116 protein-coding genes and 1 pseudogene (2 of these 117 running past the window's edge) are annotated in these 110,367 nt (G+C 71.9%); 62 read left to right on the top strand and 55 right to left on the bottom strand.

What is annotated here, in order from left to right; genetic code table 11:
* From EDF18_RS06665 to EDF18_RS06655, 3 genes are all read left to right on the top strand, one after another.
* A protein-coding gene (locus EDF18_RS06665) for an iron ABC transporter permease (protein ID WP_233569062.1) crosses the window boundary here: on the top strand, positions 1–46 show its 3' end. The gene continues 1,970 nt to the left of window position 1, outside the view; the window shows 46 of its 2,016 coding nt (coding positions 1,971–2,016); its start codon lies beyond the left edge, outside the window; it ends in the stop codon at positions 44–46.
* 171 nt (positions 47–217) lie between these two features.
* A complete protein-coding gene (locus EDF18_RS06660; protein ID WP_123546922.1) occupies positions 218–1,735 on the top strand; it encodes a cryptochrome/photolyase family protein in 1,518 nt (505 codons plus the stop codon).
* A 157-nt stretch (positions 1,736–1,892) separates the two neighbouring features.
* Entirely contained in the window at positions 1,893–2,111 is a 219-nt protein-coding gene (locus EDF18_RS06655; protein ID WP_133739314.1) for a hypothetical protein, read from the top strand.
* Positions 2,112–2,168: 57 nt separating this feature from the next.
* On the opposite strand, the gene EDF18_RS06650 is transcribed toward EDF18_RS06655, so the two are convergent.
* The 9 genes from EDF18_RS06650 to EDF18_RS06610 form a co-directional block, all read right to left on the bottom strand.
* Positions 2,169–2,456, bottom strand: a complete 288-nt coding sequence (locus EDF18_RS06650; RefSeq protein ID WP_123546920.1) for a hypothetical protein — start codon at positions 2,454–2,456, stop codon at positions 2,169–2,171.
* Positions 2,457–2,642: 186 nt separating this feature from the next.
* The gene (locus tag EDF18_RS16310) at positions 2,643–3,245 is read right to left on the bottom strand and encodes a TetR/AcrR family transcriptional regulator (RefSeq protein ID WP_158614631.1); all 603 of its coding nucleotides are present in this window, start codon (positions 3,243–3,245) and stop codon (positions 2,643–2,645) included.
* A 215-nt stretch (positions 3,246–3,460) separates the two neighbouring features.
* Complete coding sequence (locus EDF18_RS06640) at positions 3,461–3,967, bottom strand: DUF4383 domain-containing protein (RefSeq protein ID WP_123546919.1); 507 nt, start codon at positions 3,965–3,967, stop codon at positions 3,461–3,463.
* Positions 3,968–4,179: 212 nt separating this feature from the next.
* Positions 4,180–4,428 carry a zinc-ribbon domain-containing protein gene (locus EDF18_RS06635; RefSeq protein ID WP_123546918.1) on the bottom strand — a complete coding sequence of 83 codons (249 nt, stop codon included), beginning with the start codon at positions 4,426–4,428 and terminating at the stop codon, positions 4,180–4,182.
* 34 nt (positions 4,429–4,462) lie between these two features.
* A complete protein-coding gene (locus EDF18_RS06630; protein ID WP_233569006.1) occupies positions 4,463–5,677 on the bottom strand; it encodes a hypothetical protein in 1,215 nt (404 codons plus the stop codon).
* Positions 5,677–6,750 carry an extracellular solute-binding protein gene (locus EDF18_RS06625; RefSeq protein WP_123546917.1) on the bottom strand — a complete coding sequence of 358 codons (1,074 nt, stop codon included), beginning with the start codon at positions 6,748–6,750 and terminating at the stop codon, positions 5,677–5,679. Before EDF18_RS06625 ends, EDF18_RS06630 begins: the two co-directional genes overlap by 1 nt.
* Positions 6,751–6,866: 116 nt before the next feature.
* Positions 6,867–7,988, bottom strand: a complete 1,122-nt coding sequence (locus EDF18_RS06620; RefSeq protein WP_199732342.1) for an ABC transporter ATP-binding protein — start codon at positions 7,986–7,988, stop codon at positions 6,867–6,869.
* Positions 7,985–8,851 carry an ABC transporter permease gene (locus EDF18_RS06615; RefSeq protein WP_233569005.1) on the bottom strand — a complete coding sequence of 289 codons (867 nt, stop codon included), beginning with the start codon at positions 8,849–8,851 and terminating at the stop codon, positions 7,985–7,987. Before EDF18_RS06615 ends, EDF18_RS06620 begins: the two co-directional genes overlap by 4 nt.
* Positions 8,848–9,672 (bottom strand): ABC transporter permease, encoded by an 825-nt coding sequence (locus EDF18_RS06610; protein ID WP_233569004.1) that lies wholly within the window; start codon positions 9,670–9,672, stop codon positions 8,848–8,850. The genes EDF18_RS06615 and EDF18_RS06610 overlap by 4 nt, the downstream gene beginning before the upstream one ends.
* A gap of 256 nt (positions 9,673–9,928) precedes the next feature.
* Here EDF18_RS06610 and EDF18_RS06605 point away from each other — a divergent pair, with 256 nt between their 5' ends.
* From EDF18_RS06605 to EDF18_RS06585, 5 genes are all read left to right on the top strand, one after another.
* Positions 9,929–10,891, top strand: a complete 963-nt coding sequence (locus EDF18_RS06605) for a LacI family DNA-binding transcriptional regulator (protein WP_123546915.1) — start codon at positions 9,929–9,931, stop codon at positions 10,889–10,891.
* A 156-nt stretch (positions 10,892–11,047) separates the two neighbouring features.
* Positions 11,048–11,611 carry a recombinase family protein gene (locus EDF18_RS06600; protein WP_123546914.1) on the top strand — a complete coding sequence of 188 codons (564 nt, stop codon included), beginning with the start codon at positions 11,048–11,050 and terminating at the stop codon, positions 11,609–11,611.
* A gap of 115 nt (positions 11,612–11,726) precedes the next feature.
* Positions 11,727–11,945: a hypothetical protein gene (locus tag EDF18_RS16305; RefSeq protein ID WP_123546913.1), complete on the top strand. Its 219-nt coding sequence runs from the start codon at positions 11,727–11,729 to the stop codon at positions 11,943–11,945.
* A gap of 436 nt (positions 11,946–12,381) precedes the next feature.
* The gene (locus EDF18_RS06590; protein ID WP_123546912.1) at positions 12,382–12,888 is read left to right on the top strand and encodes a DUF805 domain-containing protein; all 507 of its coding nucleotides are present in this window, start codon (positions 12,382–12,384) and stop codon (positions 12,886–12,888) included.
* Between the two features lie 71 nt (positions 12,889–12,959).
* The gene (locus EDF18_RS06585) at positions 12,960–13,289 is read left to right on the top strand and encodes a hypothetical protein (RefSeq protein ID WP_148050053.1); all 330 of its coding nucleotides are present in this window, start codon (positions 12,960–12,962) and stop codon (positions 13,287–13,289) included.
* A 28-nt stretch (positions 13,290–13,317) separates the two neighbouring features.
* Here the strand turns inward: EDF18_RS06585 and EDF18_RS06580 are convergent, their stop codons facing one another.
* Positions 13,318–13,575, bottom strand: coding sequence for a hypothetical protein (locus EDF18_RS06580; protein ID WP_148050052.1), 258 nt, complete (start codon positions 13,573–13,575; stop codon positions 13,318–13,320).
* Positions 13,576–14,267: 692 nt separating this feature from the next.
* On the opposite strand from EDF18_RS06580, the gene EDF18_RS16300 reads away from it, so the two are divergent.
* Positions 14,268–14,417, top strand: coding sequence for a hypothetical protein (locus EDF18_RS16300; RefSeq protein ID WP_158614630.1), 150 nt, complete (start codon positions 14,268–14,270; stop codon positions 14,415–14,417).
* A gap of 61 nt (positions 14,418–14,478) precedes the next feature.
* On the opposite strand, the gene EDF18_RS06575 is transcribed toward EDF18_RS16300, so the two are convergent.
* Entirely contained in the window at positions 14,479–15,006 is a 528-nt protein-coding gene (locus EDF18_RS06575; RefSeq protein ID WP_133738029.1) for a hypothetical protein, read from the bottom strand.
* Between the two features lie 161 nt (positions 15,007–15,167).
* Between EDF18_RS06575 and EDF18_RS06570 the strand changes: the two genes are divergently transcribed.
* Positions 15,168–15,425, top strand: a complete 258-nt coding sequence (locus tag EDF18_RS06570) for a hypothetical protein (protein WP_123546908.1) — start codon at positions 15,168–15,170, stop codon at positions 15,423–15,425.
* An 86-nt stretch (positions 15,426–15,511) separates the two neighbouring features.
* Here EDF18_RS06570 and EDF18_RS16125 read toward each other — a convergent pair whose 3' ends face one another.
* Positions 15,512–15,700, bottom strand: a complete 189-nt coding sequence (locus EDF18_RS16125; protein WP_133738027.1) for a hypothetical protein — start codon at positions 15,698–15,700, stop codon at positions 15,512–15,514.
* Between the two features lie 788 nt (positions 15,701–16,488).
* Here EDF18_RS16125 and EDF18_RS06560 point away from each other — a divergent pair.
* Both EDF18_RS06560 and EDF18_RS06555 read left to right on the top strand, forming a co-directional pair.
* Positions 16,489–17,181: an HAD family hydrolase gene (locus EDF18_RS06560; protein WP_123546906.1), complete on the top strand. Its 693-nt coding sequence runs from the start codon at positions 16,489–16,491 to the stop codon at positions 17,179–17,181.
* 98 nt (positions 17,182–17,279) lie between these two features.
* Positions 17,280–17,804, top strand: a complete 525-nt coding sequence (locus tag EDF18_RS06555; protein ID WP_123546905.1) for a hypothetical protein — start codon at positions 17,280–17,282, stop codon at positions 17,802–17,804.
* A 434-nt stretch (positions 17,805–18,238) separates the two neighbouring features.
* On the opposite strand, the gene EDF18_RS06550 is transcribed toward EDF18_RS06555, so the two are convergent.
* Both EDF18_RS06550 and EDF18_RS06545 read right to left on the bottom strand, forming a co-directional pair.
* Entirely contained in the window at positions 18,239–18,736 is a 498-nt protein-coding gene (locus EDF18_RS06550; RefSeq protein WP_123546904.1) for a DUF2231 domain-containing protein, read from the bottom strand.
* Between the two features lie 35 nt (positions 18,737–18,771).
* Positions 18,772–19,569: a hypothetical protein gene (locus EDF18_RS06545; RefSeq protein WP_123546903.1), complete on the bottom strand. Its 798-nt coding sequence runs from the start codon at positions 19,567–19,569 to the stop codon at positions 18,772–18,774.
* Positions 19,570–19,687: 118 nt separating this feature from the next.
* Between EDF18_RS06545 and EDF18_RS06540 the strand changes: the two genes are divergently transcribed.
* The 5 genes from EDF18_RS06540 to EDF18_RS16780 are packed head-to-tail and all read left to right on the top strand — an operon-like array spanning position 19,688 to position 23,382.
* Positions 19,688–20,485: a phosphatase PAP2 family protein gene (locus tag EDF18_RS06540; RefSeq protein WP_123546902.1), complete on the top strand. Its 798-nt coding sequence runs from the start codon at positions 19,688–19,690 to the stop codon at positions 20,483–20,485.
* A complete protein-coding gene (locus tag EDF18_RS06535) occupies positions 20,485–21,144 on the top strand; it encodes a DedA family protein (protein ID WP_123546901.1) in 660 nt (219 codons plus the stop codon). The genes EDF18_RS06540 and EDF18_RS06535 overlap by 1 nt, the downstream gene beginning before the upstream one ends.
* The gene (locus EDF18_RS06530) at positions 21,131–21,802 is read left to right on the top strand and encodes a response regulator transcription factor (protein WP_123546900.1); all 672 of its coding nucleotides are present in this window, start codon (positions 21,131–21,133) and stop codon (positions 21,800–21,802) included. Before EDF18_RS06535 ends, EDF18_RS06530 begins: the two co-directional genes overlap by 14 nt.
* 17 nt (positions 21,803–21,819) lie before the next feature.
* Entirely contained in the window at positions 21,820–22,866 is a 1,047-nt protein-coding gene (locus EDF18_RS06525) for a sensor histidine kinase KdpD (RefSeq protein ID WP_133738022.1), read from the top strand.
* A gap of 30 nt (positions 22,867–22,896) precedes the next feature.
* Complete coding sequence (locus tag EDF18_RS16780) at positions 22,897–23,382, top strand: OST-HTH/LOTUS domain-containing protein (protein ID WP_369878213.1); 486 nt, start codon at positions 22,897–22,899, stop codon at positions 23,380–23,382.
* Positions 23,383–23,558: 176 nt separating this feature from the next.
* Here the strand turns inward: EDF18_RS16780 and EDF18_RS06515 are convergent, their stop codons facing one another.
* Complete coding sequence (locus EDF18_RS06515) at positions 23,559–24,626, bottom strand: sodium:calcium antiporter (protein ID WP_123547344.1); 1,068 nt, start codon at positions 24,624–24,626, stop codon at positions 23,559–23,561.
* A 139-nt stretch (positions 24,627–24,765) separates the two neighbouring features.
* Here EDF18_RS06515 and EDF18_RS06510 point away from each other — a divergent pair, with 139 nt between their 5' ends.
* The gene (locus tag EDF18_RS06510; protein ID WP_123546897.1) at positions 24,766–25,338 is read left to right on the top strand and encodes a molybdopterin-binding protein; all 573 of its coding nucleotides are present in this window, start codon (positions 24,766–24,768) and stop codon (positions 25,336–25,338) included.
* Positions 25,339–25,528: 190 nt separating this feature from the next.
* Positions 25,529–26,074 (top strand): uracil-DNA glycosylase, encoded by a 546-nt coding sequence (locus tag EDF18_RS06505; protein ID WP_123546896.1) that lies wholly within the window; start codon positions 25,529–25,531, stop codon positions 26,072–26,074.
* Here the strand turns inward: EDF18_RS06505 and EDF18_RS06500 are convergent, their stop codons facing one another.
* Positions 26,075–26,983: a LysR family transcriptional regulator gene (locus EDF18_RS06500; RefSeq protein ID WP_158614628.1), complete on the bottom strand. Its 909-nt coding sequence runs from the start codon at positions 26,981–26,983 to the stop codon at positions 26,075–26,077. It lies immediately after the preceding gene.
* 69 nt (positions 26,984–27,052) lie between these two features.
* On the opposite strand from EDF18_RS06500, the gene EDF18_RS06495 reads away from it, so the two are divergent.
* Complete coding sequence (locus tag EDF18_RS06495) at positions 27,053–28,201, top strand: TDT family transporter (RefSeq protein WP_123546894.1); 1,149 nt, start codon at positions 27,053–27,055, stop codon at positions 28,199–28,201.
* Between the two features lie 32 nt (positions 28,202–28,233).
* Here EDF18_RS06495 and EDF18_RS06490 read toward each other — a convergent pair whose 3' ends face one another.
* From EDF18_RS06490 to EDF18_RS06450, 9 genes are all read right to left on the bottom strand, one after another.
* Complete coding sequence (locus EDF18_RS06490; protein ID WP_123546893.1) at positions 28,234–28,677, bottom strand: hypothetical protein; 444 nt, start codon at positions 28,675–28,677, stop codon at positions 28,234–28,236.
* 64 nt (positions 28,678–28,741) lie between these two features.
* Positions 28,742–29,116 carry a CrcB family protein gene (locus EDF18_RS06485; protein ID WP_123547343.1) on the bottom strand — a complete coding sequence of 125 codons (375 nt, stop codon included), beginning with the start codon at positions 29,114–29,116 and terminating at the stop codon, positions 28,742–28,744.
* The gene (locus EDF18_RS06480; protein ID WP_123546892.1) at positions 29,116–29,652 is read right to left on the bottom strand and encodes a CrcB family protein; all 537 of its coding nucleotides are present in this window, start codon (positions 29,650–29,652) and stop codon (positions 29,116–29,118) included. The genes EDF18_RS06485 and EDF18_RS06480 overlap by 1 nt, the downstream gene beginning before the upstream one ends.
* Positions 29,649–31,001 (bottom strand): phosphopyruvate hydratase, encoded by a 1,353-nt coding sequence (gene eno / locus EDF18_RS06475; RefSeq protein ID WP_123546891.1) that lies wholly within the window; start codon positions 30,999–31,001, stop codon positions 29,649–29,651. The genes EDF18_RS06480 and eno overlap by 4 nt, the downstream gene beginning before the upstream one ends.
* Position 31,002: 1 nt before the next feature.
* Positions 31,003–31,743, bottom strand: coding sequence for a 2,3-bisphosphoglycerate-dependent phosphoglycerate mutase (locus EDF18_RS06470; protein ID WP_199732341.1), 741 nt, complete (start codon positions 31,741–31,743; stop codon positions 31,003–31,005).
* Positions 31,740–32,300 (bottom strand): universal stress protein, encoded by a 561-nt coding sequence (locus EDF18_RS06465; protein WP_158614627.1) that lies wholly within the window; start codon positions 32,298–32,300, stop codon positions 31,740–31,742. Before EDF18_RS06465 ends, EDF18_RS06470 begins: the two co-directional genes overlap by 4 nt.
* Positions 32,301–32,418: 118 nt before the next feature.
* Entirely contained in the window at positions 32,419–33,249 is an 831-nt protein-coding gene (locus EDF18_RS06460; protein ID WP_199732339.1) for a zinc-binding dehydrogenase, read from the bottom strand.
* A 113-nt stretch (positions 33,250–33,362) separates the two neighbouring features.
* The gene (locus tag EDF18_RS06455) at positions 33,363–33,737 is read right to left on the bottom strand and encodes a VOC family protein (protein ID WP_123546887.1); all 375 of its coding nucleotides are present in this window, start codon (positions 33,735–33,737) and stop codon (positions 33,363–33,365) included.
* Between the two features lie 98 nt (positions 33,738–33,835).
* A complete protein-coding gene (locus EDF18_RS06450) occupies positions 33,836–34,531 on the bottom strand; it encodes a YafY family protein (RefSeq protein ID WP_123546886.1) in 696 nt (231 codons plus the stop codon).
* A 156-nt stretch (positions 34,532–34,687) separates the two neighbouring features.
* Between EDF18_RS06450 and EDF18_RS06445 the strand changes: the two genes are divergently transcribed.
* Positions 34,688–34,984: a YrhK family protein gene (locus EDF18_RS06445; RefSeq protein ID WP_123546885.1), complete on the top strand. Its 297-nt coding sequence runs from the start codon at positions 34,688–34,690 to the stop codon at positions 34,982–34,984.
* A gap of 119 nt (positions 34,985–35,103) precedes the next feature.
* Here the strand turns inward: EDF18_RS06445 and EDF18_RS06440 are convergent, their stop codons facing one another.
* Positions 35,104–35,679, bottom strand: a complete 576-nt coding sequence (locus EDF18_RS06440; RefSeq protein ID WP_123546884.1) for a small multidrug efflux protein — start codon at positions 35,677–35,679, stop codon at positions 35,104–35,106.
* Positions 35,680–35,842: 163 nt separating this feature from the next.
* On the opposite strand from EDF18_RS06440, the gene EDF18_RS06435 reads away from it, so the two are divergent.
* Together EDF18_RS06435 and EDF18_RS06430 are read left to right on the top strand one after the other, a co-directional pair.
* A complete protein-coding gene (locus EDF18_RS06435; protein ID WP_123546883.1) occupies positions 35,843–37,114 on the top strand; it encodes a sensor histidine kinase in 1,272 nt (423 codons plus the stop codon).
* Positions 37,111–37,761 carry a response regulator transcription factor gene (locus EDF18_RS06430; RefSeq protein ID WP_123546882.1) on the top strand — a complete coding sequence of 217 codons (651 nt, stop codon included), beginning with the start codon at positions 37,111–37,113 and terminating at the stop codon, positions 37,759–37,761. Before EDF18_RS06435 ends, EDF18_RS06430 begins: the two co-directional genes overlap by 4 nt.
* 64 nt (positions 37,762–37,825) lie before the next feature.
* Here EDF18_RS06430 and EDF18_RS06425 read toward each other — a convergent pair whose 3' ends face one another.
* The 5 genes from EDF18_RS06425 to EDF18_RS06405 all read right to left on the bottom strand — a co-directional run bounded on the left by EDF18_RS06425 (position 37,826) and on the right by EDF18_RS06405 (position 44,497).
* On the bottom strand, positions 37,826–39,019 hold the full coding sequence (locus EDF18_RS06425) for a cytochrome P450 (protein WP_233569003.1): 1,194 nt from the start codon (positions 39,017–39,019) through the stop codon (positions 37,826–37,828).
* Positions 39,020–39,263: 244 nt separating this feature from the next.
* The gene (locus EDF18_RS06420) at positions 39,264–41,231 is read right to left on the bottom strand and encodes a glycoside hydrolase family 127 protein (RefSeq protein WP_123546880.1); all 1,968 of its coding nucleotides are present in this window, start codon (positions 41,229–41,231) and stop codon (positions 39,264–39,266) included.
* Positions 41,232–41,290: 59 nt separating this feature from the next.
* Positions 41,291–42,052 (bottom strand): carbohydrate ABC transporter permease, encoded by a 762-nt coding sequence (locus EDF18_RS06415; protein ID WP_123547342.1) that lies wholly within the window; start codon positions 42,050–42,052, stop codon positions 41,291–41,293.
* 116 nt (positions 42,053–42,168) lie between these two features.
* Entirely contained in the window at positions 42,169–43,152 is a 984-nt protein-coding gene (locus EDF18_RS06410; protein ID WP_123546879.1) for a carbohydrate ABC transporter permease, read from the bottom strand.
* 88 nt (positions 43,153–43,240) lie between these two features.
* Positions 43,241–44,497, bottom strand: coding sequence for an extracellular solute-binding protein (locus EDF18_RS06405; RefSeq protein ID WP_123546878.1), 1,257 nt, complete (start codon positions 44,495–44,497; stop codon positions 43,241–43,243).
* Positions 44,498–44,660: 163 nt separating this feature from the next.
* Between EDF18_RS06405 and EDF18_RS06400 the strand changes: the two genes are divergently transcribed.
* Together EDF18_RS06400 and EDF18_RS06395 are read left to right on the top strand one after the other, a co-directional pair.
* Complete coding sequence (locus EDF18_RS06400; RefSeq protein ID WP_123546877.1) at positions 44,661–45,683, top strand: LacI family DNA-binding transcriptional regulator; 1,023 nt, start codon at positions 44,661–44,663, stop codon at positions 45,681–45,683.
* Between the two features lie 77 nt (positions 45,684–45,760).
* Positions 45,761–46,762: an NAD-dependent epimerase/dehydratase family protein gene (locus EDF18_RS06395; RefSeq protein WP_123546876.1), complete on the top strand. Its 1,002-nt coding sequence runs from the start codon at positions 45,761–45,763 to the stop codon at positions 46,760–46,762.
* 147 nt (positions 46,763–46,909) lie between these two features.
* Here EDF18_RS06395 and EDF18_RS06390 read toward each other — a convergent pair whose 3' ends face one another.
* The 4 genes from EDF18_RS06390 to EDF18_RS06375 form a co-directional block, all read right to left on the bottom strand.
* The gene (locus tag EDF18_RS06390; RefSeq protein ID WP_123546875.1) at positions 46,910–47,353 is read right to left on the bottom strand and encodes a VOC family protein; all 444 of its coding nucleotides are present in this window, start codon (positions 47,351–47,353) and stop codon (positions 46,910–46,912) included.
* A gap of 247 nt (positions 47,354–47,600) precedes the next feature.
* Positions 47,601–48,533, bottom strand: coding sequence for an SDR family NAD(P)-dependent oxidoreductase (locus EDF18_RS06385; RefSeq protein ID WP_123546874.1), 933 nt, complete (start codon positions 48,531–48,533; stop codon positions 47,601–47,603).
* A 221-nt stretch (positions 48,534–48,754) separates the two neighbouring features.
* Positions 48,755–49,312: a TetR/AcrR family transcriptional regulator gene (locus EDF18_RS06380; RefSeq protein ID WP_123546873.1), complete on the bottom strand. Its 558-nt coding sequence runs from the start codon at positions 49,310–49,312 to the stop codon at positions 48,755–48,757.
* Entirely contained in the window at positions 49,309–49,896 is a 588-nt protein-coding gene (locus EDF18_RS06375; protein ID WP_123546872.1) for a sugar O-acetyltransferase, read from the bottom strand. The genes EDF18_RS06380 and EDF18_RS06375 overlap by 4 nt, the downstream gene beginning before the upstream one ends.
* Before the next feature lie 24 nt (positions 49,897–49,920).
* Between EDF18_RS06375 and EDF18_RS06370 the strand changes: the two genes are divergently transcribed.
* The 11 genes from EDF18_RS06370 to EDF18_RS06320 all read left to right on the top strand — a co-directional run bounded on the left by EDF18_RS06370 (position 49,921) and on the right by EDF18_RS06320 (position 59,031).
* Complete coding sequence (locus tag EDF18_RS06370) at positions 49,921–50,508, top strand: DUF1349 domain-containing protein (protein WP_123547341.1); 588 nt, start codon at positions 49,921–49,923, stop codon at positions 50,506–50,508.
* A gap of 98 nt (positions 50,509–50,606) precedes the next feature.
* Positions 50,607–50,945, top strand: coding sequence for a hypothetical protein (locus EDF18_RS06365; protein ID WP_123546871.1), 339 nt, complete (start codon positions 50,607–50,609; stop codon positions 50,943–50,945).
* Positions 50,946–51,032: 87 nt separating this feature from the next.
* A complete protein-coding gene (locus tag EDF18_RS06360) occupies positions 51,033–52,067 on the top strand; it encodes a MerR family transcriptional regulator (RefSeq protein ID WP_123546870.1) in 1,035 nt (344 codons plus the stop codon).
* A gap of 366 nt (positions 52,068–52,433) precedes the next feature.
* Positions 52,434–53,369, top strand: coding sequence for a helix-turn-helix transcriptional regulator (locus EDF18_RS06355; RefSeq protein WP_123546869.1), 936 nt, complete (start codon positions 52,434–52,436; stop codon positions 53,367–53,369).
* Positions 53,366–54,334, top strand: a complete 969-nt coding sequence (locus EDF18_RS06350; RefSeq protein ID WP_123546868.1) for an aldo/keto reductase — start codon at positions 53,366–53,368, stop codon at positions 54,332–54,334. Before EDF18_RS06355 ends, EDF18_RS06350 begins: the two co-directional genes overlap by 4 nt.
* A gap of 81 nt (positions 54,335–54,415) precedes the next feature.
* A complete protein-coding gene (locus EDF18_RS06345; RefSeq protein WP_123546867.1) occupies positions 54,416–54,838 on the top strand; it encodes a VOC family protein in 423 nt (140 codons plus the stop codon).
* Between the two features lie 84 nt (positions 54,839–54,922).
* The gene (locus EDF18_RS06340; protein ID WP_123546866.1) at positions 54,923–55,402 is read left to right on the top strand and encodes a nucleoside deaminase; all 480 of its coding nucleotides are present in this window, start codon (positions 54,923–54,925) and stop codon (positions 55,400–55,402) included.
* A gap of 67 nt (positions 55,403–55,469) precedes the next feature.
* Positions 55,470–56,051, top strand: coding sequence for a TetR/AcrR family transcriptional regulator (locus EDF18_RS06335; protein ID WP_123546865.1), 582 nt, complete (start codon positions 55,470–55,472; stop codon positions 56,049–56,051).
* A 92-nt stretch (positions 56,052–56,143) separates the two neighbouring features.
* A complete protein-coding gene (locus EDF18_RS06330) occupies positions 56,144–57,181 on the top strand; it encodes a medium chain dehydrogenase/reductase family protein (protein WP_123546864.1) in 1,038 nt (345 codons plus the stop codon).
* Positions 57,182–57,305: 124 nt separating this feature from the next.
* Complete coding sequence (locus EDF18_RS06325) at positions 57,306–57,716, top strand: LexA family transcriptional regulator (RefSeq protein WP_233569061.1); 411 nt, start codon at positions 57,306–57,308, stop codon at positions 57,714–57,716.
* Complete coding sequence (locus EDF18_RS06320; RefSeq protein ID WP_123546863.1) at positions 57,709–59,031, top strand: Y-family DNA polymerase; 1,323 nt, start codon at positions 57,709–57,711, stop codon at positions 59,029–59,031. The genes EDF18_RS06325 and EDF18_RS06320 overlap by 8 nt, the downstream gene beginning before the upstream one ends.
* 6 nt (positions 59,032–59,037) lie before the next feature.
* On the opposite strand, the gene EDF18_RS06315 is transcribed toward EDF18_RS06320, so the two are convergent.
* From EDF18_RS06315 to EDF18_RS06300, 3 genes are all read right to left on the bottom strand, one after another.
* Positions 59,038–59,520 (bottom strand): GNAT family N-acetyltransferase, encoded by a 483-nt coding sequence (locus tag EDF18_RS06315; RefSeq protein WP_347876486.1) that lies wholly within the window; start codon positions 59,518–59,520, stop codon positions 59,038–59,040.
* Between the two features lie 177 nt (positions 59,521–59,697).
* Positions 59,698–60,093 (bottom strand): hypothetical protein, encoded by a 396-nt coding sequence (locus EDF18_RS06310; RefSeq protein ID WP_133737999.1) that lies wholly within the window; start codon positions 60,091–60,093, stop codon positions 59,698–59,700.
* Between the two features lie 418 nt (positions 60,094–60,511).
* Positions 60,512–65,242, bottom strand: coding sequence for a tandem-95 repeat protein (locus EDF18_RS06300; RefSeq protein ID WP_123546860.1), 4,731 nt, complete (start codon positions 65,240–65,242; stop codon positions 60,512–60,514).
* Positions 65,243–65,476: 234 nt separating this feature from the next.
* Between EDF18_RS06300 and EDF18_RS06295 the strand changes: the two genes are divergently transcribed.
* Complete coding sequence (locus tag EDF18_RS06295; RefSeq protein ID WP_123546859.1) at positions 65,477–66,220, top strand: hypothetical protein; 744 nt, start codon at positions 65,477–65,479, stop codon at positions 66,218–66,220.
* Positions 66,221–66,287: 67 nt separating this feature from the next.
* Here the strand turns inward: EDF18_RS06295 and EDF18_RS06290 are convergent, their stop codons facing one another.
* Positions 66,288–67,145: an alpha/beta hydrolase gene (locus EDF18_RS06290; RefSeq protein ID WP_123546858.1), complete on the bottom strand. Its 858-nt coding sequence runs from the start codon at positions 67,143–67,145 to the stop codon at positions 66,288–66,290.
* A gap of 97 nt (positions 67,146–67,242) precedes the next feature.
* Between EDF18_RS06290 and EDF18_RS06285 the strand changes: the two genes are divergently transcribed.
* On the top strand, positions 67,243–67,626 hold the full coding sequence (locus EDF18_RS06285; RefSeq protein WP_123546857.1) for a cupin domain-containing protein: 384 nt from the start codon (positions 67,243–67,245) through the stop codon (positions 67,624–67,626).
* 90 nt (positions 67,627–67,716) lie between these two features.
* Here the strand turns inward: EDF18_RS06285 and EDF18_RS06280 are convergent, their stop codons facing one another.
* Positions 67,717–68,424: a TetR/AcrR family transcriptional regulator gene (locus EDF18_RS06280; protein ID WP_123546856.1), complete on the bottom strand. Its 708-nt coding sequence runs from the start codon at positions 68,422–68,424 to the stop codon at positions 67,717–67,719.
* 96 nt (positions 68,425–68,520) lie between these two features.
* On the opposite strand from EDF18_RS06280, the gene EDF18_RS06275 reads away from it, so the two are divergent.
* Positions 68,521–70,083, top strand: a complete 1,563-nt coding sequence (locus tag EDF18_RS06275; RefSeq protein ID WP_123546855.1) for an MFS transporter — start codon at positions 68,521–68,523, stop codon at positions 70,081–70,083.
* A gap of 103 nt (positions 70,084–70,186) precedes the next feature.
* Positions 70,187–70,774 carry a TetR/AcrR family transcriptional regulator gene (locus EDF18_RS06270; RefSeq protein ID WP_123546854.1) on the top strand — a complete coding sequence of 196 codons (588 nt, stop codon included), beginning with the start codon at positions 70,187–70,189 and terminating at the stop codon, positions 70,772–70,774.
* Positions 70,775–71,054: 280 nt separating this feature from the next.
* Here the strand turns inward: EDF18_RS06270 and EDF18_RS06265 are convergent, their stop codons facing one another.
* From EDF18_RS06265 to EDF18_RS06250, 4 genes are all read right to left on the bottom strand, one after another.
* Positions 71,055–73,136 (bottom strand): glycogen debranching N-terminal domain-containing protein, encoded by a 2,082-nt coding sequence (locus EDF18_RS06265; protein WP_123546853.1) that lies wholly within the window; start codon positions 73,134–73,136, stop codon positions 71,055–71,057.
* A gap of 96 nt (positions 73,137–73,232) precedes the next feature.
* On the bottom strand, positions 73,233–74,168 hold the full coding sequence (locus EDF18_RS06260; protein WP_123546852.1) for a carbohydrate ABC transporter permease: 936 nt from the start codon (positions 74,166–74,168) through the stop codon (positions 73,233–73,235).
* Complete coding sequence (locus EDF18_RS06255; RefSeq protein WP_233569002.1) at positions 74,165–75,274, bottom strand: carbohydrate ABC transporter permease; 1,110 nt, start codon at positions 75,272–75,274, stop codon at positions 74,165–74,167. Before EDF18_RS06255 ends, EDF18_RS06260 begins: the two co-directional genes overlap by 4 nt.
* A complete protein-coding gene (locus EDF18_RS06250; RefSeq protein ID WP_199732393.1) occupies positions 75,271–76,506 on the bottom strand; it encodes an extracellular solute-binding protein in 1,236 nt (411 codons plus the stop codon). Before EDF18_RS06250 ends, EDF18_RS06255 begins: the two co-directional genes overlap by 4 nt.
* A 215-nt stretch (positions 76,507–76,721) precedes the next feature.
* On the opposite strand from EDF18_RS06250, the gene EDF18_RS06245 reads away from it, so the two are divergent.
* Entirely contained in the window at positions 76,722–77,765 is a 1,044-nt protein-coding gene (locus EDF18_RS06245; RefSeq protein ID WP_233569001.1) for a LacI family DNA-binding transcriptional regulator, read from the top strand.
* Positions 77,766–78,538: 773 nt separating this feature from the next.
* On the top strand, positions 78,539–79,123 hold the full coding sequence (locus tag EDF18_RS06230; protein WP_123546847.1) for a hypothetical protein: 585 nt from the start codon (positions 78,539–78,541) through the stop codon (positions 79,121–79,123).
* 168 nt (positions 79,124–79,291) lie between these two features.
* On the opposite strand, the gene EDF18_RS06225 is transcribed toward EDF18_RS06230, so the two are convergent.
* The 4 genes from EDF18_RS06225 to EDF18_RS06210 form a co-directional block, all read right to left on the bottom strand.
* A complete protein-coding gene (locus EDF18_RS06225; RefSeq protein ID WP_123546846.1) occupies positions 79,292–80,128 on the bottom strand; it encodes an alpha/beta fold hydrolase in 837 nt (278 codons plus the stop codon).
* A 150-nt stretch (positions 80,129–80,278) separates the two neighbouring features.
* On the bottom strand, positions 80,279–81,598 hold the full coding sequence (locus EDF18_RS06220; RefSeq protein ID WP_123546845.1) for an MFS transporter: 1,320 nt from the start codon (positions 81,596–81,598) through the stop codon (positions 80,279–80,281).
* 176 nt (positions 81,599–81,774) lie between these two features.
* Complete coding sequence (locus EDF18_RS06215) at positions 81,775–82,218, bottom strand: hypothetical protein (protein ID WP_123546844.1); 444 nt, start codon at positions 82,216–82,218, stop codon at positions 81,775–81,777.
* Positions 82,219–82,322: 104 nt separating this feature from the next.
* On the bottom strand, positions 82,323–83,309 hold the full coding sequence (locus EDF18_RS06210) for a helix-turn-helix domain-containing protein (RefSeq protein WP_158614626.1): 987 nt from the start codon (positions 83,307–83,309) through the stop codon (positions 82,323–82,325).
* Between the two features lie 90 nt (positions 83,310–83,399).
* Here EDF18_RS06210 and EDF18_RS06205 point away from each other — a divergent pair, with 90 nt between their 5' ends.
* From EDF18_RS06205 to EDF18_RS06195, 3 genes are all read left to right on the top strand, one after another.
* Positions 83,400–84,155, top strand: a complete 756-nt coding sequence (locus EDF18_RS06205) for a triacylglycerol lipase (protein ID WP_123546842.1) — start codon at positions 83,400–83,402, stop codon at positions 84,153–84,155.
* A gap of 252 nt (positions 84,156–84,407) precedes the next feature.
* On the top strand, positions 84,408–85,232 hold the full coding sequence (gene nadE / locus EDF18_RS06200) for an ammonia-dependent NAD(+) synthetase (protein WP_123546841.1): 825 nt from the start codon (positions 84,408–84,410) through the stop codon (positions 85,230–85,232).
* 41 nt (positions 85,233–85,273) lie between these two features.
* Positions 85,274–85,585 carry a putative quinol monooxygenase gene (locus tag EDF18_RS06195; RefSeq protein ID WP_123546840.1) on the top strand — a complete coding sequence of 104 codons (312 nt, stop codon included), beginning with the start codon at positions 85,274–85,276 and terminating at the stop codon, positions 85,583–85,585.
* A 6-nt stretch (positions 85,586–85,591) separates the two neighbouring features.
* Here the strand turns inward: EDF18_RS06195 and EDF18_RS06190 are convergent, their stop codons facing one another.
* Positions 85,592–86,383 (bottom strand): hypothetical protein, encoded by a 792-nt coding sequence (locus EDF18_RS06190; RefSeq protein WP_148050050.1) that lies wholly within the window; start codon positions 86,381–86,383, stop codon positions 85,592–85,594.
* A 218-nt stretch (positions 86,384–86,601) separates the two neighbouring features.
* Here EDF18_RS06190 and EDF18_RS06185 point away from each other — a divergent pair, with 218 nt between their 5' ends.
* A complete protein-coding gene (locus EDF18_RS06185) occupies positions 86,602–88,014 on the top strand; it encodes a hemolysin family protein (RefSeq protein WP_123546838.1) in 1,413 nt (470 codons plus the stop codon).
* Positions 88,011–89,051 carry a hemolysin family protein gene (locus EDF18_RS06180; protein WP_123546837.1) on the top strand — a complete coding sequence of 347 codons (1,041 nt, stop codon included), beginning with the start codon at positions 88,011–88,013 and terminating at the stop codon, positions 89,049–89,051. Before EDF18_RS06185 ends, EDF18_RS06180 begins: the two co-directional genes overlap by 4 nt.
* Here EDF18_RS06180 and EDF18_RS06175 read toward each other — a convergent pair.
* A complete protein-coding gene (locus tag EDF18_RS06175; RefSeq protein WP_233569000.1) occupies positions 89,048–89,725 on the bottom strand; it encodes a GntR family transcriptional regulator in 678 nt (225 codons plus the stop codon). The genes EDF18_RS06180 and EDF18_RS06175 overlap by 4 nt on opposite strands.
* A 334-nt stretch (positions 89,726–90,059) precedes the next feature.
* Between EDF18_RS06175 and EDF18_RS06170 the strand changes: the two are divergent.
* The 3 genes and pseudogenes from EDF18_RS06170 to EDF18_RS06160 all read left to right on the top strand — a co-directional run.
* A pseudogene (locus EDF18_RS06170) lies at positions 90,060–90,524 on the top strand (sigma-70 family RNA polymerase sigma factor); the annotation flags it as partial.
* Positions 90,525–90,544: 20 nt separating this feature from the next.
* The gene (locus EDF18_RS06165) at positions 90,545–90,943 is read left to right on the top strand and encodes a multidrug efflux SMR transporter (protein ID WP_123547338.1); all 399 of its coding nucleotides are present in this window, start codon (positions 90,545–90,547) and stop codon (positions 90,941–90,943) included.
* Positions 90,943–91,257 (top strand): multidrug efflux SMR transporter, encoded by a 315-nt coding sequence (locus EDF18_RS06160; RefSeq protein ID WP_123546835.1) that lies wholly within the window; start codon positions 90,943–90,945, stop codon positions 91,255–91,257. Before EDF18_RS06165 ends, EDF18_RS06160 begins: the two co-directional genes overlap by 1 nt.
* Positions 91,258–91,377: 120 nt before the next feature.
* Here the strand turns inward: EDF18_RS06160 and EDF18_RS06155 are convergent, their stop codons facing one another.
* Positions 91,378–93,135: a glycerol-3-phosphate dehydrogenase/oxidase gene (locus tag EDF18_RS06155; protein WP_123546834.1), complete on the bottom strand. Its 1,758-nt coding sequence runs from the start codon at positions 93,133–93,135 to the stop codon at positions 91,378–91,380.
* A gap of 132 nt (positions 93,136–93,267) precedes the next feature.
* Here EDF18_RS06155 and EDF18_RS06150 point away from each other — a divergent pair, with 132 nt between their 5' ends.
* From EDF18_RS06150 to EDF18_RS06110, 9 genes are all read left to right on the top strand, one after another.
* The gene (locus tag EDF18_RS06150; protein ID WP_123547337.1) at positions 93,268–94,230 is read left to right on the top strand and encodes a sugar-binding transcriptional regulator; all 963 of its coding nucleotides are present in this window, start codon (positions 93,268–93,270) and stop codon (positions 94,228–94,230) included.
* 157 nt (positions 94,231–94,387) lie between these two features.
* A complete protein-coding gene (locus tag EDF18_RS06145; protein ID WP_123546833.1) occupies positions 94,388–94,966 on the top strand; it encodes a type 1 glutamine amidotransferase domain-containing protein in 579 nt (192 codons plus the stop codon).
* A gap of 197 nt (positions 94,967–95,163) precedes the next feature.
* Positions 95,164–95,802 (top strand): hypothetical protein, encoded by a 639-nt coding sequence (locus tag EDF18_RS06140; RefSeq protein WP_123546832.1) that lies wholly within the window; start codon positions 95,164–95,166, stop codon positions 95,800–95,802.
* A gap of 175 nt (positions 95,803–95,977) precedes the next feature.
* Complete coding sequence (locus tag EDF18_RS06135) at positions 95,978–97,186, top strand: GAF domain-containing protein (RefSeq protein WP_123546831.1); 1,209 nt, start codon at positions 95,978–95,980, stop codon at positions 97,184–97,186.
* A gap of 243 nt (positions 97,187–97,429) precedes the next feature.
* Positions 97,430–98,263, top strand: coding sequence for a response regulator transcription factor (locus EDF18_RS06130; RefSeq protein WP_199732336.1), 834 nt, complete (start codon positions 97,430–97,432; stop codon positions 98,261–98,263).
* A complete protein-coding gene (locus EDF18_RS06125) occupies positions 98,260–99,624 on the top strand; it encodes a sensor histidine kinase KdpD (RefSeq protein WP_123546829.1) in 1,365 nt (454 codons plus the stop codon). The genes EDF18_RS06130 and EDF18_RS06125 overlap by 4 nt, the downstream gene beginning before the upstream one ends.
* 88 nt (positions 99,625–99,712) lie before the next feature.
* Complete coding sequence (locus EDF18_RS06120) at positions 99,713–101,065, top strand: glycosyltransferase (protein WP_123546828.1); 1,353 nt, start codon at positions 99,713–99,715, stop codon at positions 101,063–101,065.
* Complete coding sequence (locus EDF18_RS06115) at positions 101,062–102,048, top strand: SDR family NAD(P)-dependent oxidoreductase (RefSeq protein ID WP_123546827.1); 987 nt, start codon at positions 101,062–101,064, stop codon at positions 102,046–102,048. Before EDF18_RS06120 ends, EDF18_RS06115 begins: the two co-directional genes overlap by 4 nt.
* A 155-nt stretch (positions 102,049–102,203) precedes the next feature.
* A complete protein-coding gene (locus EDF18_RS06110; RefSeq protein WP_123546826.1) occupies positions 102,204–102,545 on the top strand; it encodes a hypothetical protein in 342 nt (113 codons plus the stop codon).
* 65 nt (positions 102,546–102,610) lie between these two features.
* Here EDF18_RS06110 and EDF18_RS06105 read toward each other — a convergent pair whose 3' ends face one another.
* From EDF18_RS06105 to EDF18_RS06090, 4 genes are all read right to left on the bottom strand, one after another.
* A complete protein-coding gene (locus EDF18_RS06105) occupies positions 102,611–102,958 on the bottom strand; it encodes a LysR family transcriptional regulator (protein WP_123546825.1) in 348 nt (115 codons plus the stop codon).
* A gap of 121 nt (positions 102,959–103,079) precedes the next feature.
* On the bottom strand, positions 103,080–103,907 hold the full coding sequence (locus EDF18_RS06100; RefSeq protein WP_123546824.1) for a ferritin-like domain-containing protein: 828 nt from the start codon (positions 103,905–103,907) through the stop codon (positions 103,080–103,082).
* A gap of 23 nt (positions 103,908–103,930) precedes the next feature.
* Entirely contained in the window at positions 103,931–106,357 is a 2,427-nt protein-coding gene (locus tag EDF18_RS06095; RefSeq protein WP_123546823.1) for an SDR family oxidoreductase, read from the bottom strand.
* A complete protein-coding gene (locus EDF18_RS06090) occupies positions 106,354–107,175 on the bottom strand; it encodes a hypothetical protein (protein ID WP_123546822.1) in 822 nt (273 codons plus the stop codon). The genes EDF18_RS06095 and EDF18_RS06090 overlap by 4 nt, the downstream gene beginning before the upstream one ends.
* 86 nt (positions 107,176–107,261) lie before the next feature.
* On the opposite strand from EDF18_RS06090, the gene EDF18_RS06085 reads away from it, so the two are divergent.
* The 3 genes in view from EDF18_RS06085 to EDF18_RS06075 are tightly spaced (each overlapping or abutting the next) and all read left to right on the top strand, a layout consistent with a single transcriptional unit that may run on beyond the window.
* Positions 107,262–108,083 (top strand): SDR family oxidoreductase, encoded by an 822-nt coding sequence (locus EDF18_RS06085; RefSeq protein WP_123546821.1) that lies wholly within the window; start codon positions 107,262–107,264, stop codon positions 108,081–108,083.
* Positions 108,080–109,126 (top strand): 1-acyl-sn-glycerol-3-phosphate acyltransferase, encoded by a 1,047-nt coding sequence (locus EDF18_RS06080; RefSeq protein ID WP_123546820.1) that lies wholly within the window; start codon positions 108,080–108,082, stop codon positions 109,124–109,126. Before EDF18_RS06085 ends, EDF18_RS06080 begins: the two co-directional genes overlap by 4 nt.
* Positions 109,123–110,367: the 5' portion of an FAD-binding oxidoreductase gene (locus EDF18_RS06075; RefSeq protein WP_369878173.1), read on the top strand. It continues 462 nt past the right edge of the window; only the first 1,245 of its 1,707 coding nucleotides appear in the window; its start codon is at positions 109,123–109,125; its stop codon lies beyond the right edge, outside the window. The genes EDF18_RS06080 and EDF18_RS06075 overlap by 4 nt, the downstream gene beginning before the upstream one ends.

Below are 110,367 nucleotides of genomic sequence, written 5' to 3'. Positions count from 1 at the left end.
CTTCGTGTGGCTCCTCTGGCGCGGCCGCGCCGCCCACCAGCGCTAGCTCCTGCCTCTCCTCCTGCCACCGCGCCTCCTGCCGTCGGTGTAACCACGAGTGGTCCGAATTCGGCCCTGCCGGTCGTCTGGACGACACTTCCTGACCATTCGGCGAGGCAGCGGCGTCAGTCGTCGGCCAGCCGGGGGCGATGTCGGAGGCGGGGCGTAAGTTCCGAGCATGTCCGAGACGCCTGCCGCCGACGTCCGCGCCCCCGCCCGCGCCCGCGCCCGGCTGATCCTGCCCGGGCAGTACGGCGACGAGTTCGACGACGGCGGGCCCGCCGTCGTGGTCGAGGCGCGCGACGCCTTCACCCGTCGGCCGATGCACCGCGCGAAGGCGCACCTCTGGCTCTCGGCGCTGCGGCACCGGGTCGCCGCGCTCGGCGACCGGGCAACCCACGTGCAGGTCGAGACCCTCGACGAGGTGCTCGACGACGCTGCCGGGCTCGGCCCGTTCGAGGTCGTCGACCCGCCCGACCGCCAGCTCCGCGCGGCCGTCCGCCGAGAGGGCCGCGACGTCCGCGTGCTGCCGAGCCGCGGGTTCGTGACGAGCGAGGAGGAGTTCGCGACCTGGGCGGCCTCCCGCAAGGGGCGCCTCCTGATGGAGAACCACTACGAGACCGTCCGTCGTCGCGAGGACTGGCTGATCGAGGGCGACGGGCCCGCAGGCGGCAAGTTCAGCCTCGACGAGCAGAACCGCAACCCGCCCCCGAAGGGCGCGACGACGCTCGGCTTGCCCGACCCGGTCTGGCCCGACGAGGACGAGATCGACGACGCGGTGCGTGCCGACCTCGACGCGTGGGTCGCCGACGGCAGCGTCGTGTTCGTCGGTGCCGACGACCGTCGCCGCTTCGCGGTCACGCCGGCCGAGGCCGAGGCTGCCCTCGACGACTTCGTCGAGACCCGCCTCGGCGACTTCGGCCCCTTCGAGGACGCGATGCTCTCGAACGACTGGACCATGTCGCACTCCCTGCTCAGCGTGCCGATGAACCTCGGCGTGCTCGACCCCCGCCACGTGATCGAGCGCGTGCTCGAGGCCCACGCCTCAGGAGGCGCGCCCCTGGCGAGCGTCGAGGGCTTCGTCCGTCAGATCGCCGGCTGGCGCGACTACGTCTGGCACCTGTACTGGCACCTGGGCGAGTCGTACACGACCGACAACAACGCCCTCGGCGCCACCGAGCCGCTGCCCCGGTGGTGGCGAGAGGTCGACGCGACCGAGGTCCAGGCCGAGTGCCTGCGCAGCACCCTCGAGACGGTGCACCAGCACGGCTGGACGCACCACATCCAGCGGCTGATGATCCTCGGCAACTGGGCGCTGCAGCGCGGCTACCGGCCGGCCGAGCTCACCGACTGGTTCACGGACATCTTCGTCGACGGCACCGAGTGGGTGATGCCGGCGAACATCGTCGGCATGTCCCAGCACGCCGACGGGGGAGTGGTGGCGACCAAGCCCTACGCCGCCGGGGGCCGCTACATCCACTCGATGAGCGACCACTGCGGCTCGTGCCCGTTCTCGCCGACCGTCCGGGTCGGCCCGACCGCGTGTCCGTTCACGGCGGGCTACTGGGCGTTCCTCGACCGGGTCGAGCCGGCGCTGCAGGGCAACCCGCGCATGATGCGTCCTCTCCAGGGGCTCCGACGTCTCGACGACCTGGACGAGGTCGTCGCGCAGGAGGCGGCGCGCACGACCCCCTGACGGGTCGCGTCCCGCGCCGCGCCTCGCCGTCCCTCGACTCCGGACAGCTGCCTGGCCGTCGAACGAATCACCAGAACTGGGGGCGTCCTCGATTCCCTCCCCGGGGCCTCGGGCTGCGAACATCGTGCAGACCCGACGCGACCCCGAGGAGGCCACGATGAACGAGCAGGAACGACGCCGACCGTTGTTCGTCGACGACGTCACCGACCCCGGCGTGTGGGAGGCGGCCGCCGAGCGGCGTGCCCTCGCCGCCTCGGCCCGTCGCTCGTTCGCCCGCCGCACGGCGGACCACCTCGGCGAGGCGCTCGGCGTCAGCGCCGCCCCGCGCGTGCTGCTCGACTCGGCGGACGACGACGCGCAGGTCCCCGCCCTCTGAGCTCCCTGCGGCTCTCAGCGACGCGGCCGCCGACGCGGTCACCATCGCGGTCGCGAGTCAGCTGGCGGACGTGCCCGCCGCCTCCTCGTCGTCCGTGACGAGCTCGCTCTCGTCCGTGTCGTCGAGCTCGTCGTTGCCGGCTGCCTCGATCCAGTCGGTCGCGTCGTCCGAGAGGTAGAACTCCTCGGCGTCCACGTCGGCGGCCCAGTCGTCGTCGGCCGTCGGCTCGCCCGTGACGGCGGTGATCTGCTCGAGCACCCAGGCGGGGACGACGTCGCCCGCGTTGTCGATCAGCCACTGTCGGGTCGAGGGGACGAGCTCGGACCACCATTCGTCGATGCGCATGCACCGAGCCTGACACGTCCGTGGCCCTCGGCGCTCGTCCGCGCCTCCCCGTGTCGGGGATCCAGGTGTCGGCGTCGTGACGCGTGCTCGCTGCCGGGCAGCGGGCGTCTCGACGACACGGACACCTGAGTCCTCGACACGTCATGCCGCGGCTGCGCTCGCGCTCGCGCTCGCGCTGGGCGGCGGTCACCAGCCGCGGGTGAGCCCCTCGAGCCCGAGGTCGAACGCGACGACGACGTCGTGCTCGGGCTGGAGCAGCATCTGCAGCTGCAGGCCCATGTACAGCGCGACGACGCTCGTCGAGAGCGCGGCGACGTCGGTGCCTGCGGGCACGTCGCCCTGGCTGAGGTCGAACGCGAGCCCCTGGAACACCATCGCGTGGAAGTCGCGGTAGCTGTCGCGGACGAACCGTCCGGAGAGGTCGCCCGCGTCGGCCGAGCCGATCGAGAGCGTCATGAGCGAGCGCGACAGCCCGCGGTGCACGTTGCTGTGCGCGACGAGTCCCCGCACGAAGCCGAGCGTCGCTGCGCCCGCCGTCTCGCGGGCGACCTGCTCGAAGCGGTCGAGGTTCCACCGGTCGACGGCGGCGAGCACGAGCCCCTCCCACGACGGGAAGTGCCGCTCGACGCAGGCAGGCGACATGCCCGCGGTCCGGGCCACGGCGGAGACGTCGGTCGCGTCCCAGCCGACGGCGTCGAGCGTCTCGACGGTGGCGGCGACGATGCGCTTGCGGTCCGCGACGCTGGTCTCGAACGCGCTCGGTTCGTGGTGCGCGGTGATGGTGCTCACGCGGTCTCCTCGGGGGCTGGCGGCCGCGGCGGGTGGGTGAGTCCCCGCCTGTCGTCCGTGTCCCCAGCTTGGAGCAGGCAGCCGGTCCCGACCACCCCCTCCGCGCCCCCAACCCGGGTGCCACGCCCACTCACGGACGAGGAGGCGCGACGCCGGTCGTCCCGGCCCCGCCCCACCTCGAGGCGACCACGGGGGACGCTCGCGCGGCGGCCGCTTCAGCCGCGCGTGCGAGGAGCCGAGCCGGTCGAGCCGACACGACCGGTCGATCCGGTCACCGTGCGGCGACGCCCCAGCAGCAGGCCGAGCGCGACCATGCCGACGGCCAGGCCGAGGTGCAGCCAGTTGTCGGCCTGGTTCAGCGGCACGAAGTTGCTGCTCCCGGCGTGGTCGCCGAAGAACAGGCCGTAGATCCAGAGCACGAGGTAGACCACACCGCCGATCACCAGGTAGCTGCGCGAGGACGAGGCGCTGCGGGCGAGCGCGACGCCGGCGACGCCGAAGAGCAGGTGCACGAGGTTGTGCAGCACCGAGACCTGGAACACCCCGAGCAGCATCGCGCCCGACATGTGCCCGGCGAACTGGAGCGAGTCGACGTCGGTGGTGAGCCCCGGGACGAAGCCGGCGACCCCGACGAGCAAGAAGACGACGCCGACGACGAGGCTCGCCTTCTGGACGGGCGTGGCGGCGTATCGGCGGTCGTCGGTGCGGGCGGTGGTGCTCATGGCGGCTCCTGTCGGTCGTGGGCGCGTCGGCGCCCCGGGGTCCGGGCCGCCTGGTGGCGGCGGCTCGCTGACGCCCTAGTCGACCACCGCCCCCTCGCCCGCGATCACGTCGCGCAGCACCCCTTGACACGGCGACGGAGCGCGAGGCAGGGGCGGCCCGACGAGGGCGCGGACCGGACCAGGCGCGGTGCGAGCAGGCGAGGAGGCCCCCGTCAGCCCTGCCGCGCCGCCCACTCCTGCGAGTGCTCGGCCTGCTCCCGCGTGAGGTCGGTGACGCCGCCGCAGTTCGTGCACTGGACGTGGTACCGCTTCGACACCGTGAACAGCGGCACGAAGAACAGCGTGAAGCGCGTCGAGCGGCGGGCGACCTGCTGGTCGACGGTGCGTCCGCAGAACCGGCAGGCGAAGACGACGACGGTCAGCAGGGCCTGGCGGACGGAGGTGCCGAAGAGCAGGAACATTCCCCGACGCTACCGAGGCCCCGGCCGCCGACGTTCAGCGAGCACCGACCCCGAGCTCCGACCCCAGCTGGGAGTCGAGCGCCGCGAGCTCGGCGACGAACCGCTCGCGAAGCGCCGCCTTCTCGGCCGCGGGCAGCCACGACGCGTCGACCCCGGCGAGGGCCATGCGGCGCACCTGGTCGGCGCTCGCGCCGATCTGCTCCGAGACGATGCGGTACTCCTGGGCGAGCGACGTGGGGAACATGCCCGGGTCGTCCGACGCCGGGACGACGTTCAGCCCGGCATCGAGCATCGCGGCGATCGACGCGCGCCGCCACGGCCGCCACGAGCGGCGCGACGTCGTCGACACGACCGTGAAGGCGACCTGCTCGTCGCGCATCCGCGCCACGACGTCGTCGTCCTCGAGCACGTAGTACCCGTGGTCGATGCGGTCGCAGCCGAGCTGGTCGAGGCAGGTGATCGTGTTCACCGCGGTCGGCGCGTGCTCGGACGAGTGCGCGGTGCGGCCGAGGCCGGCCTCCCCGGCGAGCCGGTAGGCGTCGACGAAGCGCTCGGGCGGGCCCGACGTCTCGAGGTTGTCGAGCCCGATGCCGGCGACGTACTCGTGCGGGTGGTCGACCACCTGCTGCACGAGGGCGAGGGCGTGCTCGCCCGACTTGCTGCGGTCGATGCCCTGGATCATCCGGCCCGTCATGCCGAAGTCGCGCTCCGCCATGCGGATGCCCTCCGCGTACGCCTCGACGGACCCGGCGTAGCCGAGCGACTCGAGGTGCGGCGGCACGGCGTCGAAGAACAGCTCGAGGTGACGGGTCCCGCTGCTGCGGTGCGCCTCCTCGAAGGCCTCGTACGTGATGCGCGTCAGGTCGTCCGCGTCGCGGAGCACCTCGACGACCCAGTTCGACGCCTGGAACAGCGAGTACGACACGTCAGGCTCGCCCTCGCTGCGCCCCTGCGGCACGGGGATGCGCGTGTCGCGGTAGAGCGCCGGGTCGGGCGGCAGCGAGTTGATGTCGGCGAAGATCCGCTCGGGCTCGGCGGGCAGCGCGAGGCCCTCGCGCCGGGCGAGCTCGGCGAAGGTGGACGCCCGCACGGTGCCGATCAGGTGGCAGTGCAGGTCGGTCTTCGGCATCCGGTCGAGGTACCACCCCGGCAGCGAGGAGGCGGTCGGGGAGGAGGCGGTCGGCGAGCCTGCCGTCAGCGAGCCGGCCGGCAGCGGATCGGAGGTCAGGGCACGTGCGTCGGCACCCATCAGCGCGACGTCACCTCGCGAGCGAAGCGGTCGACCCACTCGGCGCGCGTCGGGACGAGCTCGGTCGGGTCGAGCGTGGCGTAGCCGGCGGCGATCGGGTCGGCGGCGATGTCGCCGACGACGTCCCGGATGGTCGAGGGGATGGTCGCGTCGGGGTTCACGGGCAGGTCGCCGACGATCTCGGCGGACGACGACTGCGCCTCGGCCGACAGCAGGTAGTCGATGAACTGCGAGGCGCCGTCGACGTTCTCGGCGCCCGTCGGGATCATGGCGCGGTTGGTGGCCATGTACTTGCCGGTCGCGGGCGGCGTCCAGGCGACGGGCTCACCCGAGGCGACGAGGTCGGTGGCGAAGCCGCTCAGGGCGTCGGCGGCGACGATCTCGCCCTGCGTCAGCAGGTTCGTGACCTCGGTGGACGAACTGTAGAACTGCAGCACGTTCGGCGACCACTCGCCGAGCTGCTCGAGCGCGGCGTCGATGTCGTAGGGGCCGTCGCCGAACTCGGAGGCGACGCCCGAGACCATCAGCTGGCCGGCGGTCACCGAGATGTCGGGCAGGGCCACGCGGCCCTCGAGGTCGGAGTCGCCGTACAGCGACCAGTCGGCGGCCTCGTCCGCGTCGAGCTCGTCGGTCGAGTAGAGGGTGCCGTTGAGCTGGTAGCTGTAGGCCGGGCCGACGTAGGCGTCCTCGGTCGCGAAGTCGGCGATGGTCTCCAGGTTCGGCACGTCGGCCGCCTCGACCTGCTGGAACAGGTCGTCCTCCTGGCCGAGGGCCGCGTAGTAGTCGCTGATCAGCATGACGTCGATGCCGGGGTCGCCGTCGGCGAGCTGCAGCTTCGACAGCCGGTCGGCGTTCGAGCCGGTCTCGATCTCGACCTCGATGCCGGTGGCCTCGGTGAACGGGTCGACCACCGCCTCCTGGAACTCCTCGACGCCGAACGGGAACGTGCTGACGACGATGCTCTCGGCGTCCGACGACGACGCGTCGCCCGACGAGCAGCCGGCGAGCACGACGGCGGAGACGGCGAGGCCGGCGGCGAGGGCCAGGGGACGTGTGCGGGAGGTGCGGGTCATGGTGGTCCTTTCGAGGAAGGGCAGAGGGGGTGCGGGAGGCGCAGTGGGCAGGAGGCGCGGGTGCGGTCGAGGGGAGGGCGGAGCGGAGGGGCCAGGTGGAGGCGGTGCGGGCCGGCTCAGTCGGCCAGCGCGACGAGCCGGGACTGCGGCGCGGTCACGACGGCGTCGTCGCCGGGCGCGAGCGACGACGTGCCCGTCGCGCGCACGTCGGACACGAGCCGCACGCGAGCGCCCGAGGCGTCGATCGCCGCGACCGTGACGAGCAGGTCGACGCCGCGGTACGCGACGTCGGTGACGGTGCCCGGGAGGTGCAGGCCGGCCGCGGCCGGTGCTGCCGCCCGACCCGCGCCTCCTGCGGTCGGCTCGACCACCAGGTGCTCGGGCCGGACCGTCAGCGAGGTGCCGTCGGCGGCGGAGACGAAGTTCTCGTAGCCGAGGAAGTCGGCGACGAAGCGGTTCGCGGGGGAAGGGAACACGCTCTGCGGTGCGCCCTGCTGCATGATGCGTCCGGCGCGCATGAGGACCATGTCGTCGCTCATCTCGAGGGCCTCGTCCTGGTCGTGCGTGACGAGGACGACGGTGAGCCCGGTCTCGCCCTGGATGCGGCGGATCTCGGCGCGCATCTGGACCCGGAGGCGGGCGTCGAGGTTCGAGAGCGGCTCGTCGAGCAGCAGCAGCTTCGGCCGGATCGCGATGGCCCGGGCCAGGGCGACGCGCTGCTGCTGCCCGCCGGAGAGCTTCTTCGGCTTGCTCGCCGCGAGGTGCCCGAGGCCGACGAGGTCGAGGGTCTCGGCGACGCGACGGGCGCGCTCGTCGGCGGGCACCCGGCGCAGCTTCAGGCCGTAGCCGACGTTCTCGGCGACCGAGAGGTGCGGGAACAGTGCGTACGACTGGAACACCATGCCGAGCCCGCGCTTCTCGGGCGGCGTGCGGGTCATGTCGTCGCCGTCGATCAGGATCGTGCCGTTCGTCGGGGCCGAGTAGCCCGCGAGCATGCGCAGCGTCGTCGTCTTGCCGCAGCCGGAGGGGCCGAGCAGGGTCGTCAGGGCTCCGCGGCGGATCGACAGGTCGATGCCGTCGACGGCGGTGAAGTCGCCGAAGACCTGGCTGACGCCACGCAGCTCGGCGGCGGGGCGCTCGTCGGCGGGGCGTTCGGCGCCAGGGCGCTCGGCGGCGGCGTGCTCTGCGCGGGCGTGCTCGGTGCCGGGGCGGGTGCCGGCGGGGTCCGTGGTGCTCACTTGTTGATGCCTCCGAAGATCTTGGCGAAGCCGACGGTGCGCTCGGCGACCATCGCGACCACGACGGTGGCCGCGAGGATCAGCGTGGCCATCGCCGCGACCATGGGGTCGTAGCTCTGCTGCACGTAGTCGAGCATCGTGACCGGCAGGGTGCGGAAGTCGCGACTCTGCAGCAGCAGCGACAGGGGGACGTTGTTGAACGAGGTGACGAAGCTGAGCAGCGCGGCCGAGAAGATGCCGGGCCGCAGCAGCGGCAGCGTCACGGTGAAGAAGGCGCGGACCGGGCTGGCGCCGAGTCCGCGGGCCGCCTCCTCGAGCGACGGGTCGGCGAGGGCGAGGGAGGCGCCCGTCACCCGGACCGCGTACGGCATCATCAGCGCGGTGTGGCCGATCAGCAGCGTGGGGAAGTTCGCGAGGCCGAAGCCGATCATCAGCTGCTGGTAGAGCGCGAGCCCGACCACGAGCTCGGGGACGATCAGCGGCGAGAGGAACATGCCCTCGATCAGGCCCTTGCCGGGCAGGCGCCCGCGGTGGATCGCGAGGGTGACCGGCACGCCGACCGCCAGCGCGATGACCGTGGCGAGCACGGCGAGCTGCAGGCTCGAGACGAGGGCGCCGGTGAAGGGCGCGTACGTGACGGCCTTCTCGAACCACTGCAGCGAGAAGCCCTGCGGCGGGAACGTCAGCGTCCGGCCGCCCGTGAACGCCGTCGCGACGACGAACAGGATCGGCACGATCATCACGACGTAGCCCGCGACCGCGAGGGTGCCGGCGACGGGGCGCCCGGTGCCGGGGGTCTTGCTGCTGCGGGCCGGCCTGCGGGGACGGGCGGCGCTGGTCGGGGCGGTGCTGGTCCGGGTCACTGGGTGGCTCCCTTGCGGGCGACGAGCGACGAGAGGCCCGAGACGACGAAGACGAGCACGGTCATGATCAGGGCCGTGGCGGAGGCGCCGGCCCAGTCGATCGTGACGCTCGAGTACGAGAACAGCTGGGTGCTGAGCATGCGCTGGCTCGACCCGCCGAGCAGGTAGGGGGTCGTGTACGCGGTGACCGAGCCGGCGAAGACGAGCGTCGCGGCGACGACGATGCCCGGGCTCGAGAGCGGGACGACGATGCCCCAGAAGGTCCGCGACCGGCTGGCACCGAGGCCGCGGGCGGCGTCGTCGAGGCCGGCGTCGACCTGGGCGACGGCCGAGTAGCACGAGATGATCGCGAGCGGCAGGAACAGCTGAGTGAGGCCGAGGACGATCGCGAGCTCGGTGTAGAGCAGCTGTGGGGCGCGGTCGACGAGGCCGAGCCCGACGAGCAGCTGGCCGATCGCGCCCTGGGAGCCGAGCACGACGAGCCACCCGAAGGTGCGGACGACGTTGCTGAGCAGCAGCGGGAAGATCGCGAGGGCGAGCAGCACGCTCGACCAGCGCGACGTCGAGCGGGCCAGCAGGTAGGCGATCGGGAACCCGAGCACGACGCAGACGACGGTGACGATCAGCCCGAGGCCGACGGTGCGGCCGATGATCCTCAGGTCGTACGGGTCGGTGAGCATCTGGCCGACGCGGCCCAGCACCTCGCCCGTGCCCACGCCGGGAGGGGCGACGAGCATCGCCAGCGAGGGGACGAGGAACCCGACGAGCAGGAAGGCGAGCCCGGGCAGCAACAGCAGCAGGGCGGTCTTGCGAGTGGTCACGACGAGCCTTTCGTGGCGGTCGGGGTACGACGTTCGTACGGGGCCGCCTCGCCGACGCCCAGGTCGCCGAGGGGGCGGTGACAGGGGGAGCCGAGGAGGCGGTGCAACCGGTTGTGCAACCGGTCTCATCAACCATAGGGTCCCCCTGGGGGCAGCACGACCACCGCGTGTAACGATCATGTGAAACGTGGCCGGACCGTGCCCCTAGGCTCGCTGCAGGCACGACGACGGAGGGACTCGCATGTCGACACCGCGCATGTCGACACTGGCCGACGTCGCCGCGCTCGCGGGGGTCTCCAAGGCGACCGCCTCCCGCGCCCTCAGTCGTCCCGAGCTGGTGCTGCCCGAGACCGCGGGCCGTGTGCTCGCCGCCGCCGAGCAGCTCGGCTTCGTCGCGAACCGCGCCGCGCGCCAGCTCGCCCGGGGTCGCAGCGGGCTGATCGCCCTGGTCGTGCCGACGCTCGAGAACTCGTACTTCACGCCCGTGATCGCGGGCGCGCAGGCGCTGGCCGGTGAGCACGACGTGCAGCTGACCGTCGCCGTGCACCCGCTCGCGCACCCCGACGAGCTCGTCGCGTTCGAGCGGCTCTCGGCCCAGGTCGACGGGTTCATCGTGGTGGCGCCCCGCGGGCCCGACGAGGTCGTCGCGGCCGCCGCCTCCTCGAAGCCGACCGTGCTCGTCGACCGTGAGGTCGCCGGGCTCTCGTCGGTCGTGGCCGACACCGCCGCGGCGTTCGGATCGCTCGTCACGCGCCTCGTCGACGACGGCCACGAGCGCATCGTCTACGTCGGCGGGCCGGAGGGCTCGTGGCAGGACGCCCAGCGCACCGAGGCCGTCACGCGTGCCGCCCACGGGCGTGCATCGCTCGTGCGGCTCGGACCGTTCCCCTCCACGTTCGCGGCCGGCGTCTCGGTGCTGCCCGCGGTGCTCGAGGCGCGGGCGACGGCCGTCGTGCCGTATGCGACCGCGATCGGTCTGGGGCTGATGTTCGCGCTGGGCGACCGGCCCGCCTCCTCCCGGGTCGTCGTGAGCTCGGAGCGGATGGTCGTCGACTCGCTCGGCCTCGTCGGGGTCCCGGCCATCGACGTCGACGGAGACGAGCTGGGCCGCGTCGCGACGGGCCTGCTGCTCGACCTGGTCGACGGACGAGGAGGCGCGGATGCGGAGCACGCACAGCGTCGCCTCCCGGTCCCGGTGCGCTGGCCCGCCGGGGCGTGACGCTGCCCGGAGCGCCCGGGTGCCGGTCGTTCATCGGGACACCTTTGCGCGTCCGTTCCGGCCGGCTGAGGTCAAATGGCGCCTGGCCTGCGGATTCGCGTATGCCTGTCCCGCAAAAAAGCCCGCTGACGGGGGTCTGAACGCTACAGTCGCCGGATGCTCATCGGATATGCCCGCGTCTCGACCTCGGGACAGGATCTCGCAGCACATCGTGACGGTCTCGCAGTACTCGGTGTCAACGATCAACACGTTCATGTTGACCACGGCCTGTCTGGCACGACTCGAGCCCGCCCGGGCCTCCGGGAAGCGCTGGCCGCGTGCCGGGCCGGCGACGTCCTGGTGGTGACGAAGCTCGATCGTCTCGCCCGGTCGCTGCGTGACGCGACCGACATCGCGGACGAGCTCACGAAGAAGCGTGTCGCGCTGAACCTCGGGGGAGCGGTCTACGACCCCACTGACCCGGTCGGCCGGCTCCTGTTCAACGTCCTCGGCATGGTCGCCGAGTTCGAGGCTGACCTGATTCGTGCTCGTACCCGTGACGGCATGGCGATCGCGAAGGCAGCCGGCAAGCTCCGGGGCCGCAAACCCAAGCTGACTCCCTCGCAGGAGAAGCACCTCGTGCAGCTGCACCGCACCGGCGAGCACACGACCAGCGAGATCGCGGAGCTCTTCGGCGTCGCCCGCTCGACGGTCTACCGAGCCATTCAGCGCGCGGAGTAGCTCTAATCAGCGACCTCGTCGCAAAGAGGTCTCAGTCGCTCCTGCAAGAGCGGTTAGCGTGCATCTGGTGAAGCGAGAATTGGACGCGAGGCGGAGTGCAACAGTGCCTGGCAAAGTGACGAAATACGAGGACTCAGCAGGGCTCCTGTGCTTCGGAGTCTTCCTGATGGGTCTCGCCGTCTTCATTTGGTTCCGGGCTCCCGACCTAGGGGAAACGATTGCGCGGAGCGGTCTACCGGTGTGGGGGCTCATTGCCTTGCTGGCCTTCGCAGGCGTGGGAATGGTTATTGTCGGCGGCGTCAAGCTCTTACTCGGTCACTTTCGCAAGAAATAGGACCAGCTTCCAGGGTGTCCCGGCAGGGGCTCGGCTACCGGCACGACGGCTCAAGTCAACCTTTCGCGAGTCCCGTGCAAGAAGCAATCCCGCGGCTATGACTTTCTGTTGAGAAAACCCCGAAGCCCAACCACGAACAGGACCAAGGATGGGCCGATCATCATCAAACCGACCAGCCAAACCGGTAGGCCTCGAGTCGTGATGTTCGACCAGTCAGGGTTAAGAATGAGCCACGCCGCACCGAAAGCCCCGAGCCCAACAGCAAAGACCATCGTCCCGATGTTCTGCTTCTTGGTTCGCGGTGCTGGTGGCCTTCCCTGGGGCATAGGCCGATCCAACCATGAGGCATAGGAGTGGCGTCCCGATAGCCGATCCGGCTACGCGACCCCTGGCGCTGGGCAGGGCGCTCAGTAGTCGATGTCGGTAGAAAGGGCCCATGGACTCTGCTGCCCAGCCACCCGTAGGTACGCCGTGGCATCAGGCGACCTTCGGTGCTTCCTTCGTCAGGTTTTGGCGAGGCTACGCCATCTTCCGAGGTAAGGCAGCTCGGGCCGAGTTCTGGTTCTGGGCATTGTGGTGGTTCCTCATCAGCCTCGTCGCCAACATCGCCTTCGGGGCAGGTGTGCTGACGTTGCTCACGGACCCGTCAGGCCTAGCCGCACCGCCGCCTCAGGTCGAGCAAGCCCTCGAAGCCTTCAACCCGTTTCCAGTGTGGGGCTACCTTCTCTCTATCCTGCCGCTCGGAGCACAGATCGCCTTGGGCCTCTTCACCGTCCTAGCGCTCGCGTCGCTCATGCCCTGGATCGCAATCAGCGTTCGGCGCCTGCACGACACCGGCAGATCGGGGTGGTGGGTACTCCTGGCTGCCGTGCCGCTAGGCAACGCCGTGCTCGCGGTCCTTCTCGCCCTGCCTTCAATCGATAGGGCACAGGCGGTGCGATGAGTCGCCCCTCGTCTCGATAGACGATCGTCCATGGAGCTGGGCACAAAGTGGTCTGATACTTGGACGTGGCCATGAACAAGTACGACCCTCTTCCGGGAAAGACTCAGCGCGGGGTTCGTACTGCTGGTTTGACCATGGCTGCGATGGGCGTGCAGGGGACATTCCTCTACCGAGCCATCTTCGACGTGCCCACCTTCGCCTCGTGGGTGCTCTGGCTAGGCGTCTTCGTCATCCTCCTTGTTGGCTTCATCTACAGAGGCATCAAGGACGCTCGTCTGAACCGGGCAGAACAAGCAGCGTGGGACGCAAAGTTTGAGGAACAGGAACGGCAGAAACGCACCTCGTATTCGCGGAACTCCGACAAGCGGCTTGGGACAAGCCTGCCCGACGACTGGACCTAGTCAGCCACGATGCCCAATAGGGGATCGATCAGCGGTCCGCGTCATGAGACTCGTCGTCAGATGTCTCGTCTGGTTCAAACCCGCGGTCGAAGACCTTGTCTGCCCGGTACCAGACCATGCCGCCGGCCAGGACAAGGGCGGCGGGAAGCGAGCGGGCGAGCCACGCCACCCACGCAACGTTCGGCGCGATCGCGCTGGCAAGGACCGGGGCAAGGAGCATCACTAGGCCGGCGACGACAAGAGCAATAGCTAAGCGTCGGCGTCTGCGCGCGGCGTGAGATTGCACGTCCGCATTGTGACACTGCTGCGCCCCTAAATCGTGGTCGTGCGGGTGGCGCCCGATAGACGATCGGCTACTCAAACACGGCGTGCAGCTCTCTGACCAGCTGATCGAAGGTGCGCTCGTAGATGAGGTGATGTTGATAGGTGCGGACGAGGTACCGGCCCTCGTTGCTGCGCATGTGTAGCGCGACGGTGCTCCCACTTCCGCTTGCGCTCACACGCCAAGTCAGTCGCATCGGGAGCTTTGCCTGGCCCCGCCGGCTAACGCCCCACATCCGGTACGCAAACCGCGAGCCCAGATCCAAGGCGCCTTCTGCGCTTGCCTCTCGCGGTGCACGGCTTTTCTCGGCAAGCCACCTAGCCAGAACTTGGCTCGCGTCGTCCAGGGTCTTGGGAGTGACGAGTTCGAGCGAACGAACCTCGGCTAGATCAATCACTCGACCCTTCTACAGCGTCGTTTGTTCTGGCGTTGCTTGCGAGGCCAGGATTTGTGGCTGTGTCGGGCTTGCATCGAGAACTTCGGGGTGGTTTAGCGCCCGATAGACGATCCACCCTCGGGACAGCGGGCCACACTGGGCAGTACCTTGCGAGGAGTCTTGTCCACAGCCGACCTTTCGGCCCGCGAGGTTATTTCTCTTGATCGATACGGAGCCGCTGGTGCCTTCCAACATTCCTCGCTTTAGAAAGCTTATGGGCGTGGCCACGATCTTCTATTTTCTGGCTGCCGTCCTATTCATCGCCAAGGTCTTCAGTGACCTGCCGAATGTGCTCATGCTCCTAGGCGTGGGACTGATCGTGATCGGCATCTACTTCAATGTTCGAGCCGTGGCTGAGATGCGACGCTAGAAACCGTTGCTTCACGAAACCGACCTAGAGGGGAACGCTCTGCGTCCCGATAGCCGATCGGCTAGTGGTGATGGATCGTTGCAGCTCGCCTCTCGGCGCCTGACTCTTGCGATGGGGTGATCGGCTGTCCCGTTCTTATGGTGGAGAACAGCAGGGCGAGCAGCGAAAGCAGGCTGATGCCGCTCGCCCAGAGCAACACCATGTACCACGGGGTGCGGAGTCCACCTGAGACCCCGAAGGCGTCAGCCATGTCCATGCCGAGCGGGAAAGCGGCGAAGAACGAGACGGGGGCTCCCAGGACCAGCAAGCCGAGGTGCAGGGTCGCGATGGTGCTCAGCTGGAGCCGAGCCCGGCGCCCCACGGTGCTGGCCACTGCTGAGAGCCCGACCCCAACCAGGCCTAGAACCACGAGTGACCAGGTCAGTGCGGTGAGGTCGCTACCGAAGTGATCGAGTCCCTGCGCTATCTCAGTTCTCGTGAGGCCCGGGACGGCTGCTTGGGGCTCCAACCAGCCGAGGGACACGACCATGATGCCGGCGTAGAGGGCTACGAGGAGCGGCCCTCCGAGGATCACGGTACGTGTTCGCATGAGGTGACTGTAGGTCCCGCTTGTGCGCCAACGCGTCCATCAGGCGATTGATCCTGTCCCGATAGACGATCCTGCTCGGGGCGGTTCGCACGCCGCGCGCTGTAAAGGCGCTTAGCTGAGCATCCGAGCCATGTTGGGCTCCGAGATTTGGGAGAGAGCCGATGAGTCTGACGATTCTGGAAGACCGAAAAGTGTGGGGTTCCATCCCCCGTGAGATCACGTATGGCGCTGCGACTGTCGCTGGGTTGTGCACGGGCATGCTGGTCTTCGCTGCGGTCGTCACGGGCATGTGGATCTTCTGGCCCGTTGCTGCGCTCGGGGCCGTGGCTGGAGCCATGCTCCTAAAGGTCACGTTCTACCTCAAAGCCCTGCCGTACGAGGCCTACGACGCCTCTGTTAATTCCGAGAACCAAGACTGAGGCTTCGCGCCCGTTAGGGGATCCCCGCGCGGGAATGCGCCATGGCGGCGGAGGCGGCTCGTTCCTCGGCATGACGTCCCCGTGAGTCAGGCCGCGACGGCGCCGAAGCTTCGGAGGATGAACCCGCCGACGACAACCACGACGGTGAGTGCAATGCCCCAGCCGAATACGCGCCATCCGAAGGACTTCATACTCGACCCTATCGAGGAACGATCCGCCATCGGTTTCGTGGCGCGAAGCGGGATCGTTGTCGCTGCATCGTCGATCGCACTCACCGCGACATCATCAAAGAGTCGCAGTAGACGATCGGCCAACGGTCCTAGAGGGCTGCCCCTCTGTGCCGGCGCGCAGCAACACCTGAGCTCTGCAAGTGGCAGGCTCCGTTCATGCAGCAGAGGCGTCGCGGGACGATCTTGATCCTTGTCGGACTCATTCTCGGAGCGACCATGATCGGCGTGGGCCTTGCTGGTCTCGGTCGGTCTCCGGCGCTATATGGCTGGTCGTGATTGGCGCTCCGCTGACCCTGATCGCTCTTTACCGCTCCTACGTATCGCGGCGGAGGGATGAATCCACTGGTGCCCGGTAGGAGATCAGTCAGCGGCCAATTGGTCCTCTGGTGATCACGTTGGCCAGAGAGCTCATTCTTTAGGGCCCCGCTATGAGGGTGACGAGCACGAAGAGTGCCGGTACGCAGACGAACCCGAAGAGGGCTGAGCCGATGGCCCATAGGCCCTTGCTGGTTTCGCCGATCTTTCGGTCGAGGAGTGCTGCGAGTGTGCCCCCGAAAGCCAGGAGGGGAGGGAGGGGTAGGAGGAACAACGCAAGTCGCGCGCCGCCCGAGACGTAGGGACTGGGCAGCAGAGGGAGCAAGACGAGGAATACGAAAGCTGCTGCGAGAAGCGCAGCAGCGATGCGAGGGACCCGTCGCTGCTGCTGAAGGCGAGACTGGGTGCCGTCATCGGAGGACATGACCCATCATCTCTCTGAATCGGTGACAGCTAGGTCGCAAGACTTGGTCTGCCCGATTGAGGATCGGCCACCGGTCCACTTCTAGACTGGCGCGGTGACGCGAGTGGGTGCGGTCGGCTTCGACCTCGACGGGACGCTGTTCGATCACTACGGTTCAGCCCGATCCGCCGCGGTCCACTTCCTCGGCTCGCTCGGTGTGGTCGCGTCAGACTCGACGCTTGCTAGCTGGTTCGCCGCCGAAGAGCTGCACTTCGAGCGTTGGCGGTCGGGTGAGATCAGCTTCTTGGAGCAGCGCCGTGAGCGGCTGCGCTCTGTCCTCCCGCCGCTCGGGGTGGATGTCCATGCGGGCGAGGTCGATGTCGACGAGCTGTTCGGCGGTTATCTGCGGGCGTACGAGTCGTCATGGCGGGCATTCCCCGATGCGCTTCCACTTCTTCAGAACTTGCGCGCGTCCGGTCATCGCATCGGGCTGCTGACGAACGGGACGGAGGCTCAGCAGCTAGCAAAGCTCCGGCGTACAGGTCTCCTCGTCGAGTTCGATGTCGTTTGCACGTCTGAGCGCGTCGGTTTCGCAAAGCCCGACGTGAGGGCCTTCGCCGTTCTCGCCTCTGAGCTCGGAGTCGAGCCGGAGGCATGCCTGTTCGTCGGCGACGATCCGGTGAAGGACGTTGACGGAGCCAGGGCAGCCGGGATGCAGGCGCTGCTGGTCGACGGCCACGGGCGCCGCGAGCTTCCGATCGGTGAGTTGGTCCGGTCCGTGATCGCCAGGTCTGCGGATGCCCAATAGCCGATCCGTGCCCGTACGCGTGTGATGGGCCGGCTCCAATGCGGTCACGCGGAGACAATCTAGGGAAGGGTATGAGCTAATCCGAAGGAGTCCCCCCGATGGCGCGTTTCCGCTCCCTGCCGCTTCGAGCGCTCCTGCCCTTGCTCTTCGTCCTCCTGGCTGCCTTGTGGCTGGGCATCGGTGTCGTCGTCATGCCGGCCGAACAGCCCGTGATTGCCCGTCTCATCAGCACGGTCGTCTACGCGGGTGCAATGACGGCCTTTCTCGGAGTGGTCATCAGTCGTGCTCGGCGTCGTGCCGGCGGTGTTGATGAGCTTTCCCGGATGCAGGCTGCGGTGAAGGCCGGCGCCCTTCCTGTGGACGTCGACTCGTCGACATGGATCCCGATGCTCGAGAAGTGGCGGGACCAGAACCGTAGATCGAGGTGGCTGGCACCTGTCGTGTTCACGGGCTTCATCGCGCTCAGCCTCTGGCTCGCTTCTACAGCGGGTCCGGTCTGGTTCGTCCTCGCTCTCGTCTTCCTTGCTTTGCTCATCGTGTCGACGGTCAGCGCCTGGCGGGGCTACGACAGGCTCACCCGCATACTCGACGAGTTGCGACATAGGGAGCCGCACGCCCGATAGGGGATTGCCTCGGCTAAGCCATTACTCAGCCGTCTACGCGTGACTCCTGCGAGCCATCCAGGTGTGAACATCGCCGCAACTAAGGCTTATTGGCAAGGAAGCTCCGTAGTCCAATCACGAACAGAGCGCACGAAGGCCCAATGAGCAATAGGCCGACCAGCCAGACCGGCAGGCCTCGAGTCGTGATGCCTGACCAATTGGGGTTAAAGATGAGCCAGGCCACGCCAAAGGCCCCGAGCCCCAGACCGAAGACCATCGTCCCGATGTTTTGCTTCTCGGTTCGCGGTTCTGGTGGCTTTCCCTGCGGCATAGACCGATCCAACCATGAGGCCTAGGAGCGGTGTCCCGTTAGACGATCGATAGCCGGGCGTCACCGGCTCGTGTGATGGCTTCGCTGTCGGTCATCACAGGGTTGTGCGAGCGGTCCGGGGCGCTCAGGTGGCCGATGAGTCGGACCAGACAGCCTTCGCGCCCGAGTCGCCGATGCGGACGGTCGTGACGATCCCGCCGATGCTGGTGCCGACGACCAGCACCGTCAGCACGGCGCCGACGCCCAGGCGCACGTCGCGCCGGAGGGCCGGCCGCGGGCGGCGCGCCTCCGGCGTGAGCACCCAGTGCTGCCACGCCCACTGCGCCACGGCGACGACGAACACCGCGATCGCCCACGGCAGCAGGGTGTCGCCCAGCTGCGTATGGGCCTCGAGCAGTGCGCTCGGGCCGACCCGCGCCTCCAGCGCCTCGCCGGAGGACGTCGCGAGGGGGACAGCGACCAGCGAGACGAGGGCGACGAGGGGGGTGACGACGCCCAGCCGCCGACGGAGGCCGGGCCAGAACGCCCCGACGAGGATCAGCAGCGACGCCGTGGGGAAGGCCACGGTGACGAGGTGGACGACGAGGGGGTGCACGGGGAGGCCGTTGATCTGCCAGTCCACGGGGTCTTCTTTCTCGAGCGGCGGGGCAGGGGGAGTCAAACGCGCAGCGCGGGTCGCGCCGGCCGTCGCACCGTGAGGACGACGACGAGCGCGGCGATCGCCGCGAGGAACACGACGCTCGTGACGGTCGACCCGAGGCCGAGCCCGCCGTCGGCGACCGGCTGCGACAGGAAGTCCCCGACGGAGGCGCCGAGCGGCCGGGTGAGGACGTACGCCGCCCAGAACGCGAGCACCGACCCGACGCCGGCGAACCGGTGCGCCAGGGCGACGACGGCGATGGCCGCGGCGAACAGCAGCGCCGAGGGTAGGTAGCCGAGAGCCAGCTGCTCGCCGAGGAGGTCGCCGACGGCCGTGCCGAGCGCGAACGTCATCAGCACCGCCGCCCAGTAGAAGGACTCGCGACGCGGAGTCGTGACCTCGTGGATCGACAGCGTGCCCTCGACGCGGTGCCACACGACGAACACGACGGTCAGCGCGACCGCGAAGACCGCCGTCGACACCCACAGGCTCACGCCGAGCGAGTCGGTCAGGGTGTCGGTGAGCAGCGTCCCGACGACGCTGATCAGCACGACCGCGAGCCAGTAGACGACGGGCACGTAGGTCCTCGCCCGGAACTGCACCGCGAGCGCCACGACGAGAAGGCCCGCCGTCGCGACGCTCGTCACGGTCAGCCCCAGGCCTAGGCCGTCGGCGAGGAAGTCGGCGAACGTCTCGCCGACGGTGGTGCAGAGCACCTTGATCACCCAGAACGCGAGGGTGATCTCGGGGACCTTGTTCAGCAGGGCCCGGCGGTCGGGAGCCGTGGCCCCGGTCGGAACAGCGCGTGTCGTCATCCGACGACGGTCGCGGGTCGCCTCCCAGAAATCCCCCAGGGGCCGAGACGAGGAGGCGCGGGTCGGCCCGCCAGGGCATCTGGGCGGTTTCTGGGACCTTCGGGCGGAGCCTTCGTGCATGACCGTCCTGCACCGTCCGCCCTCGTCGGCGCTCCCTCGCGGCCGCACCGCGCCTCCTCTGTTCCCCGCCGTCCGCGCGGTCGTGCACGACCGGGCGTGGGCGGCGTGGGGCGCGACCGGCGTCGTCGGCGTCGTCGTCGCGGGGCTGCTCATCGACTCGGGTGCCGGCGGCGTGGACGAGGTTGACCTCGACCTCGTCCAGCACGCCAGCCGTGCCCACGTGCCGGTGCTCGACCAGGCGGCGCTGCTCGTCGACCGGCTGCTCGGCCCGCAGCTGGGCGCAGCCCTCGTGCTGTTGCTGGCCGTCGCGGTGTGGGTGGTCACCCGTCGGGCGACCGCCGCCCTGACGGCCCTCGGCGTCGCGGTCGGTCCGTGGGCCGCTGCCGAGCTGGTCAAGCTCGTCGTGCAGCGCGACCGCCCCGCCCCGGGACTCCTCGCCGACCCGCTGATCGTCGAGCCGCACTCCTTCTCGTTCCCCAGCGGGCACACCGCCCTCGCGACCGGGCTCGCACTCGCGCTGGTCCTGCTCGCCTGGGGGTGCCGCCGCGCACTGGTCGTCATCGCCGTCTGCGCGGCGTCGGTGGCGGTCGTCGGGCTGTCGCGCGTCTGGGTGGGCGTTCACTGGCCGAGCGACACGGTCGCCTCGGCCGTGCTCGGCTGCTCGGTGGTGGCGCTGGCCCTGCCGCCGTGGCTGCGCCTCCTCGACCGGATCGAGCAGCGCTCGGGGGCGGGCCACCCCGTCCGGCCGTCGGCGCCGAACTTCTCCACGACCACCGACCCAGGACGGACCCGCTGATGAGCATCCTCGACCCCCAGACCCTCCTCGCCGGCATGGGCCCGTGGGCCCTCGGCGGCCTGTCGCTGATGATCTTCGTCGAGTCGGGCCTGCTGTTCCCGTTCCTGCCCGGCGACTCGCTGCTGGTCACCGCTGGCCTGCTGCACCAGAGCCTCGGCCTCAGCGTCGCGGTGATCGCGCTCTGCGCGTTCCTCGCAGCGGCGGCTGGCGACCAGGTCGGGTTCTTCCTCGGACACCGGTTCGGGCGCCGCTGGTTCCGCCCCGACGCCCGCGTGCTGAAGACCGCGCACCTCGAGCAGGCCGAGGCGTTCTTCGAGCGGCACGGAGGCAAGGCGCTCGTCCTCGGCCGGTTCGTGCCCGTCGTCCGCACCTTCGTTCCCCTGGCCGCCGGCACGAGCGGCTACCCGTATCGCAAGTTCATCGTCTGGAACCTCACCGGCGCTCTCCTCTGGGCCGTCGGCATGACCGTGCTCGGATCGCTGCTGGGTGGCCTACCGTTCGTGGCAGACCACATCGACCTGCTCGCCGTCGGGCTCGTCGTCGTGTCGGTGCTACCGATCGTGGTCACGGCCCTGCGGCGCTCGCGCGCCGCTCGGGCCGGGAGGACGGCCGCAGCGACGACGACGAGGGACGAGGAGGCGGTGGGTGACCGGTCCTGACGCGCGCCCGCGCCTCCTGCTGGTCGAGGACGACGCGGAGCTCGGCCCCATCGTGGCCGACGTGCTCGGCGAGGCCTGGCAGGTCGACCTCGTGGTCGACGGCCGACGAGGGCTCGAGGCCGCGCGGGCAGGCGTCCACGCGGTGCTCGTCGTCGACCGACGCCTTCCCGGGCTCGACGGCACCGAGCTGGTGGCGGCCCTGCGGTGCGAGCACGTGACGACGCCGGTGCTCATGCTGACCGCGCTCGGCACCACGGCCGACCGGGTGGCCGGGCTGGACGGCGGCGCGGACGACTACCTCGTCAAGCCGTTCGAGTTCGACGAGCTGTTCGCCCGGCTGCGCGCGCTGACCCGGTCGTTCGCCGCCGAGGAGCGCTGGCTCGACATCGGCGAGGCGCGCTTGTTCCCCGAGAGCCGCATCGTCGTCACGCCCTGGTCGAGTCGCGTGGTGCTGAGCGAGCGCGAGAGCGCGCTGCTCGCCGAGCTGGCCGGGCGACCCGACCACACCTTCGACCGGGCGGACCTGCTCGCGCGTTTGTTCCCGCACGGCGAGCAGGTCGGCACCGTCGACACCTACGTCAGCTACCTGCGGCGGAAGATCGACCGTGACGTCGTGCTGACCGTGCGGGGACGCGGCTACCGGGTGGGCGCCCTGTGAGCGGACGGCGCGGGCGAGTGCGGACGGGCGCCCAGGCCCTCCCCGATCCGGAGGCCGCGGCCCTGCAAGCCGCTGCCCGGTCGATCGGGCGACAGATAGTGCTCGTCTCGGGCCTCGTCGTCGTGGGCGCCCTCGCGCTGACGATCGCGTGGGTGCTGCACCAGACCGTCCCGCAGGAGAGGCTCGAGCAGGTTGTCGCCGCGGGCCAGGGCGAGGTCTTCGTTTCGGCCACGGACGTCGTGGCCGGCCTCGTCGTGCTGGGAGTCGCCGGCGTCGTCTTCGCCGGGCTCGTCACGGTCGTCATCGCCCGACGCGCCGTCCGGCCGCTCGGTGAGGCCCTGCGCCTGCAGCGGCAGTTCGTCGCCGACGCGAGCCACGAGCTTCGCACGCCCCTCACCGTGCTCGACGCCCGCCTCCAGGCGCTGCAGCGGAAAATCGCAGGAGGCGATGCCTCCGCCGACGCGCACGTCACATCGGATCTGGCGAGACTCCGCGACGACTCGCGAGCCCTGATCGACATCGTGGGCGACCTGCTCGAGGCAGCGGGAGACGACCCTGCTGGCCCGGCTGTCGTGCCCGAGCCGGTGCGCCTCGACGACGTGGTCGTGGAGGTCCTGCGGTCGATGTCGGTGCTCGCCGACGAGCGCGACGTGACCTTGCGGCACGACAGCACTACCGCCCCGTGGGTCCGAGTGCCGCGCGCGAGCCTCCGACGGGCGGTGCTGGCCCTGGTCGACAACGCGCTCGGCCACGCGCCCCCAGGCTCGACCGTCACGCTGTCGACCCGGCACGAGCGTGGCTCGGCCGTGCTCGCGGTCACCGACGAGGGGCCAGGGATCACGGGGATCGAGCCAACGCGGGTCTTTGACCGGTTTGCTCGGTCGGAGCCAGCAGAAGGAGCCTCGTGGCGTGCCAGCGGCGACACCCGACCGAGCTTCGGAATCGGTCTCGCCCTCGTCAGGGAGATCGCCCTACGACACGGAGGAAGCGTCCGGGTCGCCTCGACCTCTGCCACGGGTACGACGCTCGAGCTGGTCTTGCCGGTCCCGGCTTGCACGACCTGACGCTAACGGTCCAGCGTGTTCCGATAGGGGATCGCTCACCTGCTCTACACGGGCCGATTCCAGAGGTTCTGCATCGCGTCGTCGGACAGCGACTTCCCCCGGCTTGCCTCTCGTATCCGAGAGGAAGGGATCACCGTCTACGGGTTCGGGGAGCGCAAGACGCCGACATCGTTCCGGAACGCCTGCGACCAGGTCACCTACTTCGATGTCCTCGGCGTCACCGAGGGGGAAACCGCCCCCGAAGCCACGACGACGGAACGGCCGACGGCGTTGTCTCCGCGAGACGACGCACGTCTCATCGAGGGACTTCGGAACAGCGTCGGCACCGCGTCCTCCGAAGACGGGTGGGCAAACCTTGCCACCGTGGGGAGCCTTTTACGCAAGTGGCGTCCAGACTTCGACTCCCGCAACTGGGGCTTCACCAAGCTCTCAGAACTCGTCCGCGCGACAGAACAGTTCGCAGTCGAGCCGATGGCGACAGGCCACCGGGTCCGCCTCAAGGGCCAGTCCCAGTAGGGGAGCCTCCATCGCGATCGGTTTCGGACTGATCTAGCGAGACGGCCCAAGCCCCTCAGCTACGGGGGAGTGGCTGACACCACGGGATCGTTCGGTGGCCGATGGTTCAGTGAGACGTTGGCTGGAGCATGGACGCCTTGCCCAACTTCCACGGCTCAGTCGCCGGGATGGTCCTGTCAGCCGAGCGTGATGGCGACGAGGCCACCGATGCCGACGGCGTAGAGCACGAGCACGACGAACGAGTCCACGCCCATGCCCGCGATGCGTCGTCGCGGCCGGAAGAGCAGGCCAACGGCGTAGACGAGCGTGAGGAGCGCGGCGAGGGCGGTCAGGTAGACGTCGCTGGTGTTCGACTGTGGCAGGATCGCCTGCCCGGAGATGACCGTGGCGACGAGGAAGAGCACGGGCAGGAAGGCGTTGCCGCCGAAGATGTCGCTCATGGCCAGGTTGTCGTCGCCCTGCTTGACGGCCTGCAACCCGGTCGAGATCTCGGGCAGGCTCGTCGCCAGGGCCAGGACCGTCGCGCCGAACAGCACACCCGACAAGCCGATCTGCGACGCGGCCGCATCGCCCGCGCGTTCGAGGACGACGCCGGCGACGAGCGTGGCGAGGGCCGACAGGCCGAAGACGACCGCGGCCTTCTTCGTGCTCATGGTCGTCGGCGACGGGTTCGAGCGGGTCCGGTGTCCGCTCGGTCGCGGCGTCGACGTGTCAGGTGCTGCTCCGGCCTCGTGCCACGGCAGGCCCTTGCCGGCACGCCGGACGAGGAACAGGCCCACGAGCCAGATGACGGCGATGAGGACGACGTCCGGCGTCAGGCGCGCCACTGTGAGCGAGGACGGCAGCTGGGTTCCGGCGATGACGACGGCGAGGACCGCCACCACGACCAGTGCCTCAAGCAGCAGCCCTAGGGAGGCCGCGCGATAGGTGAGGGGGTGGACCCCCTTGCCGCGTTTCCCGAGGGCGTCGAGCACGACGAGGACGACCGTCTGAAGGGCGATGCCGCCGAGGATGTTGCCCGCGGCCACCTCGAGCGAGCCCGAGACGGCGGCGCTGACCGTGATGGCGATCTCGGGCAGGTTGGTCGCCACCGCGAGGACGATGAGTCCGCCGAGCGCGCTACCGAGGTGGAGTCGGGAGTCGAGGACGTCGGTCGTCTTCGACAGCTGGATGCCGGCGACCCAGATGACGGCGGCGCCGGCGACGAAGATGGCGGCCAACAGCCAGAGGGGAAGGGTGTCCATGCTCGCCATCAAACTCTCGACCGATTACGGCAGGCGCCGGCCGGAGTGTCGCAGGGCCGTCGTGTCGCGCCGGGGCATCGGAAAGGCACAGCACGAGATGCGCAACGATCGATGATTCACTGTCGCGCTCGGCGTTTCCGTGACCGAGGTGCTCCGTGGAGCCGGCATGGACGTCACCAGCGTCACCTACGCGACGGACGACGCGTCGGCTGTCCGTCGCGCCCTGAGCCAGGAAGGCGTCGACATCGTCATCTCGACGGGGGGCATAGGTCACGGGCACGGGGACCATCTCGTCCCTGCGCTGCTCCGTGTGAACGCAGAGGTGTTGGTGCGCGGCGTCTCGATGAGGCCAGGCCATCCGACGGTTCTCGCTCACAGGGAGGACGGAGTTCCCGCCCTCGGGCTTCCCGGCAACCCGTTCGCAGGTCTCATCGCCCTCATCGCTCTCGGCCTGCCCCTGCCCGCGGGGCTCGTCGGTTCGCCCCTGCCGCCGATGCTGCCGCGCGTGGCTGCACGACCGAGCGCGGATCCACCCTCGGGAGCCAGACTCGTCGCCGTCTCGGAGTGCGCTGAGGGAATCGTCCCCGTCGAGAGGCAGGGGCCGGCAATGACGTGCGGCCTCGTCGACGCGGACTCGATCGCAGTCATTGAGACTTCGGGGATCGACGAAGGCGCGTCAGCACGCACTCTCTCGCTGCCCTTGTCTCGCTGAGATACGGCCTTTCTCAAGAGCGCACCTCGTGTCCGCTCCTCAGGCCGAATGCCCTCGGCCCGCCCGATAGATGGATCGCCCACAGGATCACTTGCTGTGGGGCGAGCGCACTCGGAGAGGACGCCGTCTTGGTCGTTCCGCGTCGTCGGTGAGCGGGCGGAAACGGTCCCCAACGTCGTACCGTCTAGGGATGCAGCAGCCCAGGGGCCTCGACCAGCTCGTATCGGAATGGCGAAGCTCCGGACCAGAACGTGCGCGGTTCGTGCCGGGCTTCGACCCATCAGGTGGAGGAGCAGCGGCGAAAGTTCTCGTGCTGATGGAATCACCCGGTCCTGCCACGATCAAGCAGGGCGAGGACGCGATCAGCAGTGAGGACAACCCGGGGCCGACGGCATCTGCGTTCAAGCGAGCACGGATCGAGTCGGGTCTGGGCAGGAACGTCTACCTGCGATGGAACATCGTCCCGTGGGCCCTTGGTCGGGCGCCGACCGTCACCGATCTCGACGAGGCACGCCCTGCCCTCGCTCAGCTGCTCGATTCTCTGCCGCAGCTGCGGGCGATCGTGACCTTCGGCACTCCGGCCCTGACGGGCGTGATGAGGTACTTCACCCTGGAACCGCGTGCGAGGATCGTGCCCGTGCTCGCGGCACCCCATCTGTCGCCGGCGAACGCCACCCGCGCCGGCGAGAAGCACCTGCGGGCCGTCACGGCCCTACGGCACGCTTCGCTTCTCTGATCATCTCGGCGAGGAGTCGGGGCTGTGCTGCAACGCGGCGATCACGGCCAGGAGATCCTGCGCCCCGGCGCTCAGACCGGCCGACCACACAGCGCGAAACGGGCGTCTCAGGTCGACGGCTGCCGGGACGGTGACGAGGCGCCCGGCGCGGAGGTCGTCCTCGACCAGCAACGAGCTGATGACTCCCGGACCCACACCGCCGGCGATGGCCGCCCGGATGGCGCCCGTCGACGACAACTGCGCAGCGGGTTCTGCCATCAGGGCAGGGTCGATCCCCAGGGCGAGCTCGAGGGTCCGGCGGGTGCCCGAGCCCGACTCCCGAGACACGAGCGGTGTGGATGCGAGATCCGCTGCCGTCACGGGTTCGGACTTCGATGCCCATGCGTGCCTGGGCGAGACGACGATGAGCAGTTCGTCGACACCCAGGACGGTCGTGGCGAGCCCGTCGGCCTCATCGGGGGTCTCGGTGAACCCGAGGTGCGCACGCCCCGAACGGACCTCGTCGACGACCCAGTCGCTGTTGCCCGATTCCAGGCGCACCCGGACACGATCCGCTGCCGCTGTCATCCAGCGTGGCATCAGCGCCTCTGACACCGTCTGACTCGCTGCGACGAGGAGAGCGTCGGAGGCGCCGGTCATCAGGGTGTGCAGCGATCGTTCGAAGGTAGTCGCCGCCTCGAGCAGGGGTCGGCCCCACTCGCACACCAGGAGTCCGTGCTCGGTCAGCGCCGAGCCCGCCCGAGAGCGGACGAGCAACGTACGACCCAGCCGCCGCTCGGCGACCGTGATGCGAGACGACGCCGCCTGCTGGCTGATGCCCACCGATGTCGCGGCACGGCCCAGACTGCCCGATCTCGAGATCGCCTCCAGCAGTCGGAGCGTCTCGAGATCAACAGGGAGTCCGGTCACAAAGATCGATTGTGACACCACAAGCATCCGCCCGTATCGGCAGCCGGACGCACGTACGAAGATCGAGACATGCCTGCCGCGATCTCACCGACTGTCGCCCCTCCCCGCACGCACGGTCTGTTCCGCCAGCTCGAGCACCGCGGGCAGATCGTGTCGAACCTGACCCCGAACTGGTTCGCGTCGATCATGGGGACCGGCATCGTCGCCAACGCCGCGGCGACCCTGCCGCTGCAGTTCCCGGGGCTGCGCCCCGCCGCGACCATCGTCTGGGCACTGGCCAGCGTGTTGTTGGTCGCTCTCAGCACGGCGACCGTCATGCACTGGGTGCGTTACCGAGCCACCGCGCGGGGGCATCGACTCAATCCGGTGATGGCGCACTTCTACGGGGCACCGCCCATGGCGCTGCTGACCGTCGGCGCGGGCACCCTGCTCTTGGGTAAAGACGTCCTCGGTACGCCCCTGGCGGTCGGCATCGACTGGGTGTTGTGGACCATCGGTACGGTGCTCGGCCTCGTCAGCGCGATCGCGGTCCCGTACCTGACGTTCACCCGGCACGACACGGCCCCCGACAGTGCGTTCGGCGGCTGGCTCATGCCCGTGGTTCCCCCAATGGTGTCTGCCTCGACCGGTGCGCTGCTGCTGCCCTTCCTGCCCGCGGGGCAGGCAAGGCAGAACATGCTCTGGGGGTGCTACGCGATGTTCGGCTTGTCGTTGCTGGCGTCGATCGTGATCATCACGCTGATCTGGTCACGCCTGGCCCAGCACAAGATCGGCCCGGCCGGCATGGTCCCGACCCTCTGGATCGTCCTCGGCCCCCTGGGGCAGTCGATCACGGCAGCCAACCTGCTCGGTGGCAACGCCCACCTCGCCGTCGACCAGGGAACTTCGCACGCCTTGTTCGTCTTCGGGCTCGTCTACGGTGTGCCCGCTCTGGGATTCGCTCTGATGTGGGCGGCACTGGCATCGGCCATCACCCTCCGCACCATCCGCCAGGGGCTCCCGTTCTCGCTCACCTGGTGGTCGTTCACCTTCCCCGTCGGCACCTGCGTGACAGGCCTGAACGGTCTGGCCCTGCACACGGGACTCGTCGCGCTGCAGGTACTGGCGGTCGTGTTCTACATCGGGCTCATCGCGGCCTGGATCACGGTCGCCGTGCGCACCTTCCACGGCAGCGTCATCCGCGGAACGCTCCTCGCGCCTCCCCGTCCCCTGTCCTGACCGCGGACGACGAGGGTGCGTGGGGGAGCGGCTCAGATCGAACAGGCGTCGTTCCAGTGACGGCGATAGGCCGCGGGGTCACTGACGTCGACGATGGCCGAGGCGGCGCCCCTGGGCTCGTCACGCGACCGGTAGCTCTCGAACGCCACCGCACTGCGGTCGTTGCTCGCCGGATCACGCACCCCGGAGGCCTCCACCCACAGAGTCCAGTTCCACCGCGTCCGGACGCCAGGCTGCAGCGCGCCTTCGCCGACGACCAACACCACGTCCGTGCCGGCGGGTGAATACTCGAAGTCTGCGCCCGTGAATGCTTGGACGGCCGACGTGAGGCCTCTCGCGCTGATATCCCGAGCCAACTGACTGCCCATGTCCGAGAGTTGCTCGGCAGCATCGCCATCCACAGCCACGATGCCTCCGCCGGACGGAAGCCGACCCAGCATCTCGGAAACCAAGTCATGGATGACGGTGTTGCTCATGATGCTTTCTCCTGCTCACTCGTCAGCATGACGCTCGCGACATGGCCGCGCGCTCGATAGCCGATCATGACGTGCCGATGGTGAGGCCGGCAAGCCCGGCGGCGACGGCGAGCAGCAGCATGCCCGCGCCGCTGGCGATCCCAGCGACCCATTTCTTCTCGGCTACGAGGCGCACGGTCTCGACGCTGGCGGTGCTGAACGTGGTGTAGCCACCCATGAGCCCGCCCCCCGCGACGAGCAGCCACTCTCGAGGCAGCCCCGCGTGGTCGGCAAGACCGGTGAGCAAGCCGAGCACGAACGACCCGCTGACGTTGATGACCAGGGTTGCCAGCGGAATGGGGGCCGACCACGTGCTGCGGACGGCGCCATCAACGACCAGGCGCAGGGCCGCACCCACACCACCGGCGACCGCGATCGCGACAAAGAGCCACGGGGCGATCACGACGCCGCCTCGGAACGGCGGTGGAGGGCGGCACCGACGGTGATGCCGGCCCAGGAAGCCACGGCGCCGAGCACGACCGATCCCACACCGTAGGCGATCGCGATCGGCAGCGCGTCACCGAGCAGGGTCGCGGTGTCGACTGCGAGGGCGCTGTAGGTGGTGAACCCGCCGAGAACGCCAGTCCCGATGAGCAGACGCAGGTCGCGTCGGCGACCCGCGTCCGGCCCTCGTCGCACCAACGACTCAAGGAGCAGCCCGAGCGCGAACGCACCGACGACATTGATCAGCAGGATCGTCACGGGGATGCTGCCCGGGGCCGCGGGGAAGCTCAACGCCAGGGCTTCGCGCAGGCCCGTGCCGATCGTGCCGCCGAGGGTGACGAGTCCGATGAACCGCCACCGCAGGTGCACGGGCCGTTCGGTGCCCGTGGAGTCATCGACGTCGAGGTCCGGGTCCTGGCCCAGCCCGTCGAACTCGTCGCCTCTCCTCGAGGGCAGCGGCGGAAACGGTGAGTCAGGTGAGGGTGAGGTCATGCATCGTCCTTCGTGCTGAGGCCGTAGGGAAGTCCGGGCTGATCGGCTTCGATATCGGTGAGGCGGTTGTACTTGCAGACCCGCTCCCCGCGTGCGGGGGCACCGGATTTGATCTGCCCGACCCCGGTGCCGACGACGAGGTCGGCGATGAACGTGTCGGTGGTCTCCCCGGAGCGGTGCGACACCATGCAGGCCATGCCGTGGGACCGGGCCGTCGCGATCGCGTCGAGGGTCTGGCTGACAGAACCGATCTGGTTCGGCTTGATGAGAACGGCGTCCGACCAGCCCTGCTCCGCGCCTTCAGCGATCCTTTCGGGGTCAGTCACGTACAGGTCGTCGCCGACGAGCTGAACCCGTCCGCCGAACCGCGACGCCATCAACGCCCACCCGTCGTGGTCGTCTTCGTGGAAGGCGTCTTCGATGCTCCTGATCGGGTACGCCTCGAGCAGGGCCCCGTACCGGTCCGCGAGACCTCCACGGTCGAGGTCCTGCCCGGCGACCCGGTACCGGCCGTCTCCGTCGCCGAACCCGTTCGCGGCAGGGTCGAGTGCGATCGCGACGTCGTCGAGCGCCGCCCGGTGGCCGGCGTCGGTGATCGCCTGGACGATGAGGTCAAGGGCCTCCTCTGGGCTGTTGATCGCCGGGGCGAAGCCGCCCTCGTCGCCGAGGCCCGCGGTGCCGTAGCGGGTCTGTACGAGCGCCTTCAGGGCGTGGTAGACCTCTGCGCCGGTCTGTACCGCCTCCTCCTCGCTGGTCGCTCCGACGGGAGCGATCATGAACTCCTGGAAGTCGAGGTCGTTGGCCGCGTGGGCGCCTCCGTTCAGGACGTTGAAGTGCGGGACGGGGAGCGACTCGCTCGCCCCCGACAGCAGGGCGATCCACCGGTGCAGGGGCAGGCCGGCTTCGCGGGCCAGCGCCCGGGACGCCGCGATCGAGGTCGCGACGACGGCGTTGGCGCCGAGCCTCGACCAGTTCGGGGTGCCGTCGAGGTCGGCGAGGGCACGGTCGATCTCGCTGATCCCGGCCCAGGGGCGTGAGGTGAGGAGGTCGCTGATCTCGGTGGTGACCATCTGCGCGGCTCGTCGGACGCCCTTGCCGCTGAACGCTGCGCCACCGTCCCGGAGTTCGACGGCCTCGTGGGCACCGGTCGAGGCTCCTGCGGGGGCGGCGCCCGAGACGAGGGTGCCATCGGCGAGTTCGAGGTCGACTTGGACGGTGGGGAATCCGCGGGAGTCCAAGATCGACCGCCCGAGGGCGGACACGATCTGGACGGGGTGTGCTCCACCGTGGGTGACGTAGGTGCCGACGTCGTGGGTGTGGATGGTGCGGTTGCTGATGTAGTCGTTCATGTCAGGTTCCTCCTTCGTGGGTGATGACCGCGGCGGCGAGGGCCGCCGCGGCCGGGTCGAGATACGTGCCGCCCCGCGTCAGCGGATGCCCATCGGAGGCGAGGTCGTACATCAGGGGGTGTCCGGTCGGGATGTTGAGCGCGGCGACCTCGAGCGGGGTCAACGCATCGAGCAGCAGGCAGAGCGCGCGGAGGCTGTTGCCATGGCCCACCACGAGCACGGTGCCGCCGGCGGTCCCGGCCTGGACCGCCTCGGTGACGGGGCGGACCCGGGCGATGACGTCGAGCAGGCTCTCGGCCCTGGTCCGGTTCTCGGGTTCCACATGACGGAGGGCATCCTGAGCCCACAGCTTCGCGAACAGCGCGTCAGAGGACGGCGGGGGCGGGGTCTCCAGGGAGCGCCGCCACAGGGTGAAGTCCTCCTCGCCGTCTGAGCGGCGAACATCCGCCTTGGTCCGTCCGGTCAGGTCGCCGTAATCGCGTTCCCGGAGTCGCACGTCGACGGTGACGGGCACGGGCCACCGGTTCTCGGCCACCATGATGCGGGCAGTCTCAGTTGCACGGGCCAGCGGTGAGCACAGGATCGACGCCGGGCGGAAACCCGCCTCGTCGAGCAGGTGTGCAGCACGGCGGGCCTCTTCCCGGCCTCCGGTCGTGAGGGGTGAGTCGGTGATACCGGTGAACAGCCCGTCGGCATTGGCCTGGCTTTCGCCATGTCGCACGAGGACGATCCGGGTCGTCACGGCCATGCCTCTGAGACCGGCACGACGAGGACCGGCACGAGCTGATGGTGCATGAGGAACGATGCCGTGGACCCGTGCAGTGCAGCCTTCAGGCCCGCGGCCGGACCGTTCGAGGATCCGACGACGATCATCACGGCGTGCGTGTCGGCGGCGACGCGGGCCAACGCCTTTCCGGGGTCACCGGCGAGGACACGGACGTCGACCGTGATCTGCACGTCGGTGCGGAGCCGGGCTACCGTCGCCTCGAGGGCAGATCTGTCCGCGACGACGTCGTCGTACTCGTCTGGGTCGAGGGGAACGGTCGCCCCTCGGCCGCTGCCGTCGTCGGGTTCAGCGGGGACGCGGGAGTCGTCGACCCGGACAACGACGAGTCGCGCCGACAGCCGGGCCGCGAACCGGGCGGCGGTCGAGAGAACGGTGTCGGTCGTTCGGGCATGTGCCCCAACGACGATGGTGTCGGTGGTCATCTGGTCTCCTATCTCGGTATCTGGGCACGCCAGTGGTTGAGATAGGGACTGTTGTCGACCTGAGTCGAGGTTGGTGACGGCGAGCCCCACCGCCGTGGCGTTTCCGCCACACTCAGTGAAGCACTGATCCGACCAAGCTGCACCTGCTGATACAACATTCTTTTCGACCAAGAAAAGGGTGTGTTCGCCTGTCCCGATAGGGGATCGGTCAGCGGGTCGCCCTGTCTCGTTCCTCGAGCGAGAGCAGCACCCTCCCGTGATGGCCGGCATCGACGTCGTCATGGGCGCGGGCGATCCGATGAAGAGGGAGGACTTCGCGTAGCGGGATGGTGAGGGCGCCCTCGTCGACGGCGGCCACGAGGTCGACCATCGCGGTCCGCTTGGCCTCGAGCGGGAGGTCATCGCTGCCGAGGAACCGGATGACCACGTCGGCGAAGAGCAGCGGCGGGAACGGAAGGGAAACCCTGTCGCCGTGAGCGAAGTAGGTCGCTGTGACGCCGTCGTCAGCGATCACGGCCGCGTCGAGGTCAGCGTTCGCGTCGAGGGCGACCTCGATGATGCGGTCTGCTCCTCCAGGGGCGATCCGGCGGATCGCGGCCACCGGGTCGCTGTCGAGAGCGACGACGTGGTCGACGGGGGTCAATTCGACACGGTCGAGGTCTGTGGACCGGCGGACCGTTCCGATGACGGTCGCACCCTGCCAGGAGGCGAGCTGTGCGGCGATGCCGCTGACCCCGCCGAGGACGCCCTGTACGAGCACGGTGAGTCCTTCGACGGGGCCGTCGGCGAACACGGCCCGGTGCGCGGTGATCCCCGGGATCCCGGGTGCCGCGGCGACGTCGTCGGAGACGGTGTCCGGCACAGGCACCACCAGGTGTTCCGGGGTGACGACGTACTCGGCTGCGGTGCCGAACGCGCGGTACGACTGCGCGCCGTACACGGCGACGCGGCTGCCCAGAAGGGCTGGATCTGCGCCCGCGCCTACCTGGTCCATTGTTCCTGCGCCGTCACTGTGCGGGATGACGAGTGGGACGGGCATGGCCGACCCCAGCCAGCCTTCACGCTTCTTCGTGTCTCCGGGGTCCACTCCCGAACGGGTGAGCCTCACCCGGACCTCGCCAGGTCCGGGCTCAGGTGACGGAGGCCCTCCGCCTAGTCGATGGTCGGCTTGCTGAACAGGTTGACGACGTTGCCGTCGGGATCGCGCACCAGCGCGGACCGGTTCCCCCATGGCATCGTGGTCGGTTCAAGGACGACGTCCTCATCCTTGGGCTGGAGCTCGGCGAACTCCCCGTCGACGTCAGCGACTTCGAACTCGATGAGCACGGATCGATCGGTCGCAGGGGCCAGTGCACCGTCGAGCACGGCGACGGTGGCTGTGCTGGCGATCGCGAGGTTCGCGCCGGGGCCGTTGAACTGGGCGAAGACCGGTGCGGGGCGCTCGGCTCGCTGGCCGGTGACCTGCTCGTAGAAGGCGACGAGGCCGTCGAGGTCGTCGGTGACGATGCGGATGGAGGCGAACGACATAGGGGTTCCTTCGGGCGGGCTGACGAGGTGTGGGCATCAGCTTCACCGGTCGGCGCGACAGCGTCCTGTCGGTGTTTCCAGAGATGACCGGCAGCGGATCAGTCGTCGATGACGGTTCGCAGCCGCCCGTAGGGAATCGCGAGGTCCTCTGCTCGCAGCGTTCGTCGCGGCGATGGTTCGTCGGTCACCTCGACGGAGAGCATCCGGTCTCCCCGGAACGCTCGCACCCCGTCCCGGAGCCGACACCACGCGACCAGGTACCACTGCCCGTCCTTCCCGATCGACCCCAACGGCTCGACGTCTCGTGTGGAGGCAGCGCCGCTGGCGTCCTGGTACCGAAGCCGCACGACACGGTCCGCACGGAGTGCCGCCGCGAACTCCGCCGGCACGACCGTGTCATCCTCGTCCTCCAGGAAGTGGACCCGGGAAGCGAGCGCACCGGCACGTGCAGCGTCGCCGTCCGGCATGACCGCGAGCACCTTCCGCGCGGCGGTCTGAGCGGACTGCCGGAACGGGCTGCGCCGAAGGGAACCGAGCCCGATCAGCACTGCAAGGGCCTCGTCCAGCGTGAATCCTGCTGGGCCGAGCGTGGCTGACGCGTCGATGACGTACCCACCGGTCCGGCCGGGCTCCGCCCAGATCGGCATGCCCGACTGCTGCAACGCAGCGAGGTCCCGCTCGATCGTGCGCACTGACACCTCGAACCGGTCCGCGAGACGACGCGCACTTCGTGGCCGCGGCGACACGGCACGCAACTCCTCCACGAGGCCGTAGAGCCGATCGGTCCTGTTCACTGTTCCATCATCCGACAGGTCGCTCTCTCGATCATGTCGGCAGCTCCGCCGCCGTCCCACAGACGATCGATGGCCGGGTCAGCTCGCGTCGGCCGCGGGTCGCACCCTGGAGCTGGTTTGCGTCGGCGGGTGAGGGCGCCGTGGTTGCATGGTTCGATGGCACCGAACGAGTCGTCGGACGACCGCACCCTGAGCTTCTCGCTCGGTCGCGATGAGATCGTGATCCGGCACAAGTACGAAGTCGCGAGCATCGTCAACGACATCATGGTCGCGGTGTGGTTCGTCGTCGGCAGCATCCTCTTCTTCTCCGAGTCGACTACGACCGCCGGCACCTGGTCGTTCCTCCTCGGAAGCGTCCAGCTGATGATCCGCCCTCTCATCCGGCTCGCCAGGCGCGTGCACCTCCAGCGCTCCGGGAGAGGTTCCCCCGGAGACGCCAGCGGAGACTTCTGACGGCCCCGGCCATCCGGTGCCTCCACGCTCTCGTTCGTCACCTCCGACCTCTCCGACGGAAGGCCCGACATCGGCTGACCGAGCGGGGCATCACCGACGGTCGTCCTGTGCGCGCCGTCTCATGCCACGGCGTGAGCGGCGCCTCCGACGACGACGCCGATGAGGGTGGACCACCCGGCGATGGCGAGTCCCTGCCAGAACAGCACCCGCGCCTTGCTCACCCCGGAGCTGGCGAGCAGGGTCGCGGTGAACTGGGTGGGCAGCAGGAGGGGGCCCAGCAGGCTCACGCCGGGAACGCCGTAGCGGACGAGCGCGTTCTGGAACTTAGCCCTGCGGGCAGACTTCCTGCCGCGCTCGTCGACCTCGGCGGTCTGGTCCAGAGTGGCCAGTGCGGTTCCCCCTCCGGCAGGGACACCGACAGCGGCCTCTCTCCGGCTCGCCGCTGCCCGGCGGCGCCGTGAGACGAGGGCCGACCGCGCCCTCGAGCTGGTCGTCACCAGCACGAAGACGCACAAGAAGTTGCCGACGGCGCCAGCAGTGATGGCGACGGCGGGGTGAAGGCCGCCGACGATGCCGATGGCTGCGGCGCCCTCGCCCTCGATGAACGGGACCGCGCCGGCGAGGGCCACGATGAGAGGCTGCAGGATCTCGGGCATCTGCGCCACCAGCTCCTGGAATCGTGTGATCAGGTCCATGACGGTCGCTCCTGTCGTTCTCGGGAGGGGCCTGGTCGACCTCTCCGCTGTGGTGACCAGTCCACGACACGGGCGACGTCACCGGCAGTGTCGGGCCGTCACTGGCGAAGGGGCGATGTACCCGTCGGACCCGTGACTTCTGTCACGGACCTATGGTGGGGCCATGACCGCTCCGGCCGACGCCCCCACCGTCGAGGCAGCGTCGTCCCCGCCGGTCTCCAGGGGCACGGCACGTGCCGTCACTGCGACCTGGTGGTACACCGTCGTCGCGCTCGTGCTCTTCGAACTGACCGTCGTGCTGGTCTGGGCGGCCACGCTCCTGCAGGCGGGCCTCGACCGAGGTGTCGTCCTCGCCGTCCTGGTCGGCGGTCTCGTCTGGATCCTCTCCACGGCTCCTCTGCTGCGTGCCTATCGGCACGGCGGAGGCGACGCCACGGCTCTCGACTGGCGCAGCACCCTCGTGCCGCTGGTCGTCGCCACTGCCTACGGCGTCACGGTGTGGTCTCTGTCCGGGCTCTGGGTGCTGCTGATCCTGCCTCTCGCCCAGTCCCTGCAGCTGCTCCACTGGCCCCGGTTCGTGCGCGCGCGGATGGTGTTGGCGGTCACGGCCCTGTTGGCGGGCGTCTTGGTCGTCGACGTCGCCACGGCCTTCTCCGAACCGCCGTTGTCAGCCCACGAAGACCCGTACGTCGCGGGTGTCTTCTCCGTTCTGCTGCCTCTGACCACGGTGCTGTCGCTCTGGTGGTGGGACGTGCTGATGGTGCTCGACCGTGCTCGCGTCTCCGAGGCGCGGCTCGCCGCGACCCAGGAGCGACTCGCCGTCGCCACTGACGTCCACGACCTCCAGGGACACCATCTGCAGGTCATCGCCCTGCAGCTCGAACTCGCCGAGAGACTGCTGCCGGACGACCGCGACGCCGCCCTCCATCAGCTGAGAGCCGCACGCCTCAGCGTCGACGAGGCCCGGCAGGGCACCCGCGATCTCGCGACCCGGTTCCGCACCGTCCCCCTTCCCGATGAACTCGCCAACGCTCGTGACCTGCTGCGCGCCGCCGGCCTCACGGTCGAGGCGGTCATCGACGTCGATGCCGACACCGCCCCGGCCTCGGTCTTCGGTCCCGTCATCCGCGAGACGACCACCAACGTCCTCCGACACGGCGGGGGGAGGCGAGCCCGCCTGGCCCTCACGCGTCTCGATGACGAGTGGCGGTACGAGATCAGCAACGACGTCCCCGCACCCCTGCCTCCCGCGACGGCACCGTCACCCGGTGACGCCGGGGCACCTCCTGAGCGCACGCGGCAGGGCACCGGGCTCGAAGGCACGGCCACGCGCGCGGGAGATGTCGGGGGATCGATGGAGGTCCGCGCGGCGGAGAACGACTTCACCGTGATCGTGACGGTTCCCGCAGAGGCGGCCGCGGGCGGGCCGCGATGAGCATCGACACGACTTCCGACGTCGCTGCTCCGGGCAGCTCCCGGCCCATCCGTGTCCTCCTCGCCGACGACGAGGCGATGATCCGCTCGGCGCTGGCCGCGCTGTTGCGCCTCGAGGGCGACATCGAGGTCATCGCCGAGTGCTCCGACGGTGAGCAAGCCGTCGCCGCGGCGGAGCGTCTTCACCCGGACATCTGCTTGCTCGATCTCGAGATGCCCGGCCTCGACGGAGTCCAAGTAGCGGAGCGGCTGCGACGCACCGTCACCGCTCGCTGCGTGGTGGTCACCCGACACGCCCGTCCCGGCGTGCTCCGCCGCGCACTCGCCGCGGGAGTAGCAGGATTCCTGCCGAAGAGCCGCGACGCGAAGGAGGTGGCCGCAGTCATCCGCCGGGTCGCCGCAGGAGCACGGTACGTCGACCCCGAGATCGCGGCCGACGCGCTGAGCGACGAACGCTGTCCCCTGACTGATCGCGAACGGGACGTGCTGAGGGTCGGGCGTCAGGGCCAGACGACCGCTCAGATCGCGCGCGAGCTCTCCCTCGCGCCGGGCACCGTGCGCAACCACGTCTCGGCCGTCCTCGCGAAGCTGTCCGTGCCGACTCGGCAGCAGGCAGTCCTGATGGCGCTCGAGCGCGGGTGGATCTAGATGTGACGTCAGCCGACGCCCGCCCTGCCCTCGGACGGCAGGGCGACGACGTCTCGTGGTGCTGTCAGTGGAACGGGCACCGGGACGGTGCCCCCGTGGCGCGTACGCGGCCGCCCGACGACGGCTTGGTCGGCAACCGTCGCCGGTCGACGCCGAGACCCTCGTCGAGGATCGCCAGGCGAGGGTCGCTGAGTGCCGCGACCGCGGCGGCGAGGCCTGCGATGGCGAGTTTCTCTCCGGGGCATCGGTGGCCGCCCGCGGGGTCCCCGCCCCCGTGAGGGACGAACGTCGAGATCGCCTCGTAGTCGTCGACGCCGACGAAACGTCCTGGGTCGAACTCGGAGGCGCGGTTCCACGACGCGTCGTCAGTGTCGGTGCCGAGGATGTCGAGCAGCACCCGCCCACCAGCAGTCAGACTCCGTCCGTCGATCTCGACGTCGTTGCGGGCCCAGCCAGGCAGCATCGGGACGAACGGCGCGGTCCGCCTGACCTCCTGCGCGAACGCGACGGCGAGCGGCCCACCGGTCAACGCTCCACGCTCGGTGGCTTCCGCGGCGATGCGACCCCGCCACTCGGGGTGGTCGTGCAGGGCCTTCGCGGCGAAGGCGACGAAGCGGGCCACCGCGATCATCGGGCGGATGCTGTTCTGCAGCTCGATCCCCGCCAGCTTCGCCGGCAGCAGCGCGCCGTCGGGGTCCCTGTGCCGAGCCCACTCGTCGAGGGCCGTCCCTGCCCCGGGCTCGAGAGCGCCGGCACGCGCCGCCTCGACGAGGCGGCGAGCGTGCCGATCTGACCAGGCCCGGTTCGCCGCTGCCAGCAGGTACTCCGGGGAGTAGGGCACACCGAAGCCGTCGACGATCTGCGCGAGACGGCTCGCCCAGCGCGTCCTGGCCGCTGAGGTCCCGGGCAGGCCCGCCCACCGCATGCTCGCGCGACCGAACGCTCCGACGGCTGCGTCGTAGGCGGAGCGTCGTCCCCCCGACAGCCAGGCATCGATCTCGTGGCGCCACTCGCGCTCGAGCAGGGGCGTCAGCCGGGCGACCTGTTCGTCTTCGTACGCGACGTCGAGGAACGTCGCCTTGCGGTGGCGGTGTTGCGCTCCGTCGAGGCTGTGCACGGACCCACGGCCGAACAGCGTCTGCTGGACGATCGCGGGCATGGCCCCGTGCCGGACGATGCGCCGCTCGTCGTAGAACAGCTCGACGGCCTCGGCGCCTCGGACCAGCAGCGCCTCCCGCCCGAGGAGGCGAAGTGGCACAGCCCGCGCGCCTGACCGTGTTCGTTCCCAGAGCCGTGCACCGAAACCGTACCCCCGGGTGAGCAGGGAGATCGAGTCGTCGCGAAGCGGGTTCGTCACGGGTGTCGAGCGGACCATGCGGCCATCGTGCCAGCCTTCACGAACTCGCGACCACACCACCTGTCAGAGCGGCAGTCACGTGGCCCTGCAAGCCGCCGCCCGGTCGATCGGCCGACAGCTCGTTCTCGTCCCGGGCGTCACCGTCTCAGGCCTCGAGATCGTCCGTGGGGAGCCACACGCGCATCGTCGACGGGCCTCGGTTGCCCCAGGCAGCGTAGGGCACGAGCGGCACGCTGCCGAGGGACAGGGCGGTGGCAGCGGCGCCGCCGTAGGGCCATCCGCTCGCGGGCGTGTGGCTTCGCGACAGCTCGACCCGCGCACCCGTCGACGTCGTGACCGGGTCGACGGTCGTGTCGACGAGCACGTCGTTGACGCTGCCGGAGGGCAGGTCGACCGATTCGAGCGCCAGCACGAGCGGTCCGCGCTGGACGGCGACCTGACCACGGACGGCGTCGATCGTCGGGGCCGCGCGGACCCACTCGGCCGTCGTCGGCAGCTCGAGCACGACGACGTCGCCCGCCGAGAAGCGGCGGCGGACGACGATCGTCGAGCCCCCGGCCTGCCTGACCTCCCCGTCCGGCAGGACCACCGTGACCGCGGAGTCGTCAGCCCACGAGGGGACACGGAGCGTGAGCTCCACCTCGCGGTCGACGTCGCCGCGCCACGTCACCTCGACGCGCCCGTCGAGGGGGTATCCGCTCGCGACCGACAGCGCCAGCGGCGTGCCGTCGTCGAGCACGGTGTCGACCTCGTAGCTGCCGTACTGGTGCAGCTGCACCCCGTCGCAGGTGCGGGTCGCGAAGTACTGTTCGACGCTGGCCAGGGTACGGGCCATGTTCGTGGGGCAGCACGACACCTCGAACCAGGGCGCGCGCAGGCTGGACAGGGCGCGGGCGTTCAGCTCGTCCTCGTCGGGCTCGGTGCCGAGCGTCCTCTGGTGCAGCGTGTTCGTGTAGAAGAACGCGCGACCGTCCTCTCGAGGCGAGGCGAGCACGACGTTGAGCAGTGTGCGCTCGATCAGGTCGGCGTACCGGGGATCGCCCTCCGCGAGCAGCAGCCGCCACGAGAACATCGTCGAGGCGATGCCGGCGCAGGTCTCGGAGTACGCGCGGTCCGGCGGCAGCTCGTCGTCGGCGCCGAAGGCCTCGTCCTGGTGGTGGGAGCCCATGCCGCCCGTGACGTACGTGCGGTGGGCGACCGTCGCCTCCCACTGTCGCCGGACGGCAGCGGCGAGCTCGTCGTCGCGCGTCTCGACGGCGACGTCGAGTGCGCCCGCGGCGAGGTAGAGGGCACGGACGGCGTGTCCGCGGAGCACGTCGGCGTCGCGCACCGGCACGTCGTCCTGGAAGTACTCGGAGCCGTACTCGATCTGGCCGAGCAGCCCGTGCCCGCGGCGGTCGACGAAGAGGCGGGCGAGCTCGATCCACCGGGGCTCGTCCACGGCGCGGCCGAGCTCGGCGAGCGCCACCTCGATCTCGGGGTGCCCGCAGATCGCGACGCGCCCCTCGGGGCCGAAGACCGTCCAGAGGTGCTCGGCGAGACGGCGACCGACCTCGACCAGACGGGGAGAGGAGGCGGTGCGCTCGGCGGCGACGACGGCCTGCAGCAGGTGGCCCATCGAGTACAGCTCGTGGCCCCACTCGAGGTCGCTCCACCTCGGTCGCTGCCAGGCGCGGCCGAAGCTCGTGTGGAGGTAGCCGTCGGCCTCCTGGGCCGCGGCCACGCGGTCGACGAGGGAGTCGTAGCGCGCCTGCAGGGCCGGGTCGTGCTCCCGCCCGAGCTCCCAGGCCATGCCCTCGAGGAGCTTGTAGACCTCGGAGTCGACGAACTCGATGCCGGAGTGCTCCCAGGGGGTGCCCGGGTCGCCGAGCCCGGCGGCAGCGCGGTCGAAGTTGGCCGTCCACCCGATGCGCTCCATCCAGTCCTCGCAGTGCCTCAGCACGACGTCGGCGTTCAGGGCCTGCTTCTCGGCCCAGAAGCCGTCGGTGAACCGGATCTCGGTCGCGTCGAGCGGCGTGAGGACGGAACGGGACGGATCGACCGGGCCGGCGAAGGGGCGGCTGTCGCCGAAGTCGGGGCGGGAGGCGCTGGTGCGCGGAGAAGTGGTGGTCACGATGTGCTCCAAGAAGAGAGGGGAAGCAGGAGGAGGTGGTGCCGAGGCCGACGTGCGGGTCAGTCCTTGACGGCGCCGGCCGTGACGCCCGCGGCGACGTAGCGCTGGGCGACGACGAGCAGCACCGTGGCGGGGATCGACGCGACGACGGCGGTCGCCATGATCGAGTTCCACTCCTGGTTGTTGTTGCCGATGTACCGGTAGATGCCGAGGGTGATGGTCTGGGCGTCTCCGCCGCTGTTGAGGGTCGACGAGAAGACGAAGTCCGACCACGCCCAGAGGAACGCGAACAGCCCCACGGTGACGGCCGAGTTGCGGCTGACCGGCAGCACCACCGACCGGAAGGTGCGCCAGGCACCCGCCCCGTCGAGCTTCGCGGCGCTCATCAGCTCGTCGGGGATGCCCCGCATGAAGGCCGTGAAGATCAGCACGCCGAAGGGCACGGCCAGGGTCGAGTCGGCGATGACGAGGCCCCACCAGTGGTTCAGGATGCCGAGGTTGAGGTAGATCGCGTAGAAGCCCATCGCCATGATCACCTGGGGGATCATCTGCGCGACGATCATCACGAAGCTCAGCGCGCCTCCTCCGACGGGTCGTAGCTTGGCCAGCGAGTACGCGGCCGGTGCTGCCAGGGCGATCGTGACGACGACGGTGCCGAGGCCGACCAGCAGGCTGGTGCCGAGGAAGGGCAGCTGCTCGCTCACGACGGCCCGGTAGCCGTCGAGCGTGGGGCTCGCGGGGAACCACGACGGCGGGCTCTGCCGCATCTGGGCGGTCGGCGTCAGCGACACGTTGATCATCCAGTAGATCGGGAACAGCATGATGGCGGTCAGCACGACCCCGATCACGGTGGTGGCGAGGCTGCGGCGACCGGCACGGCTCGAGGAGGCGCGGCGGGCGGCGGACGTGGGGGCCGCGGCGGGCCGGATGGTGACGCTCACGACTGGTCCTGCTTCCTCTGCACTCGCAGGTAGACGAATCCGCAGACGAGCGCCATGACGATCAGCAGGTTGCCGACCGCGGCTGCGGGTCCGAAGGAGGGGAGGGTCGAGCCGAAGCCGAGCTGGTACGACCAGATGGCGAAGGTGGTGGAGGCGTCGCCGGGCCCGCCGCGCGTCATGATCCAGATGATGTCGAAGACCTTGAGCGTGTAGACGAGGCCCAGCAGGATCGTGATGGCCGAGACCGGGCGCAGCAGGGGGAACGTGATGCGCCAGAAGACCTGCCAGGCGTTCGCGCCGTCGAGCGCCGCCGCCTCGTAGATGTCGCCGGGGATGTTCTGCAGCCCGCTGTAGAGGATGACGAGGTTGAACGGGATGCCGATCCAGATGTTGGCGATGATCACGCTGGTGAGTGCCCACTGCGGCGAGGTGAGCCAGTTGACCTGATCGCCGCCGAGCGTGCGGATGACGGAGTTGACGACGCCGCTCTCGCTGTTGAGCATCCACGACCAGGTGGAGGCGCTGACGATCAACGGGAGCAGCCACGGCACGAGGAACAGGGCCCTGAGGGTCGACGACAGCGGGAACTTCTGGAAGAAGAAGACCGCGAGGGCCATGCCGATCGTGAACTGGAACGCGATGGAGATGCCCGTGAACAGCAGGGTGTTCACCAACGCGGGCCCGAAGGTCGGGCTGGAGAAGACGTCCGCGAAGTTCTCGAGCCCGATGAAGGGCGCGGTGCCGTCGATGAACGACCGCACCGTGTAGTCGTGCGTCGAGAGGTCGACGTTGCGGACGAGCGGCCAGACGTAGAAGACGGCGAGGTAGGTGACGACCGGGGCGAGGAACGCCCAGGCGGTGAGTTGTGAGGCGCCGGGCCCACGGCGTCGCCGCCGGGCTCCGTCGCCGGGGAGGCCGGTGCGCGGGGCCGGCCTCCCTCCGGGCGGTGCCTGGCGACGTGCCATCGTGTCGGTGCTCATGGGGCTGCTCCTCGTCGTCGGGCGGTGTCCGGTGCGGTGGGTGGTGTCGCGGTGGGTGGTGCTGGTGGTGCTGGTGGCGCTGCGGTGGCTACTTCGTGGCGGACGCGGCGGCCTGCTGCGCCTCCTGCAGGGCGGCCTCGGGGTCGGACGACCCGCTCAAGCTGTTCTGCACGGCCTTCCAGAGCTGCTCCGAGATCTTCGGGTAGTCGGTGCCCAGGTCGTCGCTGGTGCGGCCCTTGGCGTCGGCGACCGCGGTGATCCACGGCTCGAGGTCGGGGTCGGTGGCGACCTGCTCTGCCTGGGCGTCCTTCGTGGGGGCCACGTAGGACAGCGTCGTGTCGGTCGCGACGAGGTTCTCGGTGCTCGTCAGGCACGACTGGATCTTCTCGCTGACCTCGTAGCGGGCGTCGTCGCTCTGCACCGGCACGGTCAGGAACTCGCCGCCGGTGGGTGCAGGGGCCGCGCCGCCGTCCTTCGAGGGGATCGAGATGATGCCGTAGTCGATGCCCGACTCCTTGACGCCGGCGAGCTGCCAGGTGCCGTTCTCGCTGAAGGCGTACTCGCCGGTCAGGAACTCTTGCCAGCTCGTCGTCTGCGTGTTGTTGATGACCGAGTTGGGGGCGTAGCCCTTCTCGACCCAGTCGGTCCAGAGGGCCAGCGCCGAGACGGCGTCGTCGGAGTCGAGCTCGGTGAGGTCGGCGCCCGAGCCCCAGTACCAGGGCAGGAACTGGAAGCTGCCTTCCTCCGTCCCGATGCCCGAGAAGGTGATGCCCTTGCCGCCGGAGGCGGAGACCGCCTCGAGGGCGGAGGTGAGGCTGTCCCAGTCGGTGACCGACGCGGGGTCGACGCCTGCGGCGTCGAGGACGGCCTTGTTGTAGTAGAGCGCGAGCGTGTTGGCGCCGATGGGGACGCCGTAGGTCTTCCCGTCGAGCTGGCCGGCGGCGAGGATGTTCGCCTCGATGTCGGAGGTGTCGGCCCCGGTCTCGTCGGTGTCCGTGAGCAGGCCCGCCTCGGCCAGGGTCGAGACGACCGGGTTGTCGACGAGCAGCAGGTCGGGTGAGTTGCCCTGCTGGCCGGCCAGCAGCGCCTTGCTGGTCAGGTCGGAGGTGTCGTACCCGGTGCGCTCGACGGTGACGCCCGCGTCGGTGCCGCACTTCTCGATGAGCTTCGCCCAGTCGCTCGAGTCGTCGAACTGGGGGTACGGGTCCCAGAACGTGTAGGTGCCCGAGGCGGCGTCGGACGAGCCGCCGCCTGCTCCGCCGGCACAGCCGGTCAGGGCGAGGGTCGCGGCGGCCAGGCCGACGACCGCGACGGCGGTGCGCTTGCTGCGGATGAACGAGATCACAGGAGGTTCCTCTCTGAACTGCTGCGGATGCTCCGTCAGAGAGCCCGGCAGGTGCAGCACAGGGCGCTCATCGTCGAGAGCAAAGAGACCGAAACTGGTTTCGGGTGCGAAGTTACACGGGCATGACTTGCTCGTCAATCACTTTGTGAACTATTTTCGGTACATGACCACTGCAGGAGGCGGCAAGGCGGCGACGACGCCCGTCACGCTGGCCGACGTGGCCCGGGCCGCCGGGGTCTCGGTCGCCACGGCCTCGAAGGCCCTGAACAACAGGGCACAGGTGCGGGAGTCGACTCGCGTCAAGGTGCAGGAGGCTGCCGCGGCGCTCTCGTTCACGCCCAACTTCTTCGCGCAGGCGTTGAACTCGGCCCGGACCGGCACGATCGGGATGGTCACGAGCGACCTCGACAACCGTTTCGTGCTGCCCGTCCTGCTCGGCGCCGAGGACGCCTTCGGCTCGGGCTCCTTGTCGGTGCTGCTCGCCGACGCCCGCGACGACGCGCTCCGCGAGCAGCTGCACCTGCAGACGCTGCTGACGCGTCGGGTCGACGGGCTGCTGATCGTGGGGCGCACGACGAACCCGCGTCCGCCCGTCCCGTTGCTCGCGGACGTCCCGGTCGTCTACGTCTACGCCCCCTCCAGCGACCCGGCCGACGCCTCCTTCACCCCCGACAACGTCCAGGCCGGACGGCTCGCCGCCGAGCACCTGATCGAGAAGGGGCGGACTCGCATCGCCCTGGTCAACGGCGAGGCGTCCTACGCTGCGGCGCGCGACCGAGCTGCCGGCGTCCAGCAGGCCCTGACGGCGGCAGGGCTCGAACTGGTCGGCGGGACCTCCCTCTTCGGGCAGTGGGGCGAGGGGTGGGGGCGTGACTGCGCCCGCCTCCTGGTCCGGGGCAGCGAGTCGGTGGACGCCATCATCGGAGGCAGCGACCACATCGCCCGCGGCGTCATCGACACGCTCCGGGACGAGGGGGTCGGCGTCCCCGACGACATCTCCGTGGTCGGCTTCGACAACTGGGACCTGCTCGTCCGCGACTCGCGACCACCGCTCACGAGCGTGGACATGTCGCTCGAGCAGCTCGGACGCGCCGCCGCGCAGCACCTGGTCGACGCCATCGGCGGAGCGCCCTCCCCGGGCATCGTGGCCGGCGCTGTGGACCTCGTCGTCCGGGGTTCCGCCTAGGCGCCTGACCCGTCGTCCGCGCCGGGGCCGCGACGCGCAGACTGGGGTGGTCCTCCTCGAAGAAAGAAGACCCCCCCATGTCAGCGTCGACAGTCCTGTTCATCGGCGGCACCGGCATCATCAGCTCGGCGGCCGCGGCCCGAGCCGTCGAGCTCGGCCACGACCTCACCGTCCTCAACCGCGGGGCGTCGTCGACCCGGCCCACGCCTCCTGGGGTCGAGGTGCTCACGGGGGACGTGTCCGACCCCTCGTCGATCCGCCGGGCCCTCGGCGACCGGTCGTTCGACGTCGTCGTCGACTTCGTCGCGTTCACCCCGGACCAGGTCCAGGCCGACATCGACCTCTTCACCGGTCGGGCCGGCCAGTACGTCTTCATCAGCTCGGCGTCGGCCTACCAGAAGCCCGTCGCCGCGCTGCCGATCCGAGAGTCCTCTCCGCTCCGCAACCCGTTCTGGCAGTACTCCCGGGACAAGATCGCCTGTGAGGACCTCCTCGTCGGCGCCTACCGGGAGAGCGGCTTCCCCGTCACGATCGTCCGCCCCTCGCACACCTACGACCGCACCACGATCCCGGTCACCGGCGGCTGGACCGTCGTCGACCGGATGCGGCGCGGCCTCGAGGTGGTCGTCCCCGGCGACGGGACGTCCCTCTGGACGCTGACCCACCACGCCGACTTCGCCCGCGCCTTCGTCGGGCTGCTCGGCCTGCCGGCCGCCGTCGGCGACGTCTTCCACATCACCTCGGACGAGGCCCTGCCGTGGGACCAGATCTACACGACCCTCGCGGCCGCGGCGGGCGTCGACGACCCGGCGCTGGTGCACGTGGCGAGCGAGAGCGTCGCGGTCGTGGAGCCCGAGTGGGGCCCGGGTCTCCTGGGCGACAAGGCGCACTCGGTCGTGTTCGACAACGCGAAGGTCAAGGCGTTCGTGCCCGGCTGGCAGGCGACGACGTCGTGGGCCACGGGTGCTCGGGAGATCGTCGAGTGGTACGACGCCGCCGCCTCTCGTCGCGAGGCCGACCCGGCCGCGGAGGCGGCCTTCGAGCGCCTCCTGACTGGGGCTCGCGCTTTCGGAGCCTGACCGCGATGTCGCGTCGTGTTCCGCGCCTCATGTCGCGTCACGGCAGGACGCGACGCTCGGAACGTCGCGGCACGGACCGGGGCATGACGTGCCGCGGTGCCCGCTGGCCGGCCGGCCGTGGTCGTGTCGGCGGCGACCGTGCGCAGCTCAGCTGTGGGTCGTGCCCGCGCGCATCTCGTCGACGGTCATCTCCGGGGCGCCGCCGGCTGCCGCCTCCGGGTCCATCCAGACGTAGTCCCAGTGGTGGCCGTCGAGGTCGTCGAAGCTCTTGGAGTACATGAAGCCGTGGTCCTGCTCGCCAGCGGGTGTCGCGCCTGCGGCCAGTGCCTTCTCGTGGATCGAGTCGACCTCTTCCTTGCTGTCGGCGCTGAGGGAGAGCTGGACCTCGGTCGAGGTGGTGGCGTCGATGATCGACTTGCTCGTGAACTCGGCGAAGAACTCGCGGGTCAGCAACATCGCGGTGATCGTGTCGCTGATGACGATGCTCACGGCGTTCTCGTCGCTGAAGCCCTCGTTGACCGAGTAGCCGAGCGACTCGTAGAACGCGCGTGAGCGGGACGGGTCGCTGACGGCCAGGTTGACGAAGATCATGGTGGGCACGGGCGGCGCCTCTCTTCCGGTGGCGGACGTCGGACGCGACCGCTCGCCCCTGATGATGGCGACCCGTCACCACGAGGTCAAGAGCCCGCGAGACTGCCGCCGCTCGACGGTCGTGGTCCCTCGTGCAGGGTCACGGGAGCAGCAGGCTGGGCCCGTGTCCGGCGCGGGCCACGCGGGGGCGGGGCGGGACGGGCCGGGCCGGGCCATCGGAGCCGATCCCGGGAGCGCCGTGGGCTGGTCAGCGCCGGACGGCCTCGAGGGAGAAGTCCCAGAGCTCGTCGGCGGTCGTCGGGTCGAGCGCGGCCGACAGCACGCCGTGGTCCGCGGGCTCGAAGACGACGTCGGCGGGTCGAGCGTCCTCGAAGTACTGCCCGGTGACGCCGTCCACGGTCGGCGAGCCGGCGAGGAGGACCGAGGTCGCGGCGCCCTGCTCGACGGTCTTCCACGTTGCAGCGTCGAAGCGGGCGGTCGTCTCCGGGTCCATCTCGGTGTGCCGGGACAGGGACGTCCGGATGTTGCCGGGGTGCACCGCGTTCACGGCGATCCCGTCCGCGCGCCACCTCGTGGCCGCGCCGACGGCGAAGAGGACGTTCGCCGTCTTCGACTGCCCGTAGGCGGTCCAGCCGTCGTAGGGCCTGCGCTCGAAGCCCACATCGTCCAGGTCGAGGCCGCCGAGTTGGTGTGCGCTGGAGGACAGGACGACGACGCGGGCGGAGGCGCCGGCGGCGAGGCGGTCGTGGAGCCCGAGCGCCAGGGCGAAGTGGCCGAGGTGGTTGGTGCCGAACTGCGCCTCCCAGCCCTGAGGGGTCAGCTGGCGGGCGGGCAGGTTCATGATCCCGGCGTTGGCCACGAGCACGTCGAGCGGCACCTGCCGTCGCTCGACGAACGACTGGACGGAGTCGAGGTCGCTGAGGTCGAGCTGCTGGACGTCCAGCCTGCGGTTGCCGGTCCGTCCCTCGATCTGTGCTCGGACGGCCTCGCCGCGGTCGGTGTCCCGGACGGCGAGCGTGACGCTCGCGCCCGCCGCGGCCAGGGCCCGAGCCGTCTCGACGCCCAGGCCGGAGGACGCCCCGGTCACGACGGCGCTCCTGTCCCGGAGGTCGACGCCGGCGAGCACCTCGTCAGCGGTCGAGGAGGAGCTGAACGCGTCACGGACGCTGTCGGAAGTCATCAGCGTAAAGTACACCCGTTGTCTAAAACCGACCTGGTGGACTGGGTAGCTGGGTGCCTCGACGCGAGCGACGGCCCGCGACCTTCGGTGCGAGGCTCTGCAGGAACGCGAAGTGGCCGCGCAGCGCCTGCGACCCGGCCGGGGTGAGCGTCACCCACGTCCGGGCCTGGCCCTTCGCGCGCTGGACGCGCGGCAACACTGAGAGTTTCCGCATCGGAAAGTCAACCAGGACGCACGATGCGTCCCACGGCCGTCGCCACGACGTCCTCGTCGGCAGGCTCCGGGTCGAGGGCGCGGTGGATCGTGAGGCCCTCGATCAGGGCGTCGAGCAGGCGGGCCGTCTCGGGGTCGAAGTGCTGCTCGAGCGCGGCACGGCTCCGGGCCATCCAGGCCTGGGTGATCGACCGGTACTCGGGGCGTCGCGCCGCGAGGGTGTAGAGCTCGTGGGTGAGGACCAGGTCGCGCTGGCTGCCGACGACGTCGTGGGTGACGATCTCGACCACCGCGCGCCGCGCCTCCTGTGGTGTGAGGTCGCCGGCCAGGCGGCGTCGGAACCGCTCGGCGACGCGGTCCGCGAAGAGCGCGAAGGCCTCGAGGAGGAGCTCGTCCATCCCGTCGAAGTGGTACGTCATGGATCCGAGGGGCACGTCGGCGGCGACCGCCACGCGCCGGTGGGTGGTGCCGTCCACTCCCACCTCGGCGACGACGTCGAGGCACGACTCGAGGATGCGGTCCCGTCGGCCGGGGTCCGCCCGGCGGGGCGACCGGGCAGCGGTCATCCGGTGACGCTCCGGACGACCCTCGCGGGGTTGCCGACCGCGACGACGCCGGCAGGGACGTCGCGGGTCACGACCGCGCCCGCGCCGATGACGCTGTCGTCGCCGATGCTGACGCCCGGGCAGACGATGACCCCGCCGCCCAGCCAGACGTTGTCGCCGATCGTGATCGGCAGGGCCGCCTCGAGCCGGTCGCGTCGCGGCCCCGGCTCGACGGGGTGGGTCGGCGTCAGGAGCTGGACGTTCGGCCCGATCTGGCAGTCCTCGCCGATCGTCACGGCGGCGACGTCGAGGGCCGTGAGGTTGTAGTTGACGAAGGTCCGGGCACCGATGCGGATGTTCTCGCCGTAGTCGACGAACAGCGGCGGCTTCACGAACGCGTCTTCCCCCAACGATCCCAGCAGCTCCTCCAGCAGGGGGCGGGCTGCGCCCTCGTCCTCGACCGCGGCGCGGTGGTAGGCGTCGGCGAGCCGGACGGCGCGCTGGGCGAGCCGGGCGCTCTCGGGGTCGTCGGCGACGTAGAGGTCGCCGGCGAGCATCCGCTCGCGGTTGCTGCGGTCATCGCCCGCGAAGTGGTCCTGTGTCATGTGTACAAGCGTACACTCGGCGTCATGACCGACATCGACTGGAACTCCGGCACCTGGACGACGGCCCCCGCACAGGTGCACGTCGCGTCCGACGGCCTGCACGTGACGGCCGTCGAGGGGAGCGACGCCTGGCGCACCACCTCCTACGGGTTCGTGCACGACACCGAGCACGCGCTGCTCGTCCCGTTCGAGCAGGGCACCGCCCAGGAGGTGACGTTCCGGCTGGACTTCACCGCCCAGTTCGACCAGGCGGGCATCTTCGTCGAGGTCGACGACGAGACCTGGACCAAGGCCGGCGTCGAGCGCAGCGACGGCGAGGAGAGCCTGGGCGCGGTCGTCACGCGCGGCGTGTCCGACTGGTCGCTCTCGCCCGTGCCCGGCTGGCACGGACGGGAGGTCACGATCCGCGCGAGCCGCTCCGGCGACGCGCTCACCGTCCGGGCCCGCGTCGACGACGAGCCGTGGCGGCTCGTCCGGGTGGCGCCGCTCGATCCCGGTGCCCGGGTCTCGGCGGGGCCGATGTGCTGCGCCCCGTCGCGCGGCGACCTCACCGTGCACTTCACCTCGTGGACGACAGGCGAGGCCGACGCGAGCCTGCACCCCGAGAGCTGACGCGAGCCTGCACCCCGAGGGCTGAGGAGGCGGCGAGCCGGGTGCCGGTCGGCTGCAGAGACGGTAGACAGGAGTCCCCGCACACCGACAGGAGCACCATGACCGACCCCGACGAGCTCGGTGGCTCCGCCGCGGATCGCCGTTTCCGCGAAGCACTCCGTGAGGGCCTCGCTGCCGCCGAGCGTGAGAGCCAGGTCGAGGCCGAGGCCGAGAACGGGAGCCTGAGCGAGGGTGGCGGGCACGGCGGTCACGAGGCCGAGGCGCGCGGCCCGGCGACTCGCCGACGTGGTCGTGGCCCCGGTGCGGCCGTGCCTCCCCGGTCCCGCTCCGAGGTGTTCATGGACTGGGCGCCCCTCGCCGTGGCCGTGCTCGCGATCGGGGCCGTGATCGGCATCGCCCTCTACGGGATCAACGGCGGCGACCTCGGCCCCTGGTGAGCGCCGGGACTTGCACCTGACGCGACGTCATGTGGTCTGGTGGGGAACGTCGCACCACCTCCCACGCACCCTCAGGAAGGCCCCGCCGTGTCCTCGTCCTTCATCCCGCCTCGCCAGGTCGCCATCGGCGACGCCGCCTCGTTCGTCGGCACGACGCCGAGGGCGATCCGTCACTACCACTCGCTGGGGCTGCTGCCCGAGCCCGAGCGCGACGGCGGCGGGCGTCGCCGCTACGACTACGACGCCATGATCCGGCTGCTCTGGATCCGCAAGATGACCGACGCGGGCATCGCCCTGGGCGACATCCGTGACGCCTTCGCGGGCGCCTCCGCCGGCGGTCCTGCCGCCCTCGACTCGGTCGACGCCGGAGCTCCGGACCGTGCCGCTGCCGGCCAGGGCGACGTCGCGGACGTGCTCGAGCAGCTGGAGGCGACGCTCGAGGCGAAGGAGGCGGAGCTGCAGCGCCAGCGCGCCGCGGTCCGCCGCATGCGCGCCCTGGGCAGCCGGACCGGCCTGCTCGACGAGTTCGTCTCTCGGCGGCTCACGGGCCTGCCCGAGGGCTCGCTCCGGCAGGACGATCTCGACGCCCTGCTCGTCACCGAGCGGATCTTCGGCCCGCTCGGCGCCGCCGTGCAGGCAGGCCGGTTCGTCGCGCTCGCGACCCGACCGGAGCTCCGCGCAGAGTCCGATCGCGTCGATGCGGCCGAGGCGGCGCTCGACGACACGGTCGCCGTCGACGACCCCCGCGTGGCCGAGGTGGCAGCCGAGCGGCACGCCTTCGAGGGAGTGCTGCTCGCGGTCATCGAGGAGTCCGGTCAGGACTCGGAGGACGACGCGCTCGTCGCGGCCTGGGACGAGCTGCACCCGGAGGGGGCCGACCCTGAGCCCGACACCGACACCGACACCGACACCGACACCGGCGCCGGCGGCAGGGCCGGGTCCGGGTCCGGGTCCGGGTCTGGTGGCCGGCGGAGGTCGCGGAGCCTCGCGGACGCCGTCGGCCTGATGCCCTACGACTTCTCCCCGGCCCGGGCTCGCTGCCTGGAGCTCGCCCTCGAGCTGTCCCTGGCCGACGCCGTGGACGAGTCGAGCACGAGCCCGGAGTTGCACCCCGGTGGGTGAGCCGGCACGACGTGCTCTCGCGAGGGCCAAGCCGAGCCTTCTCCGCCGGTTCACCTGGTCCGTCCCGGGGTGAGAGGCCGCAGATCGACCTCAGGAGGTTCGGTGAGGTCGATTCGAGGCCTCTCACCAGCACAGCGGCGACGAGTTCACGCGCGGTGCCGCCTGCGAGGGGACAGACTGCGGCGCCAGGTGGAGGCACGCCTCGCGCAGGAGGCGCTCGCCGTGGTGCCGCCAACTGGGGCCGACCGCAGTTCGCCGATCCGCAGCTCACAGCGCCGCCCCTCACCGGGCTGCGCCGCCGTCTCTCGTCGGGGGTGCCCCACCGGAGCACCCATCCGGACGCCCCGGCGTCGTACGGTCGAGGCCATGGACAACAAGAGCGAGGTGCGGGACTTCCTCACCACGAGGCGAGCCCGTGTGACACCCGAGCAGGTCGAGCTGCCCGGCGGCCCTGGTCGGCGGGTGCCGGGCCTTCGACGGACCGAGGTGGCGATGCTCGCCGGCGTCAGCGTCGAGTACTACTCGCGGCTCGAACGCGGCGACCTCGGGGGCGTCTCGGAGGCGGTGCTCGAGGCGATCGGCAGCGCGCTGCTCCTCGACGACGCCGAGCGGTCGCACCTGGGCGACCTCGCCCGGGCGGCGAACGAGTCGCCCGTCCGCAGCCGCTCGCGGGCACGCTCGCGGCCGTCGGGCATCTCCCGTGCCCTGCAGCTCGCCCTCGACTCCGTGACGGCCGGCCCGGCCTTCGTCCGGAACGGCCGGATGGACGTGCTCGGCGAGAACGCGCTCTTCCGGGCCCTCTACTCCGACCTGTACGCGCTGCCCGACCGGCCCGTCAACCTGGCCCGCTTCGTGTTCCTGCACCGCGAGCTGGCCGAGGCATTCTACCCGTCGTGGTCGATCGCCGCCGACATCAACGTCGCCATCCTCCGCACCGAGGCGGGCCGCGACCCGCACGACAAGGCACTGCACGACCTCGTCGGCGAGCTCTCGACGCGCAGCGACGAGTTCCGCGCCCGCTGGGGCGCGCACGAGGTGCGGCACCACGCGTCCGGGAACAAGTCGTTCCGGCACCCGGTCGTCGGCGACCTCGAGCTCGTCTACGAGGCCATGGAGCCGATGGGGCAGCAGGGGCTCAACTTCTTGATCTACAGCGCAGAGCCGGGCTCGCCGACCGAGGAGCGCCTCCGCCTCCTCGCCAGCTGGGGCGCGACCCCCGCCAGCCAGGAGGTGCGGGAGACGGGGCTGGCCAGCCGGCACCCGAGGAACGACGACGCGCGACGAGAGGACACCCCACGATGAAGTACGGACGACTCGGCACCACGGGCCTGCGCGTCAGCAGGATCGGCCTCGGCTGCATGAGCTACGGCGACCCCACGCGGGGCCTGCACACCTGGACCCTCGACGAGGAGGCGTCCGCGCCCTTCTTCCGCCAGGCGGTCGAGCTCGGCGTGACGTTCTGGGACACCGCGAACGTCTACCAGCAGGGCACAGGCGAGGAGTTCGTCGGCCGTGCCGTGCGCGAGTACTCGCGGCGCGAGGAGATCGTGCTCGCCACCAAGGTCAGCGGCAAGGTGCACGACGGGCCCGGCGGCTCGGGGCTCTCGCGCGCGGCGATCCTCGAGCAGGTCGACGCGTCGCTGCGGCGCCTCGGCACCGACTACATCGACCTGTACCAGATCCACCGCTTCGACGACGAGACGCCGGTCGAGGAGACGATGGAGGCGCTGCACGACCTCGTGCGCGTCGGCAAGGTCCGGTACACGGGTGCGTCGAGCATGTTCGCGTGGCAGTTCGCGAAGCTGCAGACGGCCGCGGCCGTGCACGGCTGGACGCCGTTCGCGACGATGCAGGACCAGTACAACCTCCTGAAGCGCGAGGAGGAGCGGGAGATGATCCCGCTCTGCGCCGACCTCGGCGTCGGGCTCGTCCCGTACTCGCCGCAGGGCAAGGGGCGGCTGACGAGGCCGCGCGACGTGACGACCGACCGCTCGGCCGTCGACGAGGTCGCGAAGGCGTTCGACACCGACGCCGACGGCCCGATCGTCGACGCCGTCGAGCAGGTCGCCGCCGAGCACGGGGTGTCGATGGCGCAGATAGCGGTGGCCTGGGTGCTCCGGAACCCCGTGGTGTCGGCCCCGATCGTCGGCGCGACCAAGCCGCACCACATGGCCGACGCCGTGGCCGCGCTCGAGGTCGAGCTGACCGACGACGACGTCCGCCGCCTCGAGGAGCACTACGTGCCGCAGGCGCCCTTCTGGTGGTGACCCACGGCGCTCGACCGGCTCGGTCGGCATCCGGGACGTCCGGACCTTGACGGCGGGGATGCCGAGGACGAGGGTGTGCGCATGTCCCTCTTCCTCAGCTGCCCCGTCGCGGACGTCGAGCGCGCGACCGCCTTCTACGCCGCGCTCGGCTGGGACCTGCAGTCGGCGATGTCGGGCCCCGAGTCGTCGTGCTTCGCGATCGCGCCCGAGCAGAACGTGATGCTGACGAGCCGCGCGATGTACGAGAGCGTCGGCGGCGTCGAAGAACTGATCGGCGGGCCCGACACCCCCTCGAAGGTGACCGTCTCGTTCGACCTGCCCAGCCAGGAGGCGGTCGACGAGCTGGTCGAGCGCGCCGCGGCCGCAGGCGGTCGCGTCGGCGACACCGACGACTACCCGTTCATGTACCAGCGCCAGTTCGACGACCTCGACGGCTACCACTATTCGCCGTTCTGGATGAAGCCGGACGCCGACGCCGACGCCGACGCGACCGCTTCCGCGTAGGCGCCCACCGCCTCCTGGAGTGCACGGCCTGCTGGCTGCGGTCTGGCTGGACGCCCCTTCGTGCGCGGGGTGCACTCTCGGGGCATGACCGAACGAGACGACACCTTCACCGCCCTCAGCGTCCAGCGCGCCCAGGAGAACGTGGACGCCGGGGGCAAGCCCTTCGCGTGCCTGCTCGTCCGTGCCGGCGAGGTCGTCGTCGAGGCGAGCAACCACGTCGCCCAGACGGGCGACCCGACCGCGCACGCCGAGATCCTCGCCATCCGCCAGGCCGCCGAGCAGGGCATCACCGACCTGCGCGGCTTCGACGCCTACGTGACGGCGTACCCGTGCCCGATGTGCCTCGGGGCGCTCTACTACGCACAGCCCGACCGGGTGATCTACGCGGTGAGCCGCGAGGAGGAGGGCGAGCACTACGAGGACGGCAACCGCCTGATGAGCCTCGCGACCTTCTACGACGAGTACGCGAAGGCCCCCGAGGACCGAGCCCTGGCGGCCGAGCAGGGGCACGTCGAGGGTGCGACGGCGCCCTTCGCGGACTGGACCTCGCGGCACTCGTCCTGACGCCTCCTCGACGGGTGCGTCGCGACGCCCCTTGACAGCTGCGACATGTAAGTGTTCACTCAGTCACATGTCCCCGACCAGCACAGGCACTGCCGCCGGCGCAGCCCTCCGCTCGACCGCCGAGGCGCAGCGCGCCCGGATCACCTCGGCCGCGGTGCGCGTCTTCGCCGAGAAGGGGTACCACGCGACGCCCGTCGCGGACGTGGCCGCCGCCGCCGCGGTGTCGCCGGCCTACGTGTTCCGGCTCTTCCCAGGCAAGCTCGGGGTGTTCCTCGCGGCCGTGGAGGACACGTACTCGCGAGTGACGGACGCCCTCGTCGAGGCAGGCGAGGCGAGCTCCTCGACCGACCCGGCCGGCCGTCTCGACGCGATGACGGAGGCGTACGTCGCCCTCGTCGAGGACCGCGACCTGATCATGATGCAGTCGCAGGCGCAGAGCGCGAGCGCCGTGCCCGAGATCCGCGCCGCCGTGCGTGACGGTCTCCGCGACGTGGTCCGGGCGGTCGAGCGGGTCTCCGGCGCGGCGCCGGCCGACGTGCAGCGGTTCATCGCGTACGGGCAGCTGTGCCACCTGATCGTCCAGACGGACCTCGCCTCCGTGGGCGACTCGTGGGCCGCCTCGGTGACCGCGGGGATCCGGCACCGGTGACGAGCGCCTCCTGCACCCGTGTTCTTTCTTGTCCGCAGTTGTGACTGACCAGTCAGTAATTCCCCACCACCCACTCGAGAAGAGAGATCACCATGACCGACACCACCGCCACCACCACCCGCGTCGTCCTGCCGGGCGTCGTGCAGCCCTCAGGGCTGCTGATCGAACAGGTCGCGACGCCCGAGCCGGGAGCAGGCGAGCTGCTCGTCACCGTCGAGGCGACCGGCATCTCGTTCGCGGAGCAGGCCATGCGCCGCGGGCGCTACCCCGGGCAGCCGGCGTTCCCCTTCACGCCCGGCTACGACCTCGTCGGGACGGTATCGGCCGTGGGCCCGGGCGGGGACGGCTCGCTCGTCGGCCGCCGCGTCGCCAGCCTCACCAAGACGGGCGGGTGGGCGACCCAGGCGGTCGTGCGCGAGCGCGACTCGGTCGTCGTGCCCGACGGCGTCGCCGCGGAGGACGCCGAGACCGTCACGGTCAACGGGGTGACGGCGTGGCAGATGCTGCACAGGTCGGCGCGGGTGCGGCCCGGCGGGACGGTGCTCGTGTTCGGCGCGAACGGGGGAGTGGGCGGCATCCTGATCCAGCTCGCGCTGCACCACGGCGTGCGCGTGATCGCGGCCGCGTCGCCTCGCCATCACGACCAGCTGAGTCGTGCCGGCGCCGAGCCCGTGGACTACGCCGATCCCGGCCTCGCCGCGAAAGTCCGTGAGCTCGCCCCCGGCGGCGTCGACGCCGTGTTCGACAACATCGGCGGCGAGGTCACGCGCACCGCGTGGACGATGCTCGCGCCCGGCGGCACGCTCGTCGCCTACGCGATCGCCAGCGCGACCGGAGGCACGGGGAGCATCTGGCCGCCGTTCCTCCGGCAGCTCGTCCGCATCGGGGCCTGGAGCGTCCTCCCCAACGGCCGACGGGCGACGTTCTACGACCTGTGGAGCGGGCACTCGCGCACGCCGCGACGGTTCCGCGCCCGTCTCGAGCACGACCTGGGGCAGGTGCTCGAGCTCGTGCGTGACGGCGTCGTGACGGCGAACGTCGCGGCCCTGTTCTCGCTGGAGGCGGTGGTCGAGGCCCTGGAGCTCGCCGAGTCCCGCACGCTCGCCGGCAAGGTCGTCCTGGTGCCGTGAGCTGAGGGGCGGCTGCTGGCCGCGGGCGGCCGGCTGCCGACGGCCGGCGCGGCAGTGTCGGCGGCCGGTGCTACCGTCCGGGCATGACGTGGGAGGAACGACCGTGACCGAGGTGATCGGCGCGGTGGGCGGCGAGCCGCGTCCTGATCACCTCCTCCCGCAGCAGGCGGCCGAGGCGGTGCACGCCGGGTTCCCGTCGCCCGCGCAGGGGTACTACAACGGGCCCGTCGACCTGAACCGGCACCTGATGCGCGACCCGACGGCGACGTTCCTGGTGCGGGTCAGCGGCGACAGCATGACCGGCGCCGGCATCTTCGACGGCGACGAGCTCGTCGTCGACCGCGGGCTCGACGCGCACGACGGGCACGTCGTGGTCGCGGTCGTCAACGCCGAGCTGACCGTCAAGCGCCTGTCGTGGCGCGACGGGCAGATGGTGCTCAGCCCCGAGAACCCGGCCTACCCCGAGATCGTGCTGTCCGAGCTCGACGAGGCGACGATCTGGGGCGTCGTGACGAGGTGCCTGCACCGTGTCTGAGCATCTCGTCCCCGTGCCTGCGCCTCGTGTGTCCGGTCGCAGCATCGCGATCGTCGACGCGAACAACTTCTACGTCTCGTGCGAGCGGGTCTTCGACCCGTCCCTCGAGGGCCGGCCGGTGGTCGTCCTGTCGAACAACGACGGCTGCGTCATCGCCCGGTCGGAAGAGGCGAAGGCGCTGAACGTCGACATGGCCGCGCCCTGGCACAGCATCGCGCCGATCGCAGAGATGCAGGGCGTCGTGGCCGTCTCGAGCAACTACGAGCTCTACGGCGACATGTCGGCCCGGTCGGCCGAGGTGCTCAGCCGCTACACGAGCAGCCAAGAGGTGTACTCGATCGACGAGTCGTTCATCGAGCTCACCGGCACCCTCGACGAGACGATCGCGCAGGCGCGCGAGATCCGGCGGGCCGTGCGCAAGCTCATCGGCCTGCCCGTCAGCATCGGCATCGCGCCGACGAAGACCCTCGCGAAGCTCGCGAACCGCGGCTCGAAGCAGAACCGGGCACTGGGAGGCGTCTGTCACCTGGGCAGCTACGCCCCTGACCGGCAGACCGCGATCCTCGCCAGCGTCGACGTCGGCGACGTCTGGGGCATCGGACGCCGCACCGCGAAGAAGCTCGCGCCGCTCGGCGTCCACACGGCAGCCGACCTCCGCGATGCCGACGCGGCACGGATCCGCGCGCGGTTCGGGGTCGTGCAGGCCCGGGTCGTGCATGAGCTGCGCGGGGTCGACTGCCTGCCCATCGAACAGGTCCAGCCCGAGCGTGAGCAGATCTACCACTCGCGGTCGTTCGCCGTGCCGGTCACCACGGTGACAGAGCTCGAGGAGGTGCTGTCCGTCTACACGCAGCGGGCTGCGGCTCGCCTGCGGAGACAGGGCTCGCTGACGCGGATGATGCGCTGCTTCGCCGCCACCTCCCCGTTCTCCGACAGCGCCGCGCACACGAACCACTCGGTGTCGGTGGCGTTCCCCGAGCCCACCGACGACGCGGCGACCCTGTCCCGGGCGGCGATCGCCGCGCTCGGCCCGCAGCTCGAGCCAGGCAAGCGCTACGTGCGCGCGGGCGTCACGCTGATGGAGCTGACCCCACGCGACGAGCACGCCAGCCTCGACGTGTTCGATCTCGAGGGCGCCGCGCCCCCGGCCTACGGCGCGGTCATCGACCGCATCGCGGGCAAGTTCGGCGAGGACACCCTCGGGCTCGGGGTCGCCGGGCTCCGTCACCGACGAGGCTGGTCGATGAAGCGCGACATGGTCTCGCCCCGAGCGACCACCCACTGGGACGAGCTCGCCACGGTCAGGGCGAACTGACCCGCGTCACCGGACGAGCCTCACGACGGGCAGCACCACCGGGCCGAGCGACTCCTCCTTGGCGGCGCCGTCCCGGGCGAACCCGTGGCGGCGGTAGAAGGCCTCGGCCCGGGGGTTGTCGTCGGCCATCCACAGGTAGGCGGGGCCGTCGCCGATCGCGGCGTCGAGCAGCAGGCGGCCCGCACCCGACCCGTGTGCGGCGGCGACGACGTAGATGCCCTCGAGCTCACGTGGTGCCGGGCGCAGGCGATCACGACCTGCGCTCGCCGAGGCCCAGCCGACGATGCGCTCCGTGTCGAGGGCGACGAGCACGTCGGTGACGTCGTCGTCGAGGATGCGAGCCCACCCGGCGGTCCGCTCGCCGACGTCGAGGCCCGCGAGGAAGCCGGCCGGCACGAGGTGCGCGTACGTCTCACGCCACGACTGGACGTGCACGGCGGCGATGCCCGTGGCATCTGAGGCCCGGGCGGGGCGGACTGTGAGGCTCATCACCCGACGCTATCGGCCGCGGGTGGCCCATGTCGGCGGGTTCCTGTCGGTCGCGGCGGGTTCCCGCTGCCGGCGGCGGGTTCCCGTCGTCGACGGCGGGTCCGCGCCCGCCCGCCGCGGGCGACGAGAACCCGCCAGCACCTGCTCTGAGCGCCGCGGGCTCGCGGGTGTCGCGGCTCAGCGGGGCGTGACGTCCCCGCCGTCGGGGGCGTCGCCGTCAGGGGCACACGTGTCCTCGGTTCGATCGCCGTCCGCCGAGGGAGGTGCGGGTGCGGCCGATGCCGGAGGTGCGGCTGGCGCCGGCGCCGAGGCTGGAGCTGCGGTCGCGGGGGCGGATGCGGCGGCCGGTGCCGGGGGTGCGGCAGCGCCCGACTCGGCGAGCAGCGTCTCGAGGCGCAGCTCGCGCTCACGGCTGAACACGGTGAGCGCTCGCGTGGCCACGAGCACGAGTCGCATCAGCAGGACCGCGAGCGCGATGCCCAGCCCGAGCAGCGCCACCGCGGCGAGCGTCGTGAGGATCGACGAGAAGCTCGGTCCGTAGTCGTAGGCCACCATCGGTTCTTCGTAGGACATGCTGCTGACGCTAGGGCCGACCGCCTCGGCACCGCGCCCCCACGATCGAGGGGAGCAGCGCCTCCTGCTGGAGCCCCGCCCGCCGTCCCGCGTCCACGATCCTGGAGTCGGCGGGTTCCCGCAGCCGCCAGCGGGTCAGCGCCCACCCGCCGCGGGCGACGGGAACCCGCCGCAGCCCGCAGCGACCCGCCGCGGGCGACAGGAACCCGCCGACTCCGCGCGCGGCAGCGGCGGCAGCGGCAGGAACAGCAGCAGCAGGAACAGCAGCAGCAGCGTCAGCGGCAGCAGCAGCAGGAACAGCCGAGCAGCGGCAGCAGCCTCAGCCGCGGCAGCGAGCGCAGACGACGGAGGAGGCGCACGGCGGGTGCCGTGCGCCTCCTCGGCTCACCTGGTCGGGCGGCTCGGTGCCCTGCGCCGATCAGTGCCGGCGTGCCGGCTTCCGCGGCCGACGGAGCACCAGCAGGGCCCCGCCCGCGACCAGCAGCAGCACCGCGATGCTCGCGGGCACCGCCAGCTCCGTGCCGGTGAAGGCGAGGCTGCCGCCGCCGGGTGCGGTGACGACCACGCCGCCTCCGTCAGCTGCCGGGGTGACGGTGACACCCGGCGCCGCGGGCACCGTCACGGCCAGCTCGGCGGTCGAGCGGCTGCCGTCCTCGTCGGCGACGGAGTAGGTGACGGTGGCCGTCCCGGAGAACGCCGCCTCGGGGGTGAAGGTGATCGTGCCGTCGATGCCGACCCGCCACGTGCCCGTGCGGGGCACCGCTACCGACGAGACGAGCTCGCCGGTGGCCGGGTCGACGAGCTGCACCGAGCGCGGGTCGAGCGCGGTCGAGCCCGAGCTGTCGTTGCCCGTCACCGTGACGGTCACGGGCGTGCCCGGGGCCGTCGTGCCGCGGTCGTCCACGGCGGTCGGGGGAGCGCCCACCGTCACGGTGACGGTCGAGCGGGCGGTGCCGCCGTCGACGTCGCTGACGACGTAGGGCACGGTCACCGTGCCGGTGTACGCGGCCTCGGGGGCGAAGGTGATCCGTCCCGTCGTGGCGTCCACCGTGAAGGTCCCGGTGCCGCCGACCGTGACGGTCGTGACCGGCGAGCCGGTCCCGTCGAGCAGCCGGACGGACGTCGGGGCCAGCGGGGTGCGGGCGTTGCCGGGCGCGTCGTTCGCCAGGGGGTCGATCGTCACGGGAGTCCTGGCCGGCGTCTGCGCGCTGTCCGGTGCGGCCGTGGGGGCGACCGAGGTGACGGTGACCACGACGGTGGCCGTCGCGGTCAGCCCGCGGGCGTCGGCGACCTGGTAGGTGACCGGTGCCGTGGTGCCGACGAAGGCCTGAGCCGGCGAGAAGACGACCGAGCCCTTCGCGGGGTCGACCCGCAGGACTCCGAGGCCGGGCAGGGTGAGGGTCTTCCCGCCGTCGGCGAGCACGGCTCCGGCCGGCTGGCCGGTCGTCGTGAACACGACCGAGGCCGGGTCGATCGCCGCACCGCCGCGGACGCCGGCGGCGTCGTTGGCGACGAGGTCGACCGTGACCGGGGTGTTCTGCGGGGTGGTCGCCCGGTCGTCCACGGCACGCGGGACGACCGGGGTCACCGTGACCGTGGCGACGGCGGTGCTCGTGGCGCCCCCCGCGTCGGCGATCCGGTACGTGACCGGCGTCGTCGTGCCGGCGAAGCCGTCGGCCGGCGTGAAGGTCGCGACGCCCGAGGTGCGGTCGACGGTCCACACGCCCTGCGCCGGGACGGTCAGCGTGCGGCCGCCGTCGGAGACGACGGCGTCCTTCGGCTGGCCCGCGGCGGTGAAGACCACGGTGCTCCGGTCGACCGCCGTGCCGCCCGACACGCCGGGGGCGTCGTTCTGCGGGAGGTCGACGGTGACCGCGGTGTTCTGCGGCGTGCTGGCCGTGTCGTCCTGGGCCTTCGGCCCGACCTCCCGCACGCTGACGGTGAGCGTCGCCGTGGTCGAGGTGCGGTCGACGTCGGAGACGCCGTAGACGACCGGCGAGGCCTCGCCGCGGAAGCCCGCGACGGGGGCGAAGGTGATCGCTCCGGTGGCCGGGTCGATCGTGTAGCTGCCCTGGTCGGCGACCGTGAGGGTGCGGCGGTCGGTCGACACGGCTGCTCCCGCGGGCTGTCCCTTCGAGGGGAACACGACCGAGGTCGGCTCGATCGGGGTCCGGCCGTTGCCGCCGCGGTCGTTCCCGACGACGTCGACCGTCACCGGGGTGCCCTGACGGGTCTCGGCGGCGTCGTCGGTCGCGGTCGGGGTGACCGGCGCCACGGTGACCGTGATCCGGCCGGTGCCCTGGGCCTCGCCCGTGTCGGCGACCTGGTAGACGACGGGGCTCGTCGTGCCGGTGGCGCCCTGAGCGGGCGTGTAGGTCACCTTCCCGGTGGCCGGGGCGGCCGTCCAGGTGCCCTGGCCGGGGACGGCCAGGGTGCGGCCGTCGTCCGAGACCGTCGCGCCCGCGGGCTGGCCTGCGGTCGGGAAGACGACGGTGGTCGGGTCGAGCGGGGTGCCGCCCTCCACGCCGGGGACGTCGTTCGAGGTGACGTCGATCAGGACGGGCGTGTTCTGGCTCGTCGCGTCCGTGTCGTCGGCGGGCGCCGGGCCCACCGGGGTGACGGTGACCGTGACGGTCGTCACGGACGACTCGCCGTCGCTGTCGGCGACCCAGTAGCTGACCGGAGTGGCCTCGCCGCGGAAGGCGGGCTCGGGCGTGAAGGTGATTGCGCCGGTCTTGGCATCGATCTCGTAGACGCCCTGGTCGGGCACGGTCAGCGTGCGGCCGTCCTTCGACACGGTGGCGTCGGCGGGCTGGCCGGGGGTCGTGAACGACACGGTGGTGGGGTTGATCGGCGTCTGCTCGTTGCCCGCGTCGTCGTTGTCGAGCACGTCGGTCACGACAGGGCGTCCCTGCGTGGTGGTCGGACGGTCGGGGTTCGCGGTCGGGGCGACGGTGTTCACCCTGACCTCGATGGTGGCGGTGTCCGTCAGGCCGCTGGTGTCCGACACCTGGTAGGTGACGACCTTCACGGGGCCGGCGTAGCCGGGCGCGGGCGTGAAGGTCACGATGCCGGTGCGGGGGTCGGCCTGGTAGCTGCCCTCACCGTCGACGGTCGCGGTGCGGCCGTCGTCCGAGACCGTGACCCCGGCAGGCTGGCCCGCGGCGGGGAACACGACGGTGGTCGGGTCGACCGGGGTGCCGCCGGTCACGCCGGGGGCGTCGTTGGCGGTCACGTCGATCGTGACGGGGGCGTTCTGGCCGGTCGTCGCGATGTCGTCCGTGGCGCGGGGCGCGAGCGCGGTGACCGACACGGAGATCGGAGCGGTGGAGGCGGTGCCGTCGCCGTCGAGGGCGCGGTACGTCACCGGCGTCGCGTCGCCGCGGAACGCGGGGTCGGGCGTGAACGTGACCTTGCCGGTGGTGGCCGAGGCGGTCCAGGTGCCCTGGCCGGGCGCCGTCAGCGTGCGTCCGTCGTCCGAGACGACGGCGCCGGCGGGCTGGCCGCTCGCGGGGAAGGTCACCGAGGTGCGGTCGATGCGGCCGCGGTCGTTGCCGAGCACGTCGATCTCGACGGCGGCGCCCTGGCTCGTCGTCGAGGCGTCGCCGACGGCGGTGCCGGCGAACGCGACGGTGATCGTGGCCGAGCCGCGCTTCCCGCGGACGTCGTCGACGGTGTAGGTCACCGGGGTCGGGTCGCCGACGAGGCCGTCGGCGGGGGTGAACGTCACGCGGCCCGTGGTGGCGTCGACCGTCCAGGTGCCCTCGCCGGGGACGACGAGGGTGCGGCCGTCGCTGGACAGCTGCGAGCCGGTGACGCCGGGAGCGAGGAGGCGCACGGTCGTGGCGTCGAGGTCGCCGGAGTCGTTCGCGAGCACGTCGACGGTGACCGGACGGCCCTCGGCGGCGCCGCGCGACGAGTCATCCTGCGCGGTCGGGCCGGCGAGCGGGTTGGTGAACTCGCACGTCACGTTGCTGCCGTTGGCGGACGGGACGGTGAAGGCGGCCGTGCTGCCCTTGCCCTCCGAGACGACGGCGCCGGTGCCCAGGTCGGTGCACTGGTAGGCCGTGGCGTAGTCCGCCGGGTTCGTCTTGTCGTTGGCGGGCGTCTGCGTCGCCGTGTACGACTGGCCCGGCAGCAGGATGACGGGACCGGCGGTCGCTGACGTGTCCTTGTCGACCGTGCTCGCGGTGGCCGGCTTCGGGATGTCCCCGCCGCCGACGGCGACGGTGAACTGGTCGTCCGCGTCGTGGCGCCCCTCGGAGAGCGTCGTCGACGCCTGGCCGGTGGAGGGGTACTGGCGCGTGCCCATGTCGGTCAGCGTGACCGAGGGGGTGCGACGGTCGAGGATCGCGCCCGTGACCGGGTTGACCTTGAGGAAGCTGGCGCCGCTGCTGCCCGAGATGTAGAGGTAGCCGTCGTCGGCGAAGGCGAGCGACGTGAGCGCGGCGGGCGGGGTGATGACCGGGCCCACGGGGACCGCGGTGACGGCTGTGGTCGCAGTCCCGCTGAGGGCGGCCGCGTCGACGCGGTAGATCTGTGCGTTGCCGGCGCTGCTCGAGATGAAGTACATGTTGCCGAGGCGGTCGAAGGCGAGGTCGCCGTTGCCCCCGGGAGGCGTCGGCGCCGTCACCGTGATCGCCGTCGCGGCGATCTTGTTCCCGTCCGGGTCGTAGCTGGTGAACGAGAACTTGTCGGCCGAGCCCTGCACGAACCCGCCGAACCAGTACTTGTCCGTCCGGGGGTCGACCCCGCCCATCTGGTTGGCCACCGTGGCGCCGGTCGAGCGGGCGGTGGTCTCCCAGGCGGTGCCCGGCGCCGTCGCCGACGCCGTGTACTCGTACACGTTCGTCCCGTTGGTCATCAGCAGCTTGTCGCCGTCGTTCGTGAAGCCGAGCTGGTTGAGCCCGGTCGCGCCGGTCGGCTCGGTGAGCACGGTGGTCGCCGTCCCGGTGGTCCGGTCGATCGACACCACGGAGGAGGAGCCGGACACGGTCCCGTAGATCGCCGCGGTCGAGAACTTCTCGGCCGCGGAGGCCGTCTGGGGCAGGACGAGAGCGGAGCCGCCGGCGACGAGCGCGACGACGCAGCTGCCTGCGAGCAGTCTGAGGTGGGGGCGCGCTGATCGAGCGCGGTGCTTGGCGGGCACGGCGGAGCCTTTCGTCGGGTGGGTGCTCGGCGACGGGGGATCGCGGAGCCGTCAGAGTCAAGCGGCCGGGAGGCCGGACGCAGACCCCTTGTCCTCAGATGTGCCGTCAAGTGGGGTACCCCGGCGCCGTCAGGCAGGGTCCCTCACTCGTTCTGCGGACAACGCAGGAGGCGCGGGTGCGCTCAGCGGACCGCCCGCGTCGACGGGCGGCGGCGACGGAGTACGGTCGCGCTCATGGGGGCGACGGAGCTGGCACGGTGGACGCTGCGTCCGGTGCTGCGCCTCCGGCTGGCCTGGTTCCGCCACCTCGTGCGCGGCGGGACGTTCCCGCCTGCCCCGACGGCTGCCGCTCTCCGGGCGGCGGTCGAGGCCCGTGCCGACCCGTCGGCCGACCGGGTCGGCTGGCTCGGCAGCCCCGCCGGGGCCCGCTTCGGCGTGCTCCACGACGACCTCACCACCCTCGCCCGGGTGGCCTCGCTCGTCGAGGCGCAGCGCGGTCGACCGATGGTCTGGATCGAGGACGGGACCGCCCTGCTCACGGTCCGCGACGCGGCGGAGAAAGGGACCGCGGCGCTCGCCGACGTCGACGTGACCGTCGTCGCCCTCGGCTTCAGCGACGTCATGCTGATGACCTCGGCCGAGGCCTGGACGCGCGACCTCGACCGGCTCCTCGACTGCGCTCGTCGGCCCGGCCGTGTCCTCACCCCCGTGATCGTCGGCGGCATCCCGCCGATGGACCGCTTCACCGAGACCGCCTGGACGGGCCGGGAGCTGATCCGGCGGCAGGTCGCCCGCCTGGACGCGGCGACCGCCGAGCTCGTGCGTCGCCGCGGCGACTGCGTCTTCGTGCGCTTCCCCGACCTCGACGCGGGCGCCGCACAGGTCCGCGGCCGCCTCTGGTCGTGGTCGCGGGTGCACCAGCTCTGGGCCGCGGCCCTCGCGCCCGAGCTCACGCGCCTCCTCGACGAGGGCGCCTAGCGCGCCCTCGAGCTGCAGGGCGAGCGACCGCAGCCGAGACGGTCGACCCGACCTCGTCGCAGCCCCGTCAGTGCAGGGGCCGACCTCGGCGAGCCGCGTCGGGGGAGAGCATCCAGTCGGCGATCAGCGACGTCGTCGTCGTGAACTCGACGAGGTCCGGCCGGTTCAGGAAGGCGTGGCGCGTCCCTGCGAGGACGTGGTGCTCGACGTCGACGCCCGAGGCGGCGAGCTCCGACGCGAAGAGATCGCCGGAGGCGCGCATGTTGTCGTGCTCGGCGTTGACGACGAGCGTACGGGGGAACCGCTTCGCGTCGTGCCCGCCGGGGAAGGCGAGTCGGTCGTCGAGGACCTGCCGCGATCCCGCGTAGCCACGGTTCATCGCGTCGAGGGCCCAGGGTGCGTGAGTCAGCCGACGGTGCCGCTGCGACCGCCGTCGAGGGTCACGCGCTCGCGGGTGCACTCCGTGGAAGAACCCGTAGGCGAACACCGTGCCGACGGGCCGGACGCCCTCGTCGAGCGCGCGCAGCGTCGCCGCGGCCGCGAGGCACGCGCCCGCGCTGGCTCCGCCGAGAACGACGCCGTAAGGCGACCGGGCGCACACTCCCGCGAGTGCGGCGGTGACGTCGTCGAGGGCGGCCGGGAAACGCTCGCGTCGCGGGACCGCGAACGACCGAGCCCAGCCGAGCCCAGGAGGCGGTGCCAGGCGATAGCTCGCCGTCGCGACCCGCAGGCCCCGGCCGGCGAGTGCGGTCGCGACCTCGTGTGCCTCGGGGATGTCGAGGCTGCCCCGGAAGAAGCCGCCGCCGTGCAGCCACAACAGCGTCGGGCCGGGCGTCCGGTCGTCCTGGCCTCGCTGCCCGGGCTCGTACCAGCGCACGGGAACGGAGCCCGCCTTCGTGTCCTCGTCCTGCAGCTCGTGCCCCACGACCGGTCTCCCCTCGGGGCCGCACCTGCGCCTCCCACGCCGATCCTAGGCAGCCGAACGGCAGGGCAGGGACGCGCCCGCACGGCAGGATGGCTTCATGACGGACAACAGCGGCATCGACCTCGCCCACGAGCTCAGCCAGGTCGAGGCGCACTGGACGCCTCGGGTCGTGGGGCAGGTCAACGACCAGTACGTGAAGGTCGCGAAGCTGCTCGGCGAGCTCGTCTGGCACGCTCACGACGCCGAGGACGAGATGTTCCTGGTCGTCTCGGGTCGCCTCCGCATCCAGCTGCCGGACGACCAGGAGGTCGTGCTCGGCCCGGGCCAGTTCCACGTCGTGCCCCGCGGGGTGCAGCACAACCCGATCGCCGACGAGGAGGTGGAGATCGTCCTGGTCGAGACGGTCACCACCGCGCACACCGGCGACGTCGTCGTCGAGGGGACCGTGCCGGTCGAGCGCCAGCTCGGCGCCTTCCGCTGACGGGAGGCGTCGCCGACCGCGCCGGGGCGGGCGAGAGGCGAGAAGGGCCTGGGCCGGCGTGGGCCCGCCCACTGCCGCGTCCCTTCTCGCCTACGCCCCGGGGTCGGCGGGCGGGCGGAGGCCCACTGCGGGCAGGACGACGCCGTCGATCAGGCCGAGCAGGAACGCACGGTCGACCGGCTGCTTCATGATGATCGTGCGGTAGGCGACCATCGACGGCGAGATGAGGGCGAGGTCGTCGATCGCGATGTCGGCGGGGATCTCGCCCCGGTCGATGGCCCGCTGCAGCAGCCGGCGGTTGATCTCGACCCGGGGCTGGACGATCGCCGTGTTGACGGCCGCGGCGAGCTCGGGGCTGTCGGCGAGCAGCGAGACGATGCCGGCCATGACCTTGAGCTTCTTCTCGTTGTCCTGGATCGAGTGCGGCCTGATCATGGCGACGAGGTCGCCGCGCAGGGTGCCGGTGTCGGGCAGGCCCACCGGGTCGCCGGGACCGGGGGCGGCCTTCATGCAGGCCACGGCGTCGATGACGAGGTCGCTCTTGGACGCCCAGCGCCGGTAGACGGTGGCCTTGCCGGCCTTCGCCCGCGTCGCCACCATCTCGATGGTCATCCCGTCGTAGCCGGTCTCGGCCAGCACGTCGATCGCCGCCTGCAGGATCTCGGCGTCTCGCGAGTGGTCGCGCTTGCGGCCGAGCTTCGGGGGCGCCGTCCCGGGCTCGACACGGAGACCGGCCTCGACGGCGGATCCGGGCTCGACGGGAGTCTCGACCTCGACGGCTGCGTCGTCCTGCGTCATCGCTCCCTGCCTCCTTCGTCGACTGCCCCATCCTAGGCCGCGACTTCCGAAACTGGATAGTTCCGAAACTATCGCGGACCGTATAGAGTCCCCGACATGACCCAGATCTCACCCGCCCCGAGCGGCCCTCCCGCCGTGGCGTCCCGCCGCTGGTGGACCCTCACCACCGTCGCGCTGGCCCAGCTCATGGTGGTGCTCGACTCGACCGTCGTGAACATCGCCCTGCCCAGCGCGCAGGCCGACCTCGGCTTCTCGGACGGCGACCGCCAGTGGGTCGTCACCGCCTACTCGCTCGCCTTCGGCAGCCTCCTCCTGCTCGGCGGTCGCCTCTCCGACCTGATGGGCCGCAAGCGCACCTTCGTGATCGGCCTCGTCGGCTTCGCGCTCGCCTCGGCCCTCGGCGGCGCCGCGGGCAGCTTCGGCACGCTCGTCGCCGCCCGGGCCCTGCAGGGCGCGTTCGGCGCGCTGCTCGCCCCGACGGCGCTCGCCGTCCTCACCACCACGTTCACGGTCCCCAAGGAGCGTGCGCGCGCCTTCGGCGTCTTCGGCGCGATCGCCGGGGCAGGAGGCGCGCTCGGGCTCCTGCTCGGAGGCGTCCTCACCGAGAACGCCGACTGGCGCTGGAACCTCTACATCAACGTCGTGATCGCGGTCGTCGCCGTCGTCGGCGCCGTGCTGTTCCTGCACACCGTGCCGCGTCAGGGCCCTCGCCCGAGGCTCGACGTGCCCGGCACGGTGCTCGTCTCGGCCGCGCTCTTCTCGCTGGTCTACGGCTTCTCGAACGCGGAGGCTGAGGGCTGGGGCTCGCCGCTCACCTGGGGCTTCCTCGCCGCCGCCGGCGTCCTGCTGGTCGCGTTCGTCGTGTGGCAGCGCCGCGCGGAGCACGCGCTGCTGCCGCTCAGCGTCGTCCTCGACCGCAACCGCGGCGCGGCCTACCTGTCGGTGACGATCGCCGGGGCCGGCATGTTCGGCATCTTCCTGTTCGTCACGTACTACCTGCAGACGTCGCTCGCCTACACGCCCATCCAGACGGGCGTCTCGTTCCTGCCGATGATCGGCATGCTGATCCTGGCGGCGCAGCTGTCGACGAACGTCTTCGTGCCGCGTTTCGGGCCGAAGGTCATGGTGCCGTTCGGCATGCTCCTCGGGGCGGCGGGCATGCTCTACCTGACCCGTCTCGGCCTCGACAGCACCTACGCCCGCGACGTGCTGCCGGCGCTGATGGTGCTCGGCTTCGGCATGGGCTCGATCATGCCCGCCTCGATCCAGACGGCCACCCTGGGCGTCGACCGAGGACATGCAGGAGTCGCCTCCGCGATGGTCAACACGGGCCAGCAGGTAGGCGGCTCGATCGGCACCGCGCTGCTCAACACCCTCGCGGCCACGGCGGCGACGGGCTACGTCGCGTCGCACCTGCCCGCCGACGCCCGCACGGCGGCCGAGGCGGCGGTGCACGGCTACGCGACGGCGTACTCGTGGGGCGCCGGCTTCTTCCTGCTCGGCGCCGTCCTCGCGGTGACGCTGTTCCGCACGAAGGCCGACACTCGGGCCCGGGCCGAGGCCGCGGTCGCCCGGGCGGGCGAGGCGGGCGACACCGGCGCCGCGGACGCGGACGCGGACGCGGGCTCGCCGGCTCCCGAGCCGGTCGTCGCGCACTAGCCCCGCCGGCCCGGACGCACGGAGCCCCCGCCGACCGCCTCCGAGGCGACGTCGACGGGGGCTCTCCCGCGTTCGGCGGACCGCACCGGATAGCCTTGGCCGCATGGCACGCCGGGGTCCGTACGCGAAGGGCGTGGCCAAGCGTGAGGAGATCCTCCGGACGGCCCTCGAGGTCGTCGACCGGAACGGGATGCGGGGCACCTCGGTGCGCGAGCTCGCCGACGCCGTCGACCTGACCCAGGCGGGCCTGCTGCACCACTTCGGCAGCAAGGAGGCGCTGTTCCTCGCCATCCTCACGGTGCGCGACGACGAGGACGCCGAGCGAGCCACGGGGCTCGACGTCATCGACCAGTTCCTGTTTGTCATCCAGCGCAACGCGCGGACACCGGGCATGGTGCAGCTCTTCACGAGCCTGGCCGCGGCCGCGACCAGCGACCCGGCGCATCCGGCGCACGCCTGGTTCGCCGAGCGCTACGTCCGCTTCCGCACCCTGCTGACCCAGACCATCCGCGAGCGCCAGGCCCGCGGCGACATGCCCGCCGACGTCGACGTCGAGAAGCTGGCCGCCGTGATGATGGCGGTCAGCGACGGCATGCAGCTGCAGTGGATGCTCGACCCGTCGACCGACATGTCCGCCCACGTCCGGCTCGTCTGGGAGCTCGCGCTCCGGAGCGCCCCGCGGTCGTCGTGACCGGAGCTGATCGGCAGCTGTCTTCGGCGGGTCGCTGTCGTCCGCGGCGGGCCGTTGCTCGCAGTCGGCGGGTCCCCGTCGGCTGCGGCGGGTCGCAGCGCGAGGGCGGCGGGTACCCGTCGTCCGCGGCGGGTGGGCGCTGACCCGCCGTCGGCCACAGGAACCCGCCGAACCCACTGGGCCGAGCAGGGTCGAGCCCGGAAGGAGGCGGTGGCCGCGTCCCTAGGCGCGGGCGCGGTCAGCCGCAGCGGGGCGGCTGGCCCCGGCGGCCCCGGCGGCCCTAGGCCCCGCCGGCGTCGCCGCAGGCGCACGCGCGCGACGTCGCCGCCCACACCGCGACGGCCGCGGCCGCCGACCACGCCTGCGGCCGGCACGACGCCGGGTACGGCACCGGCGCGGGCACGTCGGCCGCGGCGTCGCCCCCGTGCAGCTCGGGCATGCGGTAGCCGAACCACGGCGCCGCGGCGAGCAGTCCCTCGGACAGCAGACGCGCCTCCTCGTGGTGGTGCGTCGCGGCGAGGCCGGCGACCGCGACGGCGGTGTCGTGGGTCCAGACGGTGCCGAGGTGGTAGCCGAGGGGCCAGAAGCCGGCCGCGTCCGAGCTGAGCGTGCGGAGGCCGAAGCCGCTCGCGAGCTCGGGGCCGGCGAGGCGGGCGGCGACCAGCGACTCCTCGTCGGCGTCGAGCAGTCCGGTGCCGAGCAGGTGCCCGATGTTGCTCGTGACCGTGTCGACCGCGCGCTTGTCGGCGTCGAGGGCGACGGCGGGGAACCTGCCTCGCGCGTCCGTGACCCAGAAGCGCTCGCGGAACGCCGTCCGCAGCCGGTCGGCCCAGCCGCGCCACTCGTCGGCCCCGGGTCGGTCGAACGCGTCGAGCAGGTCGGCGCCGTGCACCGCCGCCTCGTGCGCGTAGGCCTGCACCTCGCACAGCGCGATCGGTCCGTCGGCGAGGCGCCCGTCGCTCCACTGGACGCTGTCGCCCGAGTCCTTCCAGCCCTGGTTCGACAGGCCGTGGCCGGTCTCGTCGACGTACTCGAGCAGGCCGTCGCCGTCGCTGTCGCCGTGGTCGCGCATCCAGGCGAGCGCCGCCTCCAGGTGCGGCAGCAGGGCCCGCACCTCGTCGTCGGGGAGGCCCGCTCGCCACGCGTCGTGCAGCAGGCAGACCCACAGCGCCGTCGCGTCGACCGTGCCGTAGTAGAGGGGCGCGAGCGTGACGCCCTCCCCGTGGATCTCGAGCGGTCGCTGCCGCAGCTCGTGCATGACCTTGCCGGGCTGCTCGGCGCTCGCCGCGACCTCGCGCGTGCCCTGCAGGCCGGCGAGCACGCGCAGGGTGCCGGCCGCGACACCCAGGCCCACGCGGAGGTCGGGGTCGAGCGGCAGCGCCAGCCGCGCAGCCCAGAGCGAGTCGCGGCCGAAGAGGGTGAAGAACCAGGGGGCGCCCGCGGCGAAGAACACGTCGTCGGGTCGGTCGGTCGTCGTCATGCGGAGCGCGGACAGGTCGCCGAGCGCCTGGTCGAGCCAGCGTGCCAGGCGGTCGTCGTGCGGCGCAGGGTCGAGGGCGCCCCAGCGCTGGTCGCCCTCGACGCCGGCCACGACCGCGCCGTCGAGCAGCGTCGTGAGCTCGAGCCCGGCCGAGGCGGCACCCCGGGCCGGCACGCGCAGGTGCCAGGTCAGCCGCAGCTCGCCGTCGGCGGTGTCGTCGATCCGCACCGCGCCTCCTGCGTCCGCGCTGACCGTCTCGCCTCCGTCGTCGGCCCCGCCCGCCGCGCTCCCTGCGCCGGTCAGCGTCAGCGTCGTCACGGCGTCGCCACCCGACCAGGAGGCGCGGGCCCGATCGACCTGCAGGTCACGCGGCGGCACGGCCGGCAGCCCCGCCTTCACCTCGTCCATCGACGACGCGTCGGGCCGCACGGCCACGGTCAGCACGACGTCGAGCTCGCGAGCCAGGCGCGACGTCGCCGTGAGCGTCTCGCGGACCCCGCCGGTGCCGACCTCGCGCAGCAGCGACAGCCGCACGTCGGGGTCGGCCCCGTGGTCGTCGAGGCCGCGCAGCAGCGACTCGAACCGGATCGAGGAGGCGCCGAGCGGCACCGAGGCGATCGTCTCGACCCTGCTGCCCCGGACTTCTACACGGTGCCCGCGCAGCACGCGGGTGTCGCCGGCCCAGACGCCGTGGATCGCAGCGCCGCCCATCGCGCCGGTCGAGTCGGACCAGGCCTGGGCGGGCGCCTTGAGCACCACGGTCTCGGCGGCGAGGAACGGCTGGAGCGGCTCGGCCGAAGGGGCCGACGTGGCCGACGCGGCGTCGGCGGCTGCGGCGCCTGAGTCGGCGACGGTCGTGGGTCGTGACGTGGTGTCGGTCATGACGGGAGAGGTCCTTGCGCTGAGGGGCGTGCGGGGGAGGTGCTGCGGGCGTGAGCGGGACGGAGCCGGCCCCGGTGGAGGGCCGGCTCCCTGCCCTCACTCCTTCACGGCCCCGTCGCTGCTGTTCATGATCTGGCGCTGGAACACGAAGAAGATCACGGCGACGGGGATGGTCATGACGACCGCGGCGGCGAGCTTCACCGGGTACTGGCTGCCCTGGCTGAGCTGCCCGGAGGCGAGCCCCGCGACGCCCTTCGTGAGGGTCGTCAGCTCGGGCGACTGGGTCGAGATGATGAAGTGCGAGAGCTCGTTCCACGACCCCTGGAACGACAGGATGACGATCGTGACCAGCGCGGGACGGGCCATCGGCAGCACGATCGACCAGAAGACACGGAACGTGCCGGCGCCGTCGATCCGGGCCTGCTCCTCGACGCTCGGCGGGATCGACTCGAAGAAGTTCTTCATGATGAACACCCCGGCCGCGTCGACGAGCAGCGGGATGATCATGCCGGCGTACGAGTCGTAGATGCCGAGCTGGTTGATCACCAGGAACTTGGGGATCAGCAGCACGACGCTGGGCACCGCCATCACGCCGATCAGCGCGGCGAAGACGACGCCCCGCCCGCGGAACCGCAGCCGGGCGAGCGCGTAGCCCGCCAGCGAGTCGAAGAACACCCGGCCGGCCGTCACGAACACCGCCACGATCGCGCTGTTCGTCGCCCAGGTCGGGAAGTCGCTGTTGACGAAGAGCGTCTGGAACGCCGCCGTCGTCCAGGTCGCGGGCACCAGCGAGAGCGGGTCGGCCGCGGCGTCCGCGTCGGTCTTGAACGACGTCGCCACGCTCACCAGGAACGGCACGATGTAGACGAGCGCCAGCGCGACCAGCGCCGCGTAGAGCACCGACGACGACACCAGCGAGGAGGTGCGGCGCGGCGGACGAGGACCCTTGCGGTCCGCAGCAGAGGACGACGGGGGAGGCCCGGCGGGCCGGCCGGTGCCGACGAGGTCGGTGACGGGAGCCGTGGCGGTCATCGACCTGCCTCCTTCGTCGTCGAGGACGTCGGTTCGTAGAGCGACATCCGCCGTCGGGACACCGGCCGCTCGCGCAGCACCGCGCGCTGCACGATCGTGAGCACGACGATGATCGCGAAGAGCACGAACGCGATGGCCGCGCCGCGGCCCCAGTCCTGCCCGGCGAAGGCCGAGGTGTACGAGAGGTACGAGGGCGTCAGCGTCGTCTTCGCGGGCCCGCCCTGTGTGCCCGTGTAGATCTGGTCGAAGACCTGCCAGGTGCCGATCAGGCCGAGCGTCAGCACCGTGAACAGCGTCGGCCGCAGCTGCGGCAGGGTGACGCGCCAGAAGCGCTGCCAGGCGTTCGCGCCGTCCATCATCGCCGCCTCCTGCACGTCGCCGCCGAGGTTCTGCAGCGCAGCGATGAACAGCAGCATGAAGGTGCCGCTCGTCGTGAAGACGGCCATCAGCACGAAGGCGCTCATGGCGACGGAGGGGCCGGCGAACCAGTCCCACCAGCTCACGCCGAGCAGGTCGTGGTCGGTGAGGAACGCGGGGCCGGTGACGCCGATCGCGCCGAGGGCGTTGTGGACGACGCCGCTCGGGTCCTGGAACCAGGCCGGCCCCTCGATCCCGAGCCACGACAGGGCGCGGTTCACGGCGCCGGTCTGCGTGAACAGGAACAGCCACACCACGGTGATCGCGACCGAGCTCGTCACGGACGGGAAGTAGAACGCGGTGCGGAAGAAGCCCCGGCCGCGCAGCACCTGCCGGTTGACCAGCACTGCGAGGAACAGCGAGACCGCGGTCTGGATCGGCACGACGAAGACGACGTACCAGGCGTTGTTGCGCAGGGAGATGCCGAAGTCGCGGGCCACCAGCCCGCCTCCGTTCACGAGGTCGTCGTAGTTCTGCAGGCCGACGAAGCCGACGGAGGAGCTGAAGGGCGAGCCGCGACCGCTCCAGTCCGAGACGCTGACCCACAGGGCCATCACCATCGGCACGAGCAGGAACAGCCCGAGGACCACGATGGTCGGGGTGACGAAGAGCCAGCCCGAGGTGGCCTCGCCCCGCGAGGCGGTGCCGGGGCGGGCCCTTCGGCCGACGCGGGGCGAGGCGGTGCTCACGGCAGGATCGCCGCGTAGTTCGACTGGAACGACTCGAGCAGGTCGGTCGGCTCGGCCGTGCTGAGGCCCTCGAGCTGCGAGTTGAAGTCGGCGATCACGTCGGCCGCGCCCTGCTGCGTGGGCACGCCGACGGCGAAGTCGGCCGAGTCGAGGAACGCCGCGGAGTCGGGGTTGTCCGTCTTCCACTGGTCGGCGGCCGACTGCACGCTCGGCATCACGCCGAACGCGTCGGCGAAGGCGAGCTGCTGGTCGGTGCTGACGAGCTGCTCGACGAGCTCGAGCGCGGCCTGCTGGTTGGGGCTGTCGGCGGCGATGCCCCAGCAGTTGGTGAACTGCAGGGTGCCCTGGCCGCCGGGGCCGGAGGGCATCTCGGCGACGCGGTAGTCGACGTCGGGGTAGTCGGCGTTCATGGCTCCGGCGATCCAGTTGCCCTCGACGGTCATCGCGGCCTTGCCCGTGCCGAAGGCCTCGCCGCCCCAGCCGGCGCCGAGGTCGGCCGCGAACGCGGCGTCGCCGCTCGTGACCAGGTCCTTGACGTAGGTCAGGCCCTCGACGTTCTCGTCGGAGTCGACGGTCGCCTCCGTGCCGTCCTCGTTCGTCAGCGACCCGCCGGCCTCGGCCATGAAGGCGCCGACGCGGGCGTACTCGGCCCCGAAGGCGAGGCCGACGTGGTCGGTGGTGGTGAGCTTCGCGGCGACGTCGGCGAGGCCGTCCCAGTCGGTGGGGACGTCTGCGTCGGTGAGGCCCGCCTCCTGCCACATCTGCTCGTTGATCACGAGGCCGAGGGTCGAGAAGTCCTTCGGGGCACAGTAGAACTGGTCGTCGTAGGTGAAGCTGTCGACGAGCGTGGGGAAGAAGTCGTCGGTCTCGCTGAGCTGGTCGCCGTAGGCGAGCAGGCTGCCGTTCTCGGCGAAGCCCGCGAGGGCGTCGGTCGAGAGGTAGAAGACGTCGGCGGGCGAGCCGGAGGCGAAGCCCTGGCTGAGCTGCTGCGGCAGGTCGCTGGCGACGCTCACCTCGGCGTCGGTGCCGCTGTCGCCCGACCAGCTCGCGACGGCGTCGCGGACGGCCGCGGCCTCGGCGTCGCCGCTCGAGGCGATCAGCACGGTGAGCGAGTCGTCGCTCGAGGTGAGGGCGCCGTCGGAGCTCGCGCCGTCGCCGCCTCCCTCGCTGAAGCCGGAGCCGCACGCGCTGAGCGCGAGCCCGGTCACGGTGGCGATGGCGCCGAAAGCCATCAGGCGGCGGATGCGTCGTTGCACGGTGTCTCCTCGTCGAGAACGGTCGTCCCGGTGGTCGCGTCGTTACGGGTTTGAACGATCAAAACCGGGTGGTCGCTAGAGTAGGCACCTGCTCGCGCGGCTGTCAATCGAGGCTGCGGCGGGGTGCGCTCCGCGGACGACGCAGAGCCGCGACGCGGGGCTGATCGATGACGAGCGAGACGAGGTGTGCCGTGCCGAGTGTCGAGTCGCCGCGCCTGCCCACGGTCGTGGACGTCGCCAAGGAGGCGGGGGTCTCGCGCCAGACCGTCTCCAACGTGCTGAACACGCCCGACATCGTCGCTCCCGCCACGCGCTCCCGGGTCGAGCAGGCGATCGCCTCGCTCGCCTACCGCCCCCACGCATCGGCGCGGCGGCTGCGCACCCGCAAGAGCTCGACGATCGGGGTGCGCCTCGACCCGGTCGCGAACGGCATCTCGGGGGCGGTGCTCGACCGCTTCCTGCACGCGCTGACCGAGCGGGCCGACGAGCACGGCCTCCGCGTGTTGCTCTTCACGGCGAAGGACCCGCTCGACGAGGTCGCCCAGTTCCGCCGCCTCCTCGACGGGGCCGACGTCGACTCGTTCGTGCTCACGTCGACCTCGTACGACGACCCCCGCACCGACTGGTTGCTGCGCGCGGAGGCCGACTTCGTGTCGTTCGGGCGGCCGTGGGGCAGCGACGTGGCCGACCCGGCCCGGCGCTGGGTCGACGTCGACGGGCACCAGGGGGTCGCCGAGGCGACCCGCGCCCTGCTCGACGGGGGAGCCCGCCGCGTCGTGTTCCTCGGCTGGCCGTCCGCGTCGGGCATCGGCACCGAGCGACGGCAGGGCTGGCGCGACACGATGCTCGCCCACGGCGTGCTCGCCCCCGCGGAGCTCGACGAGGTCGACCTGACCGTCGACGACCAGGTCTCGCTCGCCTCCGACCGGATCGGCGAGCTCGCGGCGCACCTCGCCGAGACCGGCCGCACGATCGACGCGGTCGTCTGCGCCAGCGACTCGCTCGCCCTCGGAGCGTTCATGGTGCTCGGCCGCTCGGTGCCCGTGGTCGGCTACGACGACACCCCCGTCGCCGCGGCCCTCGGCCTCTCGAGCGTGCACCAGCCCGTCGAGGAGGTGGCCCACGCCACCCTGGACCTGCTGCTGCACCAGGGCCCCGCGGCCCGCGTCGCCTCGCCCGGGTCGGCCGCCGACCCGCGGCACCGCCTGCTCGCCCCGCGCCTCGTGCTCCGCTAGCTCGCCGCCCCCTCCTCGCTCGCTCGCCCCGCCCCTCGCCCTCCTCATTCAGGAAGATGCGTCCTGGCCCGCGCAACTCAGGTCCGGATCGTCCTGATCCGTGCACAGTTCAGGAGGCGCGGGCCGAGCCTTCCTGAATGCGTCGCGCCTGCCCCTGGACGAGACGCCTGCGACGTGCGAAGGTCGGCAGATGATCTGGTGGGTGGCGCAGATCGCCGCAGCGGCGGGGTTCGTGGGGCTCTGCGTCGTGCTGCGCGACGAGCAGCGGCAGCGGCGTGCGACGCGTGCAGCGGGAACGACCGAGCGAGCACCGGAGGCGCGGCGAGGGCCGGAGGCGTCGGGCCGGTCCCCGAGGCGCCAGGCCGGGGAGGGGGCGTCGTGAGGAGTCCTGTGGGTCGGGGCCGCCGCCTCCTGCGCGTGCTCGGGGCTGTCGTGGAAGTGCTGCTGGTCGGCGTGAAGACGGCCCTCTCGGCCGTGGCCGTGCTCGGCAGCGACGGCGCGCAGAAGCCGCACCCCGGCCCCGTGCTGGGCCCCGACCAGCGCCCCGAGTACGGCCCTGAGCCTGCGGCAGCCGTGGGACCCGCGCACACCGCGGTCGCGCCGACGGGTGTGCGCGGGTCCGAGGGGTGCGGAGGCGTCCGGCGGCAGGGTGCACGGCCTGCACACGGTCGAGGAGGCGGTCCTAGGCTGACGGGACGAGCCCGGCACGCAGACGTCCGGGCCGCCGTCGCGGAGCAGGGCTCCCCGGCGGCGACGACCACGAGGGGGACACCGTGACCGATCCGCAGCGAGACGACCGGCTCCTCGGGGGCGCGACGGGCGCCTCCTCGTCGCGACCGGCGGCGCCGACGGCCGCCCCGCCGACCGGCCCGACGGCCGCACCGGTCACCGGGCAGGCCGAGCCCCGGCCGCCCGTGACAGGGCAGCAGATCGGCGCGACCCCGTACGTGGCCGCCCTCGCGCTCTCGCCGATCGTCACGCTCGTCGTGGCCGCGGTCGAGATCCGGCGGTCGGTCGAGCTCCTCGCGCCGGGCAGCACCGGCGTGCAGCAGGGCGACTACACGCTCGCCATGGTCGTCAGCCTCGTCGTCGGCATCGGTCTCGTCGTGCTCTCCTGGCTCGACCGGCGCACGTTGAGGGCGCGCGGCGTCGAGCGACCGTTCCACTGGGCCTGGTCGATCCTCAGCGTGCTGATCTACCTGATCGGCCGCAGCGTCGTGCTGCGGCGCCGCGTGGGAGGGAGCGCCGCACCGCTCTGGCTGTTCCTCGGGCTCTCGGTGCTCGGCGGAGCGATCGCCATCATCATCGGCATCTCGTCGGGAGTCGCCACCATGGACCGTCCGCCCGTTGACTTCTAGCCTCAGCCGCCGGGCGCGCCCGTGCCCGGGCGCGGGCGCCGCCGCCACCACGAACGACACCCCCGGTCCGGCACGACACCCTCGGGACCAGGGGTGCAGTGCGGATTCGGGGGTGTCGTTCGAGCCAGCTCGGCCCGAGCGGAGTCAGCGAGCGAGCACGCTCAGCGCTCAGCGCGCGAGGAACTCCAGCACCACGCGGTTGAACTCGTCCGCGTCGCTGACGTTCGCGCCGTGCGGCGCACCCGCGATGACGTGCAGCTCCGAGCCGGCGATCGCGGCGTGCGTGCGCGCGCCCGAGCCCTCGTAGGGGACGGTCGCGTCGCCGTCGCCGTGGATGACCAGCGTCGGCACGGTGACCTTCGTCAGGTCCTCGCGGAAGTCGGTCGTCGCAAACGAGTTCATCGCGGCGAGGGCCGCGGCCTTGTCGGCCTGCTTCGCGAGGCGCAGCGCGTCCTGGCGGTCCGCCTCCGACACCTTCAGCTCGCCGTCGACCGAGAAGAAGCCGGTGGTGAAGTCGTCGTAGAACGAGTCCTCGTCCTTGGTGAGGCCGGCGGTCATCTCGGCAGCCGCCTCCTTGGTGAGGGGCCCGTCGGGGTTGTCGTCGGTCTTCATCAGGTACGGGGGCACGGCCGATGCGAAGACCACGCTGTGCAGGCGCTCGGTGCCGTACTTGCTGACGTACCGCGCGACCTCGCCGCCGCCCATCGAGAAGCCGACGAGCGTCACGTCGTTGAGGTCGAGCTCAGTGAGGACGGTGTGCAGGTCCTCGGCGAGGTGGTCGTAGTCGTAGCCGGTCTTCGGCTTGTCGCTGCGTCCGAAGCCGCGGCGGTCGTAGGTGACGACGCGGTAGCCGGCCTCGACGAACGCGGGGACCTGCTTGCTCCAGGACTCGCCCGAGAGGGGCCAGCCGTGGATGAGCACGACGGTGCGTCCGCTGCCGCCGAAGTCGTCGACGTGGAGGTTCGTGTCCTTGAAGAGCCCGTGGTGGGCGGTGATCTCGGTCATGGTTCCTGCCTTCCTCGGCCGCACCTGCGGCCTGTCCTCTCGTTCGTACCCGCGCCTCCTGGCGGTTTGCCCGAGGGTCGGACCCCCTGGTGCGCGCAACGGACAGCACCAGCACCAGCAGCCGCGTCGCCCGACGCGCAGCGCGACGCGTCAGCCGTGCGGCTGCGGCTGCGGGTGCTGCAGCGGGTGACGGCGCCCCGCGAGCACGCCCGACAGCGCGAGCACGACGAGCCCGACGGCGGGGATGAGCAGCAGCCCGACGCGCAGCGAGCTCGCATCGGCGACGGCGCCGATCAGCGGCGGGGCGGCGAGGAACCCGAGCCGCATCAGCCAGCTGACGAGCGTGAGTCCCGTGCCCGGCCGGAACCCCGGCAGCGTGTCGGCCGCGTGCATGGCGGCGGGGATCAGCGTCGCGACGCCGAACCCGGCGAGGGCGAAGCCGAGGATGGTCGTGCCGACCGACGGGAACGCCAGGGCCTGCCCCATCCCGACGAACACCAGCGCCCCGCCGACCCGGGCGACGGCGCGCTGGCCGAAGCGGTCGACGAGCCGGTCGCCGAGGATCCGCCCGACGAACTGAGCGCCCTGCAGCGCGACGAAGCCGAGTGCGGCCACGGTCACGCCGGCGCCGAGCGAGCCCGAGAGGTAGAGGGCGGCCCAGGTGTTGCCGGCGTCCTCCACGACCGTGCCGGAGGCGGCGATCAGCACGAGCGCGACCAGCACGCCCCAGGTGCCGAGCTTGACGGCCGAGCGGCGCACGCGCGCACCGGCGTCGGAGCCGGCACCCGCCACGGGCACCGGGGCGGACGTCGACGACGACGCGACCCCCTCGGTCGGCGTGGCGGGTGCCTCCTCGAGCTCGGAGGCGGGCTCCGGCCCCCGCAGCATCAGCCGGTAGGAGACGACGGCGACCACGCCGAAGACGAGTCCCGAGATCGCGAGGTGCACGCCGATCGGCACGCCGAGCCCGGCGGCCGCGCCGCCCATCAGGCCGCCGGCGACGGCGCCGACGCTCCAGATCGCGTGGAACGAGTTGAGGATGGAGCGCCCGTAGCGCCGCTGTACTCGCAGGCCGTGCGAGTTCTGGGCGACGTCGACGATCGCGTCGAGCGCCCCGGCCACGAAGAGCGCGGCGGCGAACAGGGCGCCGACGGGGGAGAGGCCGGCCAGCAGCACCACGCCGGCGGTCACCACCGTGCCGAGGACGGCGACTCGCGACGACCGGAAGCGGCGGATGAGCCAGCTCGCCGCGAGCCCCGCGACGATCGCGCCGACCGGGCCGGCGGCGACGGCGAGGCCGAAGGAGGCGTTCGACAGGTCGAGCGCCTCCTTGATCGCCGGGTAGCGCGGCAGCAGGTTCGAGAACAGCGCGCCGTTCGTGAGGAACAGCAGCGCGACGGCCAGCCGCGCCCGTCGGGTCTCGTGATCGGGTGCGGCGGGCCGGCCGGGTCGGGGGGACGTCGTCGACATCGTCGGGTCTCTCGTGTCTGTCTGGGCGGGGGAGGCGCGGCCCGGGGAGGGGGCGACCACGGCGCTGCTGATCACGGCGACCGCTGATCGAATCGATTCGATCTCGCGACGATGCTAGCGGGGCTGAGCGCCGGGAGGCAACGCCACGCGCGAGTCCGACCCGCGCACGCGGCCTCTCAGCCGGCCGGCCCGAGCAGCACCGCGAGCATCGTCGCGGCCGAGCCGACCAGGAAGCTGAAGGTGCCGAGCTGCATGGTCCGTGTCTTGTTGCGGTCGGCGACGGGCACGCTCACCTCGAGGATCGGGCAGCCCGACCAGCCGATCAGGCCGAGGCTGAGCGCGACGACGGAGGCGCCGATCCAGAAGAGCGACTCGACCGGCGTCGAGAGCACGTCGGGTCGCCAGCCCGACACGAGCACGGCGCCGAGGGCGAGCGCCACGGCGACGACGGCGGCGGCGAACCACAGGGTGCCGGTCCACATGATGCGCGTGAGGTTCTCGACCGGCCCCATCAGGTCGCGGCCGTCCGGCTGGGGGGCGTGCGAGGCGTCGTCGACGGTTCCCGTCCGTCCGCGTCCGGGTCGTGCGGCGGTGTCTGGGGTGCTCTGGTAGTCGGTCACCCTGCCACGTTGCCACCACTCGGCCCCGGCCGCCCGCCGATGTCCGGTCCGGGCGTCGCCCTCTCCGCTCGCGAGCGGGGCTCGTCCCCGCGCGGCGGGGCCCGTCAGCTCCGCAGCGTGACGCTCGGGTGCTCGCCGAACCGCTCGTGGTACGACGCCGAGAAGCGTCCGAGGTGGCTGAACCCCCAGCGGCGCGCGACGCTCCCGACCGTGGCGGTCTCGGGCGTCGCGACGGAGAGGTCCGCGTGCACCCGGTCGAGCCGGATCTGGCGCAGCAGCACGGTCGGGCTGACGTCGAGGGCTCGCTGCAGGGCCACCTGCAGCCCCCGCACGCTGAGGTCGGCGGCCCGGGCGACGTCGGCGACGCCGATCGGCTCGTGGGCGTGCTCGTGCAGGTACTCGACGGCGAGGGCGAGGCGTCGGGCCCCCGGCGCGACGGGGGCGCCAGGGGCGAGCGCCACGGCCGAGGCCCGCCCGGCCTCGTGCGGGAACGTCTCGAGCACCGCCAGCGCGAGTCGACGGTTCGCCCCCGCCCGCAGCAGGGGAGGCGCGGCGAGGTCGAGCAGCACCGGGGTCGTCTCCGAGAGCACGGCCCGCCAGCGCCGCAGCGCCGCCTCCCCGACCGGTGCGGCGTGGAAGAAGGTGACGGGCCCCGACGTCACGTCGCCGCGCTCGGCGGCCAGCCGCTCGAGGTGCGCCGCGCCGACGTGCACGAGCCGCTGCCGGTAGTCGGTGAAGTCGAACGAGTAGGCCCGGGTCGGCGCGATCCGGGGCACGAGCGGCTGCAGGGCGACCTCGTCGCGACCGACGTCGACGGTGCCGTGCCCGTCGACCAGCCACGACACGACGTACTCGGGCACGGCGTCGGCCGTGCCGCGGGCCGACCCGTGGAACTCGGACGTGCGGAGCGACACGTCGCCGTCGCCGACCGCCGCGTAGCGGTACTCGAACGGACGGTCGAGCTGGTCGAGCCGGAACCCCTCGCCCGGGTACTGGGCCTCGTAGAGGTCGCGGGCGGCGTCGAGGTCGTCGCCGTGCACGGCACCGCGGAACGGCGGCGGTGTCGCCCCGGTGCCGACCTCTTCGTCCATCGTCGACATCCTCACACGCAGGAGGCGCGGGTCGCGTCCGCGACGCCCTGACCGGACAGCCGCCTCCCGGCCCCCTACTGTGCAGGGACCATGCCGCACGCCCCCGCCGCGCCTCCTCGGCCGCCCCGCCCGACGCTCCGTCGGGCGCTGCGGCACGGCGTCTGGTGGCTGCAGGACTACGCGTTCGCGGCCTGGTGGCAGGTGCGCGCGGTGCTCTCGCCGCGCGGCGCCGACGACTACCTCTCGGGCGACGGGCGGCCCGTGCTCGTGCTGCCGGGCATCTGGGAGACCTGGGCGTTCCTCCGTCCGCTGATCGAGCGCGTGCACGACGAGGGCCACCCGGTGCACGTGATCGCGTCGCTCGGGCGGAACGGCCGACCCGTGGAGGCGACCGCCCGCGACGTCGCCGCCTACGTGCTCGAGCACGACCTGCACGACGTCGTGGTCGTCGCGCACAGCAAGGGCGGGCTGGTCGGCAAGTACCTGATGGCCCTGCTCGACGACACCCGTCGGGTCGACAGGATGGTCGCCGTCTGCACGCCCTTCAGCGGCTCCCGGTACGCGGCCTGGCTCGTGCTGCCGAGCCTGCGGGCCTTCTCGCCCCGCGACGCGACGACCGTGATGCTGTCGCGCGACGAGGCCGTCAACCAGCGCATCACGTCGATCTACGGCGAGTTCGACCCGCACATCCCCGAGAGCAGCGTGCTGGTCGGCGCCGACAACGTGCTGCTGCCGACCGGAGGGCACTTCCGGGTGCTGGCGCACCCGCGCACCGTGGCGACGGTGCTCGCGGTCGCCGGTCGGCCCGTGCCCGACTCCGACGGCTCCTCCCCGGCCCTCGGCTGATCCGACGCCGACCGGTCAGCCGCCGACCGGTCAGCCGCGATCTGAGAGGATGGGGCACCGTCACCTCGACCAGGCAGGAGCCTCCCATGGCCGAATTCTTCATCGGACTCGTCAGCGCGATCACCCTCGTCGGCCTGGTGCTGACCGTCGCGGCCTTCGTGGCCCTCTCGACGTCGAAGTAGTCGCGTCGCGGCGCGCGCCCGGCAGGCCCCGACGGGTGCCCGGCGGGCGGCGCGTGGCTAGAGTCGTCGCATGAGAGCGCTGCAGGCCACCATCATCTCCGAGCTCGCCGTCCGCCCCGACATCGAACCGGCCGCCGAGGTCGAGCGCCGCGTCGCGTTCCTCCGCGACTACCTCGAGACGACCGGGGCCCGCGGCTTCGTGCTCGCCGTCAGCGGCGGGCAGGACAGCACGCTCGCCGGGCGGCTCTGCCAGCTCGCCGTCGAGGGCGTGCGCCGCGACGGCGGCACGGCCGAGCTCGTCACCGTGCGGATGCCCTACAAGGTGCAGGCCGACGAGGACGACGCCCAGCTCGCCCTGCGGTTCATCGACGGCGCCGAGGGGCTGGTGGTCAACATCCAGCACGGCGTCGACGGCACGGCGCAGGACGTCGCCGAGGCGACGGGCGCCCCGCTCAGCGACTTCGCCAAGGGCAACGTCAAGGCGCGCACGCGCATGGTCGCCCAGTACGCGATCGCGAGCGAGCGCGGCCTGCTCGTCGTCGGCACCGACCACGCCGCCGAGGCGCTGACGGGCTTCTTCACGAAGTACGGCGACGGCGGCGTCGACCTCGTGCCGCTCACCGGGCTGAGCAAGCGCCAGGGCAAGGCCCTGCTCGCCCACCTCGGTGCCCCGGCTCGCCTGTACGAGAAGGCGCCGACCGCCGACCTGCTCGACGAGACCCCCGGCCAGACCGACGAGGCGAACCTCGGCCTCACCTACGCCGACATCGACGAGTACCTCGAGGGCGGCGACGTCGACGACGCGATCGCCGAGCTGATCGAGGCCCGCTACCTCGCGACCGAGCACAAGCGCCGCGTGCCGGCGGGCCCGGTCGACGAGTGGTGGCGCGCCTGACGCGCGTCCCCCTGCCGGTCGACCGGTGTTGACTGCGAGCCATGATCATCGTGACCGGACACCTGCTCGTCGACCCTGAGCTCCGCGACGACTACCTCGCCTCCTGCGTGAGCCTCGTCGAGGCCGGTCGCGACGCGCCCGGCTGCCTCGACTACGCGCTGTCGCCCGACATCGTCGATCCCGGCCGCATCAACGTCGCCGAGCGCTGGGTGTCGCAGAACGCCCTCGACGACTTCCGCGGCTCCGGCCCGACCGACGAGCAGGAGGCGGAGATCCGGCACAGCGACGTGCACGACTACCAGCTGACCGGCCCCGAAGAACCGTCGCTGTCGGAGTCGGGCGACCTCGTCTGAGCAGGGCTAGTCGATCCCGTCGATCCCGCCGAGGCGCTCCAGCACGCCCGTGAGGATGGTGCCGGCAGGGTCGGGCAGCACGTGGTGGTTGAGGTAGATCCCCTCGAGCCACGGCAGCACCTCGTCGGCGGGCATGCCGACGGCGGCCCAGTCGACGCCGGGCAGCGCCCGGGTGACGGTCTGCTCGGTGCCCGGGGTCAGCCACGCCTCGGCGATCGGCTGGTCGGGCGTGCGGTGCTCGTCGGCCGCCCAGAGCAGGGCGATCGGGTGCTCGCGGACGTCGTCCGGCGCCTCGTCGACGTGGTCGTGCTCGACGTGTCCGGCGCCGAGCCAGGGCAGGGTGAGCAGCTCGCCCTCGATGTCGACCTCGACCAGGTCGAGGTGCGTCGGCTCCTCGACCTCGCACACCCAGAGGTCGAGACCAGCGTCGTGCCAGGCCGCGGCGTCGTCGACGTCGTCGATCAGGTCGGGCATCAGGGCCTGCAGGTCGGTCAGCAGGGCGGTCGCCCACGCGACGACCTGGGCGGTGTCGCCGGGGCCCCACGGGCTGGTGTCGGTGTCGTCGCCCGCCGCGTCGTGGAAGTGGTGCTCGGCCCCGCCGTCGACGGCGTCGAGGTGCACCTGGCCCGTGCCGAACCCGACGTACAGGCTGCTGAGCTCGGTCTCGTCGTCCCACTCGCCGAAGAGGTTGGGCTTGCCGAGCGAGGGGGGCAGCGGCAGCGTCGCCGCGTGGCGCGTGCCCAGCGCGAACACGGCGCGGAAGCGCCTGGTCGGCAGCCGGAGGCTCATGTCAGTCACAGGGTGTCTCCGATCGATCGGCTCCCAGCGTACGGGCTGCCGCCGCCGTCGACGGTGACCCCTCGGCCGCGAGAGCGACCTGCAGCCACTGCAGGTTCACAGCATCGTCGCGGCGTTGCTCCTTACCATCACCGCATGGACGACCCTCCCTCTCACATGCCGACGCCCTTCCGCGCCCTGACGCCTCACGGTGTCTCTGACGAGCGGGGAGGGGCTCAGTGAACGAGTGGGCCATGCTCGCCGTCGGTCTGGTCCTGACCGTCGGCACCGGCTTCTTCGTGGCGTCCGAGTTCTCGCTCGTGAACCTCGACCGCAACGACCTCGAGGCCCGCCAGGACCGGGGCGAGAAGCGCCTCGCGCCGACGATCAAAGCGCTGCGCATCACCTCGACCCACCTCTCGGGGGCGCAGCTCGGCATCACGCTGACCACGCTGCTCACCGGCTACACCTTCGAGCCCGCGATCAGCTCGCTGCTCGCCTCGCCGCTCGGCGAGCTCGGCGTGCCCGCGGCCGTCGTCCCGGGCATCGGCGCCGTGGTCGGCATCGTGATCGCGACCCTGTTCTCCATGGTGGTCGGCGAGCTCGTCCCGAAGAACTTCGCACTGGCCCTGCCGCTCGCGACGGCCAAGTTCGTCGTGCCGTTCATGGCGGCCTTCACGACCGTCTTCAAGCCGGTCATCCTGCTCTTCAACAACACCGCCAACGCGGCGATCCGCAGGATGGGCATCGAGCCGAAGGAGGAGCTGTCCGGCTCCCGGTCGGCCGAGGAGCTCAGCTCGCTGGTGCGGCGCTCGGCGCTCGAGGGCATGCTGGACGACGACCACGCGACCCTCCTGGGGCGCACCCTCCGGTTCTCCGAGCACGCGGCCGTCGACGTCATGACCCCCCGGGTGCGCATGACCACCGTGCGCTCCACCGACACCGCCGCCGACGTCGTCGAGACGGCGCTCGCGAGCGGCTTCTCGCGCTTCCCGGTGATCGGTGACGACAGCGACGACATCGTCGGGGTCGTGCACGTCAAGCAGGCCTTCGCCCTGCCTGCTGAGGAGAGGGCGTCCGTCCCGGTCGCCGGCCTGGTCTCGGACGCGCGCTTCGTGCCCGAGTCGATGGGCGTCGACACGCTGCTCGGCCTGCTGCGGCGCGAGGGCTTCCAGATCGCCGTCGTCGCCGACGAGTTCGGCGGCACGGCCGGTCTCGTCACGCTGGAGGACCTGGTGGAGGAGCTCGTCGGCGAGCTCGAGGACGAGCACGACCGCGCCAAGGCCGGCATCGTGCGGTCGTCGGGCACCGTCGTGTTCGACGCCGCCCTCCGCCCCGACGAGCTCTGGGACCGCGCCACGGTGCGGGTGCCCGACGACGGCGACTACGAGACCGTCGGCGGCTTCGTCACCGAGCAGCTGGACCGCCTGCCCGAGGTGGGCGACGAGGTCGAGCTCGAGACGGGAACGCTGCGCGTCGAGCGGGTGGTCGGGCAGCGGCTCGAGCGCCTGCGGTTCGTGCCCTCGCCGGCCGAGCTGCCCACCGCCTCCGGTGCCCCTGCGGGCACGACGGGCACGGCGCACGCCGTCGAGCCTGCCCCCACCGACCACGACCGGGTCGTCGCCGGACTGCGAGAGGACCTGAGGCGATGAACGAGTACCTGCCCGGCATCATCTGGTTGTTCGTGCTGCTGATCGTCAACGGCTTCTTCGTCGGCGCCGAGTTCGCCGTCATCTCTGCCCGCCGCTCGCAGATCGAGCCTCGTGCCGAGGCCGGCAGCAAGGCCGCCGCGAAGACCCTGTGGGCGATGGAGCACGCCACGCTGATGCTGGCGACGAGCCAGCTCGGCATCACCGTCTGCTCGCTCGTCATCCTGAACGTCTCCGAGCCGGCGATCCACCACCTGCTCGAGATCCCGCTGGCCGCGACGCCCCTGACGCCCGAGGCCATCGGCGTCGTCGCGTTCGTGATCGCGCTGGTGCTCGTGACGTTCCTGCACGTGGTGGTGGGCGAGATGATCCCCAAGAACCTGTCGTTCTCGGTGCCGGACAAGGCGGCGCTGCTGCTCGCGCCTCCGCTGGTGTTCGTGGCGACCGTGTTCAAGCCCGTGATCTGGTCGCTGAACGGCGTCGCCAACGCGGTGCTGCGCCTGTTCCGGGTCGAGCCGAAGGACGAGGCGACGAGCACCTACACCCTCGACGAGGTCGCGACGATCGTGCAGCAGTCGACCCGCGAGGGCGTGCTGTCGGACACGTCGGGCACGCTGTCGGCGGCCTTCGAGTTCACGACCCGCAAGGTGCGCGACGTGGAGGTCCCCGTGGGCGAGATGGTGCGGCTCGCCCCCGGCGCCACGCCCCGCGACGTGCAGCTCGCCGTCGCCGAGCACGGCTACTCGCGCTACGTGCTGACGGACGGCGACGGACAGCCGACCGGCTACCTGCACCTCAAGGACGTCATGGACCTGACCTCGGCCGAGGCGCTCGACGCGCCCGTGCCGGCGAAGCGGGTCCGCCGCCTCGGAGCGGTGCCGCACGACGCCGACCTCGAGGACGCGCTGGCGTCGATGCGCCGCAGCGGGGCGCACGTCGCGCGTGCCGTCTCGGTGATGGGCGAGACGACCGGCGTGCTGTTCCTCGAGGACATCATCGAGGAGCTGGTCGGCGAGGTCGACGACGCGACGACCGTCTAGCTGTCGGCGCGCTCGGGCGAGAGCGGCCGCTCGCCGGGCAGCTCGTGCAGGGCCTCGGCGGCCAGCTCGGCCCGGATCGGGTCGCGGTCGCGGGTCGCCTGCTCGAGGGCCACGAGCGAGTCGCTCATCGCGGCCCAGTTCAGCACCTGGACGATGTTCGGCACGCGGAGCGAGTAGGCGAGGCCGTCGGTCACGTCGCGGCACACCTTCTTGAGCGCGGCGTTGCCGCAGTGCTCGACGTACAGGTCGAAGAGGGCCACGGCGTGGGCGTTGAGGGCCGGGCCGTCTTCTCGCTCGATGTCGCCGATGCAGATCTTGACCGTCGACGAGATCTGCTTCATGACGGCCGCGGGGAGGCGCGGCACGGCCAGCCGGACCGCGCCGCCGTAGAGCACGCCGAGCGTCTGGACCGCCTCGACCGCCTGGCCGGCGTCGGGAGTCGCGACCCGCGTCCAGCGGTTGGGGGCCATCTCGACCAGCCCGGCCCGGACGAGGTCGCTGAGCGCCTCGCGGATCGGGGTGCGCGACACCTGCAGCCAGGCCACGAGCTCGTCGTCGTGCAGGCGCTCGCCGGGCTCGAGCGTGCCGTCGAGGATGGCCTCGCGCAGCCGGCTCCTCACGGTGTCGCGCAGCAGCTGGCGCTCGGTCGTGGGTTCTGAGGTGGGGACGGGCACGGGGGTCTCCGATCGTCGGCGGGTCGGGCGCGGGGCCCTGCCCACCAGGATAACGGCACATGTCCCGTGTGGCGGGTGACGCGTCGGGGGTGATGTACCACCGGTCCGCGCCGCCCCGAAGTGGGGGTGACCGCGATCATGCGGGCGCATATGGTTGCGGCAGGGCTCGGGCGAGCGTCCTGCACCCCCGCACCCTCCACACCGATCGGACGGCACCGTGACCCTCGCACCTGCGACGCACGCCGGGCCGACGCCTTCGGACGACGACCTCGTGGCCGCCTCCGCCCGCGGTGACCAGCGCGCCTTCGCCGAGTTCTAGGACCGCACCGCGCCGCGTGTGCACGGCCTCGTGCGGCGGGTGCTCGTGGATCCCGCGCAGTCCGAGGAGGTCGTGCAGGAGGTGTTCCTGGCGGTCTGGCAGGAGGCCTCCCGGTTCGACCCGGCCAGGGGGACGGCGCTGTCGTGGCTGCTCGACCGGGCGCGTCGTCGTGCGATCGACCGCGTGCGGTCGTCGCAGGCGAGCCGCGAGCGTGACCTGGCCGCCGGCGTCCGCGACCTCGACGCCGTCCGCGACGACGTCGCCGAGACGGCGGCGATCCGGATCGAGCACGCGCGCGTCAGCCGGGCGCTCGAGGGGCTCTCGGCCGTGCAGCGCCAGGCGCTCGAGCTGACGTACTGGGGCGGCCTCACCCAGTCGGAGGCGGCGAGCCGGGCCGGCGTCCCGCTCGGCACCATGAAGACCCGCCTGCGCGACGGGCTCATCGCCCTGCGGCGCCTCGTGGAGCCCGCGGTCGCCTAGGCTCGACGGATGAGGTGCTCGTGACCTGGCTCTGGTTGGCGGGCGCGATCGTCGTCGAGGTCACCGCCTCCCTGGCGCTGCAGGCCGCCGTCGACGCCCCCGGCTGGTACGCGCTGGTCGTGGCCGGCTACCTGTCCGCGTTCGTCTGCCTGTCCCGGGTCCTGAGGGGCGGCATGGCGATCGGCGTCGCCTACGGCATCTGGGGCGCCTCGGGCGTCGCGCTCACGGCGGTCATGGCGGCCGTCCTCTTCGGGCAGGCGCTGACCGGCGTGATGGTCGCCGGGCTCGTGCTGGTGGTCGCGGGCGTCCTCCTGGTCGAGCTCGGGTCCCAGCGGGCCCTCGCCGCCCGCGCTGCCGCGGCCGCCGCGGCCTCTGCCTCGACGACCGCTGCCCGGGCTCCGATCGAGGGCGACGCCTGATGGGCTGGGTCCTGCTCGCGATCGCCATCGTCTGCGAGGTGGGCGCGACCATCAGCCTCAAGCTCGCCACCGACGGGCGGAGGCGCTGGTACGTCCCCGTGGCCGTCGGCTACGTCACCGCGTTCTCGTTGCTCGCCGGTGCCCTGGCGCTGGGCCTGCCGATCGGGGTCGCCTACGGGGTCTGGGCGGCGACCGGGGTGGCCCTCACCGCGGTGCTCGGACGCCTCCTGTTCAAGGACCCCCTGACGGCGACCATGGCCGCCGGCATCGTCCTCATCGTCGCGGGGGTCGTCCTCATCGAGGTCGGGCACTAGTCCCTGCACCTGGCCGACCAGCCCTCTCTCGCGTCGGCCGCCGGAGCAGCCGGCACCGGACGCACGAGACCCGCCCGGCCCCGAGGGGCGGGCGGGTCTCGTGGAGCCGGGAGGCGCCTCCTACGAGGCGGGCGTGCTCACGACGGGCGTGCCGCTGGGCACGTGCTGGGACGACACCTCGACGCCGTGCGACGTGCGCAGCACGTCGAGGGTGGCCTCGATCTCGGCCTCGCGCTCGTCGGCCGTCCAGCCGAGGCTCGACGCCAGGACGTCGGCGATCTCGCTGAGCAGCTCGATCGTGACTCCGCCCACGAAGGCGAGGTTGGTGCGGCGCAGGACGACGTCGGCGAGGTGCACCGCGTCCTCGTGCTCGGCGAAGTACGCGATCTCGGCCGTGGTGAGGCCCGGGTCGCTCGCCAGCGGCTCGGACGGCTGGTCGAGCAGCACCTCGATCACGCTCTCGGCACGGGTGCCGTAGCGGGTGAGGAGGCGGTCGACGTGCTCACGGCTGAGGCCGTCGGCGTGGGCCGCGACCCAGGTGGTGCGGGCGGCGTCGGTGGTCGGGAAGTCCTTGCCGCCGCCGATCGCCATGCCGGTCGTGTCGACCGTGCGGGTCACGCCGAGACGGTTCGTCGCCTCGGTCGACAGGTGTGCCGACAGGGCGCGGAACGTCGTCCACTTGCCGCCGACGAGGCTGAGCACCTTGCTGGTCGGCAGCTCGGCGACCTCGGTCTCGACGATGCGGTAGTCGCGCGACACGAAGCCGGCGGCGAGGTCGTCGTGCTTCGGCAGCGGGCGGACGCCCGAGTAGCGGTAGACGATGTGGTCGCGCGTGATCTCGATCTCGGGGTAGACGTGCTTGACGAGGTCGAAGAAGTAGTCCACCTCCTCCTCGGTGCAGACCGCGGGCTCGGCCATGTCGGCCTCGAGGTCGGTCGTGCCGATCAGCACGCGGCCCTTCAGCGGGTAGATCAGCACGATGCGGCCGTCGTTGTTCTCGAAGAAGATCTCGCGACCGTTCGTCGCCTCGAGCAGCTCGGGGCTGTCGACGACGATGTGCGAGCCCTTGGTGCCGCCCATGTACTGCGACTCGGCGCCGAGCGCCGCGTTCGTCAGGTCGGTCCAGGGGCCGGAGGCGTTGACGACCACGTCGGCCGTCACGGTGAACTCCGAGCCGGTGACGACGTCGCGCAGCACGACCCCGCCGTCGGCGGTGCCGGCGGCCTCGAGGTAGTTCGCGCTGCGGGCGTTGTCGCCGGCGGCCAGGCCGTCCTTGAGCACGTCGAGGGCCAGGCGCTCGGGCTCGTGCACCGAGGCGTCGTAGTAGGTGCCCGTGTACTTGAGGTCCTTGTTCAGGTGCGGCATCTCGGCCAGCGCGGCCTTGCGGCCCAGGAACTTGTGACGGGGCACGGAGCCGCCGTCGCGCGAGAACGAGTCGTACATGGTCATGCCGACCTTGATGAGGAGCGCGCCGCGCTCCTTCGTGCTGCGCTGCTTGTGCGTGAGCATGCGGAGCGGGGCGTTGAGGATGCCGGAGAACGTCGAGAAGATCGGCATCGTCGTCTGCAGCGGCTTGACGTAGTGGGGGGCGATCTTGAGGAGGCCGTTGCGCTCCTCGACGCTCTCGCGGACGAGGCGGAACTCGCCGTTCTCGAGGTAGCGGATGCCGCCGTGGATCATGTGCGACGAGGCTGCCGAGGCGCCCGAGGCGTAGTCGGCGCGCTCGACGAGGACGACGTCGACGCCCTGGAGGGCGAGGTCGCGGAACGTGGCGATGCCGTTGATGCCCCCTCCGACGATCAGCACCTGGGCGTGGGGGCGGTCGGCGATGCGCGACACGTTGGCGCGCATCGTCCCTGTCTTCTTCGACTCGGTCACAGTGGAGCTTCTTTCCCGTTGCGTTCGGTGAGCGGTGGGGTCGTGCGCCGGCTGCTCGGGCCGGTAGTGTCCATGATCGACCCCTTCTGACGAGGGTGCAACGTATCTGCACAGATGTGCACGGAGGTGCCCATGGCCGAGGCGACGACGTCCGAGAAGACCCACGACGCACTCCGTGCGGCGCACCTGTACTACATGCAGGACCTCACGATGGAGGCGATCGCCTCGGAGCTGAACACGTCCCGCTCGTCGGTCTCGCGCCTCCTCAAGGCCGCCCGCGAGACGGGCCTCGTCGAGATCCAGATCAAGTCGCCGCTCGACCAGGCGACGCGGTCCGCCGCGGCCCTGCACGACCGGTTCGGCGTCGTCGCGCACGTCGTGCCCGTGCCCGACCAGATCAGCGAGATCGACCGGCTCGAGCGGGTCGCGCTGTCGGCGGCACGCACGATCACGCCCTACGTCGACTCGAACATGGTGGTCGGCGTGGCGTGGGGGGCGACCCTCAGCGCCGTCAGCCGGTCGTTGGTGCCGCGGGCGACGCACAACTCGGTCGTCGTGCAGCTCAACGGTGCGGCGAACACGCGCACGACGGGCATCGAGTACGCGAGCGAGATCCTGCGGCGCTTCGGGGCGGCGTACTCGGCCGCCGTGCAGCAGTTCCCCGTGCCGGCGTTCTTCGACGACCCGGCCACCAAGCGCGCGCTCTGGCGCGAGAGCAGCACGAAGCGCGTGCTCGAGCTGCAGGCCTCGATGGACCTGGTCGTCTTCGGCGTCGGCTCGCGCGACGCCCGGGTGCCCAGCCACGTCTGGTCGGGGGGGTACCTGGAGAAGAGCGACCAGCTGAGCCTCGACCGCGACGGCGTCGTCGGCGACGTGGCGACCGTCTTCTACCGCGAGGACGGCTCGTCCGCCGACATCGCGATGAACGCCCGGGGCACGGGCCCCGACCTCGAGACGATCCGGCGCGCGCCGCGGCGGGTCTGCGTCGTGGCCGGCGAGGCCAAGGTCGCCGGCGTGCGCGGAGCCCTCGCCGCGGGGCTGGCGACCGACCTCATCCTCGACGAGGGGACGGCGCGGGCGCTGCTCGCGAGCTGAGGAGCGAGCCCGAGGGGGCGGCGTCGACCGGGGGAGGTGTCGGCCGAGAGAGGTGGCGTCCGGGGGACAGGCTGCCGAGTGCCCCTCCAGCCCCGCGGCGTAGACCGGTGCTCGACATCGATCGGCCCGCTCCGCGGGCCCGGAGGAGGAGAGCCCCATGGCCACCACCGATCTGACCGGACGACGCGTGCTCGCGATCGTCACCAACTACGGCGTCGAGCAGGACGAGCTCGTCGTCCCCGCCCGTGCCCTGCGCGAGGCCGGCGCGACCGTCGTCGTCGCCGCGCAGTCGACCGAGCCGATCCGGACGCTCGTCGGCGACAAGGACCCGGGCGAGACCGTCCGCCCCGACACCACCCTCGACGAGGCCGACGCGGCCGACTTCGACCTGCTGCTCGTGCCCGGCGGCACCATCAACGCCGACACGATCCGCCAGGACGACGGCGCGGTCTCGCTGCTCAAGGCCTTCGCCTCGGCAGGCAAGCCCGTCGCCGCCATCTGCCACGGCCCCTGGCTGCTGGTGGAGGCGGACCTCCTGAAGGGCAAGGAGCTCACCTCCTTCGCTTCTCTCGAGACGGACGTGCGGAACGCCGGAGGCGCCTGGGTCGACCGCTCGGTCGTCACCGACGTCGAGGGCGGCTTCACCCTGGTCACTTCGCGCGACCCCGACGACCTCGACGACTTCGTCGGCGCCGTCCAGGACGCGCTCGTGACCGCAGGCGGCGGACAGGGCTGACGCCTCCCGGGCGGACGGTTCGCTTCGCCCGGCGCGCCCGGCGCGGCGCCCCCGACCCGGTGCCGGGACCGACGATTCGTCGCGGTCCCGGCACCGGGTCTTTAATCGGGAGAGGCGCCGTGTCAGGACGGCCCGGTCGACGAGGAGCAGGTCATGGCAGCGGCAGCAGCACGGGCGGCAGCAGCGGGGGAGGCGTCGTGAGGTGGCGGAGCACGCGCGGCAGCGCCGGCCCCGCGAGCCCGGACCCGGCGCCGGTCGACCCCGAGGCCCTGGAGCGCGCGGTGGTCGAGGGCCTGTTGATCTCGCGTGCCGCCGCGATCGTGTCCGTCGCCAACCGCATCGTCGTGCGGGCGCTGCGCGACGACGACGTCTTCGACCACGACGAGACCGCCGCCTCCGTCCGTCGAACGCTGCACCGCCTCGCCGAGGAGCAGCGGTACCAGAACCGCCGCATCGGGGAGGCGCGCCAGAAGGCGCTCCGCTCCAAGGGCCGCTCCCGGCACCAGCACGACTACCGCAAGGGCGACGACGAGACCCTCTGGTTCCGCGAGAAGACGTACACGGCCGTCGCCGACCGGCTGGACGCCCTGCGCGACGACGCCGAGTACGTGGACGACATCGTCCAGACGGCGGTCGCCCGTGCCTGGGGGGACGTCGGCGCGGCCGTCGTGACCCGGGTGCGCGCCGCCTCCGTCTTGGTCGACGCCGCCTACGGCGAGGCCCGGGCCGAGCGGCTCGCCGGCCTGGACGACGATCTCGCCGAGCTGCGGGCGCAGGCGGCGTCCCGGCCTGCTCAGACGCCCGGGGCCGATCCCTCGTCCTCGTCCTCCTCCTGACGGGCCCGTCGTCGTCCTCTCCGTCTTCCCGACGAGAACGGGCCCGCCCCGAGCGGGGGCTTGCCCGGGACCCCCGGGCGCGAGCATCATCGACTCACCTCACCAGTCATGCCCGGGCGACCACGCCGCCCCGGCTCCCCTCGAACACGCCCGTCGTCCGGGTCGGAGTACCCGCATGCGCCGCCTCCCCCTCCCTCTCGTCCGGGCCTGGGTCCGCGCGCGGTACCGCGTCGTCGACGAGCTGCTCTCGACGCCGTGCCCCGACGACCACCCGAGCGGCCACGCCCCCGGAACCGACCCCGACCGGGTCCTCGTGCTGGGCAACGGTCCTGCCGTCGGCTGGGGCGTCCGCAGCCACGACCTCGCCCTGCCGGGCACGCTGGCCCGCGCCCTGTCGGCGCTGACCGGCCGCGGCGCCGACGTCGACGCGCTGGCCGACGCCGACGTGTCCGTCGCGACCGCCGCCTCCTTCGTCCGGGGGCGCGACCTCGGCCGCTACGACGCCGTCGTCGTCGTGCTGGGCATGAGCGACGCGCTGCGGCTCGTCCCGCGATCGCGCTGGGCAGCCGGGATCGCGGCCCTGCTCGACGCCCTCGAGGAGGAGGTCGACGCGTCGTGCGAGATCGTCGTGACGGGGATCCAGCCGCCGAGCTCGGTGCCGAAGTTCGCCCTGCGCTGCGGCGGCGTGGTGGACGCCCACGCCGACGAGCTCAACCGCGTGACCGCAGAGCTCTGCGCGACCCGGGCCCGGGTGTCGATGGTGTGCCCGCCCGGCCCCGTCGCCGCGCCCGAGGGCCTCGGGGAGCCGGCCCGCACCTCCGTCCCCTACCCGGCTTGGGCTGCAGCCCTCGCCGCCGTGGTCGCGCCGCTGGTCGACGCCGCGCTCGCCGCGGGGAGCACGGCACGGACTGCCCGCGAGGCGCCCCAGACCGACGAGACGCGCATCGCCGCCGTCCGTGCGCTCGGGCTGCTCGACACCCCCGCCGAGAAGCGGTTCGACGACATCGTCGAGCGGGCCCGGGTGCTGCTCGGCGCCCAGGGGGCCGCGTTCTCGCTCATCGACGACGGGCGCCACTGGAACAAGTCGGTCGCCGGGTCGTCACAGGTGGAGGTGCCCATCGCGTCGTCCTTCTGCTCGCGGACCGTGCGGACCGGCACCGCGATGGTCGTGCCCGACGCCTGGCGCGACGACCGCTTCGTCTCGCACCCGAGCGTGCGGTTCTACGCCGGGCACCCGGTCGAGAGCCCGGACGGCGTGCGGATCGGCGCCCTCTGCGTCGTCGACGCCGAGCCGCGGAGCGCCGAGAGCGTCGACCTCGTGCTGCTGCGCGAGCTCGCCCTGCAGGTGCAGCGCGAGCTGCGGGTCGTGCCGGTCGGCAGCTGAGCGCCTGAGCGCCCGCGTCCGGGACCCGCGTCGAGGTCTCAGGAGGCATCGACCGCGACCGCCCGCGCCGCCGGGCCGCGCGGACGTCGACGACGTCGCCGCCTGAGTCCTCGACGCGACCAGGCGGCCGGTCGGACAGGCGGCCGGTCGACCGGGCGCCCAGCGGTCCCCGACATGTCTCATGCGATGCTGTCCGCCTGGCACGCCGATCCGGCGGCGACCGAGACGGGCAGGAGGCGCCGGGTGGCACGAGGGGACAGCGACACGACGCGGCAGGCGACGGTGCTGGTCGTGGACGACGACCCGAACGTGCTGCTCGGGGTGCGGGTGGCCCTCGAGACCGACGGGCACCGCGTCGTGTCCGCGGCGGACGGGCGGTCGGCGCTGCTCGCCGTCGCCGAGCATGACCCCGACGCCGTCGTGCTCGACCTGGCCATGCCGTTCATCGACGGGGCGGCGGTCTGCCGCACCCTGCGAGCGGCGGGCGACGGCGTGCCCGTCCTGGTGCTCACGGCCCACCACCGGCCCGCCGAGCGCGTCGCCGGGCTCGACGCGGGCGCCGACGACTACCTCGGCAAGCCGTTCGACGTCGACGAGCTGCGCGCCCGGGTCCGGGCCCTGCTGCGGCGGGCGCCCGGCGGCTGGCGCGGTCCGGCGGAGCAGACCGGGGCCGGAGCGGCGGTCGGCACGGGGACGCGAGCCGGTGCCTGGCCCCGGTGGCGCGGGGTCGTGCTCGACGAGAGGGGACAGCGGCTCGTCCGGGAGGACGCGACCTGCACCCCGGCAGGCACGCCGGCCTCCGTCGAGCTGACCAGGATCGAGGCCGGCCTCGCCGGGCTGCTCTTCCGCGACCCCGGGCGGGTCCGCACCCGCGACGAACTCGTCGACGTCGTCTGGGCCGACCGGCCGCCGCCCGCGTCGAACGCCCTCGACGTCGCCGTCAGCTCGTTCCGCCGCAAGCTGGCGCAGCTCGTGCACGAGCCGGCCGACGGTCAGCCGCACGGCACCGCCGACGGCTCGGCCGCCCGCCCCGTCGTCCGCGCCGTGCGCGGCCTCGGCTACCGGCTCGAGCCGTGACCGCGCGTCGAGGCTCGCTCCGGCGCCGGGTCGCCGTCCTGGTCGCCGGGTCGGTGGCCGTCGCGGTGGTGCTCGTCGCCGTCCTGACCTGGCTCGTCGTCTCGAGCCAGGTCCGCGCCTCCCTCGACACGGCGCTCGACCGCGAGGCGACACGGGTGCAGCGCCTGGTCCGGGTCGACGCCGACTGGACCGGCGAGGGCAGCGAGCAGTGCCGCTACGCGGCCGAGCCCGCGTGCGTCCGGCTGGTCGAGACCGCCGACGAGGTCGGGAGCGGCACGGGGCCCCTGCAGACGACGGAGGCGGCCCTCGCGGTCGCCCGCGGGGACCAGCTGCGCGCGCGCTGGACTGCCGGACCGGTGCGGGTGGTGGCCGTCCCGACCCGGCCGGGCGAGGCCGCCCTCGTCGGCGTCCCGACGCGCCAGGCCGACCTGGCCCTCGCCCGGACGGCCGTCGCGCTCACGGCGACGGGCGGCGTCGGCGTCGTCCTCGCGGGCCTCCTCGGGTGGGCTGCCGCGACCGTCGGGCTGCGTCCGGTCCGGCGCCTCGACGAGGCCGTCCGCCGCGTGCGCGACAGCGCCGACCCGCACGACCACGTCGATCTCGCCTCGACCTCGCCCGACGACGAGCTGGGGCGGCTGGCCGTCGCCGTCGACTCGATGCTCGTCGAGCTCGCGGCCGCCGACGACGCGCAGCGCGCCTTCGTGGCCGACGCCTCGCACGAGCTGCGGACGCCGCTCACGACCCTCCGCACGAACGTGCAGCTGCTCACGGCCGACCGCCCGCTCCGGCCCGACACGAGGGCCGCCCTGTCGGCGGCCCTCGGCGAGGAACTGGCGGCGATGACGCGCACCGTCGACGACCTCGTGGAGCTCGCGGGCGACGACCGTCCGCGCACGGCCGAGCTGGTCGTCGAGGACGTCGTCGCGGCAGTCCGGGAGGCGGTCGCGGCCACGTCCCGGCGCGCTCCGGGCGTGGAGGTGCGGACGGAGCTGCCGGGCGCGCCGGTCGGCGTGCGCGTCCCCGCGGGACGGCTGGGGCGCCTCCTCGACGTCGTGCTCGACAACGCCGTCAAGTACGGGGCCGGGGGAGCCGTCGAGGTGCGCGTCGTCAGCGGGACGCCGGGCGACGGCGTCGTCGTCGTCACGGTGACCGACCACGGCGTGGGCATCCCCGCGGACGAGCGGGAGCGGGTGTTCGACCGGTTCCACCGGGCGCCGGCCGCCCGCGGGCTGCCCGGCTCGGGGCTCGGGCTCGCCATCGCGGCCCAGGTCGTCGCGCGGGCCGGCGGCACGATCACGGCCGAGGCGCGCGCCGACGGCGGCGCGGGCACGACGATCCGGCTGGTGCTCCCCGCGGGTTGACCTCGTCGCCGTGCAGGGGGAGCGCGATCCGAGCCCCTGGGCAGTCGCACCTCACGTTCGCCTCACGCAGGCGGCCGACCCTTGCGGCATGTCATCCACCACCTCGAGACGCGCCCGCTCGACCCCGCCGGTCGACCGCCTCCGCGTCGTCGTCGCCGCCGGGGGCACCGGCGGCCACGTGTTTCCCGGCATCGCGATCGCCGCGGCCCTCCAGCGACGGGTGCCGGAGGCGGTCGTCACCTTCGCCGGGACCGCGGACCGGCTGGAGGCGACCCTCGTCCCGGCGGCCGGCTACGAGCTCGACACGACGCCGATGGTCGCGTTCCCCCGGCGGCCGGGCCTCGCGGCGCTGCTGTTCCCCGCACGGTTCGTCCGCTGCGTGCTCGGGGCACGCGGGCAGCTGCGCCGACGAGGCGCCCAGGTCGTCGTCGGGGTCGGCGGCTACCCGAGCGTGCCGGCCGTCGTCGCGGGCTGGACGCTGCGCCTGCCCGTGGTCGTGCACGAGTCGAACGCGACGCCCGGGCTCGCCAACCGCCTGGCGGCACGGCTGTCGGGACGGGTGGCCTGTGCCTTCGACCCGGCGTCCGTCGGGCTCGGCACCGGGGCGGAGGTGCGGCAGGTCGGCATCCCGATCCTCCCGGCCCTGGCGGCGTGCGACCGGGAGTCGCTGCGGGGGCCGACCCGCGCCTCCTGGGACGTCGAGGACGACGAGCTGCTCGTCGTCGTCTCGGGCGGCAGCCTGGGGGCGGCGTCCCTCGACCGTGCCGCGGTGGAGCTCGCGTGCGCGGCGGTCGCGGCCGGTGCGGCCGGTACGGCAGCCGCCGACGGAGGCCTGGACGGCCGTCGGCTGCGGCTCGTCGTCAAGGCGAGCCCGACCCACGTCGCGAGCCTGCGGGGCGCGCTCGTGCGGGGCGGCGGTGACGAAGTGGCGGAGGTGGTCGAGCACATCGACGACATGGCGGCCGCCTACTCGGCGGCGGACGCGGTCGTCGTCCGCGGCGGGGCGTGCACCGTGGCGGAGATCGAGCACCTCGGCGTCCCCGCCGTCGTCGTGCCCCTGCCGAGCGCGACGGACGACCACCAGACCGCCAACGCGGAGGCGCTCGCCGCGTCCGGTCGCGCCCCCGTCGTCGTCGTGCGCGACGGCGACCTCGACGGCGAGACGCTGGCGGCGGCGCTGACCAGGGTGGTCGCGCTCGCCGGGGTCGTTCAGCCGCAGGACCCCGACCCCGACTCCGACTCCGACTCCGGCTCCGGCTCCGGTTCCGGCTCGGCCTCGCCGCGCGGTGCCTCGCCGCACGCCGACGCCGCCGACGCGGTCGCCCGGTGGGTCGTCGAGCTCGCGCCTCCCGCCGCCTCCACCGCCTCCTCGGCCGTCTCGGCCGCCTCCTCGATCTCCTCCTCCACTTCCACGAACACCACCGAAGGGACCACTCGATGAACGACACCACCTGGCAGGGCCGCACCGTCCTCGTGACCGGAGCGGAGGGCTTCATCGGCTCGGCGCTCGTCGACGAGCTCGTCGCCCTCGGCGCCCACGTGCGCGCCCTCTGCCACTACAAGCCCTACGGCGCCGCGGGCAACCTCGCCCGGTACGCGTCCGACCACCGCGCCGAGCTGCTCGCGGGCGACGTGCGCGACCCGTTCGTGGTCGACGAGGCCGTGGCCGGGGTCGAGGTGGTGTTCCACCTCGCGGCCCTGATCGGCATCCCGTACTCGTACACGGCGCCCGAGTCGTACGTGCAGACCAACGTCGTCGGGTCGCACGCCGTCGTCGCCGCCTGCCGCCGGCACGGGGCGCGCATGGTGCACACGTCGACCTCCGAGACGTACGGCAGCGCGCTGCGCGTGCCGATGGACGAGACCCACCCCGCGCAGCCGCAGTCGCCGTACGCGGCCTCGAAGATCGCCGCCGACGCGATGGTGCTGTCGTACCACGCGTCGTTCGGCACCGAGGTCGCCGTGTGCCGCCCGTTCAACACCTACGGCCCGCGGCAGAGCGCGCGAGCCGTCATCCCGACGATCCTGCGGCAGCTCGCGGCCGGGGCCGACGAGATCCGGCTCGGGTCGACCACGCCGACCCGCGACTTCACCCACGTCTCGGACACGGTCGCCGGGTTCCTCACGGTCGGTTCCTCGGACGCGGCCCTCGGCCGGGCCGTCAACCTCGGCACCGGCCAGGAGATCAGCATCGGCGCGCTCGCCGAGCTGCTGATCCAGGTCAGCGGACGAGACGCCCGCGTCGTGGTCGACGAGGCGCGGCTCCGGCCCGAGGCGAGCGAGGTGGACCGGCTGCTCTCCGACAACGGGCTCGCACGGAGTCTCGGCTGGGAGCCGCTGACGAGCCTCGAGGACGGGCTCCGCGACACCTGGCGCTGGGTGCTCGGCACCGACGAGCCGGGCTCGACGCGCTACGTCGTCTAGCGGCGTCGAGCCGCGTCGAGCTCTCAGGAGACGCCGTCGCGGATGTGCCCCGTGCCCGGACCTCGGGCCCGCCGTCGACGCCGTCGCCTGAATCGTCGACAGGGGACCCGGGGCGGGGCGGGCCGGGGCCGCACGGCGCGCGGCAGACTGGCCGCATGGCCGACGCACCCGCACCCCTCGTCACGCCCGACGGCCGCTACCTCGTCGTCCGCGGGCGGCTCTGGCGCCGCACGGACCCGTCGCTGCCCGAGCAGCGTCGGGCCGAGCTGGTGCACGAGCTGATGGAGGCGCGGCGCGCGAAGAAGACCGCGCTGGCCGACGACGACGCCAGGGCCCGCGAGGCCGCCCGGGCCCGGGTCGACGCCGCGAAGACGGCGCTCGGCGAGCGGGGCCCGGTCTGGTGGGACGACGACGCCCCCGACGAGACCCGCCGCATGGCCGAGAACACCCGGTACGCGGGCTGGTTCGCGGAGACGAGCAGCGGCGAGGCCGGCTAGCGCCCTTGGACCGCCGACGCCCCTGGCGCCCTGTTGCCGCCGACGCCCCTGGCGCCCTGTGACCCCTAGCGCCCCTGGCGCTTCTTGAACGGCTTCGGCTGCCCCTTGACCGCCGGGGTGCGCCCCTTGCCCTTCGACGCCTTGGCCTTGCCGCCGGCCGGGGGAGCAGGCGGCGCGGGCGGTGTCGAGGGGCTGGCCAGCTCCTCCTCGGCGACGACCACGGCCGCGCGGCCCGCCTTGGTCAAGCGGTAGGGCGAGGCATCGCGATCGAACAGCTTCTGCCCGAACTCGAGCTCGAGCGCCTCGATCGACGACTCGAGCTTCTGCCGCGAGATCCCGAGCTTGTCGGCCGCGACGGGGAAGTGCAGCACCTCGGCCGCGACGAGGAAGTGCCTCAGGTGGCTCGTCTTCACGTGGTGTCGCCTCTCGATGGTCGGCCGGGTGCCCGACCACCCCAGACTAACGGAGCCGCAGGCCGCCCCGCCGAGGCGGGACGGCCTGCGGCCGAGGAGGGGATCGGTGCCGGACGAGCCGTCAGGCGACGCTGACCGAGCCGCCCGCGGCGGGGCCGTGCGTGACGCCGAGCCCGTCGAGCGCCTTCTGGAAGATCGTCAGCCCCGACATGCCGGGCAGGTTCGAGATGTTGGCGTCGAGCTTCTCGGCGGCCTTGCGGCCCTCCTCGCCGCTCATCAGCTGACCGAAGACGAACTTCACGTCGTCGAGCTCCATGATCGACGAGCCGACGGGCGCCCAGACCTTCTGCAGCAGGAAGCGGGTCAGCTTCTGCGCCTTCTTGCTCTTGAGCAGGCGCTCACGGGCCTGTGACACGTAGAACGCGACGTGGCGCGACTCCTGGCGGGCGATGCGCACGAGCAGCTCGGCGAGCACCGGGTCCTTCTCGAGGGCGGCCATCCGCTTGTAGGCGGCGACGGCCGAGTACTCGTTGGCGGCGCCCCACGACATGTGCACGGCCACGAAGTCCGAGCCGACGAACTTGCCGAGCAGGCCCTGCTTGACCGGGTCGAGCTTGTCGCGCCAGCCGAGCTTGAGCCGGTTCGCGCGCAGCTGGTCGTAGTCGACCTTCTCGCCGTGCACCTCGAGGATCGCGGCGAGGGCCTCGCCGTGCCAGAACTCCTCGCGGTTCCACATGGTCATGAAGGTCGAGACGTCGCCCTCCTTGTGCGAGGGCGTCGTCAGCAGGTCACGGGTGTAGCAGACCGTGTGGTACTCCACGTCGGCCATGTAGCGCAGGGTGCGGAGGGAGTCCGGGCTGAGCGGGTTCTCCTTGAAGTGGTCCAGGTCGAGGTCGTCCCAGGTGATGCGCTCGCTGGTGGCGGCGAACTTGTCGATGTCGAATGCCATGTGGCGTGAGGAGGCGCGGGTCGTCAGACCCTGTCTCCTTCTCCTTTCGAGGTGGTGCCGACGGCCGGGGCCGTCGATGTTCCGGACGCGGACGAACCGCGGGCACGCGACCAATCTCGGATGCTCCATCTTCTTCGGAGCGCCTCGCGTGCGAGATTGGCGTCGGGGTTGACGGCGGACGGGTTGCCGAGCATCTCCAGCCACGCCAGGTCGGCGTGGCTGTCACCGTACCCGTACGACCCCGTGAGGTCGATTCCCTCTTCGAGGGCCCACTGCGCGAGCCACGCGGCGCGGGCCTCGTCGACGAGCGGCGGCTGGGCGAGGTAGCCCGTGAGGACGCCGTCGCGCTCGTGCATCGTGCTCGCGACGACCTCGTCGAAGAGGTGGGCGATGGGGGTCGCGAGGGTGCCGATGGAGCCCGTGACGAGCACGGTGCGGTGCCCGGCGGCGCGGTGTTCGGCGATGCGCGCGAGCGCCTCGGGCAGGGTGTGCCGGCGGACCGTCTCGGCGTAGCCGGCCGAGCGGACGACGCCCTTCAGCCGCGAGACGGGCATGCCGGCGTAGCGGCGGAGGAACGCCCGGATGAACTCGCCCCGGTCGCGCCCCTCGGCGCGCAGGTAGGCGGGCAGCCCGGTCAGCAGCGACGCGACCTCGGCGGGCCAGGCCGCCTTGCGGAAGCCGTTCGAGCGCACCCAGAGGTACTGCTCGACGATGTTCGAGTCGAGCACGGTGCCCTCGAGGTCGAAGACGGCGACGACGTCGCTGCGCTGCGGCAGGGCCCGGGCGTCGAGCACGGCGCCGGCCGCCGCGGGACGGACCGAGAACGCCCGCGTCATCGCGGTGATCGACGGGAAGTGCACGGTCTGGAAGTAGTCCTCCCAGTCGATGTCCGTCACGTCGAAGCCGATGTCGGCCGGCGCCTCCTCGGGGAGGCCGTCGTGCAGGGCGCGCGTGCGGCGGTCGTCGAAGATGATCTCGGACTGCACGTAGTGCCGGTACAGGTCGGTCAGGCTCTGCAGCGACTCGAGGTCGGCCCGCCGCGTCTGCACGCCGGTGAGGGCCGTGCGGGTGCGGGTCGTCGAGGGCAGGCGGACGAGCACGCGCTCGCGCCAGTCGTTCGCGCGCTGAGCGGTCCGGATCGCGCCCTCCACCTTGCGCACGCCGGGGAAGTCCCAGGTCGGCACGGGGATGATCGTGTGCTCGTCGCGCGGCAGCGGGTTCGCCGTGAAGAACGTCTTGAGGTTGTCGAACATCCGCAGGATCGGGAACGGGTTGCTGTTGCCCGACGCGACGTGGAAGTACTGCGGCTCGGGCGCCGAGGCCGAGGCCGGGGCAGCGCCGTCGGTCGCAGCGCCCGACGCGACGGCGCCGGCCGCACTGGAGTCGACGGCAGAGGCCGAGGAGGCGCCGGCCGGGTTCGCGGCCACGGCCAGGATCACGTTCACCACGTAGTCGACCGGCACGATGTCGAGGACGCTGTCGGGCACCCCGGGGAACTCGGGCAGCAGGCCGCGGGCGTACGACATGATCAGCGGGTCGGCGACCTTGAAGCCGTCGATCCAGCCCGGGTAGGGGTGGCGCAGGGCGCTCTCCACGATCGCGGGCCGGACGACGGAGAGCCGGTGGCCCTCGGCCGCCCAGATCTGCTCGGCGGCGCGCTCGGCGAAGGCCTTGGTCAGCGTGTAGACGTCGGTCCAGCCGAGGGTCTCGGCGCGGGTGCGCCCGTAGTCGACGAGACGGGCGGCCACCCAGGCGACCCGCGCCTCCTCGGCTGCCGCCGCGACGGCCTGCGGTCCGGTCTTGCCGTGGCCCGCCCGGCCCTCGGCCAGGAACCCGCGGAGCGTCTCGGGCTGGCGCGACGCCGCCTCGACGCGGGCGCGGGCGTCGCGGGCGGCCGCGTGCTCGGCGCGCCAGTCGACGTCGTGGCGGAGCGCCGCCTCGGGGAAGACGCCCTTGCGGATGCCCCCGACGTAGGCCGTCGAGACGTGGACGACGTGCGGGTCGCCGCCCGCCGCGACCAGCGCCTCGTAGAGACCGACGGCGCCGCCCACGTTCGTGTCGAACGCCTGGTCGATCGGCGGGTCGAACGACACGGTCGACGCGCTGTGGATGACGACGTCGAGGTCGCCCGGCAGGGCGGGCAGCGAGCCGAGGGAGCTCTCGACGACCCGCAGCCGCTCGGTCAACGCGCGCTCGACCTCGTCCGCCCCGACGCGCTCGCGCCACGACGCGAACACGGGCTTCTTGAGGAGGTGTCGCAGACGGGCCAGGGCCGACGTGCCGGCCTTCGGGCGGATGAGCAGCGTGACCGTCGTGTCGGGGTGCGACGACAGCAGCCGCTCGAGGATCGCCTGGCCGACGAAGCCGGTGCCGCCGGTCAGGAGCACGTGCGCCGAGCCGAGGCTGGTCACGGTCGAGCCGGGGACGGAGGAGGGGGCAGGGACGGTCATGCGGTGAGCTTTCGGGTCACGGCGGCGCCCACGGAGGCGTCGAGTCCGGGCAGGGAGGCGACGCGGTCGCCGACGGCGTCCGCCCGCAGGTGGCCGGCGGCGCCGCCCCACACCGCGGCGTCGAAGAAGGTGCGCTCGGCGTCCGAGCGCTCGACGGCGCCCAGCGGCCAGACGGCCGTCGACAAGGAGGCGCGGGTCTGCTTCACGGCACGGGCCGAGTCCTCGAGGCGCCAGCGTGCCTCGACGTCGAAGAACTCCTCGTGCCGCGCCTTGACGGTGCGGAGGCGCTCGACGACAGCCGTCAGCGCGGGGCTGTCGGCGCGCTCGACGAGGACGTCGTACGCGTGCCGCATCACCCACTCGTCGACGAGGCCGGTGGTCATGTGCACGGCCACGATGGGCACGCCGCGTCCGATCGCCTCGATCGCGCGGGTGATCGGGCCGCGCCGCTCGACGGCCTCGGCGGGGCTGTGTCGGCGGGGCCCCTCCTCGACGTCCTTGAGGCGCGGCTCGCCGTTCGCCTCGAGCACGGCGTCGACGGCGTCGGCGATCCAGTACTTCTCGAACGCCCAGGTGACGAGGAACGCGGTGACCCGGGCGTCCTTGTGCGTGGCCGTGACGAGCAGGTTGCGGAGGTGCTCCATCGTCGCGCTCTCGAGGCGGCCGAGGTGGCGCAGGAGGCGGAGCTCGTCCGGGCTGAGCGGCGCGGCGTCGAAGGGGGCCAGGTCGAGCTCGGCGCGGAGCGTGCCCTGGGCGGTCAGGGTGAACTCGCGGATGTCGAAGGTGCTCGAGTCGTAGGGGTCGCGATCGGTCGTCATGGCTGTGTTCCTCCGGGGGACCTCATCGCGGTGGTGAACGGGACACGATGCACGCAGTTTCCCGACAAGACCGTATCGTAAGCGGCATGGCAACAGCGCTCGTCACCGGGGGCACGTCCGGCATCGGAGCCGAATTCGCCCGCCAACTCGCCGCCCGCGGCTGGGACATCGTCCTGGTCGCCCGCGACCCCGCCCGACTCGACCTGACCGCCCTCGAGCTGAGGGCCCTCGGACGCGACGTCGAGGTGCTCTCCGCCGACCTCGGCGACCGTGCCGACGTCGACCGGGTGGCCGCTCGGCTCGCCGAGGTCGACCGTCCGGTCGACCTGCTCGTCAACAACGCCGGCCTCGGCGTGCACGAGCCGCTGACGAGCACCGACACGGCCGTGCACGACCGGGCGTTCGAGGTGATGGTGCGGAGCGTGCTGGTGCTCTCGGCGTCCGCGGGGCGCGCGATGCGCCTCCGTGGCTCCGGCCACATCGTCAACGTCGGCAGCGTCGCGGGCTTCATGGCGATGGGCAGCTACTCGTCGATCAAGGCGTGGGTCAACTCGTTCAGCGAGGGCCTCGCGGTCGAGCTGAAGGGCAGCGGCGTGGGCGTCACGGTGCTGCAGCCGGGGTGGGTGCGCACGGAGTTCCATCAGCGCGCCGGGATCCGGTCGTCGTCCATACCCAACTCGATGTGGCTCAGCGCCGAACGACTGGTGTCCGCGTGCCTGCGCGACGTCGAGAGAGGCAAGGTGGTGTCCATGCCCACGCTTCGGTACAAGGTGCTGATCGGCTTGGTCAAGCACGCTCCGGGCAGTGCCGTGCGCGCCGTGTCCGGCGCGATCTCGTCGAGCCGCCGTGCGCCCGCGGACGCCGTCGCCGGCGGTGCTGCCGGCACGGACGCTCCGGTGGAGCGGTGACGGTGGCCCGCGACGAGCGACCCGACGAGACCGAGCAGGCCGCCGAGGCGGAGCCCGCCTCGTCTGCTGCTGCGTCACCGTCGGCCGCGTCGTCGTCGTCCGCCGCCGCCGCCGCCGCCGCCGCCGACGCTCGCGCGGCTCGCCCGCGCCGCGACGCCGTCGCCCGCGCCGCCGTCGACGTCAAGGACCGCTTCAGCTCGCGCGGCCACGCGATGGCCCGCTACGTCGCCCAGCGCGTCGTCCTCAAGCCCACGATCTGGTCGATCACGAGCGTCACCGTCATCGACCGAGACCGGCTCAAGGGCGTCGAGGGCGGCTTCATCGTGGTCGCCAACCACTCGAGCCACCTCGACGCGCCGCTCATCCTCGGCGCCCTGCCGCGTCGCCTGGCCCGCTACCTCGCCACCGGCGCCGCCGCGGACTACTTCTTCGACGTGCCGTGGCGCCGCAAGCTGACCGAGCTGTTCTTCAACGCGTTCCCCGTGCAGCGCGGGTCGTCGACCGCGACCCCGGCGGGCACGCCCGGGTCGCCGACGCCCCAGGCGCCGGGGGCCGTGGCCGCCGCAGCCGCCGCCGCGGCCGCGCACCCCTCGACGGGCGCGACGGCGATCCCGTCCGCGGCGCGCCGCAAGGCCGCCGCCAAGGTCGCCGCCCGGCGTCGGGCCGGCCAGCCGACCGTCAGCGCCCGCTCGCTGCTCGAGCGCGGCTACCCGGTGCTGGTGTTCCCGGAGGGCACGCGGTCCAAGGACGGCACCGTCGCCTCCTTCAAGCCCGGTGCCGCGGCGCTCGCCGCCGCCTGCGACGTGCCGATCATCCCGCTCGCGCTGATCGGGGCGCACATCGCGCACCCGCGCGGCTCGAGCTGGCCGCGACCCGGCCGGCTGCCCGTCGGCGTCGCGTTCGGCGACCCGATGCGTCCCGAGCCCGGCGAGACGCCCCTCGACTTCTCCGCTCGGCTCCGCGCCGAGATCCTGCGTCTCAAGGACGCGAACACCGCCCGCATCCTGGGCCCCGAACACCCCTCTGAAGGAGCACGACCGTGACCGACGTCCAGAACAAGCCCCAGACCACGGCCGCCGACCACGGCGTCGCCCACATGAAGTGGTGGGGCTGGGGCGTCGAGGGCGTCGCGTTCCACCACGAGGACAAGCCCGGGTTCGCCCCCTTCGTGAAGAAGATCGTCGGCGTCGAGCTGACCCAGGGCCAGCACGACACGGGCCTCGACTTCGCCCAGCTGACCGTCCCCGCCTCGCGCGCCTCGGCCGAGGTGCTCGACTCGCTCGTGCAGATCGTCGGGCCCGAGCACGTCGACCAGGGCGACCACGACCGCGTCGTACACACCTACGGCAAGAGCATCCGCGACCTGATCCGCATCCGAGCGGGCATCCTCGAGCGTGTGCCCGACCTGGTGGTCTACCCCGCCGACGAGGCCGAGGTGCAGCAGATCGTCGACCTCGCCGTCGCGAGCGACGTCGTGCTGATCCCCTTCGGCGGCGGCAGCAACATCGTCGGCAGCCTCGAGCCGATGCCGACCGAGGAGCGCACCGTGGTCTCGCTCGACATGGGCCGCCTCTCGAAGGTGCTGGACATCGACGAGGACGGCGGCCTCGCCCGCATCCAGGCCGGCGGCCAGGGCCCCGACCTCGAGGAGCAGCTGAACGCGCGCGGCTGGACCCTCGGCCACTTCCCGGACAGCTTCACCCACTCGACCATGGGGGGCTGGGTCGCGACCCGCTCCTCCGGCATGCAGAGCGACAAGTACGGCGACATCGCGGACATCACCAAGGGGCTGCGCGTCGTGCGTCCCGGGGGAGTCCTCGCGATCCGCGCCGTGCCGAGCGCCTCCACCGGGCCCTCGCTGCGCGAGATGATCATCGGCTCGGAGGGGCGCCTCGGCGTCATCACGGAGGTCACGGCCCAGGTGCACCGCCTGCCCGAGAAGCGCGAGATCCTCGCCTACCTGTTCCCGTCGTGGCACGACGGCCTGGCCGCCATGCAGGCCATCGCCGAGAGCGACGCGCGGCCGTCGGTGACCCGCGTCTCGGACGCGCACGAGACGGCGTTCTCGTTCGCGACCTCGAAGGCGAGCACGGGCATCTCGAAGGTCGTCAACGACGCGCTGCCGAAGGTGCTCAAGGCCAAGGGCTGGGACGTCGACGCGATGTGCCTGTCGTTCATCGGCTACGAGGGCAGTCCCGAGCACGTCGCCCAGACCCAGAAGGCGGTCGCCAAGATCGTCAAGGCGAACAAGGGCATGGGCGTGGGCAAGGGCCCGGGCAAGCTC

Source organism: Frigoribacterium sp. PhB107 (assembly GCF_003751515.1).
GTDB lineage: Bacteria > Actinomycetota > Actinomycetes > Actinomycetales > Microbacteriaceae > Frigoribacterium.
Note: the sequence above shows the minus strand (reverse complement) of the source record. Positions and strands in the feature narration are given on the sequence as shown.

Bases quoted from the DNA above. Each gene is read 5' to 3' on its own strand.
- EDF18_RS06660 (WP_123546922.1), top strand. From the start codon at position 218: ATGTCCGAGACGCCTGCCGCCGACGTCCGCGCCCCCGCCCGCGCCCGC.
- EDF18_RS06655 (WP_133739314.1), top strand. From the start codon at position 1,893: ATGAACGAGCAGGAACGACGCCGACCGTTGTTCGTCGACGACGTCACC.
- EDF18_RS06650 (WP_123546920.1), bottom strand. From the start codon at position 2,456: ATGCGCATCGACGAATGGTGGTCCGAGCTCGTCCCCTCGACCCGACAG.
- EDF18_RS06640 (WP_123546919.1), bottom strand. From the start codon at position 3,967: ATGAGCACCACCGCCCGCACCGACGACCGCCGATACGCCGCCACGCCC.
- EDF18_RS06635 (WP_123546918.1), bottom strand. From the start codon at position 4,428: ATGTTCCTGCTCTTCGGCACCTCCGTCCGCCAGGCCCTGCTGACCGTC.
- EDF18_RS06630 (WP_233569006.1), bottom strand. From the start codon at position 5,677: ATGGGTGCCGACGCACGTGCCCTGACCTCCGATCCGCTGCCGGCCGGC.
- EDF18_RS06625 (WP_123546917.1), bottom strand. From the start codon at position 6,750: ATGACCCGCACCTCCCGCACACGTCCCCTGGCCCTCGCCGCCGGCCTC.
- EDF18_RS06605 (WP_123546915.1), top strand. From the start codon at position 9,929: ATGTCGACACTGGCCGACGTCGCCGCGCTCGCGGGGGTCTCCAAGGCG.
- EDF18_RS06600 (WP_123546914.1), top strand. From the start codon at position 11,048: ATGCTCATCGGATATGCCCGCGTCTCGACCTCGGGACAGGATCTCGCA.
- EDF18_RS06590 (WP_123546912.1), top strand. From the start codon at position 12,382: ATGGACTCTGCTGCCCAGCCACCCGTAGGTACGCCGTGGCATCAGGCG.
- EDF18_RS06585 (WP_148050053.1), top strand. From the start codon at position 12,960: ATGAACAAGTACGACCCTCTTCCGGGAAAGACTCAGCGCGGGGTTCGT.
- EDF18_RS06575 (WP_133738029.1), bottom strand. From the start codon at position 15,006: ATGCGAACACGTACCGTGATCCTCGGAGGGCCGCTCCTCGTAGCCCTC.
- EDF18_RS06570 (WP_123546908.1), top strand. From the start codon at position 15,168: ATGAGTCTGACGATTCTGGAAGACCGAAAAGTGTGGGGTTCCATCCCC.
- EDF18_RS06555 (WP_123546905.1), top strand. From the start codon at position 17,280: ATGGCGCGTTTCCGCTCCCTGCCGCTTCGAGCGCTCCTGCCCTTGCTC.
- EDF18_RS06545 (WP_123546903.1), bottom strand. From the start codon at position 19,569: ATGACGACACGCGCTGTTCCGACCGGGGCCACGGCTCCCGACCGCCGG.
- EDF18_RS06540 (WP_123546902.1), top strand. From the start codon at position 19,688: ATGACCGTCCTGCACCGTCCGCCCTCGTCGGCGCTCCCTCGCGGCCGC.
- EDF18_RS06535 (WP_123546901.1), top strand. From the start codon at position 20,485: ATGAGCATCCTCGACCCCCAGACCCTCCTCGCCGGCATGGGCCCGTGG.
- EDF18_RS06515 (WP_123547344.1), bottom strand. From the start codon at position 24,626: ATGGACACCCTTCCCCTCTGGCTGTTGGCCGCCATCTTCGTCGCCGGC.
- EDF18_RS06505 (WP_123546896.1), top strand. From the start codon at position 25,529: ATGCAGCAGCCCAGGGGCCTCGACCAGCTCGTATCGGAATGGCGAAGC.
- EDF18_RS06495 (WP_123546894.1), top strand. From the start codon at position 27,053: ATGCCTGCCGCGATCTCACCGACTGTCGCCCCTCCCCGCACGCACGGT.
- EDF18_RS06490 (WP_123546893.1), bottom strand. From the start codon at position 28,677: ATGAGCAACACCGTCATCCATGACTTGGTTTCCGAGATGCTGGGTCGG.
- EDF18_RS06480 (WP_123546892.1), bottom strand. From the start codon at position 29,652: ATGACCTCACCCTCACCTGACTCACCGTTTCCGCCGCTGCCCTCGAGG.
- eno (WP_123546891.1), bottom strand. From the start codon at position 31,001: ATGAACGACTACATCAGCAACCGCACCATCCACACCCACGACGTCGGC.
- EDF18_RS06460 (WP_199732339.1), bottom strand. From the start codon at position 33,249: ATGCCCGTCCCACTCGTCATCCCGCACAGTGACGGCGCAGGAACAATG.
- EDF18_RS06455 (WP_123546887.1), bottom strand. From the start codon at position 33,737: ATGTCGTTCGCCTCCATCCGCATCGTCACCGACGACCTCGACGGCCTC.
- EDF18_RS06445 (WP_123546885.1), top strand. From the start codon at position 34,688: ATGGCACCGAACGAGTCGTCGGACGACCGCACCCTGAGCTTCTCGCTC.
- EDF18_RS06440 (WP_123546884.1), bottom strand. From the start codon at position 35,679: ATGGACCTGATCACACGATTCCAGGAGCTGGTGGCGCAGATGCCCGAG.
- EDF18_RS06435 (WP_123546883.1), top strand. From the start codon at position 35,843: ATGACCGCTCCGGCCGACGCCCCCACCGTCGAGGCAGCGTCGTCCCCG.
- EDF18_RS06430 (WP_123546882.1), top strand. From the start codon at position 37,111: ATGAGCATCGACACGACTTCCGACGTCGCTGCTCCGGGCAGCTCCCGG.
- EDF18_RS06415 (WP_123547342.1), bottom strand. From the start codon at position 42,052: ATGCTGTTCCCGATCTACTGGATGATCAACGTGTCGCTGACGCCGACC.
- EDF18_RS06410 (WP_123546879.1), bottom strand. From the start codon at position 43,152: ATGAGCACCGACACGATGGCACGTCGCCAGGCACCGCCCGGAGGGAGG.
- EDF18_RS06400 (WP_123546877.1), top strand. From the start codon at position 44,661: ATGACCACTGCAGGAGGCGGCAAGGCGGCGACGACGCCCGTCACGCTG.
- EDF18_RS06395 (WP_123546876.1), top strand. From the start codon at position 45,761: ATGTCAGCGTCGACAGTCCTGTTCATCGGCGGCACCGGCATCATCAGC.
- EDF18_RS06390 (WP_123546875.1), bottom strand. From the start codon at position 47,353: ATGATCTTCGTCAACCTGGCCGTCAGCGACCCGTCCCGCTCACGCGCG.
- EDF18_RS06385 (WP_123546874.1), bottom strand. From the start codon at position 48,533: ATGACTTCCGACAGCGTCCGTGACGCGTTCAGCTCCTCCTCGACCGCT.
- EDF18_RS06380 (WP_123546873.1), bottom strand. From the start codon at position 49,312: ATGACCGCTGCCCGGTCGCCCCGCCGGGCGGACCCCGGCCGACGGGAC.
- EDF18_RS06375 (WP_123546872.1), bottom strand. From the start codon at position 49,896: ATGACACAGGACCACTTCGCGGGCGATGACCGCAGCAACCGCGAGCGG.
- EDF18_RS06370 (WP_123547341.1), top strand. From the start codon at position 49,921: ATGACCGACATCGACTGGAACTCCGGCACCTGGACGACGGCCCCCGCA.
- EDF18_RS06365 (WP_123546871.1), top strand. From the start codon at position 50,607: ATGACCGACCCCGACGAGCTCGGTGGCTCCGCCGCGGATCGCCGTTTC.
- EDF18_RS06355 (WP_123546869.1), top strand. From the start codon at position 52,434: ATGGACAACAAGAGCGAGGTGCGGGACTTCCTCACCACGAGGCGAGCC.
- EDF18_RS06350 (WP_123546868.1), top strand. From the start codon at position 53,366: ATGAAGTACGGACGACTCGGCACCACGGGCCTGCGCGTCAGCAGGATC.
- EDF18_RS06345 (WP_123546867.1), top strand. From the start codon at position 54,416: ATGTCCCTCTTCCTCAGCTGCCCCGTCGCGGACGTCGAGCGCGCGACC.
- EDF18_RS06340 (WP_123546866.1), top strand. From the start codon at position 54,923: ATGACCGAACGAGACGACACCTTCACCGCCCTCAGCGTCCAGCGCGCC.
- EDF18_RS06335 (WP_123546865.1), top strand. From the start codon at position 55,470: ATGTCCCCGACCAGCACAGGCACTGCCGCCGGCGCAGCCCTCCGCTCG.
- EDF18_RS06330 (WP_123546864.1), top strand. From the start codon at position 56,144: ATGACCGACACCACCGCCACCACCACCCGCGTCGTCCTGCCGGGCGTC.
- EDF18_RS06315 (WP_347876486.1), bottom strand. From the start codon at position 59,520: ATGAGCCTCACAGTCCGCCCCGCCCGGGCCTCAGATGCCACGGGCATC.
- EDF18_RS06310 (WP_133737999.1), bottom strand. From the start codon at position 60,093: ATGTCCTACGAAGAACCGATGGTGGCCTACGACTACGGACCGAGCTTC.
- EDF18_RS06295 (WP_123546859.1), top strand. From the start codon at position 65,477: ATGGGGGCGACGGAGCTGGCACGGTGGACGCTGCGTCCGGTGCTGCGC.
- EDF18_RS06285 (WP_123546857.1), top strand. From the start codon at position 67,243: ATGACGGACAACAGCGGCATCGACCTCGCCCACGAGCTCAGCCAGGTC.
- EDF18_RS06280 (WP_123546856.1), bottom strand. From the start codon at position 68,424: ATGACGCAGGACGACGCAGCCGTCGAGGTCGAGACTCCCGTCGAGCCC.
- EDF18_RS06275 (WP_123546855.1), top strand. From the start codon at position 68,521: ATGACCCAGATCTCACCCGCCCCGAGCGGCCCTCCCGCCGTGGCGTCC.
- EDF18_RS06270 (WP_123546854.1), top strand. From the start codon at position 70,187: ATGGCACGCCGGGGTCCGTACGCGAAGGGCGTGGCCAAGCGTGAGGAG.
- EDF18_RS06265 (WP_123546853.1), bottom strand. From the start codon at position 73,136: ATGACCGACACCACGTCACGACCCACGACCGTCGCCGACTCAGGCGCC.
- EDF18_RS06260 (WP_123546852.1), bottom strand. From the start codon at position 74,168: ATGACCGCCACGGCTCCCGTCACCGACCTCGTCGGCACCGGCCGGCCC.
- EDF18_RS06250 (WP_199732393.1), bottom strand. From the start codon at position 76,506: ATGGCTTTCGGCGCCATCGCCACCGTGACCGGGCTCGCGCTCAGCGCG.
- EDF18_RS06225 (WP_123546846.1), bottom strand. From the start codon at position 80,128: ATGACCGAGATCACCGCCCACCACGGGCTCTTCAAGGACACGAACCTC.
- EDF18_RS06220 (WP_123546845.1), bottom strand. From the start codon at position 81,598: ATGTCGACGACGTCCCCCCGACCCGGCCGGCCCGCCGCACCCGATCAC.
- EDF18_RS06210 (WP_158614626.1), bottom strand. From the start codon at position 83,309: ATGGACGAAGAGGTCGGCACCGGGGCGACACCGCCGCCGTTCCGCGGT.
- EDF18_RS06205 (WP_123546842.1), top strand. From the start codon at position 83,400: ATGCCGCACGCCCCCGCCGCGCCTCCTCGGCCGCCCCGCCCGACGCTC.
- nadE (WP_123546841.1), top strand. From the start codon at position 84,408: ATGAGAGCGCTGCAGGCCACCATCATCTCCGAGCTCGCCGTCCGCCCC.
- EDF18_RS06195 (WP_123546840.1), top strand. From the start codon at position 85,274: ATGATCATCGTGACCGGACACCTGCTCGTCGACCCTGAGCTCCGCGAC.
- EDF18_RS06180 (WP_123546837.1), top strand. From the start codon at position 88,011: ATGAACGAGTACCTGCCCGGCATCATCTGGTTGTTCGTGCTGCTGATC.
- EDF18_RS06160 (WP_123546835.1), top strand. From the start codon at position 90,943: ATGGGCTGGGTCCTGCTCGCGATCGCCATCGTCTGCGAGGTGGGCGCG.
- EDF18_RS06150 (WP_123547337.1), top strand. From the start codon at position 93,268: ATGGCCGAGGCGACGACGTCCGAGAAGACCCACGACGCACTCCGTGCG.
- EDF18_RS06145 (WP_123546833.1), top strand. From the start codon at position 94,388: ATGGCCACCACCGATCTGACCGGACGACGCGTGCTCGCGATCGTCACC.
- EDF18_RS06135 (WP_123546831.1), top strand. From the start codon at position 95,978: ATGCGCCGCCTCCCCCTCCCTCTCGTCCGGGCCTGGGTCCGCGCGCGG.
- EDF18_RS06120 (WP_123546828.1), top strand. From the start codon at position 99,713: ATGTCATCCACCACCTCGAGACGCGCCCGCTCGACCCCGCCGGTCGAC.
- EDF18_RS06115 (WP_123546827.1), top strand. From the start codon at position 101,062: ATGAACGACACCACCTGGCAGGGCCGCACCGTCCTCGTGACCGGAGCG.
- EDF18_RS06110 (WP_123546826.1), top strand. From the start codon at position 102,204: ATGGCCGACGCACCCGCACCCCTCGTCACGCCCGACGGCCGCTACCTC.
- EDF18_RS06100 (WP_123546824.1), bottom strand. From the start codon at position 103,907: ATGGCATTCGACATCGACAAGTTCGCCGCCACCAGCGAGCGCATCACC.
- EDF18_RS06095 (WP_123546823.1), bottom strand. From the start codon at position 106,357: ATGACCGTCCCTGCCCCCTCCTCCGTCCCCGGCTCGACCGTGACCAGC.
- EDF18_RS06090 (WP_123546822.1), bottom strand. From the start codon at position 107,175: ATGACGACCGATCGCGACCCCTACGACTCGAGCACCTTCGACATCCGC.
- EDF18_RS06085 (WP_123546821.1), top strand. From the start codon at position 107,262: ATGGCAACAGCGCTCGTCACCGGGGGCACGTCCGGCATCGGAGCCGAA.